Source organism: Leminorella richardii (assembly GCF_900478135.1).
Taxonomy (GTDB): domain Bacteria; phylum Pseudomonadota; class Gammaproteobacteria; order Enterobacterales; family Enterobacteriaceae; genus Leminorella; species Leminorella richardii.
The window spans coordinates 1,514,177-1,629,519 of sequence record NZ_LS483470.1; the positions used below are offsets into that span (position 1 = coordinate 1,514,177).

Genomic DNA, 115,343 nt, shown 5'->3' on the forward strand with positions numbered 1-115,343 from the left:
AATAAAGGCTCGGTATTCTGGGTAGTTAAGCCGAAGATTGGCCGTGAGGGCGTATCGGGGCTTAATACGCTGTTTTCTGGCGCCTATATTGAACTTCAGCCGGGGCGAGACAAGGCTGTCGAAACGAAATTCACACTGCAAGAAAACGCGCCGCTGGCGTCACCGGATATGAAAGGCCTAAGGATCGCGCTGGAGAGTAAACAGCCGACGCGCCTAAATGCGGGCGATCCGGTGCTGTTTCGCGGTTTTCGCGTCGGTACCGTTGAGAGCAGCGAGTTTGACCCGAAAGAGCGCCTGATGCGCTATCGGCTGTTCGTCATGGAACCTTACCGAGGTTTGGTGACCAGCAACGTCCGTTTCTGGCAGGATAGCGGTATCTCGTTTGATATGTCCTCTCAGGGCGTTCGCGTGGATATGGGCTCGCTGGATACGTTAGTTACCGGTGGCGTTAGCTTCGACCTGCCCAACGGCTGGTCAAACGGCGATCCGGTAAAAGACCATGACGAGTTTGAACTGTATTCCGATCAGAAAAGCATTCAGGAGTCGTTGTATACGCGTCATGAAGACTTCCTGCTTTACTTTGAAGATTCGATTAGAGGGCTTCAGCCGGGTGCACCGGTTGAGTTCAGGGGCATCAGGGTAGGGACGGTTGCAGAAGTGCCGTTCTATATGCCTGAGCTGAAAATGATCAACAAGAACTACTATATTCCGGTACTTGTGCGCATTGAGCCCGATCGGGTACAAAACCGCTTTGGCAAGGACTTCGACCTGAAGACCCACTTGATGTCCTCGGTTAACGACAATCGGCTCAGGGCTTCTCTGAAGTCCGGTAACCTGCTGACCGGGGCGCTGTTTATCGACTTGGACTTTTATCCTGATGCCAAGCCGTGGACGGGGCCTAAAGAGGTTATGGGGCATCCGCTTATTCCTACCGTTAGCGGCGGCCTAGCTGAAATTCAGAAGCGCCTGATGGTCACGCTGGATAAAGTGAACAAAATGCCGGTAGAGCCAATGCTGATGGAAATGACTGAAACGCTGAAGCAAACCCGCAGCACGATGGCAAGCCTAGATAAGATACTGTCTAGCAAAGAGGCCAGCGGCCTGCCGAAGGATATGCAACAAACGCTGACCGAGTTGAACCGCAGCCTGAAGGGGCTACAGCCCGGCTCTGCGGCGTACACCTCTTTGGTCAATGATATGCAGCGTTTGGATCAGGTGATGCGCGAACTGCAGCCGCTGTTGCAGAAGTTAAACCAGAAGAGTAACGCACTGGTCTTTGAAGCGCCCGGCGCGAAAGACCCTCAGCCCAAGAAGGCCAATAGCCAATGATGAAGTGGAAAATTGCAGCCTGTGCGCTGCTTCTCAGCGCCTGTAGCAGTCAGACGCCGGTTGCTTACTATCAGCTGCCCTCTGCGAGCGTCACGTCGACTCAGATTTCGTCGATTAATCCACAAAAGCAGCTGTGGGTTGAAAGCGTGTCCGTCGCGGATTTTCTTAGCGGAACGGGGATCGCTTATCAAACCAGCGCTGTGTCCTATACCGTGGCCAGCAGTAATCTGTGGGCCAGCGGTCTAGAACAGCAGCTTAAAAGGACGCTGACCGATAACCTCAGCGCTAGCCTCAACGACTGGCTGGTGGTTAATCAGCCGATTGGAAACGATAACGTTGATACGCTGCGGGTGACGGTTAATGAGTTTCAGGGGCGCTATGACGGTTACGCGGTTGTCAGCGGCTATTGGGTACTTCAGCACCAGGGAAGCCTTGTTCGACGCCCCTTTAGCATGACGCTTCCACTGCAAAAAGACGGCTATGACGAGCTGGTTCGCGTACTGGCTCAGGCCTGGCAACAGGAAGCGGCTGAAATAGCAAAAGCAATAAAACGTTAAAAAACGAATTAATAAACCTGCTGTAATACTGCACCGTTGATAACTGAAGGTTTTGTCTGGAGTTTGAATGAAATTAAATAAGGTTTTTTGGGGAGCGGCTGCGCTCGCGGGTGCGGTCGCTGCACCTGCGGTAATGGCTGAAGGATTTTCTATTGGGCTTGGGGCAGCAGTTGGTCAGTACGCCTATAAGGGCGTCGATAACGATACGCTGCCTTATCCTATGATTAACTATGAGGGAGAGCGCTTCTTTATTCGCGGAACCGGCGCTGGCGCCTATCTTCTAAAAGATTCGCGCAATCAGCTGTCCCTTAACCTGTTTTATTCTCCTTTGAACTTCGATCCGGATGACAGCAACAGTCGCCGCATGAAGCTGCTGGATAAGCGGCACTCGACCGCGATGGCTGGCCTTGGCTATAGGCACATGGCTGACTGGGGGATCGTGCGTACTTCGCTGTCCGCTGACGTGCTGAACTACAGTAATGGATACGTAGCGGATGCTGCTTATCTCTATCCCTTTGACTTTGGTGCACTGACGTTGACGCCGGGCATTGGCGCTAGCTGGTACAGCGGCAACTTCAACGATTACTACTATGGCATTTCCGGAAAAGAGTCCCGTCGCAGCGGCCTGAGCCAATACGATGCGGGAAGCAGCTGGTCACCCTATGCGGAAATATCTGCCAACTATGCATTAACGCAGAGTTGGAAAACGTTCGCCTACGCTCGCTATACTCGTCTGGACGATGAAGTTAAAGACAGCCCGATGGTGGATAAGTCTTATACTACGCTGTTTGCCGCTGGAGTGTCTTACTCCTTCTAGAGCACAGTAGCGTTGAAGAGGGGGCTCAGGATTTTCCTGTAGCCCTCTTTTTATAGAAAGATCTCTGACGGAGTCGAAAGCCAGCATCTGATGACATGCGCTGGCGAGGAGAGGTTGTGCAGAGCGTTGCTAATTTTAGCTAAGAGATAACGAATAGCGGATAGGCAAAGGCCAGTCCGCTATTCTTATAGAGACCCACTGATTAGTGGGGAAAAGGCTTTAAAGTTTTATAATTAGCTGTCCGCATTAGAGAATTCTATGGCTATTCATTCCGATAGCAGCGAATAGACACTGAAAGATAGTGAGGCTTATCGCGAGTCACAGTAATCGGCTGACTGACGCAGGCGGTTTCTACGCAGGCCATGGTTTTATATCCCTCGTTACTCATATCAGCCATCGTAGCTGCGCCTTCCTTACCGGGATTCCACACGACGACATCGGCCGCTTGGCGATGGTGGATCTCAATCGTTCGATTTAGAACAGGATCGCTAATGGTGCTGAACGCCTGCGGCTGCCGGTAAATGCGGTCAACGGGGCCGGGAAACTGCATGACAGGGCTGCTGTCGAGAGCGTCTTTGCCGGTGAGTTTATCCATGTAGGCATCGCCAAGCCCGGCAATGCCGATCTGGGAAATATCCCCTATGTGAAAGTAGCTGTGCAGTGCTGTCGTGATGGCATAGTCACCGTGTGATTCCAGCTCAACCTCGCAGGTCTCTCCTAGTCGAATTCTGGCAATTAGGCTAAAGGCGTGTGGCCACAGCTTATGGGTGCCTTCACTGTCGCTAAGGGTCAGTGTTAACCAAACGCAGTCATCGCTTTCATCATGGGCTGTGAGCTGCCACAGCCCATTGCGAGCAAAGCCGTGAGAGGGCGAGCCCGTTTTACCGAACCACGGCCAGCAGATAGGGATGCCGCCGCGTATAGCAACACCCGGTTCAAAGTCGCTGGCTTCGCTGAGCCAAATGACAGGGCTTTCGCCCGAAGGCTGCCAAGAGACAAGCTGTGCCCCCTGTAGCGTCACGGCGCCTTTGGCCTTTGGGTGATTTATCACAGCGAGCGTGAGGCCATTTTTCTTTCTTAGGGTCAGGCTGGGGCTGAGCTGCTGTTCTATAGGAAGTGAAAATAGTGAGTTTGACATAGTGAGAGCCTCTTTAACGAGTGCACGATCGCGCTGAGAGTATAACTGAAGACGGCATTTCTCATTAGCGCTTGTTGGATTAATACTGGGACGCTAAATTCTCAATAAGATCGTCAATTTGAATAGCAATAATTTCATGCCGTTGCCGCGCGTCAGCAACCAGCCTATTGGCCATCGCCTCTTCCTGTTGACCCTGTAGAACGACGGCTGCCCGCTCAAGATCTTCTAACAGGCGCTCAGCTGTAAGCGTTTTCTTAAAGAAGGCCAGATTTTCTGGCAGCCAGCCGTTGCCGTCAAAGTGGTGATTGAGCTCGGCGAGGTAGGGGCCTCCTCCTCCGTGAGTTTTGCTCCAAGGCCGAAAAATAGGGTTTTCTCCCTCTTCGTAAATCAGGCCGGAAGCATACATCATGGCGGAAACGGCTTTACCCGGGCTGTCTAAAGTCCACCAGCGCTGCCAGATGGTTTCGATAACGGGTTGAGTGGCACCAAGTTCATTAAAAGCGTATAGCCAGAGGTAGGCAGGGGTTTGAAAACCGGTATAGACGAATCCTCGCTCTTGTTCTAGGCGATGAAGAAAGCCGTCGCATAGGACATTTAGCACGCCTTCTTTTTCTTTCGGCGTCAGCATTCTGTCTAAAATATTGCCGCGATGCACGGCATACAGGAAATCCTCAAAATGATGTCCATCGATCATCGATTCACACCAAACCGCTAAACAAACAGGAAACAGATAGCGAAACACTTCAGGCTGCAGGGGATCGACATAGGTGAGGTTAAGCAGATAGTAGCCAGTTAACTCTGCGGCTTGAATCTGACGCCAGTCCTTAACTGCCAGCTGCTGTAGTTCTTTATCACAGTAGTCAAACTCGTGTTCCCACACGTAAGCGGGCGGGGGAGGGTTTCCGAAAAGATATCGGCACTGTTTTCGAACGGTTTTTTCCTGCTGGGCAGATTTCTTTTTACTCATGGGTTTTGAGCGATCAAAAAAGGGCAGCGATGCGCTGCCCTGTAAAGCTTAGATCTTGCGAAATCTCTTACTTAGAGATGTGAGCAATCAGATCCAGAACCTTGTTTGAGTAACCGATTTCGTTATCGTACCAAGCGACCACTTTCACGAAGTTGTCGTTCAGAGAGATACCGGCCTTGGCGTCGAACACGGAAGTGCACTTTTCACCCAGGAAGTCGGTAGAAACAACGTCGTCTTCGGTATAGCCCAGAATGCCTTTCAGAGCGCCTTCAGAAGCGGCCTTCATTGCTTCACAGATGGCTTTGTAAGAAGCAGGCTTGTCTAAACGCGCGGTCAGGTCAACAACGGAAACGTCCGGAGTTGGAACGCGGAATGACATGCCGGTCAGCTTGCCGTTCAATTCAGGGATAACCTTGCCAACGGCCTTTGCAGCACCGGTGGAAGAAGGAATGATGTTTTGAGCTGCGCCGCGGCCGCCGCGCCAGTCTTTGTGAGACGGGCCGTCAACGGTTTTTTGAGTAGCGGTAGTTGCGTGAACAGTAGTCATCAGCGCTTCAACGATGCCAAACTGATCGTTCAGAACTTTGGCAACCGGTGCCAGACAGTTAGTGGTGCAGGAAGCATTAGAAACGATGTCCTGGCCAGCATAGGTGGCGTCGTTTACGCCCATAACGAACATCGGCGTGTTGTCCTTGGAAGGACCAGTCAGAACGACTTTCTTAGCACCGGCAGTAATGTGCTTACGCGCGGTTTCGTCAGTCAGGAACAGGCCGGTAGCTTCAGCAACAACGTCAGCGCCAACTTCGTTCCACTTCAGGTTAGCCGGATCTCTTTCTGCGGTAACGCGGATAGTTTTACCGTTAACAACAAGATGACCGTCCTTCACTTCAACGGTGCCTTTGAAACGACCATGGGTAGAGTCATATTTCAGCATGTACGCCATATATTCAGCGTCAAGCAAGTCGTTGATCGCAACGATTTCGATATCAGAGCGCTCTTGTGCAGCGCGGAATACGAAGCGACCGATACGGCCAAAACCGTTAATACCTACTTTGATAGTCATAATGTTCCACCAGCTAGTTTGTTAGTGAATAAAGTGAGTGTCATAGCCTGCGAGTAAAATTACAAAAACCTTGCAAAACGTCAAGCGGAATCGTGTCAACATTTGTCAGAACTCACAAAAAAATGTGACGCTACAGTGACCTTTTTTGCTCATTTTTTGTTCGATTCAGGCCGTGCTCTCGGGTACTGATCTTCTGATTATAACTCTTTTCGCAAATTATTAGCGAGACGTTATTCCACGTCGTTAAATGTAGGAGCATCTATACTCTCTTTATGTTAATTTATTGTTATTGTTGCCGATGAGGCGCGACGTTGGCGCATGGCAAAAGCATAGGGGGCAGAAATGTCTAATACGTTGAATGAAAAAAATAAACAGCTGACCGAGCGTCAGCGCTTTATCACTCAGGAAAGGGGAACTGAACCGCCGTTCTCTGGGCGTCTTTTAAACAATCGAGCGGTTGGCACATATCGCTGCGTTTGCTGTGATGCACCGCTGTTTACTTCTGATACCAAGTTTGATTCTGGCTGTGGGTGGCCCAGCTTTTTTGAGACGGTTACGCCAAATGCTGTTAGCTATATTGATGATTATTCACATAATATGCATCGCACTGAAATTCGCTGTAGCCACTGTGACGCGCATCTTGGGCACGTTTTTCCTGATGGCCCTCCGCCAACAGGTCAGCGCTACTGTCTTAACTCCGGTGCGATGATATTTATTGACGGCGAAACGGGCGAGACAATTGAAGGTTAAGATAGTTTCAATTAGTTAACATAATCGATTCAGCATTTATTGTTCAAACGATAAATCAGAGTGGAGACACGGGCATTAGGCTCCCAGTAAACTGAAACGATTTTGCCAGCCTTCGCTTTTCCTTTTTTATTCAGCTGTCGTGAGTTCTCCACGAAGGTCAGTTTGCATAAGCTGCCGAATGCTTGCGACATCTCTTTCCTGGCTAAACAAGAGATGCAGTTTGGCCAGCGTAGCTTCAAGCGTCATATCAAATCCGCTGATAACGCCAGCGTGAGCCAGTGCATTGCCAGTAGCATAGCCACCCATATCAACCCGCCCGGACAGACACTGCGTTAAGTTCACAACAATGATGTCACGCTCGGCGGCATCGCTCAGCTCTTTTAAAAGAGAAGGGCTTTGCGGGGCATTGCCGACACCGTAGGTTCGTAAAATTAGCCCCTTAACGGGTTGGAGAAGGAAATTGGCGACGATCTCGGCCGACACGCCGGGGTAAAGGGTAACAACCCCTATCGGCTGTGGAGCAATAGCGTGTGATATAAAGTCTTCCTTTGACGGAGGAAGCGAAGGGGCGAGGCGCTTGATGTGGATGCCGGCCTCCAACAGTGGAGGATAGTTGGGCGATGAAAAGGCGTCAAAACCGTCTGCATGCACTTTGGTGGTGCGGTTGCCGCGAAACAGACGATTGTTGAAAAATAGGCAAACTTCACCGATCGGGTAATTCGCGGCAATATAGAGCGCATTCAGCAAATTAGCCTGCCCGTCTGAGCGCAACTCTGCCAGAGGGATTTGCGATCCTGTCACGATAACGGGTTTACCCAGATTCTCCAGCATGAATGAGAGCGCCGACGCGGTAAAGGCCATGGTGTCGGTGCCGTGCAGAATAACGAATCCATCGTATTGATGATAGTGACGGTGGATATCGTTGGCGATGTTTTGCCAGTCGGCAGGGGTCATGTCCGATGAGTCAATCAGAGGGCAGTATTCATGGATAACGAATTCAGGCATCTCTTCGCGATGAAACTCTGGCATTTGCGCTAGCTGCTGTTGCAGATAGCCAGAAACCGGAACGTATCCTTGATGGGAATGACGCATGCCGATAGTACCGCCAGTATAGGCGACGTAAATAGACTTTCGCTGTTTTAGCATAGTGAACAACGCCAATAGAAGAGAGAATGGGACGATTATAGAAGAGGCTTTATCGCAATAAAACGTTCTTCCCATAATAAAATAGGCCTAATGTTTCCATTAGGCCTATCATTTGTCAGCGCAGCCGGAGAGAGCTAGTTGGAATAGCTACAGCTCAGGCAGTAAACGTAGCGATGGCTTGGATCGCTCAGGTTGCCAAACAGCCCAGGCTGCTGACCAAGGCCGTCGGCAACCTGCTGTAGGGGAGCCGGAAGCTCTATCTTAACCGTCGAGGGGAGCAGACTATTGACGACGGCAGCCGTTTGCCCCAGCAGCGTCTCTTTCAGCTCTGACTCCGCGTTGATCCACTTGATGTCATAATCGCTCAGCTTGGCCAGCTCGGCGCTCTTTTTAAGGGCATCGTCAAAATCTCCCAGTGCGTCAACCAGACCGTTATTTTTCGCGTCAACGCCAATCCAGACTCTGCCCTGAGCGATGCTGTCGACTTCCTCAGGCGTCTTTTTACGCGCTTTAGCCACGAGGTTGATAAAGGTTTTGTAGCCGTTTTCAATGGTCAGCTGCATCATTTCTGAAAACTGAGGGGACAGCGGCTTGGTCACGCTTGCGCCGGCAAGCGGCGAGGTTTCGACGCCGTCAGTATGGACTCCGATAGTATCCAGCGTGTTTTCAAACGTGTTGATAACGCCGAAGATGCCGATAGAGCCAGTCAGGGTGCTTGGGCTGGCGACGATATAGTCGGCAGGGGTGGAAATCCAGTAACCGCCGGAGGCCGCCATCCCACCCATTGAGACGACGACGCTCTTGCCGGAGTCCTTCAGCGCCTGAACTTCCGCGCGAATAGTCTCTGAAGCTGTTACGCTGCCGCCGGGGCTGTTGACCCGCAAAATGACCGCTTTGACGTTGTCGTTCAGGCGAGCGTTGCGAAGCTGTTTTGCGGTGGTGTCACCGCCAACCATGTCGGGCATTTCTTTACCGTCAACGATGGCGCCGCTGGCGAAGATCACCGCAATTTCTGGTTTCTTCACTTTTGACCGCTCTTCAGGAACGCGGTAGTCGTAGATACTGGTCAGATTGTAGTTTTTATTTTTGCTGTCCCAGCCAAAGGCCTCTTTCAGTTTGTTTTCCATATCAGACCGGGACAGCACTTCATCAACCAGCCCGTTTGTCAGCGCTAGGTGTGCGCTATCACCGCCGCTGGCCTTCAGCTGTGCGATGAGGGTTTCTGCGGAGGGATAGATTTTTTCAGGGGTAGTCTTGCGATTAGTGGCCACGTCTTTCAGGTAGTTTGACCAGAGGCCGTTAAGCCAGCGGCTGTCGGCCTGACGCGCTTCCGGTGACATACTGTCGCGCAGAAATGGCTCTACAGCAGACTTATAGGTACCGACGCGGAACACGTGCGTTGTGACTTTCAGGTTGTCTAACAGAGATTTGTAGTACAGGCCGTTGGTTGCAATACCGGGAAGCATTACGCTGCCCTGCGGTGTAAGGTAAACCCGATCGGCAAAGCTTGCTAAATAGTACTGACCCTGCGTATAGCTGTCACCGATGGCGTAAACGGGTTTTCCGCTGGCTTTGAACTCACTGATGGCCTTACCAATATAGGCTAGGGAAGGCTGATCGGCGCCCAGAAAGTCACCGAGCGACAGTACCAGACCGCTTATTGTGGCATCGTTTTTGGCTGCGCGGATCTGCTTAACAATCTCAAACAGAGAGTTTTCCTGAATGTCTCGGCTGCCGCCGATCATCTCTTTTCCCAACTGGCGCAGCACGTTGTCCGGGTTAACAGAGTCAACAACGGTACCCTGTAGATCGACCAGCAGAGCGCCTTCGGCTGGTCGTTCGTAGCCCCGTTCAAACTGAAGGTAAACGCCAAGGGCAAGGATCAGGACAATAAAGAAAATCAGGTTTAAAACGGCTTTGCGGATAACGTTAATGACGTTCCAACAAAGCTTGAAGATGGTCGCAAAAATCTGCCAAAGTGCCTTCATGAGCCTACCTTTAATAAAAACCCTGAGTCAGGGAAAAACGATACCGATTATCCTAAAGGGTCGGGGGTAAAAAGTCAGTGACTATTGCGTACTAGATGATGTAGTTATTGCGTGATGAACGTTATTTTGCTGTTATTAACAAATAATTAACTTTACAATAAAACGATACCCTTTGTCAGGAGAATTCTATGGATGCACTTACGCTATTGCTTAACCGTCGTTCCGCATCGCGCTTGACTGAACCAGCTCCGGCCGGAGACGTGCTACAGAATATTATTCACGCCGGAATGAGAGCACCCGACCACGGAACGCTGGAACCCTGGCGCTTTATTATTGTTGAAGGGGAGGCTCGCCACCGTTTTGCACAAGTGTTGCTACAGGCAGCCATCGAAGAAGGCAAGGATGAAGCTATTCAGGAAAAGTCAAAGACCGGGCCGCTGCGTGCACCGATGATTATCGTGGTGGTTGCGCACTGTACTGAACATCCAAAGGTGCCGCGCTGGGAACAAATTGCCTCTGCAAGCTGTGCCGTTCAGGCCATGCAAATGGCCGCTGTCGCGCAAGGATTTGGCGGCATCTGGCGCAGCGGTTTCTGGACAGAGAATAACATCGTTAAGGACGCCTTTGGCTGCCGAGAGCAGGATGAAATCGTCGGCTTCCTGTATCTGGGAACGCCACAGGTGCAGCCAGCCAAGGTAAAAGCACCGGATACCGCACCGTTTGTGTCTTACTTCTAATTCTGCTGTATAGACCCCGGGCGTTTGCCGCTCGGGTCTTTTCTACTCGCGCATAAAGCGTTTCTCTTAAATCACCTTCTACTCTTATCAATGGCGCCGAGGCGCGTTACTATATGCGCCATACGCGCATTTAATGCGATTCGGAATAAGGGGAGCATACAGATGTCAGAACAAAGCGTTCGTTTAACCCAGTACAGCCACGGGGCGGGATGCGGGTGTAAAATCTCGCCGAAAGTGTTGGAAACGATTCTCCACTCCGAGCAGGAAAAATTTCTGGATCCACATCTGCTGGTAGGGAACGAGACGCGAGATGATGCTGCGGTTTATGACATCGGTAACGGTATTGGCATTATCAGCACCACTGACTTTTTTATGCCTATTGTTGACGATCCTTATGATTTTGGCCGCATCGCCGCGACGAACGCCATCAGCGACATTTACGCCATGGGCGGTCGCCCCATTATGGCGATTGCCATTTTAGGCTGGCCGATTGATAAGCTAGCGCCTGAAATCGCCCAGAAAGTGATCGAAGGCGGACGGGAAGTTTGTCGTCAGGCGGGCATTTCTCTGGCAGGAGGCCACTCTATCGATGCGCCAGAGCCCATTTTCGGGCTGGCAGTGACCGGTATGGTTAGCACTGAGCAGATTAAAAAGAACAGCGCCGCGAAGCCCGGCTGTAGGCTTTACTTGACCAAGCCTCTGGGGATTGGCGTTCTGACCACCGCGGAGAAAAAGAGCAAACTGAAGCCAGAGCATGCGGGAGTGGCAACGGAGGTTATGTGCCGCCTGAATAAGCCGGGAGCAGAGTTTGCGAAGATTGACGGCGTTACCGCCATGACCGACGTGACAGGATTTGGTCTGCTTGGGCACCTGAGTGAAATATGCCAGGGTTCTGGCGTACAGGCTACCGTCTGGTTTGAGGCTATCCCCACGCTGCCTGACGTTGTGGAATATATTGCGCAGGGCTGCGTGCCGGGCGGCACTCAGCGCAACTTCGACAGCTATGGTCACCTGATTGGTCGTTTGACGGATCTACAGCGCAGCCTGCTGTGCGATCCTCAAACGTCTGGCGGCCTGTTAATTGCCGTGACGCCAGAGTCAGAAGGCGAGGTGATTGAGCTAGCTAAAAAGCATCAGATAGTCCTTACAGCTATTGGCGAGCTGACTGTGCCTCAGGCCGGCCGGGCTCTCATTGAGGTTATTTGATGTCTGAGCTTCACTGCGCCGACTATCGCCGCATTTTTCTTAACGATACACCCCTGATTGATGTTCGCGCCCCCGTTGAGTTTGAACAGGGGGCATTTCCCACATCAGTCAACATCGCGCTTATGAATGACGATGAGCGCAAGGCTGTGGGAACCTGTTACAAGCAGCACGGCCAGCAGGCCGCCATTACGCTTGGCCAGAGGCTGGTGAGCGGGAGTGTAAGAGAGGCGCGCTTGGCGCAGTGGCTGGACTTCTGTCGTCAGCACCCTCAAGGATTTTTATACTGTATGCGCGGCGGGCTGCGTTCCCACATTACCCAACAGTGGCTAAAAGAGGACGGGCAGGACTATCCGCTGATTACCGGGGGATATAAGGCGCTGAGGAACTTCCTGATTTCCATCAACCAGCAGCTGGCGGAACAGCCAATGCATATCGTCGGTGGGAATACCGGCAGTGGAAAAACGCTGCTGATACGCGAACTGCCGTTTGGTGTTGATTTGGAAGGGGCAGCCAGACACCGCGGATCTTCGTTTGGCCGCACTGTTGCCGGGCAGGACACGCAAATTAATTTTGAAAACGTGCTGGCGATCGACGTGCTCAAGAAGCAGCATGCGGGCATGAATCGCTGGGTGCTTGAAGACGAAGGGCGCACTATTGGCTCTAATCACGTACCGATAGAGATTTTTGAAGCGATGCAGAAAGCGCGTATCGTGGTGATTGACGACCCGTTTGACGTTCGTCTGGCTCGCTTGAAAGAAGAGTATGTGGACGCCATGTGCCGCGGCTTTATCCAGCGCGACGGTGAAGAAGAAGGGTGGCAGAACTTCAGCAGCTATCTGCATCAGGGAATGTTTGCCATTCGTAAGCGTCTGGGGCTCGAACGCCATCAGTCGCTTAGCAACGAGCTGAACAGCGCCCTCGAACTGCACAGACGAGGCGGCGGCAGTGACGGGCACGAACGCTGGCTGGTGCCGTTATTGCGCGAATATTATGACCCTATGTACATTTATCAACTGGGCCGCAAGGCCGAGCGCATTATCTTTCGCGGCGATTACGCAGCGGTGCGTGACTATTTACTGTGTGATAACTCCTGATGCGTCTGTTTATTGCCGAAAAGCCGAGTCTGGCTCGGGCTATTGCTGACGTACTGCCTAAGCCTCATCAGCGACAGGATGGATTTATTTCCTGTGGTGGGGGGCAGGTTGTGACCTGGTGTGTTGGGCACCTGTTAGAGCAGGCGCAGCCAGAGCAGTACGATCCCCGCTTTGCCAAATGGAATTTGGGTGATTTACCGATTATTCCTGAAAAATGGCAGTTAAAGCCCAGAGACTCAGTGGCAAAACAGCTTAACGTCATTAAGCGACTGCTCGGCGAAGCGGCGGAAGTGGTACACGCAGGAGACCCGGACAGAGAAGGTCAGCTGCTGGTTGATGAAGTCCTGGAGTTTTTAGAACTGCCGCTGGAAAAGCGCCAGCAGGTTAAGCGCTGCCTGATTAACGATCTCAACCCGCAGGCGGTGACGCGGGCGATTGATAAGCTGAGAGAGAACCGCGAGTTTATTCCGCTGTGCGTTTCTGCACTGGCGCGCTCGCGTGCTGACTGGCTGTACGGTATTAACATGACCCGCGCCTATACCATACTGGGCCGCAACGCTGGCTATGACGGCGTTTTGTCTGTCGGGCGGGTACAAACACCGGTTCTGGGGCTGGTGGTGCGTAGGGATGAAGAGATAGAAAACTTTGTGCCAAAGGATTTCTTTGAGGTCAAAGCGCATATTGTGACGCCGTCACAGGAGCGTTTTACCGCAGTTTGGCAGCCCAGCGAGTCGTGTGAGTCCTTTCTGGATGACGAAGGGCGGCTACTGAACAGAGCGCTAGCAGAGCACGTCGTTAAGCGCATTGTCGGTCAGCCGGCGCTGGTTAAAGAATATAACGACAAGCGGGAGTCTGATGCGGCGCCGCTGCCTTTCTCCCTTTCTGCACTACAGATTGAAGCGGCCAAGCGCCACGGCTTTAGCGCCCAGCAGGTGCTGGATCTTTGCCAGCGGCTGTATGAAACCCACAAGCTCATTACCTATCCCCGTTCCGATTCACGCTATTTGCCCCAAGAGCATTTTGCCGATCGCCATGCGGTGCTGTCGGCGATTGGCGCTCACTGCCCAGACATGCTGCCCGTGGCGGGAATGGATACAGAAAGGCGCAACCGCTGCTGGGATGATAAAAAGGTCGATGCCCACCATGCGATCATTCCTACTGCACGTGGAGGCAGCGTTTCTCTCTCGTTTGATGAGAAGAAAATCTATGACTTGGTTGCCCGTCAGTATCTGATGCAGTTCTGTCCGGATGCAGTGTACCGCAAGTGCGTGATTGAACTGGAAATCGCCGGTGGAAAGTTTATTGCCAAGGCTCGCTTTTTGGCGGAAGCCGGATGGCGAGTGCTGCTTGGCAGCAAAGAGCTGGACGAAGAGAATGAGGGCATGCCGCTGCCGGTGGTTGCGAAAGGCGATGAGCTTTTGTGCGAAAACGGTGAAGTGGTGGAGAAGCAGACCCAGCCGCCCAGACCGTTTACCGATGCCTCTCTACTGTCAGCGATGACCGGTATCGCGCGTTTTGTTCAGGATAAAGACCTAAAGAAAATTCTGCGAGCAACGGACGGGTTGGGAACGGAAGCGACCCGCGCCGGGATTATTGAGCTGCTGTTTAAGCGTCGCTTTTTGCAAAAGAAAGGGCGTTCAATTACCTCCACGCCTGCGGGCAGGGCGCTGATCCACTGTTTACCGGGAACGGCAACACACCCGGACATGACAGCGCACTGGGAGTCAATGCTGACCCAAATCAGTGAAAAACAGTGTCGCTATCAGGACTTTATTCAGCCAATGGTGACAGAGCTTCAAACGCTGATTTATCAGGCTAAGCGCAACAGGCTTCCGCCTGTTTTTAAAGGCGTCGCTCAGCCGAAGCCTCAGTCAAAGCCCGAGAAAGGGGCGGGGAAAGGGCAGGAAAAAGCAGCGGAAGACAAACCCAAGCGTAAGCGCGCCAAGAAAAGTGCTGATGGGGAAGGTCAAGGAACCTAGTGCGCTTTATTCAGTCGCTGTAGATTGACGCTGTAGATAGGCGGCAAGAAGCGGCACATCCGCGGGAGCAAGCTGATATTCGGTAGCTTCTTGAGGGAGTACCCAGACTGCGCGGCTGTGGCAGCGAAGCTGAACTTCTTCACTAAAACCGGTGACTCGCCACGCCTGTAGGCTCAGGATTCTGTTTGTCTGAGTAACACTGTGAGTAGCAATGTGTTCAGCGATGCAAAGATGGGTAAGCCCCATCTCTTCATTGAGCTCTCGGCAGAGCGCCCGTTCGGGCGACTCTCCGGTTTCAATTTTCCCACCGGGAAACTCCCAATAGCCAGCCAGATCGCTGTGTTCATCGCGCTGAGCGAGCAGGATTTTACCCTGCCGCTCAATAATGGCCGCGACGACGTGGACAGTAGCCATTGGAATCAAAGCGCAAACTCAGCCCATACCGGAGCATGGTCAGACGGTTTTTCCATAGCTCGAAGGTCATAGTCGATGCCGGTACCGGTACAGTGTTCCGCCAGCGCGCTGCTTGCCAGCAGTAGGTCTATACGCAGCCCGCGGTTTTCGTCAAATCCTTTAGAACGATAGTCAAACCACGAGTAGCGGTCGGCAGTATCCGGATGCTGCTGACGGAATGTGTCTACCAGCCCCCAGTTGAGCAGTTTTTGCAGCCATTCCCGCTCTTCCGGCAGGAAAGAGCACTTGCCGGTGCGCAGCCAGCGCTTGCGGCTGTCTTCACCAATGCCGATATCCAGATCGGTAGGGCTGATGTTCATATCGCCCATGATAAGAACGGGACGAGACGGATCCAATTGCTGTTCAAGATAGCTATTCAGGCTGGCGTAGAATGCCCGCTTGGCTGGGAATTTTACTTCGTGATCGCGGCTTTCTCCCTGTGGAAAATAGCCATTCATGACGGTGAGAGTTCCCTGTGGAGTGGCTAAATCCGCCATAATCATCCGGCGCTGGGCGTCAGGGGCATCGTCGGGAAAGCCTTTTCTGACGGATAGCGGCTTCTCTTTTGTAAGCAGTGCGACACCGTAGTGGCCTTTCTGGCCGTGATAGAAAACGTGATAGCCAAACTGGCTGACCTCGTCGAGGGGAAACATATCGTCGTGGACCTTGGTTTCCTGTAGGCCAATAACGTCAGGCTGGTGTTGTTCAATCAGAGCGGCAAGCTGATGGGGGCGAGCCCTCAGGCCGTTAATATTAAAAGAGACAAATTTCATGGTTAAGACCTTTCCGTGATGGCCGCCTGTCGGGCGACCGTTCTCTAATCTTGGGGCGATGCGCAAAAGGCGCAGTCGTAGATGTTTTTACTGTTTGGCCCAACGATCCAGATTGTGCGGTGTATACGCGTCGAGGTCTCCGAGAAGCTGCTGGGCGTTATCGCTGATAATCAGCGTATTGAGGTAGCTTTGACGAACGAAGCCCTCGTCGGCTACATGCTGTAAGAAGGTATTCATCGGGGAGTAGAACCCTTGAATATTGAGCAGCCCAACGGGATTGGTATGGTAGCCAATTTGGCTCCAGGTCCAGACTTCAAACAGCTCTTCCAGCGTGCCGATACCGCCTGGTAGGGCGATAAAGCCGTCTGCCAGCTCACTCATTCTTGCCTTACGGGCGTGCATGTCAGGAACGACTTCAAGCGTTGTCAGCCCGCGGTGTGCAGTTTCTGCTTCAACCAGGCGTTTAGGAATAATACCGGTAACTTCACCGCCAGCTTCCAAAACGGAGTTGGCTAAAATGCCCATCAGGCCTTTATTTCCTCCACCGTAAATCAGGCGACGCCCCTGTTGTGCGATAGCCTGACCCAACCGCTCAGCGGCCTGGGCGTAGGAAGGATTGTTGCCAGTGCTGGCACCGCAGTAAACACAGATATTCTTACGCATGAGGAGATCCCAATCGATGAAGACGAATGGGGTTGTATAGCGTATTTACTGCGAACCTTCAAGGTTGAGCGCAAAATTGTTGAGGAAATAACAACGCTTTTCCCTGCTTTCTTTGACAGAAGAACGAGTAGGTAATCGGTGCAGGGATAGAGAGTTGGTGGCCCTAGACGGGCCACCAGAGTTTAGAACTATAAGATAACCGTTCTGTTACCGTATACGAAAACGCGCTGGGCCAGTACCTGATGAAGCCCGTGGCTTAATACGTTCTTTTCTACGTCTTTACCTGCACGCGACATGTCTTCAGCACTGTAGGTGTGATCGACGTGGATGACGTCCTGCATAATGATTGGACCTTCATCAAGGCTATCATTAACAAAGTGAGCCGTTGCACCAATGATTTTTACGCCGCGCTCATAGGCTTGATGATAGGGGCGAGCGCCGATAAACGCAGGCAGGAATGAGTGATGAATGTTGATAATACGGTTAGGGTAGTGGCGCACGAAGTCTGGCGTCAGGATGCGCATGTATTTGGCTAAAACAACATAGCTGGGGGCAATACGGTCAATGGCTTCAACCACCTGCTTATCGTGTTCTTCCCGCGTTAATCCTTCGTGGCTTATCAAATGAAACGGGATATCAAAACGCTCCACCAGTGAGCGCAGAGTATCGTGGTTGCCGATAACAGCGGCGATTTCTACATCAAGTCCGCCGTAGGCGCTTTTCATCAACAGGTCGCCCAGACAGTGGGCTTCTTTCGTCACCAACACGACAATCCGCTGTTTTCCCGCTTCGTTTAGTTCTCGTACGGAACCTTCCGGCAGTGCACCGTCCAGATCGGCCAGCAGCGTTTCATCATTAAAGATGCCTTCAAGCTCGGTACGCATAAAAAATCGCCCGGTGCGGTGATCGACGAATTCGCTGTTTTGAACGATGTTGAGCTGATGCTTGTAGCAAATGTTGGTGATTTTGGCGATAAGGCCTTTTGCATCTGGACAGATGGTCCGCAGTATTTTTCTTTGCATGGCGTTGATTAACCCTTTGGTGTTGTGTTTGTTATTTCTATTTGTCTTATTGTATTTATTTGTCACAGTGAGAAGTGGAACGTCAGTCGTCTCCACAGCATTTTTTATATTTTCTCCCTGAGCCGCACGGACAGGGATCGTTCCGCCCAATGCGTGGCTTAACGCCGTGAGTATAGTACCAAACCTCTTCTTGCTTGATAAACGTTGAACGCTCATAGATGGCGTGAGTTTGCTGAGTTTGTGTATCCAGATAGCGGGCAAGAAACTCAACGTATCCGCGATCGGGTGTTTCCATTCCTGAATCGATCACTGTAAGCCCTAACCACTGTGTATTGCTAGCACTGCCCTCAATGGAGGAAGCAAGTTCTGGATAGCGAAATTCTGGGTGCCACGTTGCAACCAAGTAGTTAGCATTATTGTAAACGTAGGCGCTGTAGCGAGATTTCATCAGTGCCAGCGGCGTCTGAGCAACAGCGTCTCCCTGAAGATAGGGCTGACAACACGCATTAAATGCGATTTTACTGCCGCAGGGGCATGGTTCGACCAATTGAGGCCTCCGGATGTGCTATAAGTGTACTTAGTCGATCTTTTGTCCATATACAATCCCTATAGTATGTTCAGCTAAAGGACATCGAACAGGTATTCTCCGATCGACAGAGCGCGCGCGTGGAGTGCGTGTGGCAATATTTGTTAACAAGAATAAGTGAAGTAATAATCAGGCACAAGCGCCAAACTTGAACCAAAATATAAGTATTGAACAGCATGGAAGTGAATAATGACACCCCCTTTAGCCGACAAGCATATTCTTATCGTTGAAGACGATCCTGTATTCCGCGCGATGCTGGGTGGATACTTGGCCTCGCTGGGCGCCAAAACGGGAGAGGCGGAAGACGGTGAGCAGGCTTTGGTTTACGTCAAAAAGCATCACCCCGAGTTGATGATTTGCGATCTTATGATGCCGAATATGGACGGTATCGCCTTGCTCGATCGTTTACGTCATGAAGGAAGCCAGATCCCGGTTATCGTTATATCAGCGACAGAAAAAATTACTGACATCGACAAAATGCTGCGCCTTGGGGTGCATGACGTTCTATTAAAGCCGATCGGTGATTTAAACCGTCTGCGCGACGCGCTGCTGTCCTATTTTTACCCTTATCTTTTTTCTTCGCCAGCCAGCGATGAAATGACGATGATGGAAGATTGGGCGGAGCTGAGCGGCAAGCCTCAGGAGGCTGTGCAGCTTCTACGGCAGCTACAGCCTCCCGCAACACAAACAATAGCCGGGCGCCGAGTCAACTATCGGCAGCTTACTCTGGTGGAACGGCCGGGCATTGTGTTTGATATTGCGCCGCTGTCTGAGCACGACTTTGCGTTTTACTGCCTAGATATTTCACTGGCAGGAGAAAAGGGCGTGCTTGCAGCACTGATGCTTAGGGCTCTTTTTAATAGCTTACTTCAAGAGCATTTGGCTGAGAGAAATGAAGGGTTGCCCCAGATGCCCAGCGTGTTAAACCGCATCAATACGCTACTGCGTCAGTCTTATCTTGAAGGACAGTTTCCTTTTTTAGCGGGCTATTACCATACGATAAAGGAACGACTGCTGCTCGTCTCTGCAGGGCTTCACGCTAGTGTCATCACCGATGAAGAAACGCGACAAATGAGCGAAAGTATTCCAATGGGAACGCTTCATTTGCTTTATCCGGCCCAGTGTCATTTATCAGCCGATCGTTGGACGTGTCGCGTTTGGGGGGCTGGTGGGCGGCTACAGCTCACCTGTAGCGATGCTGAAGTATCAGTAGGATGATAATAAGAACCCTCAAAAAACAAGAGATTGTTGCTATACTACGCCAATATTTTGTTCAGGCGCTTTTGTCTATTCCAAATTGGGTCTGGCGGCATTTGAGCAAAGCTTCAGTAAAATGAGCAGGTTATCGTACTCATTTCGGTGATGAACCGTTTTTATTTTATCTTGGGAGTCAACTATGTCCGTTCAGCCTAAAGTAAGAAAGGCGATTATTCCGGTAGCCGGTTTGGGTACTCGAATGCTGCCAGCAACCAAGGCAATTCCAAAAGAGATGCTGCCGCTGGTGGATAAGCCCCTTATTCAATACGTCGTTAATGAATGCATTGAAGCAGGCATCCAGCAGATCGTTTTGGTTACTCATTCATCAAAAAATTCAATTGAAAACCATTTTGACACCAGTTTTGAGCTTGAAGCCATGCTGGAAAAGCGGGTTAAGCGGCAGCTGTTGAACGAGATACAGGGCATTTGTCCTAAAGACGTGACCATCATGCAGGTGAGACAGGGGCTGGCTAAGGGGCTGGGGCATGCGATCATGTGCGCCTATCCTCTGATCGGTGACGAACCTTTTGTTGTTGTGCTGCCGGACGTGATTATCGACAAGTATGATGCCAATCCTGCCGTAGATAACCTAAGTGAAATGCTTGTGCGTTTTAGTGAGACTGGGCGCAGCCAGATCATGGTAGAGCCAGTGCCTATGGACGATGTCAGCGACTATGGCATCGTTGACTGCAATGGCTATGAGCTAAAAGTTGGCGAAAGTGCACCGATTGTCAAAATGGTTGAGAAGCCGCGGGTTGCCGATGCGCCGTCAAATCTCTCTATTGTTGGGCGCTATGTGCTTTCTGCTGACATCTGGCCTTTGCTGTCGCGCATTCCTCCTGGAGCTGGCGATGAAATCCAGCTCACTGATGCAATAGCCTTAATGATGGCGTCATCACCCGTTGATGCTTACCATATTAAAGGGCGAAGCCACGACTGTGGAAATAAAATGGGCTATATGCAGGCTTTTGTTGAATATGGACTGCGTCATTCAACGCTGGGCGCTGAATTCAGAGTCTGGCTTCAGGGGTTACAGGCTACGCTTAAAAACTAAGATAAAGTGAATCCTATCCGCTATATATAGCCACCGTTAGTGAGGGAATACCGATCGAAAAACCGCGATCGGTATTTTTTCGTCCTTTTCAATAGCCGTTTTTCAATTTTCCCCATTGTCGTATCTAAAATGGTTGCGACACATCTAGCCAATTTAATGTTCCTTTAAGTGATAATTAGGCTGTTATAAAAATGTAGCTTATAGAATGTAGCAAATCGACATTACACAAGAGTGACATTAAATAGGAAGAGGTGTAGGACGGCGGAAGATGCGAAAAGCGCGGTTGTATATTATGACAGGGAGGTTTATTTATGAACCGCTTTAACTAGCTTCGTTGGAATGCCAAGTCTTTTGAATACTCACGGGGATGTTTTTTTTAATTGATATTGTTACATTTGTAACTATGGGTTGTGCATTTTGAGTGAGGGGCTTCAAGGACGAAGGCAAAGAAAATCGTCATTGATGACATAATTTAAATATAATGATTTTTATAAATGGAATAAAAAAGCCCCCGTGAATACGGAGGCCTTAAAAGCAGAGAAGGGAAATTACATCAGGAAATCGTCCAGAGATTTACCTTCTTCCTCAATTGCTCTTTTGATCACTGCTGGAGTGCGGCCCTGGCCGGTCCAGGTTTTTGTCTCGCCATTGTCATCAACAAACTGATATTTGGCAGGACGAGCAGCACGCTTGGATTTTCCACTGATTTTGGCAGCAGAGAGCGTTTGCAGTAACTCATTTGGATCGATACCGTCAGCAATAAGCATTTCACGATACTGCTGCAGCTTACGAGTACGTTCCTGAATTTCAGCCTGGTTTGCTTCGTCTTCTTCACGGCGCTCTTTTACAACCACTTCCAGTTTCTCTAGCATTTCTTCCAGAGATTCAAGAGTACATTCTCTTGCTTGAGCACGCAAAGTACGGATGTTGTTAAGGATTTTTAATGCTTCGCTCATTGTATCGTTCTCAAATTAATTATGGATTGGAATTGCCGTTAATAATAAAACGTGAAATATATTTCTGCAATAGGTTATTACATAAATAAAGTTAATTTATTTACTCACGATAGTCAAATAATGTCAGGTGAAAGGCTTAAATAAGCGAAAAAACACATTCTATGTGGGGTGAAAAATCGTTAGCTCATATCACGCAACTTGAGTCAGTAAGCTTTATTGGCTTTACTATTTAAGGGTTATGTAAAGATGAAGTTTATATCTATGTCTTAGTATGAATGCCCACCATTTTATGATGACTGTTTGTAAAAGGTTTCGGTGATATATCTACGAAATCCCGTTGTTTAACCACTACAGGCTCTTTTAATCAGATATCATCCGATTTCCTTTTAAAGAGCGCGATAGAAGATCGCACATAATGGATGAAATCTATACTATTCGAGCAAAAAAATCGTGCTTTCATCTTGAAAATATTTTTAATTTCAATGAAAAGGAAAGAATTATCTGAATAACAGTATTCATTCTGGATAACATATTTAGAATATATTATATCTCTAGTACTCTTTGTTTTTCTATCTGCATGTTTCTTCCATCTTTATGATATGTAGTGATAATTTAGGTTTTTTATGCGTTATTTTATGTCGGGTATTTTGACCGTGTATAAGGCTAAACGTGTGTGGTAAAAAATGTGTATCTAAATGGGATATAACACATTGTGTGTAGACATATGTTACTAATTCCTATTGATTATCCAATCCTTAATAAGGAATACCTCAGCGGTAAGCGGCCAGCATAGTGAGCTGAGAATAGGCTGGTGATCGGATGGGAAAAAGAACATTGGGATGATTCTTGAAGCGGTGAAAGGTTTCTGTAGTAGCGAAGGTGCCCTGTAAGGCCCGACAGTAAAGATGAGGCTTTAGGATATAGAAAGCGCAGGTTCTCTAAAGCCGTGGACAAAAAAGAATAAAGCCGTCCAAAAAGGACGGCTTTAAACATTACAGGATGATGCTTATTTCTTTGCTTTCTTAGCGGGCTTTGCAGCAGACGCTTTTTCAGCCTTTTTCTCTTCAGCTGGCAGCAGTTGCGGTGCTTCCGTATAAGGGCGACCGTAATAAGTATCCAGTAGAATAGTCTTCAGCTCAGAAATCAGCGGATAACGTGGGTTTGCACCGGTACACTGGTCGTCAAACGCGTCTTCAGACAGTTTATCCACTTTAGCCAGGAACTCAGCTTCAGGTACGCCTGCTTCGCGAATAGAGGCCGGAATATCCAGCTCTTTTTTAAGTTCGTCTAACCAGCCAAGCAGTTTTTCAATTTTGGCCGCAGTGCGATCGCCCGGTGCAGAAAGCCCCAGATGATCGGCTATTTCAGCATACTGACGGCGAGACTGAGGCCGATCGTACTGGCTGAACGCGGTTTGCTTGGTTGGGTTATCGTTCGCGTTATAGCGAATGACGTTACAAATCAGCAGGGCGTTGGCTAGGCCGTGCGGCAGGTGGAACTCTGAGCCAAGCTTGTGCGCCATTGAGTGGCAAACGCCAAGGAACGCGTTGGCAAAAGCGATGCCGGCAATAGTGGCAGCGTTATGGACGCGTTCACGAGCAACGGGGTTCTTCGCGCCTTCTTTGTAGCTTTGTGGTAGATACTCTTTCAGCAGTTTTAACGCCTGTAGACCCTGACCGTCGGTATATTCGTTCGCCAGAACAGAAACATAGGCTTCTAGTGCGTGAGTAATGGCGTCAAGACCACCAAATGCGCACAGGGACTTGGGCATATTCATGACTAAGTTAGCGTCAACGATAGCCATGTCTGGAGTCAGCGCGTAGTCGGCCAGCGGATACTTCATGCCGGTAACATCGTCGGTGACCACAGCAAACGGCGTAACTTCAGAACCGGTACCTGAGGTGGTCGTGATAGCGATCATCTTGGCCTTCACACCCATTTTCGGGAACTTGTAGATACGCTTGCGGATGTCCATAAAGCGCAGCGCCAGCTCTTCAAAGTGAGTATCAGGATGTTCGTACATGACCCACATGATTTTAGCCGCATCCATTGGAGAGCCGCCGCCCAGAGCAATAATGACGTCTGGTTTGAAAGAGTGCATCTGCTCAGCGCCCTTGCGGACGATGCTTAGGGTTGGGTCTGCCTCAACCTCGAAGAACACTTCTGTTTCAATACCGTGCTGCTTTAATACGTCAGTAATCTGATCGGCGTAGCCGTTGTTGAATAGGAAACGGTCGGTTACGATAAACGCGCGTTTGGCTCCGTCGGTCGCTACTTCTTCAAGCGCAATCGGCAGCGAGCCGCGGCGAAAATAGATAGATTTAGGAAGTTTATGCCATAACATGTTTTCAGCTCGCTTAGCGACGGTCTTCTTGTTGATAAGATGCTTCGGCCCGACGTTTTCAGAAATCGAGTTACCGCCCCAGGAACCGCAGCCTAGCGTTAACGAAGGCGCCAGCTTGAAGTTATACAGGTCGCCGATGCCGCCTTGAGAGGTTGGGGTGTTGATCAGGATACGAGCGGTTTTCATCTTGTCGCCAAAGTAGTTAATACGGTCAGCTTGGTTATCCTGATCCGTATACAGTCCTGACGTATGACCGATACCGCCCATCGCAACCAGCTTTTCGGCCTTTTCTACCGCATCCTCAAAGTTCTTGGCGCGATACATGGCGAGCATAGGAGAGAGCTTTTCGTGGGCGAAAGGCTCTGATTCATCTACGTGAGTCACTTCACCAATCAGCACTTTAGTGGTTGCCGGAACGGTGACGCCTGCCATTTCGGCAATCTTCACCGCCGGTTGACCAACGATAGCCGCGTTGATCGCGCCATTTTTCAGAATGATATCCTGAACCGCCTTCAGCTCTTTACCTTTCAGCATATAGCCGCCGTGGGAAGCAAAGCGCTCGCGAACGGCGTCATAAATTTGGTCAACGACGATGACTGACTGCTCAGAAGCGCAGATAACGCCGTTGTCGAAGGTTTTAGACATCAGGATAGACGCAACGGCGCGCTTGATATCGGCAGTTTCGTCAATCACTACAGGGGAGTTGCCGGCACCAACGCCAATTGCGGGTTTACCTGAGCTATAGGCGGCCTTAACCATGCCCGGCCCGCCGGTTGCAAGGATCAGGTTGATGTCAGGGTGATGCATCAGCTGGTTGGAGAGCTCTACGCTCGGCTCATCGATCCAACCAATGATATCTTTCGGCGCACCCGCTTCAATGGCAGCCTGTAAGACCAGATCGGCAGCTTTGTTAGTGGCCTTTCTGGCGCGTGGGTGAGGGGAGAAGATAATGCCGTTACGGGTTTTCAGGCTAATCAGCGCTTTGAAAATAGCTGTAGAGGTTGGGTTTGTGGTGGGTACAATGCCACAAATGATCCCAGTTGGTTCGGCAATGGTGATGGTGCCGAACGTATCGTCTTCTTCCAGGATGCCGCAGGTTTTTTCATCTTTGTACTTGTTGTAGATGTATTCGGAGGCAAAGTGGTTTTTTATCACCTTGTCTTCCACAATACCCATACCTGATTCCTCAACGGCCATTTTAGCCAGCGGAATACGGGCGTTAGCGGCGGCCAGCGCGGCGGCTCTGAAAATTCTGTCTACCTGCTCCTGAGTGTAGTTAGCGTACTCACGCTGCGCTTTCTTCACTCGTGCAACAAGGGCATTTAGCTCAGTGCTGTTGTTTACTGTCATGAGACTCTCCTAAGATTGATAAATTTTTTTAGTCAGTAAACCACGGGGTAAGCAGTTTTCTGGGTAATATGTCAACGAACGATTCACTGACTGAAAAAATCTCATTTATCCTTTTTATTCAATGCATTAACTTATTTACGGTGCCTAGTGTTTATGAACAAAAAGGTAATTAAATACAGATTACCTATTAAGAGGGGGTAATAGAGTGACGCTGGTCACAAAACCGCCATGCTGACACCATTCAGCATGGCGGTTTTTGCACAATTTGACACTTTTGGGATCGTAAGGGCATTTATTCAAGGTGAATTAACTATAGTGAATAAAGTGTCGCGTCTGGCTATTGGCGCTTAACTCTATTACATTAGCCGCGTTTTCATTCCCGCTCTTATTTATAGGGAGTCCTAGATGGCGCATGCCGCACTGGATTTTTCAGGATACGTTAAGTTTCTCGTTGGCCTGTTTGCGCTGGTAAACCCGGTTGGCATTCTGCCGGTTTTTATCAGCATGACCAACTATCAGTCTCCGGCTGCAAGGGATAAAACTAACAGAACGGCCAACCTTTCTGTCGCTATTATTTTGTGGTGCTCGCTGTTTCTTGGCGATGCGATACTGCGTCTGTTTGGTATTTCTATTGACTCTTTCCGTATCGCAGGCGGTATTTTGATTGTGACTATCGCTATGTCGATGATCAGCGGCAAGCTGGGGGAAGATAAGCAAAACAAGCAGGAAAAAACTGAAACGACCGCCAGAGAGAACGTGGCTGTTGTTCCCCTAGCGCTTCCGCTTATGGCTGGGCCCGGCGCGATCAGCTCAACGATCGTCTGGAGCACGCGCTACAATACCTGGATTGACTATATTGGCTTTTTTATCGCTATTGCGTTTTTTGCCTTTTGCTGTTGGCTGCTGTTCAGGGCAGCCCCTTGGCTGGTGCGCCTGCTGGGGCAAACGGGCATTAACGTGGTAACGCGAATTATGGGCCTGTTGCTTATGTCGTTGGGTATCGAGTTTATTATCACCGGAATTAAAGTGTCATTTCCCGGGCTTCTGGCCTAAAAAAAGCCCCGCCGTTTATAGAGTCAGTTCAAATAAACGGCGAGGCTTTTTTCTGTCACTGTCAGTTTATTCTTTCCACAAGATGTGGCACAGCTTATGGCTTTTTTCGCGGCAGATAAGAACGCGGGCGAAAATGTCATCTACCTCGTCCTGTTCGTTAGTGAGTCCAATAATCACTTCGGCAAAAAAGTCTGGATTGAGGTCGAAGTCCACATGTTCGAGCCATTCCTCTGAAGGGTCGTGTAGCTCCGCCGCGCCGCGCTCTTCAAACTGCAAGTTAAACAGTAAAACGTCAGCAGGATCGAGATTGTCGGGAGCCAGTTCAAGGAAAATGTCATAGGCCTGATCCAGCGTTTCATCATCGTCCAGGCGATTGTTCAGATCGAAATCGTCGCTATCCATCAAATAGGGTATCCGTTCATCGGGAGATAAGGCCGCTATAGTAGCGGACTGAAGAAATAAAACAAACGCTCAATGATGCGCTGCCACAGAGGGCGCTTGACCCATTCTTCAGGGTTTAGCAGCGTTGAACGAGCGATATAGTCAGCCTGCACACAGGCCAAGTCTTCGCCAAAGGCTTTATCGTCAACCAGCACGGTGACTTCAAAGTTGAGCCACAGGCTGCGCATGTCCAGATTGACGGTACCAACAAGGCTAAGCTCTTCATCAACCAGCACGCTTTTGGTGTGCAGCAATCCACCTTGGAATTGATAAATTTTCACACCGGCTTCCAGCAGTTCGGTAAAAAATGATCGACTGGCCCAGCCGACCATCAGAGAGTCGTTTTTATAGGGAACGATGATGCTAACGTCGACGCCGCGCAGGGCGGCGGTGCAGATTGCGTGCAGCAAGTCGTCGCTGGGAACCAGATAGGGTGTGGTCATGATCAGCTGCTTTCTGGCGGCGTAAACGGCGGTCAACAGTGACTGATGAATCAGCTCTTCTGGAAATCCCGGGCCAGAGGCGATGACCTGAACGGTATGTCCGTCTTCTTCTTCAAACGGCAAAAGGCGAGCGTTGGGAGGAGGAGGGAGCTGCCTTATGCCCGTCTCAATTTCCCAGTCACAGGCGTATATCAACCCCAGCATCGTTGCGGCAGGGCCTTCAATTCTGGCCATTAGGTCAATCCACTGGCCCACGCCTGAACCCTGTTTGAAGAAGCGCGGATCGACCATATTCATGCTGCCGGTATAGGCAATATTGTTATCGATAATGGCAATTTTACGATGCTGGCGGAGATCCATACGGCGTAAAAAGACTCGCAGCACGTTAACTTTCAGCGTTTCAACCAGCTCAATGCCCGCTTCGCGCATCAGCGCTGGGTAAGGCGTGCGGAAAAAGTGCATGCTGCCTGCAGAGTCCAGCATTAGGCGGCAGCGAACGCCGCGGCGAGCGGCTGACATCAGCGCTTCTGCTACGTTGTCTACCTGGCCGCCGCTCTGCCATATATAGAACACCATCTCTATGCTGTGCTCTGCTCTGTCAATATCGCGGATCATCGAAATCATGGTGTCGCTGGTATTGGTTAACAGCTGAAGGCGATTTCCCCGTACGGCAGGGACGCCGTTGCGGCGTTTACAGAGCTGAAACAGAGGTTCTGATACAGGGCTGATGTAGGTCGTAAATACGTTTTGGCAGTTTTTTAATCCGTCCAGCCAGGTTGCGGTTGAAGGCCACATGTCTTTGGCGCGTTCGGCTCTTCGCTTTCCCAGATGCAGTTCACCAAAGAGCAGATAGGCGACGATGCCCACCAAGGGTAGGATATAAATAACCAAAAGCCAGGCCATCGCTGAAGGAACGGCTCGTCGCTTCATAAGGACTCTGAGCGTAACACCGGCTATCAGCAGCCAATAGCCAACCACCAGCAGCCAGCTTAGAACAGTATAAAAAGTGGTCATTTAGAATCTGCCATCCCATCAACCTATTCATATTAATCAGTGAGGCTAACGTTGTTTCTACACAACGGATGATTATCCAGATTTGGATTGCTTGGATTGTATAGCTAAACAGTTAGGATAAAAGCTCACACCGCTATGAAGAATAACACAAGTTTGAGTCTTCTTATTATGAACGGCACTTTTGGGCGGTTGAGATTAACGACAGAAACAGGGAGTCTGCATGTTTCTGCTTATGACACAAACTGTATAGGCCGCTTGAGCAAAAATCGACTGATCCTGATGGCGAATGCGTTACAATAGGCATTCGTTAGCTTTCTCGGACTTTTTTATTACTATGCACAGATCCAGGACTGAAGTGGGGCGCTGGCGCATGCTTCGCCAGGCACAGCGTCGCCGTCACCGTTGGTTGGAAGGGCAGTCAAGGAGAAACAGCCGAATTCATCATATCAGGACAGAAAAAGAGCTTGGCCGTCAGCGCCGTTCTTTGCTGCTAGTGCTCAGCTATACGTGATGAGGGACGCAGAGGAACGCGAGTGAATGATTAGGGGCTCTTGATAAGCCCCTTTTTATGAGTTAGAAAGCGCGCTTGAACGGTTTGATTGTCACGTTTTTGTACACGCCCGCTTCAATGTAGGGATCTTTGTCAGCCCAGGCTTTGGCGTCTGACAGGCTGGGGAATTCGGCGATAATCACTGAGCCGGAGAAACCGGCGCTGCCAACTTCTTCGCTATCGGCAACGGGATTGGGCCCGGCAACGATAAGGCGGTTTTCATCCCTTAACTGCTGCAGGCGTGCCAAATGAGCAGGGCGCGCGGCCAGGCGCTGTTGCAGTGTATTTTCAACGTCTTCGGCATAGATGAGATATAGCACGTTATTATCCTCAGTAGGGGGTAGATCGGTCGATGTAATCTTTAACAGACGGTTAGCTGTGGCGTGAACAATGCCTCATTTTTAATGTGCACTGTCTGTTCGGCACTAACGTTAGGGGATTTTCGTCACGACATCAATGCTAATTTTTATCTTATAACGTACCGATTGTTAAATGAAAACCGTTGAGCCAGTGAGTATCTGTACGGCATTTACTGCAGGATGCGTTGCTAATTTGATATTGAATATCATTACCATTTTCATTTAGAATCGAACCCTATCGCCCCTATTGCTAAACACTGAAGTGGCTCTTTTTTGAAAAGTTTCTTTCTAGCGCGCCGTTTTTCATGGCCTATAACGTTTTCGGTTTGTCTTCACGCCTCTCTGCTTGGTGGGATTGTTTTCGCTTCTATACAGGAAAGCGTTGTTTTACCAGAAGAAGAGCAGTCGGCACCCATGAACGTTGTTATGGTCAATCCCGCTATGTTTGCTGCGCCACAGCAGAGTGAAGAAACGACGGCAGCTCAAACCGCCAGCGAGCCAGAAACGACTACTGAACCAACTCCAGAACCGGAGCCCGTTCCAGAACCGATACCTGAACCCGAACCGCTTCCCGAGCCTGAGCCTATCCCTGAACCAGCGCCTATTCCGGAACCTAAGCCAGCACCGGAACCGCCTAAGCCAGTTGAGAAGCCCAAGCCTAAACCAAAGCCTAAGCCGAAAAAGCAGGTGAAGAAAGAAAAGGTGGATGAAACCGCCCAGCGTGCGGAGGTCTCAAAACCGGCAACTGCACCCGTTGCAGCACCGAATGCAAGTGCCGTCGCCAGCGGCCCTGTGTCATCGCAGGGAGCCTCTACATCCATGGGCTCGAAGGCGCTGAAGCAGACTCAGCCTGGTTACCCCAAACAGGCTTTCGATCGCCGGATTGAAGGCCAGGTGGTTATTCTGTTTGATGTCAGCGACAGCGGCAGAGTTGAAAACGTGCGTTTCCTCTCTTCAACGCCGCCCAACATGTTTGAGCGGGAAGTTCGCGATGCGCTGAAAAAATGGCGCTATACGCCGTTGCTGCCAAAGATAAGAAAATGACTATTATCTTCAGAATAAACGGCGGCGCCCAGCTCCAAGGGGGCTAATGGGGGATTCTCAATACAAAAGGCCGCTTCTGCGGCCTTTATGCGATATGGTGGTGAGTGTCTGAGGGCTATTCCGCCGTGTAGTTTCTCTTTCCTTCCGGCAGTGAGCGCGACCGTCCATCGTCAGTGACTGCCACATAGGTAAATACTGCTTCTGTGACGCAGTAGCGCTGCCCAATAGGCTCTGAAGACACTTTCTTCACCCAGATTTCCATATTGACAGTCATTGAGCTTTTACCGGTACGGGCGCAGTGGGCATAGCAGCAGACTACATCACCAACGGAAACGGGCTTTAAGAACGTAATCGCGTCAACGGCAACGGTGACGACTCGACCCTGAGCTATTTCTTTAGCGAGGATTGCGCCACCGATGTCCATCTGCGACATAATCCAGCCGCCGAAGATATCGCCGTTGGCATTGGTATCGGCTGGCATCGCCAGCGTTCTCAAAACGAGCTCTCCACGAGGAGAGCGGCTTTTTGTACTCATACGTTTTTCTATTTTATTAGTTAATTAGTAGGGTGATTGCGTCGCTAGGCGATTTCCCCTGATGTTGCGCTAAAAAGAGAGATTCTCTTTGCGCTTATTCAGGCGTGTTGGTATCGCCCTTTTCCTTTTCTGCCATGTGGCGATAGATATAAACTCCACTTAACAGCGTAAAGGCGAAGGTCAATCCCGTAAGGCCAAAAACCTTAAAATTCATCCAGGCGTCCAGAGAGTGCCAAAAGGCAATATAAACGTTTAGCAGGCCGCAAAAAAGGAAAAATAGCGCCCAGGAAATATTCAGGCGTGACCAAACCGCGTCTGGAAGCGAAATTTCTTTGCCCAGCATGCTTTTAATGACGATTTTTTTAAGCACCAGCTGGCTAAATAGAAAACCACCGGCAAATAGCCCATAAATAACGGTGACTTTCCATTTAATAAACTCAGTAGAGTTATATTTAATTGTCAGGGTTCCGAAAATAAGCACCATCACGAACGTGACCAGCATCATTTTCTCAACCTTGCGATATTTGATTAGACTGTAGATAACAGCAATTGCTGTGGCGACAATCAGCGCTTTGGTGGCGGTAAGAATGTCGTAAAACTTATAGAAACCAAAAAAGACAACCAAGGGTAGAAAATCAAGTAACTGCTTCATAACGCGTCTCATCAATAAGCAAGTGTCAAACTATACCTGATTTGGCTCAGTCTGTGTACTCTCGCTAGGCTCGACTGAAAGCGTAGCGTCCTAACTATGGATTGGGGTAGGTAACGCGCTCTTTCATTAGCGTTTTTATGCCGTGCGGTTTTGATGTGATCGGGTATGATAGTGCAATATTTTGTCGGCATAATCAGGTATATGAAGTGAGTTCGGCAGATGGGATGAGCCAACTTCAGAGGTTAAAAACAGTATGTTTTCGCGCGTATTTTTAAAGTGGATGCCCGGATTGGCCAATCTGCTTGCTTACGATAGGGCCTGGTTAAAACCCGATATTCAGGCGGGGCTGTCTGTGGCGGCTGTCGCTCTGCCGGTGGCTATTGCCTATTCTGAATTGGCCAATCTAGGGGCGATTGTCGGCCTGTATTCCTGCATCCTGCCGATGATTGCCTATGCGTTTTTTGGTTCGTCTCGCCAACTGATTGTTGGCCCCGATGCGACCACCTGTGCGGTTATTGCTGCGGTAGTAACACCTTTGGCGGCGGGCGATTCGTCAATGCAGTGGCAGCTGACCGTTATCATGACACTGATGATGGGCGGCTGGTGCCTGCTGGCCAGTAAGTTCCGACTGGGTGCGCTGGCGGATCTGCTTTCCCAACCCATTCTGACCGGGCTGCTCAACGGCGTTGCCGTAACCATCATGGTAGGGCAGATAGCCAAAATACTGGGTATTACTCTCCAGCCTAGCGAGCTTATTGAGAAGATTATTGCGCTGCCGTTTTTGATCTTGGACAGTCACCTGTTCACTGTGGGCATGTCAGCTCTAACGCTGTTGCTGCTGATAGTGATTAGAACGTTTCGTCGTCAGTGGCCTGCACCGCTGTTGGCAATAGCCATTGCGACGGCTTTATCATGGGGCGGTTCACTTCAGAACTACGGGATCGAAACTCTTGGTAACTCTGGGCTTGACGGTGTACTGCCCATGGTTGACTGGCACAGCTTTCAGCCAGGGCTAATGCGAGAATTGGTGATCCCTGCGCTTAACCTGGCTCTGATAAGCTTTGTTAGTCTTATGCTGACTGCGCGCAGCTTTGCCGCCAAGAACGGCTATGACATTGACGCTGATGCCGAGTTTCGCGCGTTGGGCATGGCGAACATTATGTCCGGCCTGTCTCAGGGATTTGCCATCAGCGGGGCGGATTCCCGTACGGCAGTTAACGATGCTAACGGCGGCAAGAGCCAGCTGGTTTCTATTATTGCCGCGCTGGTTATCGCAATTATCGTGCTGTTTTTTACTCAGCCCCTGCAATATATTCCCGTTTCTGCATTAGGTGTTGTGCTGGTATTTTCCGCCTGGTCGCTGATGGATTTGAAGGGCATCTGGCACCTTCGGCGGCGTAACCGTTCGGCGTTTTGGCTGGCGAGCTTTACCTTTATCTGCGTTTTGATGATCGGTGTGATACAGGGAATCGGCCTAGCGGTGCTGCTGGGGCTGTTGCAGTTTCTTCGCACGGTGTTCCGCCCAACAGAACAGCTGTTGGGTGTGAATGACGACGGCATGATCCACTCTTTAGGCAATAATAGCGAAGTAAAGGCTGTGCCGGGGGTGATGATGTACCGATTTAACTCACCGCTCACCTACTTTAACGTCGCCTACTTTAAGCGCCGCATTCTGAACTTAGTGGACAGCACGCCGTTCCAGCCTCGTTGGGTGGTGATTGACGCTGTTGCGAGCTTTACCTATGCGGACATCAGCGTTTTAGCTTCAATTGATGAGCTAAAACGAGACCTAAAGAACCGGCAGGTAAAACTGGTGCTGGCAGGGCGGAGAACCGAGCTTACGCGCTGGTTTAAAGACAATCGTCCGGCTCATAAAGAAGAGGATATGCTGCTGGTGCCCGACCTGTATCTCGCATTAAAGCTTATTCAAAGCAAGGAAAGTGTAGATGAGGCGGTATCGGATACGCTGTAAACAGAATCTGGTGCGTTTTAGCTCATAACAATAAAGCCGGCGTTTGCCGGCTTTATTGCGTTACCGATTCTGCATATAGAGGCGAAACAGATATACAAACATAAATGCAGTAAGCATATTGCTGATAGCCGTCATCAAAAGTACCGCCAGAGTTGGCGAGACAGAAGAGGCGTTAACCGTAAACGCAAAGAGAATGAATTTGGCAGACAGAGTGAACAGCAGCATCGGCAGTACCAGACGCACGTGGGCAAACGCCAAAGTCCAACTGGTTGTGATAGCGTAAATCAGGCCTTTTTTGCTTTCTAATAAAACAATAGGAGAAAGCACCAGCACAAAGGCGAAAAAAATGCCGGGAAGTAGGTAGATAGACATTCCAAACAGGATCAGCAAGTAGGCTGCAGCGGTGAGGATCATCAGAGTGGGTAGTGAGGTTGCTGAGGAACCAATAGCCCTGAGCGCGCTGGTACGCATTCCTTGAGATACCTGAATCGTCAAAGTAATCACTCCAGCGACCAAAATCAGATCGCTAAGAAAAACGCTAAGCGCAATAGAGCCGAATAGAGGAACCGCCATACGAACGATTTCCTGCTGTTGCTCAAGGCTTAAACTCTTTAGTGAAGTCTGAAGTTCTTCTGCACTGAGCTGTGCGCTGCCCACTGATTGAATAATCAGCTGATGAAGCTGAGTGACGTCGGGAGCGGTTGCCTGTATCAATAAATAGAAAATAAACGAAGCCAGTAAAGCCAGCATGATAAAGCTGGAAAGCTGATAGCGAATAAAATTCAGGCTGTCACGGAAAAGGGAATTGGCCGTGATGGGCATACTGTCTCCTGTTAGCGGTATAAATAGGTACGTAAATTAGAGGCTATTGTACCGCGAGTGTGTCTTTTTGCCTTAGCTATCTTACCACTCGTCTTTGTTAGGTGTTTTTCAGATAGCCTTTCCTATTTTTGGATAACTATTATTTACTCCATGCTCTTGGTCTCCTGATAGCTACAAGTGGTTATTTAATGCTCAATATTATCGATTTTTGGCTGTTTTTGATTTGGATCAATAGCAACACATTGCAGGTAATTGAAAAACTTCCTCAATTGTCAATTTTTGTCATGAAGTGTGATCTTGGTTGGATCTATTTTACTACCAAGGAGGTATATTTCCTGAACATGAAAAACCTTAAAAGGAATATGGATAATGAAAGTAAAAGCATTACCTTTGGCATGTTTAGTGGCTGCAATGTTGGCTCCCTCTGTCACTCTGGCGCACGAGGCCGGTGAATTCCTGTTCCGTGCGGGTTCTGTAACGGTTAGACCGAATGAAGGTTCTGACAACGTATTAGGCTTAGGCTCATTTAACGTTAATAACGACACGCAGCTTGGCTTAACGTTTGGCTATATGATTACCGACAACATCGGTATTGAACTGCTGGGCGCGACGCCGTTCCAGCACGACGTCGGTGTGGGTAAGGTTGGTACTATCGCTACAGTGAAGCACCTGCCGCCTTCACTGATGCTGCAATACTACTTTGGTTCTAAAGAGAGCCAGTGGCGTCCTTATCTGGGCGCTGGCGTAAACTACACGACCTTCTTTAGCGAAGACTTTAACAAGACAGGTAAAGGCGCAGGTCTGAGCAACCTGAGCGTTGATGACTCTTGGGGCGTAGCGCTGCAGGCTGGTCTTGACTATAACGTTGATAAAAACTGGATGGTTAACGCATCCGTTTGGTGGATGAACATTGAAACTGATGTGAACTTCACCTCTACTGACTCATCAGGTAATCGCACTCGCCACAGCATTGATACGCGCCTTGACCCATGGGCGTTTATGTTCGGCGTTGGCTATAAGTTTTAATTGACGTAGACAGTAAAGCAAAACGTCGGCTTAATAGCCGGCGTTTTGCTTTTTGTCGTTTCTCTTAGCTATCGCTTTCTAATATAAGGCTCCAGCCGCTGACGTCTTCCCAATATTCCTGTTCCCGCTCCAAATCGGCCTGTACCAGACTGTTGGTGTCCAGATAGTCGAGGGGGAAGACCAGAGTCATATGAAAACCGTCGCTTTTAAGTGTTAAATAGTCCGGCTCTGTTGTTGCTCGCCGCTGGTTGCTCAGCAGAACGGCCAAACGAAGCAGCTGAATCACCGGAATGACCTGACGTCGTCTGAACAGGTTAAAGTCCGGCAGATCGTCAATCTTGATGCTTTTACGGTGAAAGCGCACCAGCGTAGCCAGCAGCAGCTGGTGCTCCTGGTTAAAACCGGGCAGGTTGGTATTCTGTAAAATATAGGCAGAATGCCGCTGTAGGTTACTGTAATTGATGCTGAGACCAACTTCGTGCAGCATGGCGGCCCAGCTTAGCAGTGCCTCTAGCTGGGGATCGGCCAACTGCTGGTTTTGTTCAAGCCACTGGGCATATAGGTTTTTGGTAAGCTTTAAAACCCGATTGGCCTGATCGCGATCGATATTATAGTGCTCCGCTAGGCTGAGAGCCGTGCGGCTGCGAATATCCTGATGTCTGAAATGATGCTCCATTTCATAAATAACGCCTTCACGAAGCGCGCCGTCGGACAAATGAAGCGCCTTGAGCGACAGGGCGTTGAACACAGCACTCAGGATCGCCAAGCCGGCAACAAACACGCCCTGACGGTCAGGAGAAAGCCCCGCCAGCTTGAGTGAGCGAAACGATTTGAACTTCAGCGTTTGCTTGATTACCCAGTCAAGCCGCTCCGGCGTAATAACGCCGTCGGACTCACCCATTTCTTCAATGATGACGTTGTGAACCGCTTTGATGGTGCCTGATGCACCGAAGGCGTACTGCCAGCCGTGAATTTTGTACTGCCAGGCCATGCTTTCCAGCTTTTGTTCCGCAGTAATCCGAGCTCTGTTGAAGTTCTGCTGGCTGATTTCACCGTCTGGAAAGAACTGGCGAGAAAAGCTGACACAGCCCATGCGGCGGCTTTCGGCGAGAAGGGGGGTGAAGTCCTCACCGATAACCATTTCCGTTGAGCCACCGCCGATATCAAGAACTAGCTTGCGGCCTTTTTCTGGCTGTGTATGGGCGACCCCCATAAAGATAAGCCGCGCTTCTTCCTGCCCGGAGATGATTTCTATTGGGTAAGGTAGGATCTCTTTAGCGCGTTCGAGAAATGCCTGACTGTTGACCGCCTGCCGGAGAGTGTGCGTTGCGACAATGCGTACACTATTAATGGGAAAACCCTGCAGACGTTCGGCAAACAGGCTAAGGCAGTTAAGCCCGCGGAGCATCGCTTCTTCACTCAGAACGTTATCTTTGTCTAACCCGTCAGCGAGTCGTACCCGCTGCTTCAGGCGACCAAGAACCTGTAGCGCACCGTTAACGACTCGGGCAATAACCATATGAAAGCTGTTCGACCCCAGATCGATAGCGGCAATTTCTTGTTGTTGTGATGCGTTAGTTTCGGTTAAAGGCATAGAGAGTCTACTCGCTTGGCGTATCGGTCTGGGCTTCTTCCTGCGCTTTTAGATAGTCATAAATGGCTATTTGAGAGCGCACTTTTCTGCGGTTTCCGCGGGAAACGTAGTCGTTGCTTAAGTCTTTATCAATGATGCGAGCCTTAACCGTATCGGAAAGCTGTAGATCGATAATGTCGAGAACGCGCTGCTTGATCGCCGGATCGAGGATCGCTACGCCGACTTCGATGCGGTAGTCAATGTTGCGCGTCATCCAGTCGGCGGATGAGATGAAAACCTGCTTGTCTCCCTGATTTTCAAAGATATAAACGCGGGCGTGCTCCAAAAAGCGATCGACAATGCTAATAACCTGAATATTCTCGCTGACGCCGGGAACGTTGGGTACAAGGGCGCACATGCCCCTGACGATAAGGCGAATCTTGACCCCAGCACAGGAGGCGGTATACAGCCTGTCGATAAGTTCCTTATCTACCAGGTTATTAATTTTTAAGATAATCCCGGCTTCCAGACCCGCCTGAGCGCAGGAAATCTCTCGATCGATATGCTTATTGAGCATCAGGCGTGAGTTTTGCGGAGAAACTAAGAGATGCTCAAAGCTCACAGGGCGATAGGGGTTCTCTATAAAGTTGAATACACGGCGGACTTCGTTGGTGATCCTCGAGTCAGCGGTTAAGAGTGAAAAGTCAGTATAGAGACGGGCTGTTTTCTCGTTGAAGTTGCCGGTACCGATGTGGGCGTAGCGAACAATTTGCCCCTCTTCAATTCGGGAAATAAGAAACAGCTTGGCGTGTATCTTGAGACCAGGTGCGGAGAAAATAACGTGCACACCCGCTTCCGTTAGGCGCTTAGCCCAGTGAATGTTGGCCTCTTCATCAAATCGCGCCTGTAGCTCAACGACAACAGTCACTTTTTTGCCATTGTGGGCGGCGTTGATCATCGATTCTACGATGCGAGAATCTTTAGCCACGCGGTAAATGTTGATTTTTATCGCGATTACGCTGGGGTCAAAGGAGGCTTGGCGCACCAGTTCAAGCACGTGTTCAAAGGTGTGATAGGGATAATAAAGCAGCACGTCGCGCTCTTTAATGGCTTCAAATCCGTTGCGGAACAGATTAAACCAAGTGTGGCGCAGGCGGGGAAGCGGCTTGTTCACTAGGTTGTCTTTTCCCACATTGGGAAAGTTAATGAAGTCTTTAAAGTTGTGGTAACGCCCGCCGGGAATAATGGAGTCATAAGAGGAAATGCCTAGCTTGTGGCGTAGGATTTCCACCATATCGTTAGGCATGTCCCGCTGATACACAAAGCGCACGGGTTCAGCGGTGAGGCGCTGTTTGAGGCTGGATGACATCAGCTCAAGCCAGCTGGATTCCATTTCGTTTACCAAATCGTATTCGGCGTCGCGCGTCATCTTCATGGAATAGGCTTCGAGGGATTTGGTAGTCAAAGAAGCCATTAAAGATGTCATTCAGGCAAAGGCGAATAATGTTGTCCAGCAGGATCATCGGTTTACGGCGTCTTGGGGGCTCAGGCGGCAGCGTAATAAAGCGAGAGACTTTATTCGACGGAATTTCCAGCAGGGCATACTCTTTTCTTTCTTCGTTAATAATGATTTCGACGGCCAGATAGGTAAAGTCGTCTTTTAAAAATGAAACCAGATCGGTGTCGTTAGTCAGGATGATTGGCGTAATAAATTGGCGAAGGTGATTCTTAAAGTAGTGCCGCAGCCACACCTGCTGGTTCTCTGATAGCTGGCGCTCGTTAATGAGAAAGATCTGGTTTCGCGCCATTTCCAGCAGCAGTTCGTTGTACAGGTTGTCGAATTCCAGATCGGTTTTTAATACTTTGCTCTGGATTTTTTTCAACACCTGCTTGGAATTGGACGCTGAGCCCTGTTCCTCTTTAATCAGAATGCGTCGCTTAACGTCGGCAAAGCGGACTTTATAAAATTCATCCAGGTTGCTTGAATAGATCCCCAAAAAGCGAATGCGCTCAATCAGCGGATTGCTTTTATCCGCAGCCTCCTGAAGAACTCGTTCATTAAACGATAACCAGCTTAGCTCTTTTTCGATATAGAGTTTTTCCTGATTCATCATAACTCCGTGCATCTGAATGATGGTGTCATTATGGCGGCTTGTTAGAGGGTATGTCTATTGTTGAGCGTGGTAATTACGTTTACAGCGAGGGCTGTGGATTGATGTATTATTGTAGAAAAGGCGGTAGCCAAAAAACAAAAGGCGCCCAACCTGAGCGCCTCTTTCTATTTTTCCTGCGCTTAGAAGGCGCTGGTGTCTTTAAACAGCCCCACCTTCAGGTCGGTGGCAGTGTAGATCACACGGCCGTCAACCAGCACTTCGCCATCAGCCATGCCCATAATCAGGCGACGGTTAACTACACGCTTCATGTGGAGGCGGTAGGTCACTTTTTTCGCTGTCGGCAGAACTTGGCCCGTCAGTTTGACCTCGCCAACGCCCAGCGCGCGGCCTTTACCTTCACCGCCCAGCCAGCCCAGATAGAAGCCAACCAGCTGCCATAGAGCATCTAGGCCAAGGCAGCCTGGCATGACGGGATCGCCAATAAAGTGGCAGGCGAAGAACCACAGATCCGGATTGATATCCAGCTCGGCTTCAACATAGCCCTTATCGTACTGGCCACCGGTTTCTGTCATTTTGATAATGCGATCCATCATAAGCATGCTGGGAGCGGGGAGCGGAGGACCACCAGCGCCAAAAAGTTCACCGCGACCAGAGGCTAAAAGGTCTTCTTTGGTATAGGATTCGCGTTTCTCAAACATAATGACTAACCTTATTTTTTTAGTAGATAACGGGCTGTATACCCACAAACATAGCCGACGAGTTTAGCTTACAGATGTAAGCTGAACAAGTCCGATCAGCCACGATTAAACCAATTAATCCAGCGTAGAGGCCATGGCAGGCGATGACGGTCACTACCGCCGGCCTGAGCAATTCTCTCTTGAATCGCGCTTAATATGCAGGGCGCATTCTCATCAATGTAAGGAAGGCCGGTTAACAGAGGTAGTGCATCGCGAACGTGTTCAACCGCCCACAGATTAAATTTCCCTTGCTGTACGGCTTCAACCACTTCGTCTTTTAGGCATAGGTGACGCACGTTGGTCAGCGGTAGAATAATTCCCTGTGAGCCAGTCAAACCACGGGCGTTACACACGTCAAAAAATCCTTCAACCTTTTCGTTGATGCCGCCGATAGTTTGCACGTTACCAAACTGATCGACAGAGCCGGTCACGGCGATTTGCTGGCTTATTGGCAGCTGAGAAAGGGCGCTTATTAGTGCGCATAGCCCTGCAAGCGATGCACTGTCTCCGTCAACTTCACCGTAAGACTGCTCAAAAACAATGGAGCTGGAGAAGGGAAACTGTTGGTCGGCGGCCAGTTCAGAAGTAATAAATGCCTGCATAATCATAATGCCCTTGGCGTGCAGATTGCCGCCGAGCTCCGACTTACGTTCGATGTCTGTCACTTCTCCGTCGCCCATATGGACGACACAGCTGATGCGCGACGGTTCACCCATTGCGCGTGGGTGACCGGGGTATTCAAGAACAGACAACCCGTTAATTTGCCCAATGACAGCGCCTTCAGTATCAATATGCACCTGGCCCAGATCGATATCGTCCAGAACCATTTCCGACAGATAGCCTTCACGCCAGCGTTTTTCTTCCCGCGACTGAATAAGCGCTTCGGCTGTAATAGAAGGTGAGGCCCAGCGCGCAGCGTCCGACAGAAGCTGGCTGATAAACAGTGGGCACAGCGGCAGCCTTTCCTGATCGCCGCTTCTTCTTACGCCCTCTTTGATAAGCAGCGGATAGGCGTCTGCGCTGACTTCGGGCAGCTTATATTGGCAGGCAACGCGCGTGACGTAATCGCACCACTTGGCGACATCGTCTTCGTCACTTAGGGTAAGGTCGTCCTCAAATTCGGCATACAGAGCCTGTTCGATAAGTTCAGGCTCCTGCTCTTGTAAAGCGCCAAGGCCATAGCGATCGCCAACTAAAATAACTTTGAGCTCGACAGGCATCGAAGGAATTGAAAGCGGCAATGGCTTGTTTTCATCCGTCGAGCGCCACTGAAAGCGTTTGCTGAGCACAGTTTGCTTTAGCCACAGCCATAAGTAGGGCTGTGCCAGCAGCGTTCTGACAGAAAGAATAAGCACGCCACCGTTAGCTTCGTGAACCAAGCCAGGTACCAGCGTATAGCTATCACCGCACTGACGTACGCAGCCAAAGAGCTGTTCAGCCTCCAACCATTCTTCATAGAGGCTGAGGGAATGCGCGGCAAAGTTGTCCTCTGGGCTTTCAGCATCAATGCGAGTGACAGCATTTTGCTGGATGTCATAGCGGCTGCCAAAGGTCTGTAAGCGAGGCGTGAGAAATTTTTCAATGCAGTCATTAATCAAAGCCAGATAGGCGCGATTGTCCACTGCCTTAACGACCATAAAGGGAGAGGCGGTTTCATGCTGGTGGCAAAAGGCATCTAAAGCACGATGCAGCCGGGGCTGTATGGCTGAAAAGTTGATAGGCTCGCTGCTGTACTCTTGTGCAAACAGTCCGGCGTAGGGCGTAGTGTCCGGCAACAGCTGTTGCCACTCAAGCTGATTAATCGTCAAAATAGTCGCTGCTTTTATGTAAAAGAGAAAACGAGATTATACAAGAATCGGGCTGAGTTCATACTCCCTCAGAGGCGTTTAAAATCAAAGGTGACGAAAGGGGCTCATTAGGGTTGTGATGGTGAAAAAAAGTGCTATGCTACGAATGTTACGCGGTCACTAAACGGGCTATTATGATATGAAATATCAGCAGTTGGACAATCTGGAAAGCGGCTGGAAGTGGAAGTATCTGGTCAAAAAGCACCGGGAAGGTGAAGAAATTACGCGCTACGTTGAGTATAGCGCGGCGCAAGAGGTTATTGAAGAGCTGCTACGGCTGGAAAATGAGCCTACCAAGGTATTAGAGTGGATTCAGGCACATATTAACCCTAATTTGGATAACCGACTTAAGCAGACCATTCGAGCCCGGAGAAAACGCCACTTTAACGCTGAACAGCAGCATACTCGCAAGAAGTCTATCGATCTGGAGTTTCTGGTATGGCAGCGGCTGTCAGCCCTTTCACAAAGAAGGGGCATTACCCTGTCGGAAACGATTGTACAGCTTATCGAAGATGCGGAAAGAAAAGAGCAGTATGCCAGCCAGATGTCTCTGCTTAAGCAGGATCTGAAAGCCATTCTGTCACAGGATAATTAATACTTCTTTGACGTATTGCGTTACATGCACTGAGCAGCCGGTCAGAAAAGTGACAGCCAAAGAAAAACCCCGCCGAAGCGGGGTTTTTTTACATCAAGAGAAAGTCGGTCTTATTTAGCTGACTGAACGACTTCTTTAACCTGAGTTACAACGTCTTTAGCGCCAGTAACTTCGATTTCTACACGACGATCTGGAGCCAGGCAGTCGATCAGAGCTGCGCCACGCTTCATACCATCACAGGTAGAACCGGTAACTGGGTTAGACTTGCCTTCGCCACGAGCGGAGATCTTGTCTGCAGGGATGCCTTTGCTAACCAGGTAGTTAACAACGCTGTGAGCGCGCTGCTCAGACAGCTTCTGGTTGTAGCTTTCTGAACCGATGCGGTCAGTGTAGCCAAGAACCACGATAGAACCGTCCTGAGGCTTGATTGAACTCAGTTCGCCGTACAGCTGATCCAGAGCCTGCTTGCCTTCAGCTTTCAGAGTAGACTTGTTGAAAGCGAACAGAACGTCAGACTTCAGGGTGAAGCGCTTGGTTTCTACTACAGGAACAGCGATAGGAGCAGCTGCTTTAGTCTGACCGAAGCGGTAAGCAACGCCCAGGCTCAGCATGCCGTTGTCCGGACGAACGCCGACGCTGTCTGCATCACCGATGTTGCTAACCCACTGGTAGTCCAGACGAGTTGCGATGCTAGGAGTGATTGCATATTCAACGCCAACTGCTGCCAGCGGAGAAACGCCAGTTTCGTGATCCTTGTAGGTACCACCAACTGCTGGATGAGCAGTTCTGTCACCGCGCCAGCCCATTGCGCCTAAACGAGTGTACAGATCCAGATCGTTCATGATTGGGTAGCTCAGCTTGGCAGACAGTTGAATGCCTTGCGCTTTGTAAGCTGCGCTGTCGTCACCACGGTAGGTCATACGACCCAGCCAGTCGTAGCCGAATTCGAAGCCAACATACTGGTTAACCTGATAACCAACATAGGCACCTGCGCCCAGCTGGTTAGGATGAGTGTTGTTGCCTGAAGCATACTTGTTGTAGAAACCAGTGTCGTGGTAGTCAGACCAACCCACTTTAGCACCAGTGTACCAAGTATTATCCAGCGGGGCGGCTTGCGCTACAGTAGCGAAACCGGCCAGTGCCACAGCTAATGCAATTGCTGTCTTTTTCATTTTGCGCCTCGTTATCATCTAAATTAGTTGTGATTCAGTTGTACGCTTATCGGGCCCGGAACAATGGTTCGACGTTAACATTCAGCTATCATTCCATGATTGGCATCGAAAAACCGGAGCCATAACAAGCAACCTAATCAAGCTAAAGTTTACCGCTTGTAAGAAAAGTTACAAGTCTTGAAGACTAAAAGAACATAAAAATATCTTGTTTAGCGTTCTTATTAACATTGTTTATAGAATGAAATACGGTGTAATAAAGGAAAGCGTTTTCTCCCGTAATAATAGCCTGCAGTAACACTTGAGGCGATATTAAACACACCACTTTTAACGTCTGAGAATCTATGAGCATTTTGTGCGGTGCTTAAGGCTGGAGTGGGGATATAGGGTGCTTGAGCTGAAGAGAAATGTAATGTTATGTTAGTTTAGGTAAAGAAGCATATTCAAAGCGTTAATAAATCATCTGGTTAATACCAAGATGAAAGTCGAAACATCAATTAAATTGACTTATTTAGGCAGCAAATAGCAGCCTTTTCCTTAGCAAATTAAAAAGGGGTTTCTTAATTAGAGGGCACTATTATCTTATGTTTCTTTCTCTAGTGCTCATTTCATTATAAGGGATGAGAGGAGCTTAGGATTAATCGGTAGACACCTTTTCCACCCCCTAAACGCAATTTGCTCACCGTTTGATTTTCTTCATAAAAAATGGGGAATCGCTGCATTTTATAAATTTAATTCGAAAACGGTGTGTTTAGTGCTCTCAATTGGCCAATATTAATGCCAGTGATTGCCAAAGATATCGTGAGAAATATTGTTACGGTATGTTGCCATCGGTTGAAGAATGAAGCAGTAGCAGTCGCCTTCTTCTGCCGCTAGATCCAAACGCTGTCTGTCTTCAACGCTTAATGCGGGCAGCCAAGCAGTGACTGAACTGAAATTTCCGCTGCGTAGGGCTTTTTCCAGAGTCTGAACGCTTTCCTGAATGGAGGCAGTACGTAGTGAAACGCTCTTTCTTTCTGATAGACCTAAACGGCTTATCCAGTGCCGATTTAAGCGGCGCTCCGGAGAAAGCCACAGTTGCCAGCGTTCTTGCTGCCCTAACTGCTGTAAAAAAGGCATTAACAGGTGGAGTGTAAAAGGGTTTTGCGGATCGTACACAATTTCGCTAACCAAGTTGACAGCCTTACTGGCGTGTGCGTTTAGCTCACGCAGAGGGGCATTTGAAGCATTATTGGCGACGATTGACGTAGTGTACATAGCAGGCTCCTTTAATCTTTACTGTATGTCCGTACAGTATTCTTATCACTAAAGAAAATCAACTATTTTCACGATATCTCGCAAATTTAATATTCTCAGCAGATTAACTCTCTATTAATTCTGAGGAAAATTTGGTAATTGTTAATAATGTAAATAATTTCTTATGATAACTAATTTGACTTAGTTGAATGATGAAACCTGGCTTTAAACCGTAAAATAGTGAAGGGATAATATGGAAAGAGATGTAATGAGGCAGTACGTCAGAGACATCATCGTGTACTTTCGTGATTTTGGCGATTTACGTTCCCAGTCGATGTTTGGTGGATATGGCATCTGTAAGGACAACGTTATGTTTGCTCTGGTCTCTGAGGGAAAATTCTATCTAAGAGCCAACAGTAAACTGGAGCAGATGTTTATTAATCAGGGAATGGCTCAGTTCGTCTACAACAAAAGAGGCATTCCTGTTTTAATGAAGTACTATCACGTTCATCAAGCGCTTTGGCAACGTGAAGACATGCTAAGGCGCTTTCTTTCTTATGCCCTTACGGCTGCGCTGGCAGACTGCAAGAATAAGAGCAGGCCAGAACAGATGCGGTTAAAAGATCTCCCCAACCTGACGTTGGCGACAGAGCGTCTGTTACGCACGGTTAATATACGAAGTATTGAAGACTTGATTAATGAAGGCGCTCTCAATACGTTTATCAAAATTAGAGAAATCAGGAAGGACGTCAAAACAGCGCTGCTGTTTTCCCTCGCAGGCGCTATTTTAGGCTGCCATGCGGCGGCGTTGCCCTGTGAGGTTCGTCAAGAGCTGATTGATGGGCTGAGTCAGCACGATGACCCTAAAGAAACAGAACTTCCCCTAGGAGCATTAAGCTACAAGCCATAGTTACTCTTTGGAGGATAAAGGCTCCGCCGGAGTTGGCGTTTTGTTAGTCACTTCATTAGCTAACGTCGTAAACTCTGGCAGGAGATTAACAATGAGAGTCAACTGTTGAGCAATAAGCTGGGCCGTATCATCATCACCTGCGCTTGCTAAGGCTATTTGTTGAGTAACACTTTCCAATGGCTGAGCCAGCACGCTTTCATCTACTTCTCGCTGTAGGGCGCTATCAATATAGCAAACGGCATCATTAAGCAGGCTAAGAATAGCCGGGCTGTCAGCTCGATTTTCCCTGTGCGCACCCAGTGCAGAGATGTAGCCAAGAAGGGTGTGGTTTAAGCAAAGAAGGCGAAAGCCTCTCTCGACTAAAACGTTATCGCGCTTCGGTTCTGCAGCCATGCCAGACACCACAGAAGCCAGCTCGGCATCGCAGTTATGAGCGTTACGGCGAACAATACGGTAATCAACGCTGTTGCTCTTGCCGCTGTGGTACTGCTCCAGTATGGCATCAAGATAGCGGCAGTTGGCGTTAACCGCTTTTTCCAACACTGTAGCGATATGGCGAAACTTCCAGTCTGGCCAAATAAAGCTAACAGCGGCCCAGGCAATAGCGCAGCCTATCAACGTATCGACAATGCGGGGAATAGCCACTTGAAAGCCTTCACCCAGCAGATTAAAGCAGAACAGAACGAGCAGAGTAATGAACATTGTCGCGTAGGCGTAGCGCACATTGCGAAAGAGAAAGAACAGTACGCCGCTAATAACGATAAGGATCAGCTGCCCTTCCTGCGACGGGACGAAATAGAGGATGGGGAGTCCTATTAAAATACCGGCCAGCGTTCCGACAACCCGCAGTGTGAGGCGGGTTTTTGTCGCGTTATAGTTGGGCTGACAGACGAACAGGCTGGTGAGCATGATCCAGTAACCGTTTTCAAGATGGGCAAACTGAATGATGGCGTATCCGACGCACAAAACGAGAGACATTCTTACCGCGTGACGAAACAGCGTTGACTGCGGAGTTAAGTGTTGAACAAAACGCGCCTTGATGTCTTTGAAGCCCGTTATTTTATCGTCAGCAAGAACGCTGTCCTGCGGCGTTTGTTCATTTGTACCGCGTTCAGCTTCAAGGCTGCTTAACTGTGCATCTATCGACTTCAGGTTATCCAACAAATGAGACAGCGAAAGCGCCAGACCATGGGGCAGTGTGCGACTAGCAGTCAGATTGCCCAGACTGGTTTCCAGATGGGAAAGCGCCTGTGTCTGATAGGTGTTATAGACATATTTTTGGTGGTAGCGAATGGCGAGCGCCAGGCTCTGGCACGATTTTGCCTGTAGCGTTAACAAGCGCTGAAAGCGAAACAGGATATCAGTATAGCGAAGGGTGTTGCTAAGCTGCTGGTACTGCGCGTGAGAAGAGCTTGCTCTTTCATGAATATCCTGAGCAATAAAGTAGTAGTGCAGCATCTGTCGCGTACTGCGTTGACCGCGGTCTCCCTTTAGGCGAGTCAACAAAGAGGCTTTGGTTTGGTTTAGCGTATTAACTAGCTCGCCGTTTACCATAGTGGTTTGAATAAGCTGGCGAGTAAAGTGCTGCTCTTCATCTGGATCAAACAGCGAAGCCTTCGCGTCAAGGTAGGCCGCCAGTTTTTCAAAACACTGAGCCAGATTGTCCTGAAGGGGGCGAATGGGAAGAATTATGTGCCCCAGCAGCGTAAGAAAGTTATACCACACAGCGCCGGTAAGCAGTAATGCAGGCTGAGTGTACCAGGATGAATACATCGATACACCGAGCATGGTGTAAATCGCAATAAGCAGGGCGCCAAAGGCAATCGTAGCGTATCGCTGACCTAATGAGCCGAGCAGAATAAATCCCGCTGTTGATAGCATCAGACCAAGGGCGAATAGCCAAGGATAGGGAAATAAAACTTCAATAGAGACGGAAGCGATAAAAAAGCACAGTAGAGTAATAATCAAGTTGCGCAGCCGCCCCGTTAACCGATCGTCTAAGTCGGTTAGCGCAGCGGCAACGACGCCCAGCGTCAGAGGGATGGTCAACAAACTGTTTCCCAGCCACCAAGGGACAAATACGGTGCCGCTAAGAGCAATAAAGATGCGTATACCGTACAGCCAGTGGCTGTTGTAAAAGTAGCGACGTAGTCCCTGCCGTGCTGTCATTGATATCAGCTCCTGAGGCCGTTATGAGCGCATTTGGCGTCTAACGCTGTCTACGCGAGCCATGCGCGCCATTTCGACGGGAACGACTCTGCGACCGACAGGCCACAGGGCGATAACGGCAATCTTGAAGTTGGCAATACCAACCGGGATACCGATGATCGTCAGGCACTGGGCAATACCTGCCGTAATGTGGCAGAGGCAGAGCCACCAGCCGAAGAAAATAAACCAGAATACGTTCAGCAGTGTTCCGCCAGCGTTTCTCACCGAGCTGCGGTCGTCAGGATTAAGCATGTCAACGTGGACGGCTTCGTTGCCAAAAGGAAACAGAGACAGCTTGGTAATTTCCCAGCAGGAGCGAGTGAGGGGCAGGGTGAAAATCAGCACCACAGTGACGACTGTCGCCAGCAGCCAGCCTAGTGTGGTAAATACACCACCAAGAACAAAGTTAAGAATATTCAATATACTGCGCATAAATGGCTCCTGAAGGCCGGTTGTCGTATTGTGCGTTAACCGCACTGTCGACGGTAAACAACATGACTAACTGTCTCTATTTCTATCGTCTCTATTTCTATCATAGTGCGGCAAAATAGATGAAGACCCGCTATGTTACGGTTTATTTTGCGTTACTCAATCGGAAAGCGTTAGATCTTCCTCTTATCATGATAAATTGTTCGTTCACGCGCGGTGCGGCGGTGAGAGCACGTCAGCGTTAAAAACATTAGCGACACAGGTCGAGCGGTAGGCGATGGAATTAAAGTCAACGGCGGTAGGGCAGCATTTAGCGCAGCATCCCTACAATAAAGTAAAAATGCTAAATGCCGGGGTGGAAGTTAGCGGCCCTCGGCACGTCATGGCCATTCCCTTTAATCAGCTTTTGGCCGTGCGCTGTAAAAGAGGGCTGGTTTGGGGAGAGTTGGAGTTCGAGCTGGCTGAAGAGAAAGTCGTTCGCCTTCATGGAACCCAGTGGCAGGAGACCCAGCATTTTTACCAGCATCTTATGTCGATATGGCAGCAGTGGGATGTCGCCATGGCGGAGATAACCGCTTCTCTGCTGTCAGCCTGCGTGCAGGCTATTCATGAACGTCAGAGCCAGCAACGCTGGTTGGCGCAAGACGATCTGGCGCAAATTCAGACAGAAATTCAAGAAACTCTGTCGTCCGTTCCTTTACCGAAAGAGAGGATCTCGTCCTTCTCTTCTTGTCAGAATGCCTATAAAGAGTGCCAACAGTGGCTGACGGGCGGTGAAGAGAAGGTGGAGAATCTTAACCAACAGTGGGTTCAACATATGTTGGAAGAGCACCGGGACTTTTTTGCCCGCGTTGAGTCACAGCCTCTCAACGCCTCACAGTGCCGTGCAACCATCAGCGGAGAACGAAATGTGCTGGTGTTAGCGAGCGCAGGCAGCGGTAAAACTTCTGTGTTGGCTGCCCGTGCCGGATGGCTGCTCTATCGGGGCATTGCTAAAGAAGATGAAATACTGCTGTTGGCCTTTGGCAAAAAAGCGGCACAGGAGATGAACGAACGTGTGCGAAGCAGGCTGTCTGCTTCTCAGATTGAAGCAAAAACTTTTCACGCTTTGGCGCTGTCAATCATCACACAATGCAGTAAGAAAGTGCCGCTCATCAGTGAATTGGAAACTGACGCGATAAAACGCAGAGCCTTTCTTTGTGCCGAATGGCGTGCCCAGTGCGCAGAGAAAAAGAGTCAGGCCGCGGGCTGGCGCAGCTGGATTTCACAGGAGCTTGCCTGGCCTGTTAACGAAGAACAGTTTTGGAACAACGACGCGCTGACTGAACGTATGGGGGCGCGTCTGGACGGCTGGCTACACCTAATGCGCGATAGTGGAGGCAGCCAAGCGGAAATGATAGCTTTAGCGCCGGAAGCGCTTAAAGGGGATTTCCAGAAAAAGATCCGCCTGCTGGCTCCGCTGTTAAAAGCCTGGAAAAAGGCGCTGAAAGAAGAAGGGGCGGTGGATTTTCCCGGTCTGCTGCATCAGGCCATTAACCTGATTGAAAAGGGCAAGTTTGTTAGCCCTTGGCGCCATATTCTGGTCGATGAATTTCAGGATATTTCACCGCTGCGCGCCGCGCTGATAAAGGCGTTAAGGCAGAAGAACCCTGACATCAGTCTGTTTGCCGTCGGTGACGACTGGCAGTCTATTTATCGTTTTAGCGGCGCTTCACCCTCATTAACCACCCGGTTTAATGACATTTTTGGCGCAGGAGAGCGGTGCGCGTTAACGACGACCTATCGCTTTGGGCAAGAGACAGCAGAAATCGCCGGTGATTACGTCCAGCAAAACCCAGCACAGATAAAGCGCCGGGTTCAGAGTGCGGTTGAAGGGGAGAAAAACCCTATCATTATTCTTCCTGAACAGCAGTTAGAGGGATTGCTCAATAAGCTGAGCGGTTACGCTTTGCCGGATGAGTCGATTCTGGTGCTGGGGCGCTACCATTACACCCGACCAGAGATCTTGAATAAAGCTTCAACCCGCTGGCCAACGCTGAACATTGAGTATTCAACGATTCACGCCAGCAAAGGGCGGCAGGCTGACTATGTTATTGTTGCCGGGCTTAAAAGCGGCCCTGATGGCTTTCCCGCTGAGGAAGACGAAGGGATCGTTGAGCGTGTTCTCTTACCTCAGGTAGAGGCATTTCCTGATGCTCAGGAGCGTCGACTGCTTTACGTGGCTTTAACGCGCGCGCGCTGTAAAACCTGGCTGCTTCAAGACGTGGACGCACCGTCTGTATTTGTTAAACAGCTGGTTAATATAGGGGCTTCGGTAAAGCGTAAGCCTTAGAGAAATGAAGAAGTAAAAGCCCGGTGAAAACCGGGCTTCTTTATCTGTCTGCAAGAGGTAATTACTTCAGCCTATCCTGAAGGTAGCGCTGATAGTCGGGAATCGCGATCTCTATTTCTTTTTCGAACAGGCCTGATGACATCAGCATGTCTGCCGTGGCGCGGTTGGTGGCAACAGGAATGTTCCAAACGGTTGCCAGCCGCAGAAGCGCCTTTACGTCAGGATCGTGAGGAACAGCGTTTAGCGGATCCCAAAAGAAAATCAGAACGTCAATTTTGCCTTCGGAAATGAGGGCGCCTATTTGCTGGTCACCGCCCATTGGGCCGCTGAGCATACTGTGTACGGCAATGCCGGTTGCACGCTGAATCATATTGCCGGTGGTGCCTGTTGCAAACAGCCTGTGCTTGGCCAGTGTGTCTGTGTTGTCCTCTGCCCACTTGAGTAAAAATGCTTTACAGTGGTCGTGGGCGACCAGCGCTACGTTCTTTTGAACCGGAATGGTTCGCGTCGTCAGTTGCATAGTGGCTAAAATTCCTTGAGAAAATAGACTATAGGTAGATTACTGAAACTGCGTTTCAGAAAAAAGCGATAAAATGGAAAATGCCTATTTTATTCTTACAGATGAGATCTAAAGGGGGAAACATGGTCGACAGTGAAATAGTCTCCATTCTACAGACAGTAAAAACAATCGCGCTGGTGGGAGCCAGTGACAATCCTGAGCGGCCAAGCCACGAGGTGATGGCGTTTTTACAAGGGCAAGGATACCGAGTGATCCCCGTTAGCCCCAAACTGGCAGGGCAAGCGCTTCTGGGGGAAAAAGTGTATGCCGAACTGAAAGACATCCCTGAACCTGTCGATATGGTTGACGTTTTTCGCAATGCCGATGCGGCATACGGTGTTGCCCAAGAGGCTATTGCTATCGGAGCGAAGGTGCTTTGGATGCAAATAGGCGTCGTTAATACTGAGGCAGAAGCGCTAGCACTCAAGGCTGGTCTGACAGTTGTTATGGATCTCTGCCCCAAAAAGGAAATAAAAAGGCTGGGAATACAGAAGTAAGGTAAAGCAAAGAGGCGTTAAAAGAGGGGCATTTTCTCTCTACTCTATAGATGAAAGGCAGAGAGTCGCCCTTAGCCCTATATATTCTTTATGGCTTAAGGTTTCTTTAAGAAACGGGTAGATATACTTCCTGTATCGCTGATACGTAATAGGGGAAGTGTTGTGACGCTTGTCAAAGATCTCACTGTCTTTACGGCTTTTTGCTTACTTTTTTATATCGTCGCCGAAGGGATGAACTGGATAAGGTAGACGGCCCTGTTTCACGACTGATGCGCTAACAATAAGCGTACCGTGGCTAGAAATGCGGCAAAAAGCAGTATTTTGCTGTTTTTTCAGCCGAACAGACGAGATTGCTGAATTATCTACTTTACAAGCGACCTCAAGCTGTTTTATATTTCACGCCGTTACGGAGGAGTGGCCGAGCGGCTGAAGGCAACGGTCTTGAAAACCGTCGATGGGCGACTATCCGTGAGTTCGAATCTCACCTCCTCCGCCAAATTTTAAACGGGTCAGCGAAAGCTGGCCCGTTTTGCTTTGTGTCTTTCTCTGCTGCGCTGAACTAACGAATAGCGCACTCTTATCGTTTTGTTTTTCTTTGCAGTCCCTAGTGAGGTTCCGTAAGGCAGAAGCGGCCTTTTTGACCTCAGAATACATAAGCCTTGGATACTGTACTTCTCTCTATTTCCATCAACCCAGCGACAGCACACTCCGACCCCAACTAATTCACCGAGTAACTATTAGCAACGCTTTAATATTAATTTTTAAAGATGTTCCTACAGTATAAGTAGTACCTTATTAAACGGTGGTTAATAAAAAATATTTCACCATCATTTAATCAAAAATTCACTGAATTTTTAGATTGAGTAATGACTCTATTGTCGATCATAAAATCTTGTTTTTCTATAAAAACACTTTAAGAGTGTCGATATTTTTTAAATTTCAGAACTAAATTCATGAAATTTATGGTTTATCAATATATTGTAAAGTTGACTTTTAAGTCTAATTTTTATTCAATTAACAGATCAAGTATCTAAATAATATTATTTGTTTAGTATTTTAGATCGTTTACACGATTTTTTTGATGTGATAGCTTATCGATACTTTACGGATGGTAACTGTCTTTTTGTGTGTTTTTTTGAAATTTAAAAAAACAAAGACACGCTTTAAGTTTTAATTTTTAACTTTCTTGGTCTCCGGCCTTATTAGGCTGGGGCTTGATGGTGAAGTACAGGAAGTACTCTTCCTTCCTTATTTCATGGAGTGTGACAGAAGAGAAGTGAAATATTTTATCAAAAAATGGAGTTTTTATGAAACTGAAGAACGTTGTTTTATCCGCAGCTATCGTTGCCGCTTTCGGCGCTGCTACCGCTCAGGCTGCTTCTAACGGCACCGTTAACTTTACTGGTGAAGTTATTGATAAAACCTGTGATATCACCATCGACGGCGCTGCTAGCCCTGCAACGGTGATTCTGGCTGCCGTTGACAAGAGCCAGCTGGCTGTTGCTGGCGCCACCGCTAAGCGTACTGGTTTTAACATCGAATTGAAAAACTGTTCCGGCGGCGCAACTGTCAGCAAAGCTGCGGCGTTCTTTGAAAACGGTTCTACGGTTGATGCTATCGGCTATCGCCTGAACAACACTGCTGCTGCCGGTACGGCGGCGACTCAAGTCCAGCTGCAACTGGTTGATGCTGCAACGGGTAACCCGATCAAGGTGGGTAGCCCGACTCAGCACACTGCTACAACGACCTACGATCTGAGCTCCGGCTCTGCCACGCTGCCGTACGCGGTTGAGTACTACGCAACGGGCGCAGCAACGCCTGGTCTGGTTGCCAGCTCCGTCAACTTCACTGTCAACTACTTCTAATCGTTGCCTGTATCTGGCGAACAGTATGTATTGATGTGCGTAACAGGGGGCGGGCTCACCCGCTCCCTGATTCAGGGAGGATCTTTCGATGAATAACCGTACCGTCTATCGCAGCGCCGCAGCGCTCGCTTTATCTTTCATCCTGACAACGCCCGCGCTAGCAGGGATTGTCATTACCGGCACACGCGTTATCTACCCTGCCGGTGAGCGCGAAGTGACGGTGAAAATCGATAACCGCGGTGACAAGCCGGTACTGGCTCAGAGCTGGGTGGACGACGGTGATGCCGACGCTACGCCGGAAACCGCCAAAGCGCCGTTTACAGTCACGCCGCCTATCAATCGAGTGAATGCGGATAAAGGGCAGACTCTGCGGGTGAGGTTCACCGGAGAACCGCTGCCGACAGACAAAGAGTCGGTATTCTGGCTCAGCGTGCTGGAGATCCCGCCGCTGAATAAGGAAAAGCAGAGCCAGCTGCAGATGGCGTTTCGTTCACGCATCAAGATTTTTTACCGACCTTCAGGCCTTCCGGGGGACGCAAACCTGGCCGGTCAGTCTGTTACATGGAAGAGAGTGAAGGGCGGGATAGAGGGGACTAATCCGACGCCGTACCACGTATCTCTGGCCAATATCGCTGAAGATCCGGCAGGCAAAAAGGCTATCGGTGACGGTGGCATGATTGCCCCAGGAGGAAAAGCGTTTTTCCCACTGAAGAAGAGTCTGTCCACTATTTACCCGTCTTACATCAACGATTATGGCGGCATTAAGCCAACTCCACAGCCAGTTGCGCCCTGAACAGGGGACTCAATGACGCTGTCGCCCGCATGCGTGGCGTCAATGAAGAATTGAATCAAAGAAGCATATTCATACTGCTGTATATCGGTATTTTTAGGTGAAGGGAATTCACATGTTATCTTTTAACCGTTCACTGTCGCCGCTGGCTGCCGCTGTTCTGTTCGCTCTCTCTGGTTGGGCTGCAGCGGAAGAGGTGGACGACAGCATAGAATTTAATCCCCATTTTATGAGCCCAGACAGTCAGCGGCGCATTGACCTGACTCGCTATAATCAGGATCTGGCGCCTGCCGGGACTCATAGCGCTGAGCTTATCGTCAACGGTCGCCGAATTGGCCGAGATGCGGTGCATATTCAGGATCAAACCGTAGACGGCCAGCGCATCCCCAAAGTGGACATATGTATTAAGCCAGTCACTCTGGTCACGCTAGATATTAATGTCGAACAGCTAGCGCCTGACGCACAAAAAATGATTGCTGATGCCAAAGGGCAAGAAGATGAATGTTTGGCTCTCAATAAGCTGCTGCCGGAGGGCAGTGTTGCGTTTGACGCCAACGAACAATCTCTTAACCTGACTCTGCCAGAACTGTATATCGTTCAGCGGCCGCGCGGCTATGTCAATCCGGAACAGTGGGATACCGGCATCACCGCAGCAACGCTGGGCTATAACCTGAGCGCCAGCCGTACCACCTACAGTGGTAAAGATTACGACACTATATACGGCAACCTCAACAGCGGTTTCAATCTGAAAGGCTGGTATTTCCGCCACAACGGCGTCTATACCAAAGTGACTGACAGCAGCAGTGACTACAACAATATTAATACTTACCTACAGCGAGATATTCCCGCTATTCAGGGACGGCTGCTGGCAGGAGATGCCAACACCAAGGGCGAACTGTTCGACACCCTGTCGTTTCGCGGTGCGCAAATTGCCAATGAGGAGCAAATGCTGCCCAACTCGGTGAGAGGCTATGCACCTATTGTTCGCGGAACGGCGCGTACGGCAGCTAAAGTGATTATCCGTCAGAGCGGTAATGTGATTTACGAGCGAACTGTCGCGCCGGGGCCGTTTGAAATCACCGATCTGTATCCCACAGGCTACGGCGGCAATCTGGACGTCTCTATCGAAGAGGCGGACGGTTCACAGCAAAATTTCCAAATCCCTTACGCGTCCACCAGTAACCTGTTGCGACCGGGGACTCACCACTACAGCCTGACCTACGGCAAGCTGCGATCAACTCAGTTAAGAAGTGAACCGATACTGTTAGAAGGCACCTACCGTCGAGGCATCAATAACAGCCTGACGCTTTATAGCGGCCTGCAGGGCAACAGCAGCTATCAGGCTCTTCAGGGTGGTGCGTCTATTGGTACATCAATCGGCGCTTTCTCTCTGGACGTCACTCACGCGAAAACCAAATTGGGAGACGCCTGGGGTATCGATCAGGGCAATCTATCAGGGCAAAGCTATCAGCTTAAGTACAGCCAAATTCTTGAAAGCACCGGCAGTAACCTGTCTGTAGCGGCTTACCGTTTTTCTACTGACGGCTATATGGACTTCCTGACCGGGATGTCGACCCGGGAGTCGGTATCTGAGGGCTATGACAAAAATCTAGTCAGACGCGCAAAGAACCGTTTGATGGTCAGCGCTTCACAGCCCCTGCCGGAAGGCTGGGGACAGTTCTATGCCAGTGCCTGGCAGCAGGCGTACTGGAACCACGATCGCACCGATCGTCAGTATCAGTTCGGCTACAACAATAGCTTTAGAAGAGTGAATTACAGCCTAAGCGTTAACCGCAATCAGGATCAGTTCGGCAAGTTTCAGAATACCTACATGCTCAATCTGGTGCTGCCACTAGACGGCCTGCTTGGCTTTAGTCAGGTGGGAACCACTGTCACTCGGGGGCCGGGGAATACCATGAATGAACAGCTGTTTGCTTCAGGGACGTCCGGAGATGAGCGGCAATACAGCTACAACGTGACGGCAGGCCACAACAGCAATGGCGGTAAAGGACGCGGCAACGGCTCCAGTCTGGTAGCCAACGGCTCTATGCGAACACCGTACACCACACTCAGCGCGCTAGCGGGAACGGGGAAAGGCTATGAGACCTACTCGGCAGGGATGAGTGGGGCGATGGTTGCTCATTCAGGTGGTTTGACCCTGTCACCGTACAGCGGTGACACCTATGCACTGGTGGAAGCGAAAGGGGCGAAGGGCGCCAAGATGGTGAGCTATCCCGGCATTAAGGTCGACGGTTTTGGCTATGCGCTGGTGCCGTATCTAACGGCCTACCAGCTTAACGAGGTGGAGATTAGCCCTAAAGGGCTATCGAACAACGTTGAATTGAACCTGACCAGTCAGAAAGTTGCGCCGTACAGCGGTGCGGTGGTGAAGCTGAAGTATGACACCACCGTTGGCTATCCGGCGTTGATTCACGCGCCAATGGCTAACGGCCAAGCGCTGCCGTTTGGTGCAGAAGTGTTTGATGAACAGGGGTTACATGTTGGCGTTGTCGGTCAAGGCGGTCGGGTATTTGCTCGCGTACCAACGACAGAAGGTGTTCTGAAGGTGGTTTGGGGAGAGGCGACGGATCAGCAGTGCCGAGTGCGCTATATGCTGCCCGCAAATGCGGATCTGGAGAAAGATTCTGCTATCAAGTTCAACTCGGTATGTGAGTAACAGCATGATAAAGACACTACCGCCAAAGTGCCCGTTTTGTGATAAGCGGGAACAGGTGAAGAAACACGGCTCGGGAAGCGCCGGTCTGCAGCGCTACCGCTGCCTTGATTGCCACAAGACGTTTCAATCGCACTACTACTACCGTGCAAACAGTCCTTTTATTGATGAGCAAATTGCGCGGCTTTCTAAAGAGGGGTGGAGCGCGAAGCAAATCGGTGACTATTTAAGAGTCAGTCTGCCGACGGTGAACAAGCGTCTCCATAAGCTGCAGGGAAAGGAGCATCAGAATGAACCCGCATAGGGAGAGAAATATTGTGTGCAGCACTATTCTGTACATATTGAGACTAGGAACAATAGCGATTTTTGCGACATTTCCTCTAGTGAAGGCTCATGCAGTGGTTACCTGTGGACCTTATGAAGGGTATAGCCGGAACGCGACAGTTCCCATTATTGGTAACGGAGTTATAACTTCGGGAGACGAGCTACCGATTGGTAGCGTGCTTTATACTCAAGCCTATCGACCCGTGAGTGGATTTTACGGTTGGAGATGCAACTATAGCAGTACGGATTTACCGGTAACAGTCAAACCGTATTTGAAAGGTGCGGCAATCAGTATGCCGTTGGGTGCACCGACTACATCTGGGAACAAAAGCGTTTTCCCGACAAACGTACCTGGTATTGGTTTTTATGTGTTCACCAACCTAGCCGGGGGATCGCTGCAGTATCCCTTTTATACGGTTGATTTGGAAAGAGTGATTGAAAGCGGATCGGGACACGGTAGCGGAAAAGGGGTACATACTACTACTATATACCTGATAAAAACGGGGCCGATTCCGTCTTCGGCACAGATTCAGGCGGCTTTGTTTCCCACATTTCAGTATTCCTACGGCATCACTGAGCCTGCGCCTTTTGAGGAGAATTTCCTTACTGTGAATTTTTCCGGGGTGATTAACGTTGTTAGCCGCAGCTGTCAGGTGGATGATGTGGATGTTGATTTGGGAAGCCACCAGCTCACTTCATTTACCGGTATTGGTACAGTGACAAACTGGAAGGATTTCAACATTACGCTAAGAAACTGCCCACCGTTTCACGGCTATTACGCGACGAGAGACTCTTTGGTCTATTCGGAAACCAGCGGCGTTGTGACCAATAATGCGCCGACGAGTAACCGTATTGATATGGCTTTTAGAGGCGCTAACGGATACAGGTCTTCTAATATGGCCTACCTGAATGCGGGCAGCGATCAGGCTAAGGGAATAGGTCTACAGATGACCGACGCAAGTGAGAACTTAATTCTGTTTAATGGCACAACCTACGATCCAGCTCTAGCCTTGACCAAGGTTGACGGAGCCTCTTACGTGATCCCACTAAAGGCGCGCTACTATCAGTACTCTTCCACTGTGACGGCCGGTAAAGCCAACGCCTCGGTGACATTTACGATTAACTATTATTAGATGAGCAACGCGTCTGGCTAAAGCTTCTAGGGAGAAAAAACGGATAGTAATTCATGCAGAGTATCTTACTGTATAGCAGGTTCCCCCTTCAGTCTGGGGGAAACAGAGAAAGTCTCCCTTTGATTTGCTATAAGAACGTTTGATATCCTGCTTTAGTGCACTCATAAAAAGCCGCCATCTTTCAAAGATGACGGCTTTTTTATGTTTGAAAAACAATGTGTTAAGCGGCCATTCTGGCAAAGCTATTTCCCCGTTTGGTACCTTAAAAAGGCCGCTACTAGGGCTTTGTTTGTAAATGGAATAGTTATTTACGGTACTATTGCAACGCTTTGAGGTAATCTTTTGGGAAAATTTTTAATGAAGCAATTAACTGTCTATTTTAATTAATGGTTATGTAGTTTTACGTTGAAATAAAAAATATTTTCAGCTCAAAAATTCACCTCCAAGCGGTAATGGTTCAATCTTCTTTAGCGTCTTTTTATCGATCATAAAGTCTGACTTTATGATCAAAATTGATTGGCTGAATCGTTAATTTTTTTATGATCAGAATTAAATACATTAAAATTTAATTAATTCGCTATATTATGAATTTGGTTTTTAGGGCTATTTTTTATACAAAATTTAGTCTATATTCCTGATTGATTATGAATGATTGGAGTTTTAGATCGTTTGCATGGGGTTTTAGCTGTGATAATTTTACGTCACTTTCTGTTAAACAACCGTTTTAAAGTCTGATTTTAAAATTAAAAAAACAAAAAAATAAAATAAAAACTTTTTTAAATTATTTTTAATTGAAATGATTTCAGCATTCAGTACATGTGATTGAGTGCTCAAGTATGAAGTACAGGAAGTACTCTTCCTTCCTTATTTCATGGAGTTCGAAAGAAGAGGATTGAAATACTTTTATCAAAAAATGGAGTTTTTATGAAACTGAAGAACGTTGTTTTATCCGCAGCTATCGTTGCCGCTTTCGGCGCCGCTACCGCTCAGGCCGCTTCTAACGGCACTGTTAACTTCACCGGTGAAGTTATCGACAAAACTTGTGACGTTACCATCGATGGTGCCGCTAGCCCGGTAACTGTCGTTCTGGCTGCTGTTGACAAGAGCCAGCTGGCTACTGCCGGTTCTACTGCCAAGCGTACCAGCTTCAACATTGAGCTGACCAACTGCTCTGGCGGCGCGACCGTTAGTGAAGCTGCTGCGTTCTTTGAAAACGGCGCAACGGTTGATGCTATCGGCTATCGCCTGAACAACACCCTCAACGACGGTACTGAAGCTTCTAACGTCCAGCTGCAACTGGTTGATGCCGCTACAGGCAACGCCATCAAAGTCGGTAGCCCGGATCAAAGCACTACTACGACTACCTACGATCTGAGCTCTGGCGCAGCCACTCTGCCGTACGCGGTTGAGTACTACGCAACCGGCGCCGCTACCCCAGGTCTGGTTGCCAGCTCCGTCAACTTCACCATCAACTACTTCTAATCGTCGCTTTCATTTGACGATTAAGCATTGATGAGCGTTACAGAGGGCGGGCCTGCCCGCCCTCTGATTCAGGGAGGATCTTTCGATGAATAACCGTACCGTTCGCAGCCTGACAGCGCTGCTGCTTTCTTTTGTTCTGACCGCACCGGCGATGGCCGGGATCGTGATCACCGGGACTCGGGTTATTTACCCCGCCGGCGAGCGCGAAGTGACGGTGAAAATCGATAACCGCGGCGACAAGCCGGTGCTGGCGCAAAGCTGGGTGGACGATGGTGATGCCAACGCCACGCCGGAAACCGCTAAAGCGCCGTTTACTATCACGCCGCCATTAATCGGGTCAACGCGGGCAAGGGACAAACTCTGCGCCTGATGTATACCGGAGAACCGCTGCCGACCGATAAAGAATCAGTGTTCTGGCTAAGCGTGCTGGAAATTCCACCGCTGAACAAGGAAAAGCAGAGCCAGCTGCAAATGGCGTTTCGTTCACGCATCAAGATTTTTTACCGTCCTTCAGGGCTGGCAGGAAATGCCAATCTGGCGGGCCAATCTATTACCTGGAAGAAGGTAAAGGGCGGTGTAGAAGGGACTAACCCGACGCCTTACTACGTGTCATTAGCCAATATTGCTGAAGATCCAGCGGGTAAGAGCTCTATCGGTGACGGCGGCATGATTGCTCCAGGCGGTAAAACCTTTTTCCCATTGAAGAAAAGTCCGTCGACCATTTATCCGTCCTACATCAACGACTACGGTGGAATTAAGCCAACACCGCAGCCGGTGAACTAAATAGATGATAGAGATTGGCGCCGCCGTAATGAGGCTGAGGCGCCGCAGAAAGTTGAAGAATAAGTCTATTTACCCTGCCTTTGGCAGGTATTTTTAAGTGAAGGGAATTCACATGTTATCTTTTAACCGTTCACTGTCTCCACTGGCCGCCGCTATTCTGCTTGCTTTTCCCGGATGGGCTTTAGCAGATGACGTAGATGACGGCATTGAGTTTAACCCCCATTTTATGAGCCCAGACAGTCAGCGCCGTATCGATCTGACTCGCTATAATCAGGATTTAGCGCCAACGGGCATCCATAGTGCAGAGCTTATTGTTAACGGCCGCCGTATTGGTCGGGATGCCATTCGCATTCAGGATCAGACCGTTGACGGCAAACGCATTCCGAAAGTGGATATCTGTGTTAAGCCTTCTACGCTGACCGTGTTGGATATCAATGTCGCTGAGCTAGAGTCGTCTGCACAGAAGATGGTTGCTGACGCCAAGGGGCGGGAAGACGAATGTCTGGCGCTGAATCAGCTATTGCCAGAAGGCAGTGTAGCGTTTGATGCTAACGAGCAGTCTCTTAATCTGACTTTACCGGAGCTGTATATCGTCCAACGGCCGCGAGGCTACGTCAATCCAGAACAGTGGGACACAGGTATTACAGCAGCAACGTTGGGCTATAACCTGAGTGCCAGCCGCACATCGTACAGCGGTCAGGATTTTGACACCCTGTACGGCAATATTAACAGCGGCTTCAATCTGAAAGGTTGGTATTTCCGCCACAACGGCGTGTACACCAAAGTCACTAACAGCAACAGTGACTACAACAATATTAATACCTATTTGCAGCGAGATATTCCCGCCATTCAGGGGCGACTGCTGGCAGGGGATGCCAACACCAAGGGCGAACTGTTCGATACCCTGTCGTTTCGCGGTGCACAAATCGCTAATGAAGAACAAATGCTGCCCAATTCGGTAAGAGGCTATGCGCCCGTTGTTCGGGGAACCGCGCGCACAGCAGCTAAGGTGATTGTTCGACAAGGTGGCAATGTGATTTACGAACGTACGGTGGCACCAGGGCCGTTTGAAATCACTGACCTGTACCCTACGGGCTACGGCGGCAATCTGGACGTGTCCATTGAAGAGGCGGACGGCAGCCAGCAAAACTTTCAGGTTCCCTATGCGTCAACCAGTAACCTGCTGCGTCCGGGCACTCATCACTATAGCCTGACCTACGGCAAGCTGCGCTCAACTCAGCTAAGAAGCGAGCCAGTGCTGGTGGAGGGAACCTACCGTCGCGGCATTAGCAATGGCTTAACTCTGTACAGTGGGGTGCAAGGCAACAGTAACTATCAGGCTTTGCAGGGCGGTGCCTCTATCGGGACGCCAATCGGTGCCTTCTCTCTGGACGTCACCCACGCCAAAACCAAACTCGGGGACGCTTGGGGCACCGAGTCGGGGCAAAGCTATCAGGTTAAGTATAGCCAGATGATCGAAAGCACTGGCAGTAACCTATCTGTTGCGGCCTACCGTTTCTCTACGGATGGCTATATGGACTTCAGTACTGGTATGTCAACGCGGGAAGTCGTGTCACAGGGCTATGACAAGCAGGCCGTGAAGCGTGCCAAAAATAGGCTGATGCTCAGCGCGTCGCAGCCGTTGCCAGACGGGTGGGGACAGTTCTATGCCAGCGCCTGGCAGCAAGCGTACTGGGATAAGACCCGTACCGATCGCCAGTACCAGCTTGGTTACAGCAACAGCATCAAGAGGCTGAACTACAGCCTGAGCGTTAACCGCAATCAAGACGAGTTCGGCAAGTTTCAGAACACTTACATGCTGAATCTGGTTCTACCGCTGGATAATCTTCTTGGTTTCAGTCAGGTGGGGATGACGGTCAACCGGGGCCCGGGCAGTACCATGAACGAGCAGCTGTTTGCTTCAGGAACGTCTGGGGATGAGCGCCAGTACAGCTATAACGTGACAGCTGGCCATAACAGTAACGGTGGTAAAGGTCGCGGCAGCAGTTCCAGCCTGGTAACCAACGGTTCAATGCGTACGCCATACACCACGCTAAGCGCGCTGGCAGGTACCGGTAAAGGCTATGAGACCTATTCAGCGGGGATGAGTGGTGCAATGGTAGCGCATTCCGGCGGCCTGACCCTGTCACCGTACAGCGGTGACACCTATGCACTGGTGGAAGCGAAAGGGGCGAAGGGCGCCAAGATGGTTGGCTACCCCGGAATTAAAGTAGACGGCTTTGGATATGCCCTGGTGCCGTATCTGACTGCCTACCAGCTTAACGATGTAGAAATCAGTCCGAAAGGCCTGTCAAACAATGTGGAATTAAATCTGACTAGCCAGAAGGTCGCACCGTACAGCGGGGCAGTGGTGAAGCTTAAATATGAGACCACTGTAGGCTACCCGGCGCTGATTAGCGCGCCTCAGGTTGACGGCCAACCTCTGCCGTTCGGCGCAGAAGTGTTTGACGAGCAGGGACGGCATATTGGCGTGGTCGGACAGGGCGGTCGGATATTTGCCCGAGTACCGACAACGGAAGGCGTTTTGAAAGTGGTTTGGGGAGACTCGACCGATCGACAGTGCCGGGTGCGTTACATGCTGCCTGCTAATGCGGATCTGGAAAATGATTCCGCTATTAAATTCAACTCGGTGTGTGAGTAGCAATATGATGAATCTATTACAACCTGAGTGTCCGTTCTGCCAGTCTCGGGAGCGGGTTAAAAAGCACGGCTTGGGAAATGCTGGGTTACAGCGCTATCGGTGTAACGGCTGTCGCAAGACGTTTCAGACGCGCTACTACTATCGCGGCAATAGCCCGTTAGTTGATGAACAAATTGCACGGCTTTCTAAAGAAGGGTGGAACGCCAGAAAAATCGGTGCATATTTAAAAATTAGCCTCGCGACGGTGAACAAGCGTATAGCTAGGCTGCAAGAGGAGTTACGGCATGAAACTGCATAGGGAGAGAGGCATCATGCGACACGCTGTTGGGTACATGCTGAGACTGGGAACCTTAATACTTCTTGCGACATTACCCTTATTTAAGGCACATGCTGTAGTAACCTGCGGACCCTATGAGGAATACAATCAAAACGTTGTTATTCCTATTATTGGCAACGGTATCATTACCGCCGGTGAAGAGCTGCCGGTAGGTACCGTGTTATATACTCAAACATATGTCCCTGTAGCCGGGTATACCGGCTACAGGTGCAACTATGCGTCAACCGATCTGCCCGTAACGGTGAAACCCTATAAGCGCAGAGAGGCTTTGACTATGCCGCTGGGGGGACCGACACTGTCTGGTAATCAGAGCATTTTCCCTACTAACGTGCCGGGTATCGGTGTTTATATTGGTACTAACTCGATTGGCGGTAGTGGGCAGTATCCAATTACGGAGAACGGTTCAGACAGAGTCATTACTTCTGGTAGCGGCAGCGGTAACGGGTCTGGTATAAATCCCATTACATTACGCTTGGTAAAAACGGGGGCGATACCGTCTTCGGCACAGGTTCAGGCTGCACTGTTTCCTACCATTCAGCTTTCTCATGGTATTACCTCGCCCGCTCCGTGGGAAAGTCCTTATCTCACAGTAAGCTTTTCCGGAATGGTTAACGTGGTTAACCGCACCTGCCAGATAGATGACGTTGACGTTGAACTGGGTAGCCACCAGTTAACATCGTTTACCGGTATAGGCTCGACAACAGACTGGAAGGATTTCAACATTACGCTGAGAAACTGTCCACCGTTTCACGGTTATTACAAGACGGATAAGGATCTGACATATTCCGCGCCGGGAGGAGGCATTACGTCTAATAATGCGCCGACGACTAACCGAATAGAGTTTGTTTTTAAAGGTTCTAATGGCTATTTCAATAACATGGCTTACTTAAACGCGGGTTCTAGCCAGGCTAAGGGAATAGGCGTGCAGATTGCTGATACTAATGAGACACTACTCCCGCTGTACGGACTTAGCTATAAGCCAACAATGGCGCTAACTAACGTCGATGGGGCTTCTTATGTCCTTCCACTAAAAGCGCGCTACTACCAGTATACCAACACCGTGACAACAGGATCGGCTAATGCGGCGATCACCTTTACGGTTAACTATTACTAGCTTCAATATGCTGGCTTAGCTTTTAAAATCTGTAATTCACCCTCGCGAGTAATGAGTTATTAGCGAGGGTGATTCTTTTATAGTAAAGCAGCAGAGGCTAATCTTTATTGAATAGCTTATTACTGCAGGGTAAACGCTATCTTTTTCATTACCGCTTTCTCTTCAACCTCGATAGAGGTTTGATAGGGGAGCCCCTGTTTAGCCGCGGCTATTATGTCTTCTAACGCTATACCATGCTGATTAAGCGATTCGATAGCAGAAGCCGGCAGCAGCCCTTTTAACAGATGAATAAAGCCCAGTGGGATCGTGAAAGACTCATCAAGATGACGATCAACGTACTTATCAATCTTTAACTTTTTCATATCCAGTTCTCCAGTTCCTTATGGTGCAAGATTAAAAAGCGTTTTGAAGAGGCTTTTTGGGGGAGAGTACTGTCTGTAGCACAGCAGAGAGGCTTCCCGGTTCTGCGGCAAAAGTTCTTTCTATCAGCGTAAGCATTGCCTGCTTTCTGGCCTGTTCTTCAGCGGCAGACCAGTTAAAGGTTCCTTCGCCAAACAGGCACTGAGAACCGGCTAATATAAACTGGACAGTGCTGAGAGGGTCGTCCACGTGGAAAATGCCGTCTCGGTTTCCCTGACTGACAACCTCAGCCAATATAGGACCAAATACTCTAACGGTTTCAACGTTAATACGATCGTGAAGCGCCTTGTTTGTAGGGTGGTGCATACCGTCAACAACGCTTTGCCTTTCGGCCGCTAGCGCACTTTGTTTGCTGATGATCGACACTATTTTCTCAACGGCATTGAGATCGCCATTGTTAGCAATCAACCGGGATTCGTGTGCCATATCGGCTACTAGTCGCTCTGTTAATGCATCAAGGATCTCTTCTTTTGATTTGAAGTAGTGGTAGAACGTCCCTTTGGCAATTTCCGCCGTGCGCACGATTTCATCAACAGACGTTTTTTCATAACCTTTCATTTGAAACAGCCTTTCAGCAACGGAAAGTATTTCCGTTCGCCGAACCTCGGGGGCTTTAACGATTCGCATTGGGAGTACCTTTTTCTTTTTTATATTAAAAATTCGCGACGGCACCTTGTTGATGAACATACTGTATAGTATTGACCGACCGTCGGTCAATTATAAAAAATGGTTTTTGAGAGTTTACGTTCTAACGTGTGGAACGCTGCGCGTAGCGGTTGGCGGAGAGAGAAGAGGACATTTAGTGGTGTAAATAAATACTTTCAAAGATTTACTTTTTTCTATTGAAAGCATTAATTCAGAGGCGTATTTTATTTGTCAGACAAAAAGGGCTGTTAGCTCAGTTGGTAGAGCAGTGGACTCTTAATCCATAGGTCGCGGGTTCGAATCCCTCACAGCCCATCTCTTTCCTTTCTGTTCGTTCTGCATATCTCTTCATATTCTCTTGCATCAGGATTACGTGTGTTATCGCCCGCGTTTTATGTGATTTACAACCCTTTTTTCGCTATGATAGCCGGACGTTAGATAGGGGCTTTACGCTTCCATGCTGAGTGTTATCACCTGATAGAGACGAGATTAAAGTAGAGGATTGACTGAGATGAATCGTTTTTTCCCATACGTAGCTGCAACGCTTATCTGTGTTTCATCATCGATTTTCGCATCCCTTTAGACGCGTTTAAAGACGCTAAAGGCAGCGTCAATATCGCTGGTGGAACGGCCCATATTCCCGTGATGGTTGGCGCGGCCAAAAATATCATGAGTGCAAATCCCAATGTAAACATTACCGTTACCGGTGGTGGTTCGGGCGTTGGCGTTCAAAAGGTGGGTGAAGGCTTAGTTGAGATTGGCAACACCGGTCGTGCCCTGAAGCAGAGCGAAATAGACAAGTATGGACTGGTGAGCTTTCCGTTCGCTATTGACGGCGTAGCCGTTGTTGTTAACGAGGCGAACAGCGCGAAGTCCCTAAGCCGTGAGCAACTGAGTGATATTTTCTCTGGGAAGATCGCTAACTGGAAGCAGGTTGGCGGCAGCGATGCGCCTATTTCCCTGTACGTGAGAGAAGACGGAAGCGGTACTCGAGAAGTGTTTGAAGAGAAGGCTCTGAATAAGGGAACCGAGCTTGCTCAAGCCAACGTGGTGAACTCAAACGGCGCCATGAAAACTGCCGTGATGCAGGATAAAAACGCCATTGGCTACGTGGGAATTGGCCATCTGGACAACTCTCTTCACGGCGTAACGGTTGACGGCATGATTCCTTCACAGGAAAACGCTGCCAGCGGTAGCTATAAGATCACCCGCCTGCTCTATATGAACACCAAAGGCCAGCCGCAGGGGCTGACCAAGGCGTTTATCGACTACGTATATAGCCCTGAAGGAACGGCCATTATCGAAAAATCTGGCTACCTGCCGACGGGGAAAAGTGAGTAACAGTCACGACGGCGCCGGTTTGCCACTGCGTTTGGCAACGGCGCTTACGGTGTGCGGCATCGGCTTGATTTTCCTGATGGTGTTTGCTTTTGCCGTACCTGTCTTGGCTCCCCACAGCGGCACTGATGGCTCAGGCCTGTTTTCCTGGCTGTGGAGTCCATCAAAGGGGCAGTTTGGAATTTTACCGATGATAGCGGGCTCAGTGCTGCTATCGCTGTCGGCAGTGGCGCTGTCTTGGCCGTTGGCGATTGGGCTGTGCGGGTGGTTACTTAACGCAACCGCGCCGAACGCTTCAGTGTTTACTCGCCTTTTGACTCGACTTATTGCCGGGCTTATTCGCTTTATGACCGCCGTACCGACGGTGGTTTACGGTTTTGTCGCAATCTTTCTCCTGACTCCTCTGGTGCGCGGTGCAGTAGGAGGGGGCTCTGGCTTAAACTGGCTGTCTGCCTGCCTTATTCTTAGTTTACTGCTGCTGCCAACAATGGTGTTAGTCATGGACACTGGCCTGCGCCCACGTATGGAAAAGCTGCACCTAAGCGCATCCGCTCTCGGCTTTAATCGACTGCAAACTCTCCTGTACTTTGTTTTCTCTCAGGGAAGACGATGCCTGTTAACCGCTCTGATTCTTGGATTTGGGAGAGGCATCGGCGATACGCTTATTTCTTTAATGCTGTCGGGAAACTGGCCTCAGTTGCCTATTTTTCCGACAGACAGTCTGCGAACGTTAACGGCTCACATGGCGCTGGTTACTGCAAATGAGGTTGGCGGCACGGCCTATAACTCACTGTTTGCCGCTGGCGCCGTTTTACTGTTGATTAACGGCTGCGTCAGTCTGGCTTTACGGCGTTTAGAACGGGGAGTCGGCAGTGAAGTCTGAGCGACCGATTGTACTACTCACGGCTGTTGGGTGGTTGGCAGTGGCTATTCTGCTGGTGGCAATGGGAAGCCTGCTTGGCTTTTTGCTGGTGAAGGGCGTTCCGGCGCTTAACGTTTCGCTGTTCTTTGGCGATACCCCCGTGAAAGAGGCGCTTTTTGGTGGACGTCCCGTATGGGATGGTATATGGCCCGCCTGTGTGGGAACGCTTTATCTGGTTTGCCTAACGGTTGCTTTGGCGCTATTTCCCGGTATTGGCTGCGGAATTTATCTGGCGGAGTATGCGGGGCCTCGGCAGAAGCAATGGTTAGGGTGTGCAATTGACGTTCTGGCCGGTATTCCCTCTATCGTGATGGGGCTGTTTGGCTTTACCCTGATTCTTTTTCTTCGCTATACCTTTTTCCCTCAGGCCAATACGGGTCTTTTGTTGGCGGCTGTCTGCCTGGCGCTGCTCGTTTTACCCTCTGTTGTACTGACTTCTCGAGAAGCGCTGACGGCGCTTCCGGAGGAGCTGAGGCTGACCTGCTCCGCTCTGGGATTTAGTCGCCGAGAGCGTTTGCGCTATGTTTTACTGCCTGCTGCCAGCAGGGGGATTTTGGGTGGCATCGTTCTGGCTTTTGGCCGCGCAGCAGAAGACACGGCGGTGATCCTGCTTACCGGTGTGGTGGCCAATGCGGGGCTGGCAAACGGCATCTTTGACAAGTTTCAGGCGTTGCCGTTTACCATTTACTATACCGCTGCGCAGTATCAGACACAGGAAGAGCTGCAGCGTGGGTTCGGTGCTGCACTGGTTTTACTTTTACTGGCAGGTAGTTTACTGCTTGGCGCTTACGCCATTGAAAAAACCTACCGTTTACGTTGGAAAAAGGGAGTTCTATGACTATCGCCGCCCGAGTGAGTGATGTGTCTATCGCGTTTGGTGGGCAAAGCATTGTTAGCAAAGTCAGTCTGGAGGTTCCCGCACGAAAGATCAGCGTGCTGATTGGGCGGTCTGGTTCTGGTAAAACGACGTTCTTACGCGCTTTTAATCGTCTGAATGAAGAAACGGCTGACTGTACGACGACGGGAAATATCCAAATAGACGTTGGCAGTGGCTTAGAGGCGCAGATGAGAGCCTGTGGCGGCTCGCTGATGGCGCTAAGACTCAAGGTCGGCATGCTGTTTCAAACGCCAAACGTGCTGCCTGTCAGCATTGGAAGAAACGTTGCTATGCCGCTAGAAAAGCTGATGCGGCTTTCCCGCTATGAGATTCATCATCGGGTAGAGAAGAGCCTAAGGGACGTCGGGCTGTGGCCGGAAGTCTGCGACCGCTTGAATACTTCCGCTTCGCTGTTGTCCGGTGGGCAGCAGCAGCGCCTTTGTCTGGCACGTGCACTAGCGTTGGAACCTCAGATTCTTTTGCTGGATGAGCCCACTGCTTCGCTGGATATTTTGGCTTCTGCGCGAATTGAAGCCCTGCTGAAAGAACTTGCGGAAACCTACACCGTTATTATGGTGTCCCACAGTCTTTCTCAAGCCTGCCGTCTGGCTGACAGGCTGTTTGTGTTTGACGACGGGCGGCTAGTAAAAACGCTCAACGACCGACAAGAGATGGAGGAGGAGAGGCTGGCGTTGATGATCGCCTCTCTGGCTGAATCAGCGCTAAAGTAAGAAAGATAAGTTAGTCAGGGCGAGGCTGTATTTTGCAGCGGCAGCCTGAGAAAAATTGCTATATCGCTCACCAATATTGAATGATTTCCGTTCTATAACAACGGACTATTTTAATCTCTCACCTGTTTATTTATTCCCGCGTTAAGCGCTTCGGTGTTTTATACGCTATTTATTTAGGTGAGGAGGTACAGTTCGTGAGTTTTTATATGTTTGAAGGTCTTGTTCCCGTTGTTGACCCTACCGCCTATGTTCACCCTAGTGCAGTACTTATTGGCGACGTCATTGTTGGAAAGAACGTCTATATCGGCCCTCATGCCTCACTGCGTGGGGACTACGGGCGGCTGATTCTGGAGGATGGTGCAAACCTTCAGGATTGCTGCATTATGCACGGCTATTGCGACACCGATACGATAGTGCACTCATGTGGCCACATCGGTCACGGTTCAATACTGCACGGCTGTACTATCGGCCGAGATGCGCTGGTAGGAATGAACAGCGTGATTATGGATGGTGCGGTGATTGGGGATGAAAGCATTGTTGGCGCCATGAGCTTTGTTAAGGCAGGTTTTATTGGGCAAAAGAGGCAGATGCTGATGGGGATCCCGGCTAAGCACGTGCGCGACGTGACGGAGGACGAGCTTTATTGGAAACGGCTCAACACGCAAGAGTATCAAATGCTGGCCGCTCGCTCTTTGCTGTCTTTACATCCGGTGACTCCGCTTACTGAAATTGAACCCCATCGCCCTCGCCTTAAGGGCAGTACTGAGGTCAAACCGAAAGCAGAGATGTAGCCTCTTTTCCTTTCAAACGCGCAGCCGACTGTTATATCTTGTTAGTTGATATGGGGAAGACCCCGTTGCATTTTAGCGCGTTGGAGAACAGCTATGATTGTGGTTATTTTTGAGTTAGAGGCCGCAGAAGGAAAGCGTGACGATTACTTACAGTTTGCAGCAGAGCTTAAGCCACTGCTTTCTCAGATGGACGGCTTTATTTCCATCGAGCGTTTTCAAAGCTTGAGTCATCCGGAAAAGCTGCTTTCCATATCCTTCTGGCGAGATGAGGCGTCAGTTGCGCAGTGGAGAAATATTGAACAGCACCGACTGGCTCAGGCTGAAGGGCGTCGCCACATTTTTGCGGGGTATAGACTTCGAGTAGCCAGCGTGCTGCGCGACTATAGCCTTGACGAAAGAAGGGAAGAGGCTCCAATGGATAGCCAGGAGTTTCATCGTTAGCTATTTAGTTTATTCACTGTGTGATAACGATACCCCGCAGCCAACGCCGCGGGGTGCTTGGAGAGGTGAGCTTAGTTCCAGAAGATCAGTTCCAAAAGAGGGTTTGTAGCATTTTCAGGCTAAGCAGGATTAGCAGGCAGGCAAAAACTTTTTTCAGTGTAGCAACGGGCAGCCGGTGGGCTAATTTAGCGCCTAGTGGGGCAGTAAAATAGCTGATGACTGAAATAAGAACGACCGCAGGAAGATAGACATACCCGATACTGTAGTCCGGCGTGCCGGAAGATCCCCAGCCGTTAATCATGTAGCCGACGCTTCCCGACAGGGCAATAGGTAGCCCCACCGCAGCAGAAGTGCCGATAGCCTGCTGTATACGAACGTTACACCAGTTCAAAAATGAAACCGTGAGTGAACCGCCGCCAATGGCGACCAGCGCTGAGATCCCACCGATAGAAAGTCCCGCAATAGACATTCCCAGAAAACCAGGGAGCTGACGGCTTGGCTTAGGCTTAATATTCAGGATCATCTGCAGGGCGACATAGCCCATAAAGCAGGAGAAGAAGATGCCCAGCGCTTTAGTTGGCAGCAGAGCCGCTAGCCAGGTAGCGGAGAGCGTTCCCAGCAGGATCGCCGGCGTGATTTTCCAAACGACGGGCCAAAGTACACCCTGATGCTTGTGGTGTGCTCTTAAGCTGGAGAATGCGGTAAAAACGATAGAGGCCATAGAGGTTCCGAGAGCCATATGAACCAGGTGATCGGGCGGCGTACCTTGAGCAGCAAAAATCGCTGTGAGAATGGGAACCATGATCCCACCTCCGCCTATGCCTAATAAACCGGCCATAAAGCCAACCACTGCGCCTAGCGCTAAGTAGGCCACTACCCATTCAATCGCCATGAACTTACCTTATTTGTTGTTATCCCGGGAAGAGGTGAACACTATACACCGCTGAAATGAGTTAATCATTTGTTATGGATCTTTACTATTTTATCCGCAAGCGCGCAGGCAGGGGGCTGTATAGGATCCAATAGGCCTCCTTTTTGCGGTACAATAGTGGAAGAATGGCTATTTAAGCGCTGAGGTACTATGTTTGAATTTGAAGGCCGAGTGATAGAAACCGACGCTCAGGGGTATTTACTCAATATTGATGACTGGAGCGAGGCCATAGCGGTAGAGCTTGCTCGTCAGGAGGAGATTTCCTTAAGTGAGGAGCATTGGGAGGTTGTTCGCTTTGTCCGCGACTTTTATAAAGAGTTTAATACCTCGCCGGCGATTCGTATGTTAGTTAAAGCCATGTCGCAAAAGTATGGCGAAGAGAAGGGTAACAGTCGGTATCTGTATCGGCTGTTTAGTAAAGGTCCGGCGAAGCAGGCTACAAAAATTGCGGGACTGCCGAAACCGGTAAAGTGTATCTGATTGCTTTGCAAAGAGAGTGATGTTCAAGAAGGGCTTTTTACTGGATGTAAAGTTAAGTCAGTGTTGTCAAAGCTGGCTTGAAATGTGACCACCGCCCCCCATATTTAAAGGGAAGGCATAGCCTGAATAAAAGGAGGAGACAGTGATTACCAGCAAATTCTCTATTGGTCAGCAGGTCAGACATTCACTATTGGGAAGCCTGGGTGTGATTATTGATATCGACGCAGAGTATTCTCTCGAGCAGCCGGCTTCTGAGGATGAGGTTGCCGCCGACGATCGCCTGAGGAAGTCTCCTTGGTATCATGTGGTTATGGAAGATGATGACGGGCAGCCAGTGCACACTTATCTGGCAGAGATTCAACTGATGCGCGAAGAGGATGAAACGCATCCCGAACAGCCTTCTCTTGACGAACTGGCCGCGTCTATTCGCGATCAGCTTCAGGCTCCTCGTTTAAGAAACTGATCGAGACGTTCAGGAACGTTAATTAATGATTAAAAAGGCCGTGCAGACAGAGCCGCACGGCCTTTTTATTTCTGAAAAAAAATAGCCGTGAAACCAAAAAGTGTGTGGAGTCGGTTTCACGGCAAACCAAAAACAGTCATGTCTAACGGATAAAACGCTGTGATAATTATCACCGAGTTTTGCTATATAAAACAAGCTGGTAAAATCACTAGGTTTTTTTGAGAGTATTTTTACGTCATTATCCGTGCCTTTTTTATAATTCATTGATTTTTTGAAATAATAATTTTTATTACACACATTGAAGCTGTCAGAGTTCATCTTCAACCCGAATCCCTACTTTTCTGATTAAAAAACGAACAATCTATCTGAAAAGCAAATAACGCGAAGGGGAAGAGACAAAGTAACGTGGGTTACGGTAGCTGCGGTGACTATTTTTTTATTAAAAGTAGATTATTAATTTGTTATTAACCTACAATAATCTATTATCATTAATAACTTATTTGAATTTATGATTTTCATTCTATTTATCGTATGAAATATATGTTTTTCAATTTAATAATTTAACAGTGGCTACATTTTTGATGAGTATTTAATTATTTGAATGAATTTTAATGCCTTTTTATTGGCTTTGATTTGTTGATTGGTTTATATTTTATTTCAGCAACTCTTATTTATGAGATTTGTAATCAGCTTGTAAAGCGTCTATTTGGTTTTTTATATCATCTAAGTATATTGTTTTACAAAGTAAATTTTTGATGACTTGCTCCAAACGGTAATCTACATAAATCAGTAAACGGACTTTTTAATTCCTTATTAAAAATAAGGATAACTGTGCGTGTAATCAGTGCAGCGTATTCCCGTCTGGACCCAAAAGTTAAAGGGTCATAATGATCGATTTTTCTGAAACCGAATATTTTCAAAAGATTAACCAACAGCGTCGAAAGAAAAAGCATTATTTAAAAGACATTGGCGATCAGTGGTGCACGCCCGATGCACTTTTCTGGGCTATTGATGCTTTGTACGGCCCGATGGTACTCGATCTCTTTAGCGATGGTGAAAACAGCAAGTGCTCTTATTTTTATACCGTTAAAGATAATGCCCTTACTCAAGACTGGTCAGCCAAACTGGATAAAATTAAAGGGGCTGCGTTTGCGAATCCACCGTATTCCAGATCGAAGCAGCACAAAGGGCAGTATCTGACGGGAATGTCTCACATCATGCGCTATACCCTCAAACAGCGGGAAAAGGGAGGGCGCTATGTGTATCTGGTTAAAGTTGCGACAGCTGAAGAGTGGTGGCCAGGGGAACAGGCGGATCACGTTGCGTTTATTCGCGGCCGAATTCCCTTTGAGCTGCCGAAGTGGTTTGTCGCCGCAAATGAAAAACAGGCCGTAACAACCGCCTCTTTTGGCATTGCGGTGCTGATTTTTGATAAAGACTGGCAGGGCCCAAAGATAAGCTACTTAGAGCGGAACACGCTGTTAAGCATGGGTAATGACGTCATGAATAAAAGGGCCATTCAGCTTACAAGGTAAGTCAGGCCCTTAATAGCTGAACAGCCTACGGCTCAGCGGGTAGAAAGCCTTCTATCAGCTGACCTGACCGTGGGTAATCAGAGTTAAGGGAAGATTGATATCGAAAATCTTGCAGTTAGCCTGAGTAACTCCGAAGGAGGCAATGCGCTGTTTGTGCATTTGCCAGTAACGCTCTGCGGAGTCTCTGTCGGTAAATAGATAAATACCGCCGGCTTCTTTGGTTTCCAGGTTTTCTGTCCAGATTTTTGAAATAAAGCCCGGCTCCTGATTAATACTCTCTGCCAGCCCTACAGCGCTTTTGGACAACGCCTCCCCCAACATTTCTGCGGGCATGCTGAAGTCTACTTGAAGTACAACCGCCATAAACGTCTCCTGATGGCTCTAACGTAATGAAATAGACGTTGAATGTGCCATTTTTTAGAGAAAATGCCAACTTTGACATAAGGTTTCATTAGGCGGGGCTAAAAATTCCGATGTTTGAATAGAGAGTGGGTGCGGTATACTAGTCTTAGTATTGACTACAGAAAAATGCGCCTTAGGCGGTTGCGCCTATTCATACGATAGTGATTGCGTTAATGGGGCTCAGCTGAAATAATTACTTGATTTCCTAAGAGGATGTTGTAGAAAACGTTAGTTCTACACTCATCTGGCTTCTAGGTACGGCGTTTTTTGCGGATAAGTGCGTCGATTTTATTCTTTCTGTTTGGAGATTTTCTGTTGATAAGCGTTCTTCTTGTTGATGACCACGAACTGGTGCGCGCAGGGATCCGACGCATTTTAGAAGATGTCAAAGGAATAAAAGTGGTTGGCGAAGCTCAAACTGGTGAAGATGCCGTTAAGTGGTGCCGCGCCAATGACGTTGACATCGTCCTGATGGACATGAATATGCCGGGAATTGGCGGGCTGGAGGCAACTAAAAAGATCCTCCGCTATTCGCCGGATATTAAAGTCATCATGTTAACTATCCACACTGAAAACCCGCTGCCGGCAAAGGTGATGCAGGCGGGGGCTTCTGGCTATCTCAGTAAAGGTGCTGCTCCGGATGAAGTGATTAACGCTATCCGCGCCATTGCCTCTGGTCAGCGCTACATTGGTGCAGAGATTGCTCGTCAAATGGCTCTAAGCCAGTTGGCACCAGAGGCGGATACTCCTCTGTCAGCCCTGTCTGAGCGTGAGCTACAGATTATGCTGATGATCACCAAGGGGCTTAAGGTAAATGAGATCGCTGAAGCGCTCAATCTGAGCCCTAAGACGGTTAATAGCTACCGCTATAGAATGTTTAGCAAGCTGAATATCAGCGGCGACGTTGAGCTTACCCACTTGGCAATACAGAACGGCATTGTTTCATCGGATAAATTGTTAAACAGTGACTGATCATTTCGACAGCCAGGCTTTTCTAAAGCACGTCACTAACGAGCCAGGGGTTTATCGTATGTACGATGCCTCTGGCGTCGTTATTTATGTCGGTAAAGCCAAAGATCTTAAAAAGCGCCTGTCTAGCTACTTCCGCCAAAACGTCTCCAGTAAGAAAACAGAAGCGCTGGTCAAAAGCATCCACAGCATTGACGTGACGGTAACCCATACGGAAACCGAAGCTTTGCTGCTGGAGCACAACTACATCAAACTCTACCAGCCGCGCTATAACGTACTGCTTCGCGACGATAAGTCATATCCTCTGATTTTCCTGAGTTCCGACAGCCACCCGCGCCTGAAAATACACCGCGGCGCCAAGCACGCCAAAGGGGAGTACTTTGGCCCGTTCCCTAACTCAGGAGCTGTACGGGAAACGCTGGCGCTGCTGCAAAAGATTTTTCCCATCCGTCAGTGCGAAGACAGCGTATACCGAAACCGCTCACGCCCCTGCTTGCAATATCAGATTGGTCGGTGTCTAGGCCCCTGCGTTGCAGGGCTAGTGACCGAAGAGGAATACCGAAAGCAGGTAGACTACGTGCGGCTGTTTCTGGAAGGAAAAGACAGTCAGGTACTCGATCGTCTTATTGTCAGTATGGAAGAGGCCAGCAAAGCGCTGAACTTTGAAGAGGCGGCTCGGATCCGCGATCAGATCCAGGCTATCCGGCGCGTTACCGAGAAGCAGTTCGTGTCAGGCGATAGTGATGACTTAGACGTTATCGGCGTAAGCTATGAGTCGGGCATTGCCTGTATGCATGTGCTGTTTCTGCGTCAGGGAAAAGTATTGGGAAGCCGCAGCTACTATCCTAAAACGCCGAGAGGAACTGAGCTGGAAGAGGTGGTGCAGACCTTTGTCGGTCAGTTCTATCTGCAGGGAAGTCAGGCGCGCTCGCTGCCGGGCGAGATCCTGCTGGATTTCAGCCTGCCTGATAAGGCAGCACTGGAAGACACGCTTTCTGACGTGGCCGGTCGAAAAATACAGATTCAAACTCGTCCTCGCGGCGACCGGGCTCGCTATCTTAAGCTGGCGAGAACCAACGCCAGTATTGCGCTGAAGACGAAGCTTTCTCAGCAGTCTACCGTTCATCAGCGACTAGCCGCTCTGGCTGAACTGCTAGAGTTGCCGGAAATTCACCGCATGGAGTGTTTCGATATCAGTCACACGATGGGGGAGCAGACCGTGGCTTCCTGCGTGGTTTTTGATAAAAACGGGCCTCTGCGTGCAGACTATCGTCGCTATAACATTACCGGCATTACCGGTGGAGACGACTACGCGGCTATGGCTCAGGTGCTGAAACGCCGATATGGTAAAGAGCTAACTGAAGAGAAAATACCTGACATTATTTTTATCGACGGTGGTAAAGGGCAGCTTGGGCAGGCGATAGATGTTTTTCAGCAGCTAGACGTTTCATGGGACAAGACAAAGCCGCGGCTGATCGGTGTGGCTAAAGGCAGCGATCGAAAAGCAGGTTTAGAGACACTGTTCTTTGAGGCTGAAGGTGAGGGGGTTTCTCTGCAACCTGACTCTCCGGCACTGCACGTTATTCAGCACATCCGGGATGAATCTCACGATCACGCCATTTCTGGGCACCGCCAGCGCAGAGCGAAGGTTAAGAAGACCAGTGCGCTAGAGCATATTGAAGGCATTGGCCCTAAACGTCGACAGGCGCTGTTAAAATACATGGGAGGCTTACAGCCTCTCCTTGAGGCTACCGTTGACGAAATTGCGAAAATTCCGGGAATTTCGCAATCTTTAGCAGAAAAGATACACAATGCATTGAAACATTGAGGGCGATGTAGCAACATAAGAGGTAGCCCTCTCCTATTTCTTCTGAGTGATAGAGCACCAGAACACTATGCGACTTAATATACCAACTCTGCTTACCCTGTTTCGCGTCGTTTTGATTCCGTTTTTCGTCTTGGCGTTTTACCTGCCCTATACTTGGGCGCCGATGGTGTGCGCAGCGATTTTCGTTGTTGCAGCAGTAACCGACTGGTTTGACGGTTTTTTAGCGCGAAAGTGGAAACAGACAACCAGGTTTGGCGCCTTCCTCGATCCTGTAGCGGATAAGGTGATGGTTGCAACAGCTCTAGTGCTGGTGGTTGAGTATTACAACGTCTGGTGGATTTCACTACCTGCAGCGACGATGATTGCACGAGAAATCATTATCTCCGCTCTGAGAGAGTGGATGGCTGAAATCGGTAAGCGCAGCAGTGTAGCCGTTTCATGGATAGGGAAGGTGAAAACCATGGCCCAAATGCTGGCGCTGGTCGGCTTGCTTTGGCGCCCAAACCAGTGGATTGAGATACTGGGCTTCGTGCTTCTTTATATAGCAGCCATTCTTACTTTTTGGTCTATGTTCCAGTATTTAAAGGCATCGCGAAACGATTTGCTGGAGCACTAGTCAATACGCCGGAAAAAGCAGCAAACGAACCAAATGTTTTCATTATTCTATTGACTCACCCGGTCAGGTAAGTAGAATGCTCCCCATCCAACGGCGACTGGGTCGCTGGGGGAGTGAGTTAGGCCAGCATTTTTGCTGGTTTTATCTTAAAAGCGGGAATAGCTCAGTTGGTAGAGCGCAACCTTGCCAAGGTTGAGGTCGCGAGTTCGAACCTCGTTTCCCGCTCCAATTTCAATCTCTCGATTGAAAATCAAAGTAAGGCGCGTTGGCAGAGTGGCCATGCAGCGGATTGCAAATCCGTCCACCTCGGTTCGACTCCGGGACGCGCCTCCAATTCAGCCCGGGTGGTGGAATCGGTAGACACAAGGGATTTAAAATCCCTCGGCGGCAACGCCGTACGAGTTCAAGTCTCGTCCCGGGCACCATTCAAATCAATCAGTTATAAACTCACCATTACTCAAATTTTGTGCTTTTGGCGTTTTTCTAACGCATTCAAATTTCAATAAATATCTCTATTTTTACTTCTTTGCCTAAAGCGTAACGTTACTATATATCCTACCCTGAGTGGAAAACGCGTAGTGCTGCTATCAGAGGATGATATAGCCAGAGGATGTAGAAGGTTTCTTTACAGGGAAGTGACATGCCATGCGGGAAAAAAAGAGAAAGCAGAGCGTGAGGCGTTTTTGCACCTCGCTTTGTACATTGGTACTTCTGTACTTACTCTACACGGCCGTATCCATTTGGAACTATAGTGGAAAGAGTGAACATGCACCCGTTGACGCTATCATCGTTCTTGGTGCTGGCGTTTATAAAGGTGAGGTTTCTCCCGTATTCAGAGAGCGTATTCACCACGGTATTTCTTTATACCAAAAGGGCATGGCTAAAAAGATCATATTTACCGGCGGCTATAGCGAAGGAAGCACACAGTCGGATGCGGCTATTGCAAAACACTATGCAAAAGCCCGCGGCGTGCCAGCCGAGGATATTCTTTGCGAGGAGAAATCAACGATAACGCAGGAGAATATTCAGTACGCGAAAGAGATTATGGCGGAGCAGGGGTACCAAAGCGCGATAATTGTGAGCGACCCGCTGCACATGAAGCGAGCCATGCTGATGGCTGAGGACGCTGGGATTAAGGCATACAGCTCGCCTACGCCAACAACCAGGTACGTTAGCCTCAAGAACAGGCTGGCTTTTCTGGGAAGAGAGACGTTTTTTTACGTGACCTATGTAATACACAGAATGTTTTAGCCCGCCTTTTCTTCTTTGAATGTACTTCACTCACGTTTGTTTCTTTAGATAATTTCAAAGAGAAACAGTTTGAGAGAACCAAAAACCGTAAAAAGACTTCCTGTAAAATGCTTGTCTTTTGGTCATTTTCTAGCAGAGCACTCCTATCATCGCTGGTTATCATGTCAATGTTAAATGAAGTTAGTAGTGTCAGTGAGTTACGATTGTTTTCATTGGCAATGATAAGCGCTAACGCTTGCCATGAAAACATCTAAAAAGCGGGTATTACACACCAAATTCATTAAGTTAAATGTGTTGCTATAATTATTTTTTTAAAAACAAAAGGGGTTATTAATAAATTATTGTTGAAAGTAATCCATTACTTGTGAGAACATGAAAATCACTTTTACCTCAGTGTAAAACTCTTACATATCCATCTGGTATCATATGAAGATGTAGTTAATTGAAATAAAAATATCAATTAAAACATGTTGATAATGATTTTATTTTGTTGGTTATGAGAATAAAAACACTTAACAAGATAATAATTACATGGTGTGTTGAAACTTTCGATTTTTTAGTGAACCCTATCGGTCAGATTATCGTTGACGGTAATAAAGTGAAGGGGAACGTTATTTATTGCAGTGAGCCGAGCCGTTTGAGGTAATCGGCAACCGTATAAAAGTCAAAGGACATGAACAACCCGTACCGCGATGACGCCTTTTTTATAAAGCTTGATATATGAAAAAATATATTTCAGGAGTGATTTGGTCACAGATCCTGCTACAGACTTTTTTGCCTATCGCCGGCTGTACCCGTATGGAAAACGGTACATCCTCTCTTGCCGCCGGTGACCTTCAGCGTACTGAAAAACTCAGTGAACAAAAAGCCAATGATGTGGCGGCTCTTCCCTACGCGACGGAAATGGGGCAGGCGGCCCGCATGTTGACGTCTAACAATGTCTCTGACTCCGCTCGCTCTCTTGCGGTAGGGGCGGCCTCGGGCGAATTACAACAGTGGTTCAGCCAATTTGGCACGGCGCGTGTCCAGCTAAATATGGACAGGCACGGCAGTTGGAGCAGAAGCAGCGCGGACCTGCTGGCGCCCGTCTACGACAATGAGAAGTCTCTGCTGTTTGTTCAGAGCGGCATACGTAACCCGTCCGATCGCCTGACGGGAAATCTGGGGGTTGGCGTTCGTACCTTCTGGCAAAACGGCTGGATGTACGGCGGCAACGTCTTCATGGACAAAGATTTTACCGGCGGTAACCGCCGAGTTGGCATGGGTGCAGAAGCATGGCGCGACTATCTCCGCCTGTCCACCAACGTTTATCTGGGAACCACGGACTGGCATAAGTCCCGCGACTTCGACGATACCTGGCAGGAAAAGCCCGCCGACGGATATGATGTTCGGGCGGAGGGATGGCTTCCGTCTTACCCTCAACTGGGCGCTAAGCTGATTTGGGAACAGTATTACGGTAGTCAGGTCGCGCTCTTTAATAAAGACAACCTTCAGCGTAACCCCTACGCCGTCACTGCAGGACTAGAATATACTCCAATTCCGCTTGTTTCGCTGGGCGTAAATCAGAAACAGGGGAAAGGAGAGCACGATACACAGTTAGCGCTGGGTGTCAGTTGGCGCTTTGGCAGCAGTTGGAGTTGGCAAACCAATCCGGCAAACGTGCAGGCGACGCGCACGCTGGCGGGAAGCCGCTACGATCTGGTAGACCGCAATAACGAAATTGTGCTTCAGTATCGTAAAAAGCCGGAACAGGGTGTTGCACACCTAGCGCTTTCGGTCGTTACGGACAACAGCCCAGCCGACGGTGCTACTCGCAACGTGCTTCAAGTACTGGCGACAAACCGCGACGGTCAGCCCGTGCGCAATACTCCCATAGTCTGGAACGTTCCGGCCAACAGCGGCGTAAGCCTGAATGCGGCCTCAGTTCTAACCGACGACGGTGGATTAGCCACTGTCACTTTGACTAGCGCAGTTGCGCAAACCGTCCCGGTTACGGCGCAGAGCGGTAGCGTTTCTGCCTCACAAAACAGCCATTTTATAGCCGTTGCCGTGAGCCACATTGCGCTATCGGTTAAGGAAGATAATGCCGCAGCCGATGGTAACAGCACTAACGTAGTCGTCGCGACGCTGACCGACGGCGATAGTCGTCCGGTCACGGGTCAAAAGGTAATCTGGAAAGTTCCACAGGGCGTCACGCTTAAAGACGATGAGAGCCTCTCTGACAGCAGCGGTAGAGTCACAGTACGTTTAGCCTCTACGACGTCTGGCGATATTGCCGTCAGTGCGACCGTCGGTAGCCAGACGGCCAGCGGTACGGTGCACTTTATCGGAGACTCCGTCAGTGCGCAGATTGCTAATCTGCTGGTCACTACGGACGGCAGCCCGGCTGACGGGAGAACGGTCAACGTAGCGCAGGCTATCGTTACCGACGTAAACGGTAATGCACTGAACGGGCAGTCCGTCACCTGGAGCAGCGATAAAACCACGGTCACTTTCGGCCAGTCGGCCGTGACGGACAGCAGCGGAAAAACCACCGTGGAGTATACCGACACCGCGGCGGAATCTCTGACGCTCACGGCAACGCTGGCAAACGGCAACAGCGCTACCGCATCCAGCCTGTTCATCCCGGATCAAAACTCAGCCCGGCTGAAAGACCTTGCTGTTACCAGCGGGGCAGTCGCCAACGGAAGCGACACCAATACGGCTACAGTGACCGTAACTGACGCTAACGGCAATCCGTTAACAAACGCGGCAGTGACTTTTAGCGTAACAGGTAGTGCAAGGCTAAGCTCGGCTAGCGCAAATACCAACGGCAGCGGCCAGGCACAAATAACCCTCACCAACACGCAGGCCGAGACGGTTCAGGTGACGGCGAGGCTGTCCACCGGCAGCAGCATAACGAAGGAAAGCAGCTTTGCGGCAGACCTCAACAGCGCCACACTGACCGCGCAGTCCACCACCGGCGCGCTGGCAGACGGCATCGCCGTTAATACGGTTACCATCACCCTGAAAGACCGCGCCGGCAGAGCGCTAGAGGGAGAAAGCGTCACGTTTGCCGCGACCGGCGACGCTGTGCTGTCTGCTGCATCGGGTACCACGAACAGCAGCGGGCAGGTGGCCATAACGTTAACGAATACTACGGTGGAAACGGTCACAGTCACTGCCGCCATAAGTAACGGCAAGCAGGCTACGGTACAGGCGGCATTCCTTGGATTTAGCGTAACTAACCTGACGGCAAATAAGTCTACTGTAAATGCCGATGGCGTAGACAGCGCTACCGTGACGGCCACCGTAGCGACCAGCGGTGGAAAGACTGTAGCAAACACGCCTGTGACGTTCAGCGTAACGGGCAGCGCTGTACTGAGCGCTGTCACCGCAACCACCGACAGCAGCGGCAAGGCGCAGGTGTCGATAACCGACAGAACGGGAGAAACCGTTACCATTACGGCAAAAGCGCAGAAAAACGGTACCGATACGGGTAAAACGACAGCGATTACTTTTGTCGAAAGGCGTATTACCAAAATCAGCGTGAATAACACGACACAGGCTTATAACCGCCTCTTTGAGCCAAACAGCGGATTCCCTGAAACAGGCTTTCTCGGCGCCTCGTTTACGTTGAGGGTTGACGACGGGACAACGGCCAATAGCGACTATACCTGGAGCAGCAGTCAAGGATGGGTAACCGTTGACAGCAACGGTATCGTCAGGCTGTCGGGAACGCCAACGTCGGGAACGAAAAACGTCACCATTACCGGCGTGCCTAAGGTAGGAACGGGAACATTAACCTGGTCATTTAGCCTGTCACACTGGTTTACGTTCAGTAGTGGAACGATGAACGCCACAGGAGCCGATAGCTATTGTGCCAGCCTCGGTCAAGTTGTGCCGTCAAAAGACCTGCTGGATTACACCGATTACGGCACAACCCGGGTCGGTAGCCTGTGGAGCGAATGGTCAGATAGTCTGCAAAAAAACAACGGCTATCAGGCCGTATGGGCGTCGGAAACCGGGCGCTATTCGCGTTACTATATGTTCCTTTACAGCGGCCATATTTACGATAATGCGCCAAACCACCAGTTCGGTGCCATCTGTCAGACCGATATTTAATACAGTCAAACGATAAAGCGATAGTAAAAGGCCACCTGCATAGCAGGTGGCCTTTTACGTATATTTAATTTAGTCCTGCACTTTTTCCAACAGTTGCTTCTTGCTTCGCACATACGTATTTCTTACGCCAAGAAACGAACCCAAGGTGGCACAAACTGTTGATAGCGTGAGCACAATGCCAGTATGTACATTGGGCTCGAAAGACAGGGTGTGCCAAAAGGCGAATGCGGTATAAATCAGAGAGCCGGAAATGCCAAGGGCAAGAACTGTTGCAACGGCCGTGCGCTTGCTTGGCGCGGCAGCGGCGCTGACTTCAACCACGGGGCAGTAAACAATTAGCGTTGCCACAGCACCCACATAGTTTGCCACCAGAGGCATGCTCTGTTGCATGATATTTAACACGGTGCCGACAAACAAAATTCGGACAATAAGAAAAACGACAATGGCAACGGGCAGAATGCTTAACCAACGCAAAATAGCAGGCCAGCTTTCCATAAATCGTAAGCCGTGAACGTCGTCAAACAGCGGTTTTTTTTGCTTTTTGCTTTGCTCTTCCATAAGCGAAATACTCCAAAAATATATTCGGCGCACATGTTATCACAGGCGTTGAAATACACAGGAGCATTTAGATAAATTCGGTAAATTTTGCATGCACCACATTTTTAACTTGCACGATACTGAATCAATAAAACGCTTTGGAATTGCTAGGAGACGGGAAAGGATTTGGCGTTTCTGTAACCGTCAATAAAGGCAGGGGACGGGCTATTTTCTGCTGCATCGATAAAAAATTCTGACAGCTGCTCTTGGCTAAGACGGTATTTAAAAGTCAGTTGACCAGCGCGGTAGTGGGCAATCGTCACGTTATTGCACCGCTTCTCCAGCGCGTGGGAGAAACCGCAGATGAAACCCTTGCGATAGTCGTCGCTGTGTAGCAGCATATCCTCTGGCACCGGGGGCGTCAGGGCAGCGAGGCCGTTCATAATGCCATCACTAAAGGTCTTTTCCATAGCTCTGAGACGATAAAAATACGTTGTGTAAATTATTGCATACCGAGGCAGCGCTGAGGATACCTTTTAATAAGTAGGCTATGGCTGTTTTAATTAACACATTGTGGAACTTAGAGAAAAGGTGATTTGGATAATGTATAGTCACTGCATTGAATCATGAATGCTGAACATTGCATGGGTATAGCATGGAAATAGCCGATTTTCTTTCGCGAGCCGCTGAGCTGCGACCAGATGCCAAAGTTACCATCGTGCTTGCGCCAGAAGGACGTACGTTAAGCGTAGAGTGGTGCAGTGAAAACAACGGCGAACCTGTTTGTTTCCAGCGCCGTCTGTTGATAAAAGAGTTGCTGTTTGATGAAGCCATTGAAGCGTTTTTCTCCTCCTGTAACATAGGGATGAAAAACGGCATAGCCCGCTAAGTCATCATGGCCTATCGGGGCTCTGTCAATTCACTCTTTTTTATGCGACTTTTTTCTCAAGACGACCACCAAAGAGCCTAAGAGCCCAAGGACTAACAGGGCAACCGGTAAAATCATCAGCCCATCCATCACTATCTTTTCGTTGTGCTTAAAGAACGGCGTTAGGCTAATCAGGTAGCCAAGGCTGGTCACAGAGGTTACCCATAAAACCGCGCTTAGCCAGTTGAATATTTGAAAGCGCTTCGCGTCCAGAGCAGACAGACCGGCAATTGTCGGTAGAAGCGTTCTGACAAAGGCTAAAAAGCGCCCGATTAATAGCGCAAAAAAGCCGTGCTGATGAAACAGGTTATGGGCTCGCTGGTGGTAGTGAGCGGGAATTTTGGCCATCCATCCCTGCACGGTTTTGGTTTTTCCAAGCCACTTTCCCTGTAAGTAACTTATCCAACAGCCCAGCGCAGCGGCGGCTGATAGCACGGCCAGCGTCAAAAAGTAGTGAAGGGAGCCTTGTGCGATCAGCGCGCCTGCCAGCAGGAGCAGACTGTCCCCAGGAAGAAATGCAGCGGGAAGCAGGCCGTTTTCCAATAAGATAATCGTGAAAAGAATGCCGTAGATGGCCCAAAGAAACTCCGGATTCGCCAGCGTTTTGAAATCGTGCTGTAAAAGTGCCTGGAAGAGATCTGTTATCGAACCCATTTTCTTTCCTAATATGTCGTCATAGAGCAGCCTGTAGGCTGTCAGCGCTAGCGGCTGTGAATGAAGACATACACGACAGCCGTGAGCAACAGGCTGAAAAGGCTAAGGGATTGCCCGCAGGTGAACTAAGTTTAACACGACCGCGCTGTGCGATACAGGCGATGGGGTAAGGATAGCACCAAAACGCCAACGACATTTTTTCAATTAGCATCATTTCACCTGCTTTCGGCGTTTCTCTGCGATAAGATTTTCAGAAGAGATAGAGAAAGGTGGGATGACTGTTTTATGGATGCTTAAGCGAGCCAGAAGAACAGGTTTGCTATTAAGGTTCGCATACGGGTTCAGTAAACCAGTTTTACCCTGCATGGGGCTGTGTTAACGTAAACAGCAACGATTTCATACGTAAAGGTAAATATGATGGATATTGTCGATCGCTTTATTTCCTATACCAAGATCAACACGACTACGGACCGCGACAAGGGCGCTGCGGGAATTATGCCATCCTCTGAAGGGCAAAGGGTTTTAGCCAATCAGGTGGCCGAAGAGCTGCGTGCACTCGGGCTTGAGGATGTCGCGGTCAATGAACGATCGATACTTACCGCAACGCTTCCCGCGAACGTAGACTATTCTCTGCCCACCGTGGCTTTTTTTGGTCACTTAGATACTAGCGCCGAGCAAACCAAAGACACACACGCTCAGATCGTCTCTTATCAGGGCGGCGATATCTGTTTGAATAAGGCTCAGCAGATTTTTTTGCGTAAAAGCGAGTTTCCCGAGCTTGAAGAGTATGCGGGTGACGACATTATTGTCACTGACGGCACCAGCCTGCTAGGGGCTGACGACAAGGCGGCGATTGCCTCTATCGTTAATATGGTTCAGTTTCTGCTGGCTAATCCCGACATCAAGCACGGTCCAGTAAAAGTTGGCCTCGTGCCTGATGAAGAGCAGGGGCTAAGGGGCTCAAAAGCCTTTGACGTTAAGTCGTTCGGTGCAGACTTTGCCTATACGCTAGACTGCTGCGGCATTGGTGAACTGGTTTATGAGAACTGGAATGCTGGGGACGCCGAGCTGGTGTTTACCGGGCAGTCAGCTCACCCGATGTCTGCAAAAGGCCGCTTGAAAAATTCACTGCTGATGGCGCATAAGTTTATCGCTATGCTGCCGGGAGGCGAGGCTCCAGAGTACACAGAAGGGCGTGAAGGCTACTATTGGGTCAAACAGTTACAGGGTAACAGCGCTAGGACTGTGTTGAAAATGGACGTGCGGGACTTTACCGAGCAGGGATATCATCAGCGTATGCAGTTTCTGGATAGATTAGCGAAGCACTGTGAAGACCTGTGGGGTGAAGGAAGCGTTGTATGTAAGCTGTCCGATCGCTACTCTAACGTGTTTAATAGCCTACAGGGCGAGGCGAGTTTCCCTATTGATATCGCCGTTGACGCCTATCGGAAACAGGGTATTGAGCCTAAAGTTATCCCCATGCGGGGCGGCTACGACGGCGCGGTGCTGTCACAAAACGGCTTGCCCTGTCCTAACGTATTTACCGGTGGTCATAATTTCCACTCGATCTATGAGTATCTGCCGGTTAAATCACTCAGGGCTGCCAGCAATGTACTGGTAGAAATCGTGAAGCAGACGCATGAACGCTTTTCTAAAAATGGCTAAAGTCGTATTGTAGTTTATGCCGTTAATAAGACGGGGCGCTCATCAGCGCCCCGTCTTAGTTTGTGATGACCGATCAATTTATTTGAGAAGGTCGACCATCTCTACCGCGTAGCCAACGTAGTTAGCCGGGGTCATGGTTTTCAAACGCGCTTTCTCTTCTGTCGGCAGCTCAAGGCCGTCAATAAAGCGGTGCATGTCAGCCTCTGTAACGCGTTTACCGCGAGTCAGCTCTTTCAACTTCTCATAGGGCTTTTCGATGCCATAGCGGCGCATGACCGTCTGAATCGGCTCAGCCAGTACTTCCCAATTTTGGTCGAGTTCTTCACGCAGGCGGCCTTCATTCACCTCAAGCTTGTTAAGGCCTTTCATTGTCGACTGATAGGCGATCAGGGCATAGCCAAGGCCAACGCCGAGGTTTCTGAGTACCGTGGAGTCAGTCAGGTCGCGCTGCCAGCGAGAGACGGGCAGTTTACTCGCAAGGTGACCAAGTACAGCGTTAGCCAGACCAAGGTTGCCTTCGGAGTTTTCAAAGTCGATAGGGTTAACCTTATGAGGCATGGTTGAGGAGCCGATTTCCCCGGCAATGGTCTTTTGCTTAAAGTGGTTCAGCGCAATATAGCCCCAGACGTCGCGATCGAGATCCAACAAAATGGTATTAAAACGCGCAACGCAGTCAAACAGCTCGGCAATATAGTCGTGGGGTTCAATCTGTGTCGTATAGGGGTTCCAGGTGATGCCTAAAGAGGTCACGAACTCTTCGCTAAAGGCGTGCCAATCAACTTCCGGATAGGCGACCACGTGAGCGTTATAGTTGCCTACTGCACCGTTGATTTTGCCAAGAATATCTACCTGAGCCAGCTGAGCGTACTGACGCTCCATGCGGTAGGCCACGTTGGCCATTTCCTTGCCGATTGTGGATGGCGTAGCGGGCTGGCCGTGGGTGCGGGAGAGTAGGGGAATATCGCGATATTGAGAGGCCAAAGATTTCACTTTATCAATAACGGTGCGCCAGTTTGGCAGCAGAACGTCACGGCGAGCGGTGGTCAGCATCAGGGCGTGAGAAAGGTTATTGATATCTTCTGAGGTACAGGCGAAGTGGATAAACTCCGAGACGGCGTTAAGCTCTGCTACGCCAGCCGCTTTCTCTTTCAGAAAGTATTCGACGGCTTTCACATCGTGGTTGGTAGTGCGTTCGATAGTCTTGATTCTTTCTGCATCCTGCAGGCTGAAGCCGGTAACAATCGCGTTAAGGTAATCGTTTGCTTCTTTGCTAAAAACGGGAACTTCTTTAATGTGTGCGCAGCTAGCCAGCTTCTGAAGCCAACGAACTTCAACCTCAACGCGGAACTTCAGTAAACCGAATTCGCTGAAAATAGCGCGCAGAGCGCCAACTTTGTCGCCATAGCGTCCATCAATCGGCGATACGGCGGTCAGTGAAGATAATTCCATCAGTAGGACTCCTGAAGTCTGAAAGTTTAACGATGAGAAAGAATTTGGTGCACCTGTGAAAGCAGGCGACTGCGTGAAAATACAAACTGTAGCCGACGCCCGCCGACCTGCTGCCACAGCACGGCAGCGCGGATCCCCGCCAGCAGGGCTGCGCGCACTTTTGCCTGAACCAGCGGTTTCTGTAGCGCTTCAGGGGATCCCGTCACCTGAATTCTTGGCCCCAGCGGACTAATCACATCGACGTAAATGTCGGCCAGAGCGTGGGTTACCGTCTCGGAATCAATGTCGAAGTGTATAAGCTGGCGTTCAACTTGAGAAATACGGTTAGACAGTTCGTTCAGTGCCTGAGGATTCGCAGAAAGCTTGCGTTCAAGGACTGTCAGGCTAAGCAGGTAGCGGGTTAGGTCGGCACTGAGGGATTTACGGTTGCTGGCAAAGACGGCCGGAAGGGTTTCCAGTCCGAGACGAAGATCGCTTTCTTGACCGAAAATAGCCAGCGTGGTGGGCGAATCCGTCACCATAATACTGCGAAGAGAGACATTTAATGCATGTGCATCGTATTGTTCTCCAAGCGCGAGTTGTTGAACCAATCGAGCGGACTGGGCAACGCCAGCCAGCGCGATCGTAATGTCATAGTAGTTTTTGGCCACGGTTAGTCCTGTAAACGTTCTTCAATAATGCCGCCGCCGAGGCACACTTCGCCCTGATAAAAGACCGCGGACTGCCCTGGAGTAACTGCCGCAACCGGCTCATCAAAACGAACCTCTAGGCGATCCGGCCCCAGAGGCACAACAGAACAGGGGATGTCCTGCTGGCGGTAGCGAGTTTTCACCGTGCAGCGGAAAGGTTCAGTGACTTCATTTCTGTCAACCCAGTGCAACTGTTGAGCGATAAGCCCGGTTGAAAACAGGCTGGGGTGATTGTGCCCCTGAGCGACAATAAGGCGGTTAGTGGTCAAGTCTTTGTCGACCGTGTACCAAGGGTCTTCGCCGCTGTCTTTCAGGCCGCCGATGCCAAGCCCTTTACGCTGGCCTAGGGTATGGTACATCAGCCCTTGATGTCGACCGACCACTTCACCATCGACAGTGACAATATCCCCCGGCTGGGCGGGCAGATAGCGGGCAAGAAAGTCTCGGAATTTGCGTTCGCCAATAAAGCAGATACCGGTAGAGTCCTTTTTCTTTGCTGTCGCCAAATCGAGCGTTTCAGCAATGCGGCGCACTTCCGGTTTTTCCAGTTCACCGACGGGAAACAGGCTTTGGGCAACTTGCTCATGGCTTAGCGTATAGAGAAAGTAGCTTTGGTCTTTGTTTTCATCGACGCCGCGCAGTAGTCGGCTTTTGCCATCAATGTCCTGACGGCGGACATAGTGACCGGTAGCGATGTAGTCCGCGCCCAAATCCTGAGCGGCAAACTCCAGAAAGGCTTTAAACTTGATTTCTTTATTGCACAGAATGTCTGGGTTAGGCGTGCGCCCGGCGCGGTATTCCGCCAGAAAGTGCTCGAAAACGTTATCCCAGTATTCTGCGGCAAAGTTAATGGTGTGCAGTTCAATCCCTAAGCGATCGCACACAGCCTGAGCGTCGGCCAGATCGGTCGCCGCCGAACAGTACTCATCAGAATCGTCTTCTTCCCAGTTTTTCATAAACAGGCCAACGACCTGATAGCCTTGCTGCAAAAGCAGATGGGCCGAAACGGAAGAATCAACACCGCCGGACATTCCGACAACGACTTTTTTCTGACGATTATCTGACATAGGGATCTCGTGTAGCTACCTTGTGTGACTGTCTCACATGATGAAAAAATTCTGCTGTTGCCATACAGCATAATAACCAACGATTCTATCACGTTGTAGAGCCGTTGGCACCGCCAATCGAGTTCCTGTTCTATCCGTTAAAATGAGCCAGAATTTCCAGCGGATAGCGCTCTGGCTGCAAATAGTGCAGCAGGCATTCTTTCACCAGAGGTGAACGAAGATTGGAGGCGGAGAGGATTTCTTCTTTACTCAGCCACAGGCAGCGGTCGATATCGCTGTCGTTTGGTGAAGCCTCAACGAGATGCTCAAGATCGATAGCAAAGGTGAAGCGAATAAACGGCGTGCCGTCAGGGGCAAGCCACTGGTAGATACGAAGCAGCGTTTGGGGCTGGGCGCGAATGCCTGTTTCTTCCCACCGCTCACGGACGGCGCCTTCCAGTACGGTTTCCCCCGCCTCCAAATGTCCGGCGGGCTGATTTAGCGTTGGGCGGCCGTTAATCCGCTCTTCTACCATTAAAAAGCGACCTTCTGCCTGAACAACACAGGCGAGAGTGACATGGGGCTTAAACTGAGTTTCAGACATCGTGCACTTCTCTCCATTCTCCCGGTTGAAGATTTTCCAGGCTCCAGCAGTCAACGCTATAGCGGATAAGACGCAGAGTAGGGAAGCCTATGTGAGCCGTCATTCTGCGAACTTGGCGATTTCGACCTTCTCGAAGTGTGATTTTAATCCACTGTGTGGGAATCGACTTCCGCTCGCGGATAGGCGGTTCGCGTTTCCACAGCCATTCTGGTTCATCAACGAGTTCAGCGCCAGCGGGAAGCGTTGGGCCGTCGTTAAGAGTCACTCCCTGACGAAGTTTTTCCAGTGAGGCATCGTCAGGGATCCCCTCAACCTGAACAAAATACACTTTACCCGTGTCATGTTGCGACTGTGTTAATTTTGCCTGTAGGCGACCGTCGTTAGTTAAGACAATAAGCCCTTCACTGTCGCGATCGAGGCGGCCGGCAGCGTAAACGCCGGGGATGGGCACGTAGTCTTTAAGGGTTCGTCTTCCTGCTTCATCGGTAAACTGAGGCAAAACGTCAAACGGCTTATTGAGCAGAATAACGCGGCGCGGCCCTTTGTATTCTAAAGATTTTTGTCTTTTTGGGCGGCGTCGGTTGGCAGAATGCTTTTTAGTGGCTAATGTTAACATGATGTTTTGTGCGTTGAATCGTTAAATCATTATACCCGAAAACATTTTTTATTGGCGGTGAGAATTTATTCAAGTAGTATCCTCTCTGTCTTACAAAAAATTAACAAACGGGTCCTCAGAGGAGAGTTTGATGGAAAGCAAAGTTGTTGTACCGGCTACAGGCACGAAAATTACGATTAATGCCAAGGGTAAACTCGACGTTCCGCACGATCCTATTATCCCCTACATTGAAGGTGACGGCATCGGCGTTGACGTAACGCCGGTCATGATTGAGGTTGTTGATGCTGCTGTACAAAAAGCTTACGGCGGCAAGCGTAAAATTTCCTGGATGGAGATTTATACTGGGGAAAAATCCACTGAACTGTATGGTAAAGATGTCTGGCTACCTAACGAGACACTGGACTTTATCCGTGAATATAAAGTGGCAATCAAAGGGCCTCTCACTACGCCAGTGGGCGGCGGTATTCGTTCCCTTAACGTAGCGCTTCGCCAGCAGCTGGATCTCTATATTTGTCTGCGTCCGGTTCGCTACTACGACGGCACTCCGAGCCCGCTAAAAAATCCTGAGTTGACTGACATGGTCATTTTCCGTGAAAACGCTGAAGATATTTACGCTGGCGTTGAGTGGAAAGCGGGAACGCCAGAAGCAGACAAAGTGATTAAGTTCCTACAGGACGAAATGGGCGTGACAAAAATTCGCTTCCCTCAGCAGTGCGGTATCGGTATTAAGCCGTGCTCAGAGCAGGGCAGTAAGCGCCTGATCCGCGCCGCGATTGAATACGCCATTGATAACGGCCGTGAATCCGTCACGCTGGTTCATAAAGGCAATATCATGAAGTTCACTGAAGGTGCCTTTAAGGACTGGGGCTATCAGTTGGCAAAAGAAGAGTTCGGCGGTGAGCTGCTGGACGGCGGCCCGTGGATGAAAATCAAGAACCCGAAAAACGGCAAAGACATCATTATCAAAGACGTGATTGCAGATGCCTTCCTGCAGCAAATTTTGCTGCGTCCGGCGGAGTATGACGTTATCGCCACGATGAACCTGAACGGTGACTATATTTCCGACGCACTGGCGGCACAGGTTGGCGGTATCGGCATTGCGCCGGGCGCCAACATCGGTGACGACTGCGCGCTGTTTGAAGCGACTCACGGCACTGCGCCTAAGTATGCTGGACAGGATAAGGTCAACCCGGGCTCGGTCATTCTGTCCGCAGAAATGATGCTGCGCCACATGGGCTGGTTCGAAGCCGCCGACCTGATTGTTAAAGGCATGGAAGGGGCGATTGCCGCCAAGACCGTGACCTATGACTTTGAACGCCTGATGGACGGCGCTAAGCTGCTGAAATGTTCAGAGTTTGGCAAGGCGATGATTGCGAATATGTAATCCTCTGGTTTGCTGGAAATGTTAACGGGAGCTTGATGCTCCCGTTTTTTACTTCTGACTGAAGAGGTTTATAGGTAAATCAGGATATTAAAGGCGAAAGGGAGCTTCTCGATAGTCATATTCAATGTGGATGGTTTATACAGTGCAACGCATTTCGCAACCTGTTAAAATTTATTTCGTGTGATTAAATGTATTTTAAAGGATTAAGGGGGGGAGTGATGGAGAACGATAACAATCTCGCATTACAGAAAGGGCAGGCTAAAGTAGGGGTAATTTTAGCTCTATTTGGAACTGGGCTTCCTTTTCTAGGGCTGTTAAGACAGCTTATTGAGCCAACTGGCGACAAAGAAGTCATTCTTATCTTGGGGGCAGTAGTTACGCTTTTTTTTGTTATATCTCTCATCTTGCTGTACTCCATTAAACAAATAGCGGTAATAGAAAAAAGAAGATTTTGGTCTAGGCTCCAGAAAAGATTTGGAATTCTTTTTTTGTTTTATCCATTTGTGGGTTTTTTGGCTAGCATATTTCTTATTAAAGCAGGAAATACGGGCTTAAAAACAATAGGCTGTGAAAAATAAAAGTCACAGAATTTGTTTTGGTTCGCTTCCAAGATGAATAAAGGCTTTTTCGCACAATATGTTGACTAACCGCTTCGGTGGTTTTTTATTTCTAACTGAATATCACGTCTTGTGGGCGTGGTTATCGATTTTTTGGCTATGCCGGAAGATATTTTCTTGCCTAAGTTAATGTTGTGAGAATGATAGTAGAACAGTAGTTGAACTATAAAGCCCAACACCATATATCAGATGTGTTAGAAGACTTAATAAGCGTGCCAGCCATGGGCGGGGTGTACGGGACGCTGCTATGCCAAAGCCAAACGCGGGCTGCAGAATCATCAGTGGAGCAGGTAAAGTTAACAAGCCTGTCAAAAGCCCTGTTAAGAGAGAAGGTTCATGGAACCAGGCTGAGCCGTTCAGCATAATCGGTACAGAAGCAAAAAGGAGCCCGGTCAGATAGTGGAATGCCCAGCCAGTAAAAATTTCTCCACGCACTGGTGATGTTGAGACGATTGTGCGATGTGATAGTTTTCCTCTAGGAATCCATAAAATCCATCGACCAACAAGAGAATAGTTCAACGGTGGGATATTAAGTATATGCTTCTGACCCAATGACCATAAATCCATGGTCAGTGTTGCGCCGATACCTGTTATGACAATTTGAAGAGCAAGAATTATATCCAATGTCTGTTTCCTTTTTTGATGGAATGCTAAGCTGAGAACTAGTGTGCAACTTAAAGTAAGGTTCAAGTCAACAATGAAAGAACTCGATATCAGAGAAATTTCTGACCTGTCTGGCATTAAGCCTTCAGCATTGCGGTTTTACGAAAAGAAGGGATTGATCAAACCTGTTGGTCGAAATGGTCTGAGAAGGCAATACAATGAAAATGTGCTGAGTAAATTGCAGCTGATCACGCTGGGACAGGCTGCAGGATTTTCTCTGAATGAAATAGCTGTAATGTTTGGGGCGGAGGGCAAGATTGCTATTAACCGTGAGCAGCTTCACCAGAAGTCTAAGGAAATTGACGGCACGATTCGTAAGTTGAAGCTGTTAAGCCTAGGGCTAAAGCATGCTGCTCGGTGTACAGAACCGGAGCATACTCATTGTGAAGAATTCAAAAAAATTGTCTCAAGAGGGCTTCGGCTCATCAGATAACTATTTCTCAACGGTGTAGTTCTTAATTTATTTGGTCTCCGATGTTTTTTGTCGTTTCTGTTTCTGTATAGATTGCTTCTGTAAATCTGACCATAGTGCCATTTCTTGTAAATAATTTTATTTAAATTGTTTTTAATTTGTAATTAAATTGTTTAATTTGATTTTTTTAATTAATTTTTCTCTTATTTTCTGAGCGTTTAAATAAGATAAATTAGAGTGCTCACTCAGATTCTTAAGAAAAATATTATATTTTTTAATAAATATAAAAATGTAATTATCAGACTGGTGTTAACTTTGCGTTATTTTTAGAAAAAACAAATTTATGTTGATTTAATTAAATGTGAAATATAATAAAAACGCTTTTGATTCTTTGTTTTGATAATTTTTTAGAATCGATTTTATAAGCGAAGGATTCTTTTTAAGGGACTGATATATATGAAAATAAATAATTTTCACTTGCCGGTGAAAAATAACAAAAAACTCTTTAGACGCAGCGCTGTTTCGCTTTCTCTGCTAATGTCGCTCTCTTGTTTGGCCTACGAGGCCGAAGCTGCCTGTAGTGAGTCATTCCCTGGCAGCGGTGGGTATACCTGCATCGGTGCAGGTAGTGTTTCTCAAACGATTATCGGTGACAACCTATCTATATCAATTTCTGATGATTTCTCTTTTGAACAAAATGCTAACTCGGGATTAGAGATTAGTGCTAGCGGTGGGGTCAAGGTTGAGCAGGCTGTTGGCGGCCCTAGTCTGATTACTAATGGAACGGCCCTCTATGTTGAAAAGACGGGATCGGGTTCTGTTGAGGTTGATATCAACTCATTCATTAGTGGGATCTATATAGATAGTACTGATGATAATGAAAATATCTCTATTCGCGTAAAAAATGATGTGGATGGAAGTATTGACGGCATTGCCTCTTACAATCGCGGCAGTGGTACAACTCTTATTAATATTGACGGCAACGTTATCGGGCAAAATGGTCGAGGCGTTATTGCTTCAAACTACGGTAGTGATATTCGCGTAGACGTTACGGGAAACGTAAACGCCTTTTACAGCGGTGTTGAGGTTGAAAATCAAGGCTCTGGAAAAAGTGATATCTACGTAGGCGGCAATATTGTTAGCCAAGGGATGGGGTGGGCAGACGGTATCCACGCAATTAACGGCGTGAGCAGTACCGACCTGACGATTCTTGTTGATGGCAGCATTACCGTTCCTAACGGTGACGCAAGTTATAGTAATGGTATTTACGCGCAAAATTCGGGAACAGGAAACACTGATATTACCGTTAAGGGGAAAGTAACCGGTGGGAATAGCCTGTCTAACGCACAGGGTATTTTTGTAAGGCATGGCGGAAACGATCTGACGATTAACGCGCTTGGCGGTGTATCCGGCGGCTATGCAGGAATAAAGGCGCAGAACGAAGGGACTGGATTGACTCTGATTAATACCGCAGGGGAGATTAACAGTGGCTTGACGGGTATAGATGTTCAAAATGACAGCAGGGCTACTGGGTTGACCGTTCGTTCATCTTCAGATATTCAGGCCGGGATGGTAGGCATTAAGGCTATAAACTGGGGAAGTGGGGCGACTGACATTTTTTCTGCCGGTGCAATTGAAAGTGATGATGACGGCATTTATCTCGATCATCGAGGAGCCGATCTCAGGCTAGTTGCCCAAGGCAGCATTACCTCCGAACAGGCAAACGGAATTAGCGTAGTGAGCTATGCCCAGAGTGATGCACGCCTCTCCATTACCGCGACGAGTCAAGTCTATGGCGAAGAGGACGGTATTTTCGTTATAGGCGGTGGAAATGATGGTGTCGTTAATATTACCGCCTCTGACAGCGTGACCGGTCAGAACGGTACAGGTATTTACATTTATTCAAATCTGTTGGATGCCACCGTTGATATTGCCAGCACAGTAAAGGGCGGGAACGGTACGGCTATTGACATGGAAAACGCGGGCAAGAGCGCCACACTGGTTCTGCGTCATGGCTGGGCTCTGGAAGGACAGGCCATTGCAACGCAAGAGGGTAACGATACGCTGCGCCTGGCCGGGTTGGCGAACGGCAGCCTGTCCCTTGCCCAGATAGGTAACGATGCTGATGCAAATGCCATTATGGGTTTTGAGCGCGTTGAAAAAGTGGATAGCTCAATTTGGACGCTGACGGGAAATCAACAATTTGGTGGATTTGAGTCCGCAGCGCTATCTGGTGGGGGATTAGTGCTAGATAACGCCTCTTTTTTACTGGCCGGAGCAGCATCTACATTCGATATCGAACGCGGCACGACGCTTTATGTTAAGGGAGCATCTTCTATTGATGGTGCCTTGTCTTCCCGAGGCACTATCGATCTAAACACAACCGGAACCCCGGATAATACGCTTACCGTCACCGGCGACTTTACCAGCAGTGACAGTCTATTGCGATTTGGTACCCAGCTCGGTGCAGATGGCTCCCCAACGTCTCTACTCGTTGTTGAAGGGAACACTTTTGGACAGGGGCGTGTACAGGTTGACAACTTGGGTGGTCTAGGGGCTCAAACCATTGAAGGCATCAAGCTTATCCACGTTGAACAGGATTCCAATGCTACTTTTGAGAAAAACAGTCGAATTGTGGCAGGCAGCTATGATTACGATCTGGTGAAAAAAGGCGGTAACTGGTATTTGACGAGTGTCTATCAGGAACCCACACCAGAGCCAGAGACAGAAATAGAGCCAAAGCCGGAAGAAGGGAAGCACGTCTATCGTCCTGAAGCCGGTAGCTATTTGGCCAACTATATGGCGTCGAATACGCTATTTATAACCAGACTGCACGATCGACTGGGTGAAACGCAGTATACCGATGTGCTGACCGGAGAGAAAAAGGTGACCAGCCTGTGGATGCGCCACGTTGGTGGGCATAACCGCTTTAGAGACGGCAGTGGTCAACTGCACACGCAAAGCAATCGCTATGTTTTGCAGCTGGGCGGCGATCTGGCACAGTGGAGCACCAGCGGGTTGGACCGCTGGCATCTGGGCGCTATGGCGGGTTACGCTAACCAGCGCAGCAACACCGAAGCTAAGTACTCTAAATACCGTTCCCGAGGATCCGTAGAAGGTTACAGCGCGGGCCTTTACGGCACCTGGTATGCCAACGATCGGGAAAAGACCGGCAGCTATGTCGACGCTTGGGCGCTTTATAACTGGTTTGACAGTGATGTAAAAGGGGAAGAGCTGAAAAGTGAGAGCTACAGTTCTCGCGGCGTTACTGCCTCAGTCGAGGGGGGTTACACGATTAAGCTCGGAGAGCGGCTTTCCGACGGTGTGGTTTACTACCTTCAGCCAAAGGCTCAGGTCGTTTGGATGAATGTCAGAACCAAGGATCACACGGAATCTAACGGAACCCGAATAGCCTTTCGCGGTGACGGCAATATTCAGACCCGGCTTGGGCTACGCGCCTATATGAACGGCCGAGCGGATAGCGATAAAAATACAGATCGTAAGTTTCAACCGTTTGTTGAAGCCAACTGGCTCCACAATACCAATGATTTCAGCCTCCGGATGGATGACGTGAACAATCGCGTCGCGGGGGCTAAAAATCTGGCAGAGCTGAAGCTGGGCGTTGAAGGACAAATCTCAAAAGAGTTGGATATCTGGACCAACGTTGCCCAGCAGCTAGGGGATCAGGGTTACAGCGATACTCAGGCGATGATGGGGATAAAATATCGTTTTTAACGTAAAGCAGACGCCTAAAAATACAGGGTAGGCCTAGTGAGCTACAGCTGTGAGGTAGAGAAAACGATAAGAAGTTAGTGCTTATAATTAACCAGTGAAATTGAATTTAATTTCGCTGGTTTTTTTGTATATAGCCCCCAGCTAGGCTGGGGGTTCCGTGAAGCTTTCAGCTATAAGTCAGTGATAAAACCCATTTTGAATAGAAAGAGATTGGCTGATTTAAGATATGTCAGCTGCCATTAAGTGGTACACATTGGCTATTTGTGATAAAGAATTTGAAAGTTTCAGACAACGATATAGTTGATGATGTTAGAGAAACAAACAGGGAAATGTTATGAAACCAACCGCATTACTATTATGCATATTCCTCTTCGGATGTGTATCAAGTGAACCCGATCCTAATGACGTTCCTATTGTTGGATGTGGCGATATTTGCGTGGGTTCAGGAAATGAAACGCCAGAACCAGTGGTTATTCAACCCGTGATGTGTGCAGGGGATGGAACGGGGCCTTAAAAATTCTGACCTAAGAGAACGGCTGGGCTTTTATTGTGTGTGGCCTCTCATTTCGATAACTTTCTACAGACTTAAAAGAGACTAAAGCAGTGAGTCAATGGCGAGGATCCCTTACCATTTAGTGGGCGCAAAAGGGTGGAATCAACAGTGTCCAGATTCATCTAAAACCTCGATAGACGCTGAACTTGGTGAGCTAAGTGAGGGCGATACTGTAGATATGCTGTGAAACGATATAAATAACAGGAGTGACGCTTTGTCTAACGTTATTACTTCCATCTCCGAGCTGAGAGCGATAGTCAAGTCTTGGAAGCAAGAGGGGAAAAGCATAGGGCTGGTGCCGACAATGGGATTTTTGCACGAGGGGCATCAAAGCCTAATGGCTCGGGCTAAGACGGAAAATGATAAAATAGTCGTGTCCATTTTTGTTAACCCTATGCAGTTTGGGCCAAAGGAAGACTTGGCAAGCTATCCTCGAGATCTTGAACAAGACCTTCAGCGTTGTGATAACGAGGGAGTTGACGTTATTTTTCATCCTGAAGCGTCTGAAATGTACGGTATCGATTTTTCCAGTAGTGTCGACGTGACGGGATTGACTGAAGAGCTGTGTGGTAAAAGTCGCCCTGGGCACTTTAAGGGGGTATGCACCGTCGTATCAAAACTGTTCAATATTGTTCAAGCCGATCGCGCCTACTTTGGTCAAAAGGATGCCCAACAGCTGGCGGTTATCCGTCGCATGGTTTGCGATATGAATATTGATGTTGAGGTGGTTGGCTGCCCCATAGTGCGTGAAGAAGATGGCCTGGCGAAAAGTTCCCGCAATAGCTATCTGAGCCCTGAACAGCGCAGAGCGGCAGTTTGTCTCTATCGGGCACTTCAGCTAGGACAAACGTTAGTTCTTGAAGGTGAAAGAGACAGTCTGACAGTGCTGGCTCGCTTGAAAAACGACATTGAACGAGAGCCTTTGGCTAAAGTCGACTATATCAGTCTGGTTGACGCCGATAGCTTAAGGCCGATTGAATACGTTGAAGGGCGAGTGCTTTGCGCGTTAGCGGTTTATATCGGCAGGACGCGGCTGATAGATAACTGCACGCTGTCGGTGTGAATGAAGGACTAACACAACCCCGGTAACGGCAGGGTGAACGTTCTTTAATGTGATGCTCTGCCCGCAGAGAATTAACCGTGTCCGTTTTAGCTGAGGAAGCGTCACACTAACTCCCTCAACGTACCGCCACACATTTATCCAACAATTCTCTATTCTGAATAAACTCGCCTGAGTCAGCAGACGTAATCTTAAAGCTGTTATTTAGCTCCCCATAGATGCGAGCCTTAAGGAGAACGCGATCTTTGTAGGAAAGAACGGCCTCTTTGAAGATGTTTTCACGAGAGAATTGATTTATTTTTTTGCCTTCTTCTTCGTTGAATACAATGGTGATGTAGTTGCGTCTGTTAGAATCTTTCCCGCTGTCTGCGGAGATAAGATTTTTGCATTCAAGACTAATTTGGTTTCCTTCAGCCGTCATCGTTAAAAACTCATTAGTACCGCATGCCGCTAAGAGAGGAATAAATAAAAGCGCTAAATATTTCATATAAGGTTTAATCCCAAGAGATTCCAGAACAAAAGAGAAAAGCGGCCTGACGTAAGCCGGTTAACGTATCGTATTTACCTGAGTGTGCCCAGCGTAGCAAAAATGCGCCTTTGCACACATATCTGAACTACAGCCCGATATCAGCAGTAGACTGAAAACAAAAAGTAATGTTTTAAACATCAAGGGGTACCTGGTAGTAGAGCTCAATGAGTAGAGCTTACACAGGTTAAGGTAAAAAACCTAGGTGAGGATAACGTGTGTGAATCGCTGTGATGAGGCTCTAAGTGATTAGAAGAGATATAAAGGATGTGGTCTACCGAAACTCGTATTCACATCCTTTCTAATAGCGTGTGACCTGCGCTTGGACATGGAGTATATAGGGCAGGACAATGTTATTTGTAAACCTCAGCGGCGGCATAAACGTTATTTTTCTCATTCATAGAGATGACAACAAAATAGGCGCCCCCTTTTTCATCAGCCAGTTTTGAAAGCATTTCCATGGCTTCTTCAGGCGTTTTTACATCCGTGGTTGTGCTTACCTCGCCCAGAAGCTGATATTTATTTTGTTCAGCCTGCTCTTTTGTAATTTCAGTAGCTGCTAAAGCGCTTAGTGAAAGAGTACCGGCAACTAAAGCAACAGTCAGTGTTTTTAACATTTTCATGGTATACCTCAGTAAAATAGTTAAACAGCGTACACATTGCTAATAAAGTGTTTGCGATATTCTAATTGCTGTCAAATTTTGCAATATAATGTATTGCTTGGATTTTATTTTGTAGCATTATAAGCCATTGAATAATAGTCTGGTGGTTTTATGTGAAAATAGAAAATTGGTGACTGATTTTAACCAGAATGAATAAGAAACAGGTTAGTGTAGGAAGAAAAGACATCAGGCCTACAGGCAAGAGCCTCGCAGAGCGAGGTTCTTACTCTATAGAGGGAATAGGGCGTTTAGACGCCCGACGAAAGTAAGAGAGAGGGAGCCTGTCACTGGCCGCTTTACGATTGATATTTTCCTGAGAGATAAGCCTATGAATCAACTGTGAGTCACTGATTTCAATAACGCTTTCCCCTATGGAAGAGTCATCGTTACTGAGTGGCTCAATAGTGACCCTGTAGCGCACTTTATTCATTGGCATCTCCTTCCTGAAGCTCGGTTTCGATGTCGTGAATAGCATCATTCAGCACTTTGGCTATTTTCTTACTTTGTGCCTGTGAAAGCTCTTTTCCTGCCAGATTGTGGCGAAGTACTCCACGCAGCCGGTGAATGGCGTCTTCAATTTCTTCAGCCAGATGACTAACGTGTTTTTCTCCAGCGCCTTTGATACGTTCAAAAATAATGTCTACCGCCATCTTACTGGCTATAAGGTGTTGTTCTCCGGCCGATGTAATTTGGTAATTCTTTCGGCTGTCTTCCGTGCTGGCGGGCTCAATAAATCCCTGTTCTTCCAAAAGCGTGAGGGTAGGGTAAATTACGCCGGGGCTTGGGGTATAAAGTCGTGAAGTTGTTTCTTCAATCAGCTTAATCAGTTCATATCCATGGCTGGCCTTTTTTTGGATAAGCGCCAATAGCACCAGGCGAAGATCCCCTTGTTCAAACAGGCGGCGCAGCTTCATTTGGCGGCCGCGACCGTGCCCTCTGCCTCTTTCTCCTCTATGGTGCTCATGATGACCATCGCCTTTTGCGAAAGAGGGATTATGGTGAAGGCATTCGCCTTCTGCACAGTCCGCATCGGCATCATGACGGCGGCGGCGGTGAAACATTGATTTCATATACTCTCCTTTTAGATATATCTAAATCGATATTAGATATATCTAATCTGGGGTAAATGTGTCAAGGACTGTTTTTGTCTGAAACAAGCGCTTGTTTTTAATGCATTGAAAAATATAGCTTATATATTTGTGAAGGTAATGGGATGAAGAAAAGAAGAAAAGTGAAAAAGAGCCGCTAAGGCTTAATCACGTTCGTGAAGCTATAGCGGGTTATTCGATGGAGTTAACAAAAACGTGTTTTTTATTTGCATTATAAATCAGTTCGTTATTTAATTATTTAGCATATTATTTCATCATTTACTTCATCGGAAGTCCTGTCCAGTTATGTAGTGTTGAAATATATGCCTCCCCCCTGCCTAAAGGCAGGGGGATTTTTAAGCGTGGCTCACTAACGGATTAGAGCTAGAGTAGACCGACAAGGAGGTTTCACGATGAGTAGAACAACATTCTTTTTCGCCTGCACCATGGTAATTCTGCCGCTAATAAAGCTGCTGTGTGACCTAGAGCTGAGTTTTATAAACTGAGTGGGAGAGTTTTGGCGCTATCAAAAAAAAAGCCCTGCAGGGGAATACAGGGCGGCAAGAAAATCATGAAAATACGTTAGCTATGTTCCTATAGCGTTATTGATACTAATGGGTGCATTTTCATTCATCAATAATAATTACCCTGATTTACATTGTGAGGGAAAATTTACGTTTCTCTATATTTCAAGGTGTTTATCTTTTGATATATAAAGCAATGCCAGCGCTTAACCAAAATAACGTGTAACGGGACATGCTTTATGTGGTGTCACTAAGGCGTGGTATCACAGGATGCGCCTATAAATGTGCACTTATAAATTAAAAAAGCGCGCCGTTTGGCGCGCCCAGCTATCATGATTAAAAGCTGTACTTCATACCCAGAATAACTTGCGTATCACTATAGCCAGCATCGCCAAGCTGCTGAGCAACGTTGCTCCAAAGCGTGAAGGGCTTTGAAATTTGCCCCTCTACGCCAAGCTTGAGTTCAGCAATATTTCGGGTTCCATCAATATGGTTGCGATCGCCATTCATTGAGGCACCGAAGTTATGGGTATTGTGTATCCAGTTGGCTTCAATAAACGGTTCAAACTCTCGTTCTTTACCCTTATCGATATCGCTATGGCCGTTTGCATAGGCGCGAAGGCCTAGGCGGGTTTGAATGTTCCCATTCCCCTCAAACGATACGCGGCTATTGCCGCTGTCGCTATGTTCCGTATGGCTATTCGCGCGCACGTTCATCCAGATAGCCTGAGCTTTAGGCTGTAGAAAGAAGGTGACATTGTCAGTTTGGCGTTCGCCGAGCTTAAAGGTATAGCCTGTCTCTATCGACGCGGTTACGCCGCGAGACGTGTATTTCTCGGAGCTTAGTTCATCGCCTTTAACTTCATTATCAAACCAGTTATAGAGTGCCCAAGTATCAACGTAGCTGCCTGTTTTCTCTCGATCGTTGGCATACCAAGTGGCGTAAAGCCCCGCGCTGTACCCATCAACGGAGCCTCTGGAACGATATTTTGAGTACTTGGCTTCGGTGTTGCTGTGCTGGTTTGCGTACCCCGCCATAGCCCCCAAATGCCAACGATCTAAACCATCAGAGCTCCACTGGGCTAGATCACCACCGATTTGAACAACGTAACGGTTGTCTTGTGTTTTTAACTGACCACTTTCGTCGCGAGAGCGATTGTGCCCGCCAATTTGCCGTAGCCACAGGCTGGTGACGCGCTTTTCGCCAGTTAGCGCATCGGTATACTGGGTTTCCCCCAGTCGATCGTGAAGCCGCATGATGAAGAGCGTATTGCTTGCCATGTGATTAGCCATATAGCTGCCGGGCTCTGGGCGGTAAACGTGCTCTTCTTCTCCCGGTTCGGGATCCGTGCCGGGATCGGGAGGCGTTACGGTAGGAATTTCGGAGCGTAAGTACCAGTTACCGTCCTGATTGTTAACGCCATTTTTATGCAAATAGTATTCATAGGCTCCAGCGACGATGCGTCCTTCCTGTGTGAAAGTGCCGGATGAGTCTCCGTTGACTTCAATAATTTTTATACCTTCGGTGGTTAACGCACCCGTGCCGCCCTCGTTATTGACTTTCACGCGCGTGGTACCAGACGTATCCCCATCAACCACTAGCCTGTCAGTAAGGGAGGCGTCATTGTTAAGCTCGACGTCCATCACCAAAAGTCCATTGTTACCGTGGTAGTTTCCTTTAATGGTCCAAACGTCTCCCTGAGTAGCATTGTTAGAGAGGTTAATACGTCCATTGTTGTTAACATCGGCCCAAAGGGTTCGAGCGTAAACAGGTGAAGGGGTCTGTTGGACGGCCAGCGTAGAGGCGCTGTCTATATTGACGGTATTGTTGGCCGTCGCGCTCGTTGAGTCAGACAGCAGCTGTTCTCCGGTAAGCTGTAGAGTTGCTCCATCGCGAAGATTGAGGGTATTCCAGCGGTAGATATTTAAGCCATTGGTAATATCTGTTGTTGCATCATCGGTATAACCGCTTAGAGATATATTTTGGAATGTTATCTCGCCTGTATTAGCTGTGGTACCGTCTGCACCGCCGTTGACATTATGTAACTTGCTTAGATCGGCCGATGAACCGAAAAGAGCGGTATCGTTACCGGTTCCCATTTCTATCGTCGGTGCAATGATTTTACCTCCAGTTGCCTCGAAATGGTCGTTACCATCCCCCATGAAAACGCCGGCTCCTACACCAGTGTCAGTCATTGTGGTTTCAAGCAGGCCTGAGGTTAAATAGATCGCGTCATTTCCACGTGAAAGATCAATGTTTCCTCGAAGTGAGCCACCGTCTATCCTGACTACCTCAATACCCGTATTTCCCTCAATAGACTGGTTACCGAAGAAGCTAGGGTTCATAGAGTCCACAGATCCTTTGACTGTGATGTTGACGTGCGGTGTGGTGCCTAGAATTTTAATTCCCTTTGCAGCTTTGACTGTCGCATTTTGGCCAATATTGATTTGCCCAATGCTACGGTCTGCTTCAAGAGCCTGATTAACCGATGCGCTCTCACCCAGACTTAAAAGTGACGTGCCGCCAAACCAGATCCCGGAACCGCCTGGAGAGGCTGTAGTGAGACTGGTTGTTCCTGTCGACGTTACCAGCGCGCTTTCATTGATGGTAATGCTCTCTTTCAGTTTGCTTGTTACTGAGAGGTCGTTGAATTCCGAGCGGCTGCTTCCCGCTGCAACAAGCGCGCCGGTAGCGGAAGAGGCGGTATTATTATTGACGATCGTTGTTTTACCACTGACTTTCAGCACACTGTCTCCGGCAGATCGCAGCGCGAATCCTGACGTTGAGCCTTGCTTGACTTCAATCCATGCATCACCGCCAACCGTCAGCGTTCCTCCGTTGAGGCTAACCAGATCCGGAGAGTTGCCTGAAGAGGTAATTAAGCTTTTGGCGGTAAAATTGCCGACAACGTTCAGCCTGCCGTTAGTGATTTCAATCACTTTTTGAATATAGGTTTGTACCGTATTGTCGACAGTAAAACTGCCCTGTGCCAATACGTTGCCTCCGTTGGTAATGGAGACAGCCTCTTTGGTTTTGCTTAAGGTCACTAAACTGTTGGTTAATGTCAAAAGTGAGTTAGCGTCACTAACGGTAAGCTTTGAGTAGGTATCCCCAGCGGTATTTGATGAACACTGATCGCCACCGCTTGCTGTTAGTGAGCCACAGGTGGCCATGGCGTGGGAAGAGAAAAGGAGAGACGTTAACATGATAGCTAATGATGAAGTGCTAAATTCATGAGGCATTTTAAACATTCCCTTATTTAATAAATATATAACTCACTATTTAATATGATATTAAATAGTGATTATTCAATTTTTTCGTGACGAGATGTATTCTTGTTTACATCATCATACTTCATTTCTTGATGGGATTTATATATTTTTAATGAGTTGCTTTTTGGTTTTTTGAAATGAAAGCGTCGTGTTTAATTGTGTTATTGATTGTTATGGGTATTTCAATGAAAATTAAAATTCGTTGATTGTTGAGTGAATTATTATTTTTATTAATCTTTAACTATAGACTGTATGAATTATTTCAAAATGAGTAGTGATGGGCATTTTTTATTTCTATTAATAAAGAAATAACGATGTGTTGATTTCAATAGCCCCATTATTTTAACTGAATATGACACATTATCTGTATTCAATATGCTTTAGGTGGTCAGAGAACGGCGTTAAGGCTTTCTTTCCTTCCGTTTCTTCTCGGGAACCGGGGGAACAGGCCTGCGATCGTCAATTAAATGACGAATAGCTAAAATAGGGTGATGCAGAAGCATTCTTGGGCCGGCCCAGCGCATGACTGCTCTTATCTCCTCTCTTTTTTGCGGTTGATAGCAATGAATAGGGCATTGTTTACAGGCGGGTTTTTGCGCGCCAAAACGGCACTTTTCCAAACGCTTGAGAGCGTATTGATAAAGCTGTGCATAGTGAGAGGTGTCATCCTGATGTTCAAGAGGATGCGCGCGAGCGTAAAGCGCAATCATTTTCTCTATTGTATTTGCTTCTCGCTTAAGGCGTTTATCCAAGGCCAGACTCTCCGATTCAGGATCTAAAACCCGAAGATAATCGCAATCACATCGGGGGTAAAGCATAAAGTGTATTTTTTGTGCATGTTAATTGAAGTGAGTATCCAATAAAAACGGGGCCAATAAGGCCCCGTGTAGATAAAACCAAGCGATCAGTAGATAGAACGATATAGCCCTTTAATATCTTCGATATTCGTGTCGCGCGGGTTGCCACCGGTACAGACGTCAGCAAAGGCCGCTTCAGCCAGCGCGTCAACGTCGGCTTCTTTCATGCCGACATCGCGCAGGCGCGCGGGAATGCCAACGTCTTTGCTCAGCTGTTTAACGGCGTTAATTGCCGCTTCGCGAGCCTGAGAGATAGACATGCCCGCTACGTTTTCTACACCCATGGCAATGGCTACCTGACGGAATTTCTCTCCCGTAAAGTCGGCGTTATAGGCCATGATATGAGGCAGCAGAATTGCGTTTGCTACACCGTGCGGCGTATCGTAAAACGCACCCAGCGGGTGCGCCATGCCGTGCACCAAACCAAGCCCTACGTTAGAGAAGCCCATACCTGCGATGTACTGAGCAAGAGCCATGTCTTCAACGCCGGTAGGATCGCCTTCCACCGAGGCGCGCAGCGCACGAGCGATGATTTCGATAGACTTCAGGTGCATCATATCGGTGAGTTCCCAGGCGCCTTTGGTGGTATAGCCTTCAATGGCGTGAGTCAGGGCATCGATACCGGTCGCCGCCTTCAGCGAGGCGGGCATACTGGCCATCATTTCTGAATCGACAATGGCAATGACGGGAATATCGTGCGGATCGACGCAGACAAACTTGCGGCGATTTTCTTCATCGGTAATCACGTAGTTAATGGTGACTTCCGCCGCCGTACCCGCGGTTGTCGGGATAGCAATCATCGGTACGCTGGCCTTCTTCGTTGGAGCTACGCCTTCAAGGCTTCTAACGTCCGCATATTCGGGGTTATTAATAATGATACCGATGGCTTTTGCTGTGTCCTGCGGGGAGCCGCCGCCGACGGCGATCAGGTAGTCAGCCTCGGAGCGCTTAAAGACGTCAACGCCGTTTTTGACGATAGCAATCGTGGGATTAGGCACAACGTCGTCAAAAATCTCATAGGCCAGCCCGGCTTTTTCCAGCAGGGCGCTTACTTTAGTTGCTACGCCAAACTTAATCAGGTCTTTATCTGTTACTAGCAGGGCTTTTTTAAAACCGCGCTTTTGCACTTCCTCTACGATGTGGGAGATAGCCCCTGGGCCAAAGTAAGAGGTTTCGTTAAGGATCATTCGGTTTGCCATAAGTAAGCTCCATAAGCGTGTGAATATAAAATATTAAAAAATCAAAATTCGTGTCGTTTACCCGAGCTGTCGCTAAATTCCACTATGCTGGAATTCACTTCACCATAATGGATATCAGGGTAGGTTTACTTATTGGCTGAATCGTTGATATAGATTATAAAACGCTAATTTCAGGCTTTTTCTCGCTGTTTCTCTATTTGAAAGTGATAAATATAAGGGGAAGGGGAGAACAGCAACATATCAGCGTCTAACAGAATGGAAAGGTTGGAAAACGTCGTTGAGTGGGGTATGTTTCTGTCTTCATTTTACGGCACTGGTGATAGCCGCCCTGATATTAACCGATAGAGAGCACGATGAACGTTACCCGCATTACCCGTACTGACGATCCCCTGTTTGTTCCTTTTCGTGAGCTGTACCTCCGCGCTTTTCCCAAGTTCGAGCAGCGGACATTCGAGCACCAGGCCAAGGGGCTGACGGCGGATAGCCACTTTCTTTATGTATATCAAGAAGGCGAAACGTTTATTGGCTTTGTTATCTATTGGTCGTTTGATGACTATATCTATATCGAGCACTACGCCATTAGCGATGCAGTACGAGGTAAAGGCTACGGTTCCCGCCTGTTGACAGAGCTGGTGGCTAAAACGGAAAAGACCGTTATTTTAGAGATTGACCCTGTTGTTGATGAAGTTTCTACGAAAAGGCTGCGCTTTTACCGCGGTCTTGGCTTTATTGAAAACGATTATGACCACGTTCACCCTCCATATCGCCCGGAGTTTAATGGTCACGCTTTAAAAGTGTTGAGTCATGGTCGAACGCTTTCGCCTGAGGAATATCAGCGCTTTTGCCAAGATCTCAGCCATGTTGTTATGGTGAAGTAGGTCTTTCATATATCCACTTATTGATCATTTGCTCGATTCTGTTTCAGGGTGAAAACATTTGCCCTGTTATGTTTTTTTATTTTCTTACTTGCCTTTTTTAACATTCAAGCATCATTGTTATTACCATTGCCGCTAATGTGAACATTATGTGAGCTGAATCGTATCCCTTATCTTTGCTAAAGCGAAGTTATTGACCCTAAAAAGCTCAAGTGATAATTAATCATTTGTTCTTTATTTGTATCAAATGATCTTTGGCGTGGGTATGAAGAAGAGGTATAGACGTAAGTATGCTTTTACCCACACCAAGAAGTCACCTCATCATACCAGTTTGGCAGGCAAGGATAATGCCGCGTAAAAGAGCGCTGTCGGAGAAGGGAAGTTATTCGCTGGCGTACAAAAGAGAGGGCAAAACGGTGCATGCCGTAAATAGACATAACGATCCTATTGCTACTGTGTTTTTTCTGAAGCGGGGCTGTTGAACTGACTGAACGTCGCATAGCGCGACGGACCGCTGGCAATACTCACTGATTTTTTCGTTCGTTCAGCCTCTGTACCCACAGGCGTTGAGCAAATCATTATTCATATAACAAGATATCACCTCATCATACCAATAAAGATAATCAATATAGATAAAGCAAGGGTTAGGTAGGTGATAGCAGCGAGGTAGCTCAATGAGTCATCAAAGTAGCGTTACCGGGCAGGCTGAAAAGTCAGCCATCAAGAAAATTTCCATGCGACTAGTGCCGTTTGTGGCTCTGATGTTCTTTATCAACTTTCTGGATCGCACGGCGATTTCTTTTGCGGGGCCAAACGGCATGACCCAAGATTTGGGACTCACCGCAGCACAGTTTGGGCTGGCGTCCGGCATTTTCTTTATTGGCTATATTCTGCTGGAAATTCCCAGCAATCTGGCTCTGCACCGCTACGGCGCCCGCAAGTGGCTGGCAAGGATTATGGTGTCATGGGGCATTGTCTCCCTGTTGTTTACCTGGGTTTCCAGCTCCACAGAGCTTTATGCACTGCGCGTACTGTTAGGGATTGCCGAAGCGGGATTTTTTCCCGGCGCTATTTTGTATTTAAGCCTGTGGGTTCCGTCGGCCTATCGCAGCAAGATTCTGTCGCTGTTCTATTTGGCTCAGCCTTTAACGACCGTGATTGGCGCCCCGCTGGCCGCCATGCTGATTGAACAGCACGGTCTGTTTGGTCTGCCGGGCTGGCGGATAATGTTCCTCGGTGTGTCTATTCCCGCCATTATCGTGGGGGATCGTGGCGTGGTTCTACCTGGTGGATAAGCCTGAGGAGGCCAAGTGGCTTAACGACGAAGAACGTCGCTGGCTGGTGACTGCGCTTGACCGTGAACATCAGGCAAAGCAGGGCCATAAGCACCCTACGGTGATGACTGTCATGTTCAACGGGCAGGTGTGGATGCTATGCCTGATTTATTTCGGCTTTATTTACGGCCTGTACGCGCTGGGCTTCTTCCTGCCAACGATTATTAACGGATTTCAGCAGCAGTTTGGCGTGACGTTCAACGTATTTGATAAGGGATTGATTACCGCCGTACCTTATTTGCCTGCCGCGATTGCGCTGTATTTTTGGTCGAAGGATGCCTCAAAGCGTGGCATTCGCAGCTGGCACATTACGATCCCTGCAGTAGCGGGAGCAGTAAGCGTACCGCTGGCACTGTATATGGAATCGCCAACCGCTGTTATCGCGGTGATCACCATAACCGCATGTGCCATTTTCTCTGCTTTACCCAACTTTTGGACACTGCCCACACGATTTTTAACCGGCGCGGCCGCAGCGGCTGCCGTAGCGTTGATTAACACTATCGGCAATATCGCCGGATTCTCTGCGGGTTACATCACCGGCGCACTGCGCGATGCCAGCGGAAGCTACGCCATGCCAATGTATGTTGTCGGAGGCTTCATGCTGCTCTCCGCCGTACTGATGGTTTTGCTGCAGCGCTACGGCTCAATGTCGGCACCTGTCGAGACCAAACACACATTATTACCAGAGGAAAACTGATCATGAGCATAGGGCTAAGCACATACTGCTTTTTTTGGCGGGCGTCCGATCGCGTTGCATCCCCAATGGGGCTACCGCAGATGCTTGAACAGTGCGCAGAAATGGACGTGAAGCTGTTTCAAATCTGTGACTTTGAGGCGATCGTGCAAATGAGCGACGCCGGGCTGGCTGCGCTGCGTAAACAGGCGGAAGACTTTGGTATAGAGTTGGAATTAGGCACAAAGGGAGTTTCCCCGACGTGCTGGATCGCTACTTACACATCGCCCGCCAACTCAACGTGAGCCTGCTGCGCAGCATGTTCAATTCGCCGACTCACCGCCCAACGCTGGATGAAGCAGAAGCGCTGTTGCGACGGGCACTTCCCGAGTTTGAAGCCTCAGGCGTTCGCCTTTGTCTCGAAACCTATGAGCAGGTAAGCAGCAGAGACATGATGTCGGTTATCAACCGCATCGATTCCCCGTGGCTGGGTGTTTGCCTCGACCCCGCTAACTGCGTTGCAGCGCTGGAACAGCCGAGCGACGTGATCAATAACACTGCCGACAGGGTGTTTAACCTGCACGTGAAGGACTTTCACTTCACGCGCCAAGCGGGCTGGGTAGGATTCAATCTGGTTGGCTGCCCATTGGGAGAAGGGCTACTGGCCTATGACGAGATGATAGAAAAAGTCCGCCCGAAGGAAAGAGGAATTCACCAGATCGTTGAACACTGGCTGCCGTGGGAGACCAACGCGGTCACTACCAGTCGACTGGAAAACCAGTGGACGCGCCACAGCCTGAACTATATCCGTAATCGCTTTTAACTTAATAAAAATCCATAAGGAGCAAGTCTATGTCTACCGAACTGAAAAGTATCACCCTGCTGGGCGCCGGCGGCAAAATGGGGATGCGCATCTCTGACAATCTGCAAAAGAGCAGCTATGAGGTTTACTATTGCGAAACCGCTCCGGCGGGGCAGGAGAGGGTTGAAGCCGCTGGGCGCAAGGTGACTGACGGCGAGAAATCTATTCCCAACAGCGATGTGGTTATTCTGGCCGTGCCGGATATCGCGCTACAGAAAATCTCCGCCGACGTGGTGCCGAAAATGAAGCCCGGTGCGATCCTTTTAACATTAGATCCTGCCGCCTCCTACGCGAACCTGATTTTCCAACGGGAGGATATCCAGTACGCGGTCGCGCACCCTTGCCATCCGTCAGTGTTTCTGGAGCGCTACACCAAGGAAGAGTATGCCGATGCTTTTGGTGGCGTAGCGGCCGTCCAGTCCATTGTGGCGTCGTTTGAACAGGGCACCGATGCGCAGCGTCAGTCACTGGAAAAAATCGTTCGCCAAATGTATGCCCCGGTTGACGACGTTCACTGGATAACTGTCAAGCAGCTGGCCTACCTGGAGCCCACGCTGGTGGAAACCGTCACCTGTATGGTCGGCACATTGATGAAGGAGGCGCTGGATGAAACCGTGCGCTACAGCGGCGTGCCGGAAGCGGCTGCCAAGGCCATTATGTACGGTCACGTGCAGATCGCACTGGCCGTTGCCTTCCGCGCGACTAACCCGTTCTCCGACGCCTGTATGATCGCGATTGACTACGGCAAAGAGAAAATCATCAAGCCGGACTGGAAAACTATTTTTGACGAAAAAGAGCTGGATATTGTGCTGGCACGCATGCTGAAAATTGATGCGATAAAAAGATAGCGGATTTTTTTAACCGAGTCCCCTTAGCGGGCCTTTGCGCAGTTTGGCAAACGGCCCGCTTTTTTACGTTTATCAGGAGCTTCTAGGGAGCGGCGTTGACACACAAATAATTAAAGGACAGGGTCTGGTTATACCGATAGAATGCCATCTTACTGATAATGTTTTTAAAACAGGTGCATTGATGACCACTCCCGAAATGAAGCCTCGCGTGATCCAGCGTAAGAAGCTGTCTGACGAGGTGTTTGAGCAACTGCTTAATCTGATTCGCGAAGAGGATATGCAGCCCGGTGACTCGATGCCGACGGAGCGCGAGCTGATGGCGCTGTTTGGCGTTGGCCGTCCGGTCGTGCGTGAAGCGATGCAGCGCCTTGCAGGGATGGGGATTATTTCTATCCGCCACGGTGAGCGTTCGCGCATTGCCCGCGTGGATATGCACTCGATGATCGAACAAATTGACCTAACGGCTCGGCACATGCTGTCGAGCTCCAGTAAAAATATCGACTATTTGCTTGAGGCTCGCATCTTCTTTGAATCCGGCATTGCCAAGATTGCCGCACAGAAGGCGAACGCAATCGATCTGACTCGCCTACAGCACGCGCTGGACGCCATGCGCAATGCGCCAACCCACGAAGAGTTTGTGCTATCAGACATGGCTTTTCATCAGGAGCTGGCGCGAATTTCTGGTAATCCTATCTATATGGCAGTTTCTGAAGCGGTGTTTCAATGGATGGCGGACTTTAGGGGCGAAATGCTGAACTTCAAGCCGCGCGACGTCACGCAAAAAGAGCATGAAGACATCTATCGCTGCGTTGCTGCACACGACCCTATCGCTGCGGAAAAAGCGATGATTGAGCATCTTGATCACGTGCTGATGAAGTCAGCATAAATAGTGTAGCGATGACCCCAAAAGCGCTGCTGGTGGACATACTGTTTTATCCCTCTGAACCGGGGCGACGATCGGCGGCGCCCAATTTATCCTGTGGCCGATACTGTCCTCATCTTATCGTGAAGGGAACGAAAGACTACCTCGGCATCCGCTTTGTGGATGGTGATGTAGCCCCTTTGGGAAACTGGATTACCGCCTCCCTAGAAACAATGTATGACCGAGTAGACTACAGGCTACTGCTTTCAGAAGGCGCTGAGTTTTATATCGCCGAAGGGGGCAATATCGTGGGGGAAGGCCGAGTTGTTGGGATTGAGATGAATGATTGACGGCTTTTGAGTATTTTTAGTCTACGAAATACACAGTTCAGATGGATTTCAACGGTATATCTCTTTTCTATTCCATAAAAAACCAATCTTTGACTTCATTTATTGACTTCATTTTTCATGTGAATAATATGACTTCATAAAATGAAGCCATGGGGTGGTATATGCAAGAAAAGGTTCTATTGCTTAGGAAAAAGCAGTATTCCACCCTGTCGCAACTTTTTAAGATCCCTGCTTTGGCAGGGATAAAATGGAAAGATATTGAGTCGTTGGTGATTGCTCTCGGCGGTGAAGTTCAGGAGGGGAATGGCTCAAGGGTAAAGTTCTTTCTGGCTGGCAGCATTGCGCATTTTCACCGTCCGCATCCGTCACCCGATACGGATAAAGGCGCTGTTGTCAGCGTTGGTGATTGGCTTATGAGTTTGGGGGTAACGCCATGAATATGAAGAAACAGCCTGATATTAATACACTTAATACCATGGTTGTGGCCGGTCAGCCGGCTATTATTAGTTTTGTTCCGGAGCTGGGAGCTTTTCGCGGTCGCTTTCTTGGCCTGTCAGGCTACTGTGACTTTGTCGCTGACAGCATTAGCGCATTAAAGCATGAAGGTGAAATCTCTTTACGTGAATATCTGGAAGACTGCAAAGAGCATGGGATAGAGCCGTATGCCCGAAAGGAAAAGCAGAGGACATTTACGCTACGCTATCCAGAATCGTTTGGCGAACAGTTAGAGCACGCCGCTGCCGCGTCTGAAGTTTCGCTGAACTCGTTCATTGTTGACGTTTTGAAAGAGCGGCTGTCGCGGCAGTGAGAATAAGCTAAAGCCGCCTTAATTTGGCGGCTTTAGCGGGTACTTAAATTGTCTCCAACAGGAGAACATTTTTAGAATACGTTCGCGTTTTTGCGAGGTTAGGCGTCGCGCCGAACGTGTACTGCATAACTGAAGTATTGCTGCCACGACGGATCAAATTCGCTGCTCAAGTCATACTGCTCGATGCCCGCTCGCTGTAAGGCCAGTCGGATAAGCTGCTCGGTTTTCGCCGCGTCGCCGGAGTAATACACCGCTTCACGGAAGGGGGCTTCCAGCAGCGAATAGGCCATAATGCCTTCACGACGGGATTCTAGATAGGCGTCGATTTCATCCTGTACTTCTTGTACGGCTTCCAGCTCGCTTTCTACAACATTTACGCGAAGCGTCGTCGCCCAGCTTAAATCAGCGCGCATTGCCACTGCTTTGGCGCTGTCGTGTACAGTAATCAGGATTTCTCCTGCGTCCGTCTCCGCTCTCAGTCCGCTCCAGCTACGCCCCTCGCCAACGGGGAAAACGCCGGTATAGCCGGAAACGTCTCGCCAGAAGCGATCAAACACAGTAGGAAGTTGGCCGAGAGGCAGCCAGACGAGGTTTTGCTGCTCTTCTTCGCTAGCATCAAACTCCACAAAGCCAATTTTAACGGCAAAGTCGTATTCACCAAGAATGTGGTCGAGGGCGATATAGGCCATGTTCTGCACGCGATTGCGCATATCGTACGGAACGTCGAAGTCGAACT

General features: G+C 49.1%; 103 protein-coding genes, 5 tRNA genes and 4 pseudogenes (2 of these 112 running past the window's edge). 64 read left to right on the forward strand and 48 right to left on the reverse strand.

What is annotated here, in order from left to right; all coding sequences use genetic code 11:
• The 3 genes from pqiB to DQM29_RS07045 all read left to right on the forward strand — a co-directional run.
• Window positions 1-1,329: the 3' portion of an intermembrane transport protein PqiB gene (pqiB, locus tag DQM29_RS07035; RefSeq protein WP_111740026.1), read on the forward strand. 300 nt of this gene lie to the left of the window's left edge; 1,329 of the gene's 1,629 nt are visible here — the last part of the coding sequence; its start codon lies beyond the left edge, outside the window; the stop codon is at window positions 1,327-1,329.
• Entirely contained in the window at window positions 1,326-1,886 is a 561-nt protein-coding gene (gene pqiC, locus DQM29_RS07040) for a membrane integrity-associated transporter subunit PqiC (protein WP_111740027.1), read from the forward strand. The genes pqiB and pqiC overlap by 4 nt, the downstream gene beginning before the upstream one ends.
• 67 nt (window positions 1,887-1,953) lie before the next feature.
• Complete coding sequence (locus DQM29_RS07045; RefSeq protein ID WP_111740028.1) at window positions 1,954-2,703, forward strand: MipA/OmpV family protein; 750 nt, start codon at window positions 1,954-1,956, stop codon at window positions 2,701-2,703.
• 262 nt (window positions 2,704-2,965) lie between these two features.
• Here the strand turns inward: DQM29_RS07045 and DQM29_RS07050 are convergent, their stop codons facing one another.
• The 3 genes from DQM29_RS07050 to gapA form a co-directional block, all read right to left on the reverse strand.
• Window positions 2,966-3,841 (reverse strand): D-hexose-6-phosphate mutarotase, encoded by an 876-nt coding sequence (locus DQM29_RS07050; RefSeq protein WP_111740029.1) that lies wholly within the window; start codon window positions 3,839-3,841, stop codon window positions 2,966-2,968.
• A gap of 79 nt (window positions 3,842-3,920) precedes the next feature.
• Complete coding sequence (locus DQM29_RS07055) at window positions 3,921-4,808, reverse strand: hypothetical protein (protein WP_111740030.1); 888 nt, start codon at window positions 4,806-4,808, stop codon at window positions 3,921-3,923.
• Window positions 4,809-4,875: 67 nt separating this feature from the next.
• Window positions 4,876-5,871, reverse strand: coding sequence for a glyceraldehyde-3-phosphate dehydrogenase (gene gapA / locus DQM29_RS07060; protein WP_111740031.1), 996 nt, complete (start codon window positions 5,869-5,871; stop codon window positions 4,876-4,878).
• 342 nt (window positions 5,872-6,213) lie between these two features.
• Here gapA and msrB point away from each other — a divergent pair, with 342 nt between their 5' ends.
• Window positions 6,214-6,621 (forward strand): peptide-methionine (R)-S-oxide reductase MsrB, encoded by a 408-nt coding sequence (gene msrB, locus DQM29_RS07065; protein ID WP_111740032.1) that lies wholly within the window; start codon window positions 6,214-6,216, stop codon window positions 6,619-6,621.
• 126 nt (window positions 6,622-6,747) lie between these two features.
• On the opposite strand, the gene ansA is transcribed toward msrB, so the two are convergent.
• Window positions 6,748-7,767 (reverse strand): asparaginase, encoded by a 1,020-nt coding sequence (gene ansA / locus DQM29_RS07070; RefSeq protein ID WP_111740033.1) that lies wholly within the window; start codon window positions 7,765-7,767, stop codon window positions 6,748-6,750.
• Window positions 7,768-7,901: 134 nt separating this feature from the next.
• Complete coding sequence (gene sppA / locus DQM29_RS07075; RefSeq protein WP_111740034.1) at window positions 7,902-9,755, reverse strand: signal peptide peptidase SppA; 1,854 nt, start codon at window positions 9,753-9,755, stop codon at window positions 7,902-7,904.
• A 188-nt stretch (window positions 9,756-9,943) separates the two neighbouring features.
• On the opposite strand from sppA, the gene DQM29_RS07080 reads away from it, so the two are divergent.
• The 4 genes from DQM29_RS07080 to DQM29_RS07095 all read left to right on the forward strand — a co-directional run bounded on the left by DQM29_RS07080 (window position 9,944) and on the right by DQM29_RS07095 (window position 14,771).
• A complete protein-coding gene (locus DQM29_RS07080) occupies window positions 9,944-10,492 on the forward strand; it encodes an NAD(P)H nitroreductase (protein WP_111740035.1) in 549 nt (182 codons plus the stop codon).
• A gap of 162 nt (window positions 10,493-10,654) precedes the next feature.
• Window positions 10,655-11,698, forward strand: a complete 1,044-nt coding sequence (selD, locus tag DQM29_RS07085; protein ID WP_111740036.1) for a selenide, water dikinase SelD — start codon at window positions 10,655-10,657, stop codon at window positions 11,696-11,698.
• On the forward strand, window positions 11,698-12,792 hold the full coding sequence (gene mnmH / locus DQM29_RS07090; RefSeq protein WP_111740037.1) for a tRNA 2-selenouridine(34) synthase MnmH: 1,095 nt from the start codon (window positions 11,698-11,700) through the stop codon (window positions 12,790-12,792). The genes selD and mnmH overlap by 1 nt, the downstream gene beginning before the upstream one ends.
• Window positions 12,792-14,771, forward strand: coding sequence for a DNA topoisomerase III (locus DQM29_RS07095; RefSeq protein WP_111740038.1), 1,980 nt, complete (start codon window positions 12,792-12,794; stop codon window positions 14,769-14,771). Before mnmH ends, DQM29_RS07095 begins: the two co-directional genes overlap by 1 nt.
• A gap of 6 nt (window positions 14,772-14,777) precedes the next feature.
• Here DQM29_RS07095 and DQM29_RS07100 read toward each other — a convergent pair whose 3' ends face one another.
• The 5 genes from DQM29_RS07100 to DQM29_RS07120 all read right to left on the reverse strand — a co-directional run bounded on the left by DQM29_RS07100 (window position 14,778) and on the right by DQM29_RS07120 (window position 18,229).
• A complete protein-coding gene (locus tag DQM29_RS07100) occupies window positions 14,778-15,185 on the reverse strand; it encodes a pyrimidine (deoxy)nucleoside triphosphate diphosphatase (protein ID WP_111740039.1) in 408 nt (135 codons plus the stop codon).
• Between the two features lie 5 nt (window positions 15,186-15,190).
• Window positions 15,191-15,997, reverse strand: a complete 807-nt coding sequence (xthA, locus tag DQM29_RS07105) for an exodeoxyribonuclease III (RefSeq protein WP_111740040.1) — start codon at window positions 15,995-15,997, stop codon at window positions 15,191-15,193.
• Between the two features lie 87 nt (window positions 15,998-16,084).
• Window positions 16,085-16,660, reverse strand: coding sequence for an LOG family protein (locus DQM29_RS07110; RefSeq protein ID WP_111740041.1), 576 nt, complete (start codon window positions 16,658-16,660; stop codon window positions 16,085-16,087).
• A gap of 188 nt (window positions 16,661-16,848) precedes the next feature.
• The gene (purU, locus tag DQM29_RS07115; protein ID WP_111742026.1) at window positions 16,849-17,691 is read right to left on the reverse strand and encodes a formyltetrahydrofolate deformylase; all 843 of its coding nucleotides are present in this window, start codon (window positions 17,689-17,691) and stop codon (window positions 16,849-16,851) included.
• Window positions 17,692-17,764: 73 nt separating this feature from the next.
• Window positions 17,765-18,229: a YchJ family metal-binding protein gene (locus tag DQM29_RS07120; protein ID WP_111740042.1), complete on the reverse strand. Its 465-nt coding sequence runs from the start codon at window positions 18,227-18,229 to the stop codon at window positions 17,765-17,767.
• 228 nt (window positions 18,230-18,457) lie between these two features.
• On the opposite strand from DQM29_RS07120, the gene rssB reads away from it, so the two are divergent.
• A complete protein-coding gene (rssB, locus tag DQM29_RS07125) occupies window positions 18,458-19,486 on the forward strand; it encodes a two-component system response regulator RssB (protein ID WP_111740043.1) in 1,029 nt (342 codons plus the stop codon).
• A 178-nt stretch (window positions 19,487-19,664) separates the two neighbouring features.
• The gene (galU, locus tag DQM29_RS07130; RefSeq protein WP_111740044.1) at window positions 19,665-20,579 is read left to right on the forward strand and encodes a UTP--glucose-1-phosphate uridylyltransferase GalU; all 915 of its coding nucleotides are present in this window, start codon (window positions 19,665-19,667) and stop codon (window positions 20,577-20,579) included.
• A 548-nt stretch (window positions 20,580-21,127) separates the two neighbouring features.
• Here galU and hns read toward each other — a convergent pair.
• The gene (hns, locus tag DQM29_RS07135; protein ID WP_111740045.1) at window positions 21,128-21,535 is read right to left on the reverse strand and encodes a histone-like nucleoid-structuring protein H-NS; all 408 of its coding nucleotides are present in this window, start codon (window positions 21,533-21,535) and stop codon (window positions 21,128-21,130) included.
• 1,006 nt (window positions 21,536-22,541) lie between these two features.
• A complete protein-coding gene (adhE, locus tag DQM29_RS07140; protein WP_111740046.1) occupies window positions 22,542-25,229 on the reverse strand; it encodes a bifunctional acetaldehyde-CoA/alcohol dehydrogenase in 2,688 nt (895 codons plus the stop codon).
• A gap of 405 nt (window positions 25,230-25,634) precedes the next feature.
• Here adhE and DQM29_RS07145 point away from each other — a divergent pair, with 405 nt between their 5' ends.
• Window positions 25,635-26,282, forward strand: a complete 648-nt coding sequence (locus DQM29_RS07145; RefSeq protein ID WP_111740047.1) for a YchE family NAAT transporter — start codon at window positions 25,635-25,637, stop codon at window positions 26,280-26,282.
• Window positions 26,283-26,348: 66 nt separating this feature from the next.
• Here the strand turns inward: DQM29_RS07145 and DQM29_RS07150 are convergent, their stop codons facing one another.
• Window positions 26,349-26,684 (reverse strand): HI1450 family dsDNA-mimic protein, encoded by a 336-nt coding sequence (locus DQM29_RS07150; RefSeq protein ID WP_111740048.1) that lies wholly within the window; start codon window positions 26,682-26,684, stop codon window positions 26,349-26,351.
• Window positions 26,685-26,719: 35 nt separating this feature from the next.
• Complete coding sequence (gene cls / locus DQM29_RS07155; protein ID WP_111740049.1) at window positions 26,720-28,180, reverse strand: cardiolipin synthase; 1,461 nt, start codon at window positions 28,178-28,180, stop codon at window positions 26,720-26,722.
• Between the two features lie 334 nt (window positions 28,181-28,514).
• Between cls and DQM29_RS18100 the strand changes: the two genes are divergently transcribed.
• Window positions 28,515-28,691 carry a YciY family protein gene (locus DQM29_RS18100; protein ID WP_145960343.1) on the forward strand — a complete coding sequence of 59 codons (177 nt, stop codon included), beginning with the start codon at window positions 28,515-28,517 and terminating at the stop codon, window positions 28,689-28,691.
• 62 nt (window positions 28,692-28,753) lie between these two features.
• On the opposite strand, the gene DQM29_RS07160 is transcribed toward DQM29_RS18100, so the two are convergent.
• Window positions 28,754-29,050: a YciI family protein gene (locus DQM29_RS07160; protein WP_111740050.1), complete on the reverse strand. Its 297-nt coding sequence runs from the start codon at window positions 29,048-29,050 to the stop codon at window positions 28,754-28,756.
• 453 nt (window positions 29,051-29,503) lie between these two features.
• Between DQM29_RS07160 and DQM29_RS07165 the strand changes: the two genes are divergently transcribed.
• Complete coding sequence (locus tag DQM29_RS07165) at window positions 29,504-30,133, forward strand: TonB family protein (protein WP_232054873.1); 630 nt, start codon at window positions 29,504-29,506, stop codon at window positions 30,131-30,133.
• A gap of 115 nt (window positions 30,134-30,248) precedes the next feature.
• Here DQM29_RS07165 and yciA read toward each other — a convergent pair whose 3' ends face one another.
• Both yciA and DQM29_RS07175 read right to left on the reverse strand, forming a co-directional pair.
• Entirely contained in the window at window positions 30,249-30,668 is a 420-nt protein-coding gene (yciA, locus tag DQM29_RS07170; protein WP_111740051.1) for an acyl-CoA thioester hydrolase YciA, read from the reverse strand.
• Between the two features lie 94 nt (window positions 30,669-30,762).
• A complete protein-coding gene (locus DQM29_RS07175) occupies window positions 30,763-31,320 on the reverse strand; it encodes a septation protein A (protein WP_111740052.1) in 558 nt (185 codons plus the stop codon).
• Window positions 31,321-31,573: 253 nt separating this feature from the next.
• Between DQM29_RS07175 and DQM29_RS07180 the strand changes: the two genes are divergently transcribed.
• A complete protein-coding gene (locus tag DQM29_RS07180; RefSeq protein WP_111740053.1) occupies window positions 31,574-33,292 on the forward strand; it encodes a SulP family inorganic anion transporter in 1,719 nt (572 codons plus the stop codon).
• 60 nt (window positions 33,293-33,352) lie between these two features.
• Here DQM29_RS07180 and DQM29_RS07185 read toward each other — a convergent pair whose 3' ends face one another.
• The gene (locus tag DQM29_RS07185; RefSeq protein WP_111740054.1) at window positions 33,353-34,114 is read right to left on the reverse strand and encodes a YciC family protein; all 762 of its coding nucleotides are present in this window, start codon (window positions 34,112-34,114) and stop codon (window positions 33,353-33,355) included.
• A gap of 369 nt (window positions 34,115-34,483) precedes the next feature.
• Between DQM29_RS07185 and ompW the strand changes: the two genes are divergently transcribed.
• A complete protein-coding gene (gene ompW, locus DQM29_RS07190; protein WP_111740055.1) occupies window positions 34,484-35,140 on the forward strand; it encodes an outer membrane protein OmpW in 657 nt (218 codons plus the stop codon).
• Between the two features lie 64 nt (window positions 35,141-35,204).
• Here ompW and ppx read toward each other — a convergent pair whose 3' ends face one another.
• The 4 genes and pseudogenes from ppx to DQM29_RS07210 form a co-directional block, all read right to left on the reverse strand.
• The gene (ppx, locus tag DQM29_RS07195) at window positions 35,205-36,734 is read right to left on the reverse strand and encodes an exopolyphosphatase (RefSeq protein ID WP_111740056.1); all 1,530 of its coding nucleotides are present in this window, start codon (window positions 36,732-36,734) and stop codon (window positions 35,205-35,207) included.
• 7 nt (window positions 36,735-36,741) lie between these two features.
• Window positions 36,742-38,824: pseudogene (ppk1, locus tag DQM29_RS07200) on the reverse strand (polyphosphate kinase 1).
• A 182-nt stretch (window positions 38,825-39,006) separates the two neighbouring features.
• Window positions 39,007-39,525 carry a bifunctional 3-hydroxydecanoyl-ACP dehydratase/trans-2-decenoyl-ACP isomerase gene (gene fabA, locus DQM29_RS07205; RefSeq protein ID WP_111740057.1) on the reverse strand — a complete coding sequence of 173 codons (519 nt, stop codon included), beginning with the start codon at window positions 39,523-39,525 and terminating at the stop codon, window positions 39,007-39,009.
• A 95-nt stretch (window positions 39,526-39,620) separates the two neighbouring features.
• Window positions 39,621-41,372, reverse strand: a complete 1,752-nt coding sequence (locus DQM29_RS07210) for an AAA family ATPase (RefSeq protein WP_111740058.1) — start codon at window positions 41,370-41,372, stop codon at window positions 39,621-39,623.
• Window positions 41,373-41,550: 178 nt separating this feature from the next.
• Between DQM29_RS07210 and matP the strand changes: the two genes are divergently transcribed.
• The gene (gene matP, locus DQM29_RS07215) at window positions 41,551-42,006 is read left to right on the forward strand and encodes a macrodomain Ter protein MatP (RefSeq protein ID WP_111740059.1); all 456 of its coding nucleotides are present in this window, start codon (window positions 41,551-41,553) and stop codon (window positions 42,004-42,006) included.
• A gap of 110 nt (window positions 42,007-42,116) precedes the next feature.
• On the opposite strand, the gene ompA is transcribed toward matP, so the two are convergent.
• Window positions 42,117-43,178 (reverse strand): porin OmpA, encoded by a 1,062-nt coding sequence (gene ompA, locus DQM29_RS07220; RefSeq protein ID WP_111740060.1) that lies wholly within the window; start codon window positions 43,176-43,178, stop codon window positions 42,117-42,119.
• Between the two features lie 771 nt (window positions 43,179-43,949).
• Entirely contained in the window at window positions 43,950-44,432 is a 483-nt protein-coding gene (sulA, locus tag DQM29_RS07225; RefSeq protein ID WP_111740061.1) for an SOS-induced cell division inhibitor SulA, read from the reverse strand.
• 232 nt (window positions 44,433-44,664) lie between these two features.
• On the opposite strand from sulA, the gene DQM29_RS07230 reads away from it, so the two are divergent.
• A complete protein-coding gene (locus tag DQM29_RS07230; protein ID WP_111740062.1) occupies window positions 44,665-45,321 on the forward strand; it encodes a TfoX/Sxy family DNA transformation protein in 657 nt (218 codons plus the stop codon).
• Here the strand turns inward: DQM29_RS07230 and yccS are convergent, their stop codons facing one another.
• Entirely contained in the window at window positions 45,322-47,490 is a 2,169-nt protein-coding gene (yccS, locus tag DQM29_RS07235; RefSeq protein ID WP_111740063.1) for a YccS family putative transporter, read from the reverse strand.
• Between the two features lie 21 nt (window positions 47,491-47,511).
• Window positions 47,512-47,961: a YccF domain-containing protein gene (locus DQM29_RS07240; protein WP_111740064.1), complete on the reverse strand. Its 450-nt coding sequence runs from the start codon at window positions 47,959-47,961 to the stop codon at window positions 47,512-47,514.
• A 274-nt stretch (window positions 47,962-48,235) separates the two neighbouring features.
• On the opposite strand from DQM29_RS07240, the gene helD reads away from it, so the two are divergent.
• Window positions 48,236-50,290, forward strand: coding sequence for a DNA helicase IV (gene helD, locus DQM29_RS07245; protein WP_111740065.1), 2,055 nt, complete (start codon window positions 48,236-48,238; stop codon window positions 50,288-50,290).
• Window positions 50,291-50,351: 61 nt separating this feature from the next.
• On the opposite strand, the gene DQM29_RS07250 is transcribed toward helD, so the two are convergent.
• Window positions 50,352-50,810 (reverse strand): methylglyoxal synthase, encoded by a 459-nt coding sequence (locus tag DQM29_RS07250; RefSeq protein WP_111740066.1) that lies wholly within the window; start codon window positions 50,808-50,810, stop codon window positions 50,352-50,354.
• A gap of 122 nt (window positions 50,811-50,932) precedes the next feature.
• On the opposite strand from DQM29_RS07250, the gene DQM29_RS07255 reads away from it, so the two are divergent.
• The 13 genes and pseudogenes from DQM29_RS07255 to DQM29_RS07315 all read left to right on the forward strand — a co-directional run bounded on the left by DQM29_RS07255 (window position 50,933) and on the right by DQM29_RS07315 (window position 64,510).
• Window positions 50,933-51,346 (forward strand): CoA-binding protein, encoded by a 414-nt coding sequence (locus tag DQM29_RS07255; protein WP_111740067.1) that lies wholly within the window; start codon window positions 50,933-50,935, stop codon window positions 51,344-51,346.
• Between the two features lie 408 nt (window positions 51,347-51,754).
• Window positions 51,755-51,842 (forward strand) — tRNA-Ser (locus DQM29_RS07260).
• Window positions 51,843-52,653: 811 nt separating this feature from the next.
• Window positions 52,654-53,211, forward strand: coding sequence for a fimbrial protein (locus DQM29_RS07270; protein ID WP_232054874.1), 558 nt, complete (start codon window positions 52,654-52,656; stop codon window positions 53,209-53,211).
• 88 nt (window positions 53,212-53,299) lie between these two features.
• The gene (locus tag DQM29_RS07275; RefSeq protein ID WP_111740069.1) at window positions 53,300-54,004 is read left to right on the forward strand and encodes a fimbrial biogenesis chaperone; all 705 of its coding nucleotides are present in this window, start codon (window positions 53,300-53,302) and stop codon (window positions 54,002-54,004) included.
• A gap of 112 nt (window positions 54,005-54,116) precedes the next feature.
• Complete coding sequence (locus tag DQM29_RS07280; protein WP_111740070.1) at window positions 54,117-56,678, forward strand: fimbria/pilus outer membrane usher protein; 2,562 nt, start codon at window positions 54,117-54,119, stop codon at window positions 56,676-56,678.
• 4 nt (window positions 56,679-56,682) lie between these two features.
• Window positions 56,683-56,979 (forward strand): IS1/IS1595 family N-terminal zinc-binding domain-containing protein, encoded by a 297-nt coding sequence (locus DQM29_RS07285; RefSeq protein WP_145960344.1) that lies wholly within the window; start codon window positions 56,683-56,685, stop codon window positions 56,977-56,979.
• Between the two features lie 628 nt (window positions 56,980-57,607).
• A complete protein-coding gene (locus DQM29_RS18175) occupies window positions 57,608-58,132 on the forward strand; it encodes a fimbrial protein (protein WP_170126504.1) in 525 nt (174 codons plus the stop codon).
• Window positions 58,133-59,056: 924 nt separating this feature from the next.
• Entirely contained in the window at window positions 59,057-59,614 is a 558-nt protein-coding gene (locus DQM29_RS07295) for a fimbrial protein (protein WP_232054875.1), read from the forward strand.
• Between the two features lie 151 nt (window positions 59,615-59,765).
• A pseudogene (locus DQM29_RS18380) lies at window positions 59,766-60,073 on the forward strand (fimbrial biogenesis chaperone); the annotation flags it as partial.
• A gap of 12 nt (window positions 60,074-60,085) precedes the next feature.
• Window positions 60,086-60,397: a fimbrial biogenesis chaperone gene (locus DQM29_RS18385; protein ID WP_232054951.1), complete on the forward strand. Its 312-nt coding sequence runs from the start codon at window positions 60,086-60,088 to the stop codon at window positions 60,395-60,397.
• A gap of 112 nt (window positions 60,398-60,509) precedes the next feature.
• Window positions 60,510-63,059 carry a fimbria/pilus outer membrane usher protein gene (locus DQM29_RS07305; RefSeq protein ID WP_145960345.1) on the forward strand — a complete coding sequence of 850 codons (2,550 nt, stop codon included), beginning with the start codon at window positions 60,510-60,512 and terminating at the stop codon, window positions 63,057-63,059.
• A gap of 7 nt (window positions 63,060-63,066) precedes the next feature.
• Window positions 63,067-63,357, forward strand: a complete 291-nt coding sequence (locus tag DQM29_RS07310) for an IS1 family transposase (RefSeq protein WP_172622632.1) — start codon at window positions 63,067-63,069, stop codon at window positions 63,355-63,357.
• Window positions 63,344-64,510: a fimbrial protein gene (locus tag DQM29_RS07315; protein WP_111740074.1), complete on the forward strand. Its 1,167-nt coding sequence runs from the start codon at window positions 63,344-63,346 to the stop codon at window positions 64,508-64,510. Before DQM29_RS07310 ends, DQM29_RS07315 begins: the two co-directional genes overlap by 14 nt.
• A 119-nt stretch (window positions 64,511-64,629) precedes the next feature.
• On the opposite strand, the gene DQM29_RS07320 is transcribed toward DQM29_RS07315, so the two are convergent.
• On the reverse strand, window positions 64,630-64,872 hold the full coding sequence (locus DQM29_RS07320) for a hypothetical protein (protein WP_111740075.1): 243 nt from the start codon (window positions 64,870-64,872) through the stop codon (window positions 64,630-64,632).
• A gap of 31 nt (window positions 64,873-64,903) precedes the next feature.
• Window positions 64,904-65,557, reverse strand: coding sequence for a TetR/AcrR family transcriptional regulator (locus tag DQM29_RS07325; RefSeq protein WP_170126506.1), 654 nt, complete (start codon window positions 65,555-65,557; stop codon window positions 64,904-64,906).
• Between the two features lie 260 nt (window positions 65,558-65,817).
• On the opposite strand from DQM29_RS07325, the gene DQM29_RS07330 reads away from it, so the two are divergent.
• From DQM29_RS07330 to DQM29_RS07355, 7 genes are all read left to right on the forward strand, one after another.
• Window positions 65,818-65,890: transfer RNA gene (locus DQM29_RS07330), tRNA-Lys, on the forward strand.
• A gap of 330 nt (window positions 65,891-66,220) precedes the next feature.
• Window positions 66,221-66,916, forward strand: coding sequence for a phosphate ABC transporter substrate-binding protein (locus DQM29_RS07335; protein ID WP_232054952.1), 696 nt, complete (start codon window positions 66,221-66,223; stop codon window positions 66,914-66,916).
• Window positions 66,909-67,796: a PstC family ABC transporter permease gene (locus tag DQM29_RS18180; protein WP_197708854.1), complete on the forward strand. Its 888-nt coding sequence runs from the start codon at window positions 66,909-66,911 to the stop codon at window positions 67,794-67,796. Before DQM29_RS07335 ends, DQM29_RS18180 begins: the two co-directional genes overlap by 8 nt.
• Window positions 67,786-68,673 carry a PstA family ABC transporter permease gene (locus DQM29_RS18185; RefSeq protein ID WP_197708855.1) on the forward strand — a complete coding sequence of 296 codons (888 nt, stop codon included), beginning with the start codon at window positions 67,786-67,788 and terminating at the stop codon, window positions 68,671-68,673. Before DQM29_RS18180 ends, DQM29_RS18185 begins: the two co-directional genes overlap by 11 nt.
• Window positions 68,670-69,443, forward strand: a complete 774-nt coding sequence (locus tag DQM29_RS07345; RefSeq protein WP_111740078.1) for a phosphate ABC transporter ATP-binding protein — start codon at window positions 68,670-68,672, stop codon at window positions 69,441-69,443. Before DQM29_RS18185 ends, DQM29_RS07345 begins: the two co-directional genes overlap by 4 nt.
• Window positions 69,444-69,637: 194 nt before the next feature.
• Entirely contained in the window at window positions 69,638-70,234 is a 597-nt protein-coding gene (gene caiE, locus DQM29_RS07350) for a carnitine operon protein CaiE (RefSeq protein ID WP_111740079.1), read from the forward strand.
• A 93-nt stretch (window positions 70,235-70,327) separates the two neighbouring features.
• The gene (locus DQM29_RS07355; protein ID WP_111740080.1) at window positions 70,328-70,675 is read left to right on the forward strand and encodes an antibiotic biosynthesis monooxygenase family protein; all 348 of its coding nucleotides are present in this window, start codon (window positions 70,328-70,330) and stop codon (window positions 70,673-70,675) included.
• 85 nt (window positions 70,676-70,760) lie between these two features.
• Here the strand turns inward: DQM29_RS07355 and DQM29_RS07360 are convergent, their stop codons facing one another.
• The gene (locus tag DQM29_RS07360) at window positions 70,761-71,567 is read right to left on the reverse strand and encodes a sulfite exporter TauE/SafE family protein (RefSeq protein WP_111740081.1); all 807 of its coding nucleotides are present in this window, start codon (window positions 71,565-71,567) and stop codon (window positions 70,761-70,763) included.
• Window positions 71,568-71,756: 189 nt separating this feature from the next.
• Here DQM29_RS07360 and tusE point away from each other — a divergent pair, with 189 nt between their 5' ends.
• From tusE to DQM29_RS07380, 3 genes are all read left to right on the forward strand, one after another.
• Entirely contained in the window at window positions 71,757-72,086 is a 330-nt protein-coding gene (gene tusE, locus DQM29_RS07365; protein WP_111740082.1) for a sulfurtransferase TusE, read from the forward strand.
• Window positions 72,087-72,228: 142 nt separating this feature from the next.
• Entirely contained in the window at window positions 72,229-72,549 is a 321-nt protein-coding gene (gene hspQ / locus DQM29_RS07370) for a heat shock protein HspQ (protein WP_111740083.1), read from the forward strand.
• A gap of 887 nt (window positions 72,550-73,436) precedes the next feature.
• Window positions 73,437-74,084 (forward strand): phage N-6-adenine-methyltransferase, encoded by a 648-nt coding sequence (locus DQM29_RS07380; RefSeq protein ID WP_111740085.1) that lies wholly within the window; start codon window positions 73,437-73,439, stop codon window positions 74,082-74,084.
• 54 nt (window positions 74,085-74,138) lie between these two features.
• Here DQM29_RS07380 and DQM29_RS07385 read toward each other — a convergent pair whose 3' ends face one another.
• Window positions 74,139-74,447 carry a monooxygenase gene (locus DQM29_RS07385; RefSeq protein ID WP_111740086.1) on the reverse strand — a complete coding sequence of 103 codons (309 nt, stop codon included), beginning with the start codon at window positions 74,445-74,447 and terminating at the stop codon, window positions 74,139-74,141.
• A 354-nt stretch (window positions 74,448-74,801) separates the two neighbouring features.
• On the opposite strand from DQM29_RS07385, the gene uvrY reads away from it, so the two are divergent.
• From uvrY to DQM29_RS07425, 8 genes are all read left to right on the forward strand, one after another.
• Window positions 74,802-75,458, forward strand: a complete 657-nt coding sequence (gene uvrY, locus DQM29_RS07390) for a UvrY/SirA/GacA family response regulator transcription factor (RefSeq protein ID WP_111740087.1) — start codon at window positions 74,802-74,804, stop codon at window positions 75,456-75,458.
• Window positions 75,451-77,283: an excinuclease ABC subunit UvrC gene (uvrC, locus tag DQM29_RS07395; RefSeq protein WP_111740088.1), complete on the forward strand. Its 1,833-nt coding sequence runs from the start codon at window positions 75,451-75,453 to the stop codon at window positions 77,281-77,283. The genes uvrY and uvrC overlap by 8 nt, the downstream gene beginning before the upstream one ends.
• Window positions 77,284-77,350: 67 nt before the next feature.
• Window positions 77,351-77,899, forward strand: coding sequence for a CDP-diacylglycerol--glycerol-3-phosphate 3-phosphatidyltransferase (gene pgsA / locus DQM29_RS07400; protein ID WP_111740089.1), 549 nt, complete (start codon window positions 77,351-77,353; stop codon window positions 77,897-77,899).
• Window positions 77,900-78,051: 152 nt separating this feature from the next.
• Window positions 78,052-78,127: transfer RNA gene (locus tag DQM29_RS07405), tRNA-Gly, on the forward strand.
• Window positions 78,128-78,158: 31 nt separating this feature from the next.
• Window positions 78,159-78,232 (forward strand) — tRNA-Cys (locus tag DQM29_RS07410).
• A 5-nt stretch (window positions 78,233-78,237) separates the two neighbouring features.
• Window positions 78,238-78,324 (forward strand) — tRNA-Leu (locus DQM29_RS07415).
• 220 nt (window positions 78,325-78,544) lie between these two features.
• Window positions 78,545-79,150 (forward strand): YdcF family protein, encoded by a 606-nt coding sequence (locus DQM29_RS07420; protein WP_111740090.1) that lies wholly within the window; start codon window positions 78,545-78,547, stop codon window positions 79,148-79,150.
• A 720-nt stretch (window positions 79,151-79,870) separates the two neighbouring features.
• A complete protein-coding gene (locus tag DQM29_RS07425) occupies window positions 79,871-83,254 on the forward strand; it encodes an Ig-like domain-containing protein (protein ID WP_111740091.1) in 3,384 nt (1,127 codons plus the stop codon).
• Window positions 83,255-83,323: 69 nt separating this feature from the next.
• Here DQM29_RS07425 and DQM29_RS07430 read toward each other — a convergent pair whose 3' ends face one another.
• On the reverse strand, window positions 83,324-83,812 hold the full coding sequence (locus DQM29_RS07430) for a hypothetical protein (RefSeq protein ID WP_111740092.1): 489 nt from the start codon (window positions 83,810-83,812) through the stop codon (window positions 83,324-83,326).
• 146 nt (window positions 83,813-83,958) lie between these two features.
• Entirely contained in the window at window positions 83,959-84,261 is a 303-nt protein-coding gene (locus DQM29_RS07435) for a DUF2623 family protein (RefSeq protein WP_111740093.1), read from the reverse strand.
• 185 nt (window positions 84,262-84,446) lie between these two features.
• Between DQM29_RS07435 and DQM29_RS07440 the strand changes: the two genes are divergently transcribed.
• On the forward strand, window positions 84,447-84,680 hold the full coding sequence (locus tag DQM29_RS07440) for a hypothetical protein (RefSeq protein WP_111740094.1): 234 nt from the start codon (window positions 84,447-84,449) through the stop codon (window positions 84,678-84,680).
• Window positions 84,681-84,710: 30 nt separating this feature from the next.
• On the opposite strand, the gene DQM29_RS07445 is transcribed toward DQM29_RS07440, so the two are convergent.
• Window positions 84,711-85,373: a DedA family protein gene (locus tag DQM29_RS07445; RefSeq protein ID WP_111740095.1), complete on the reverse strand. Its 663-nt coding sequence runs from the start codon at window positions 85,371-85,373 to the stop codon at window positions 84,711-84,713.
• 417 nt (window positions 85,374-85,790) lie between these two features.
• On the opposite strand from DQM29_RS07445, the gene pepT reads away from it, so the two are divergent.
• Window positions 85,791-87,038: a peptidase T gene (gene pepT / locus DQM29_RS07450; RefSeq protein ID WP_111740096.1), complete on the forward strand. Its 1,248-nt coding sequence runs from the start codon at window positions 85,791-85,793 to the stop codon at window positions 87,036-87,038.
• Between the two features lie 78 nt (window positions 87,039-87,116).
• Here pepT and purB read toward each other — a convergent pair whose 3' ends face one another.
• The 5 genes from purB to rluE all read right to left on the reverse strand — a co-directional run bounded on the left by purB (window position 87,117) and on the right by rluE (window position 91,442).
• On the reverse strand, window positions 87,117-88,487 hold the full coding sequence (gene purB / locus DQM29_RS07455; RefSeq protein ID WP_111740097.1) for an adenylosuccinate lyase: 1,371 nt from the start codon (window positions 88,485-88,487) through the stop codon (window positions 87,117-87,119).
• Between the two features lie 26 nt (window positions 88,488-88,513).
• The gene (gene hflD, locus DQM29_RS07460) at window positions 88,514-89,137 is read right to left on the reverse strand and encodes a high frequency lysogenization protein HflD (protein WP_111740098.1); all 624 of its coding nucleotides are present in this window, start codon (window positions 89,135-89,137) and stop codon (window positions 88,514-88,516) included.
• A 2-nt stretch (window positions 89,138-89,139) separates the two neighbouring features.
• Window positions 89,140-90,243 carry a tRNA 2-thiouridine(34) synthase MnmA gene (gene mnmA, locus DQM29_RS07465; RefSeq protein ID WP_111740099.1) on the reverse strand — a complete coding sequence of 368 codons (1,104 nt, stop codon included), beginning with the start codon at window positions 90,241-90,243 and terminating at the stop codon, window positions 89,140-89,142.
• 130 nt (window positions 90,244-90,373) lie between these two features.
• The gene (locus DQM29_RS07470) at window positions 90,374-90,826 is read right to left on the reverse strand and encodes an NUDIX hydrolase (RefSeq protein WP_111740100.1); all 453 of its coding nucleotides are present in this window, start codon (window positions 90,824-90,826) and stop codon (window positions 90,374-90,376) included.
• Window positions 90,819-91,442 (reverse strand): 23S rRNA pseudouridine(2457) synthase RluE, encoded by a 624-nt coding sequence (rluE, locus tag DQM29_RS07475; RefSeq protein WP_111740101.1) that lies wholly within the window; start codon window positions 91,440-91,442, stop codon window positions 90,819-90,821. Before rluE ends, DQM29_RS07470 begins: the two co-directional genes overlap by 8 nt.
• A gap of 130 nt (window positions 91,443-91,572) precedes the next feature.
• Between rluE and icd the strand changes: the two genes are divergently transcribed.
• Complete coding sequence (icd, locus tag DQM29_RS07480) at window positions 91,573-92,826, forward strand: NADP-dependent isocitrate dehydrogenase (RefSeq protein ID WP_111740102.1); 1,254 nt, start codon at window positions 91,573-91,575, stop codon at window positions 92,824-92,826.
• 218 nt (window positions 92,827-93,044) lie between these two features.
• A complete protein-coding gene (locus tag DQM29_RS07485) occupies window positions 93,045-93,404 on the forward strand; it encodes a hypothetical protein (RefSeq protein WP_111740103.1) in 360 nt (119 codons plus the stop codon).
• A gap of 165 nt (window positions 93,405-93,569) precedes the next feature.
• Here DQM29_RS07485 and DQM29_RS07490 read toward each other — a convergent pair whose 3' ends face one another.
• A complete protein-coding gene (locus DQM29_RS07490) occupies window positions 93,570-94,010 on the reverse strand; it encodes a DUF2938 family protein (RefSeq protein ID WP_277872190.1) in 441 nt (146 codons plus the stop codon).
• A gap of 130 nt (window positions 94,011-94,140) precedes the next feature.
• On the opposite strand from DQM29_RS07490, the gene DQM29_RS07495 reads away from it, so the two are divergent.
• The 3 genes from DQM29_RS07495 (at window position 94,141) to panC (ending at window position 99,869) form a co-directional block, all read left to right on the forward strand.
• Window positions 94,141-94,539, forward strand: a complete 399-nt coding sequence (locus DQM29_RS07495) for a MerR family transcriptional regulator (protein WP_111740105.1) — start codon at window positions 94,141-94,143, stop codon at window positions 94,537-94,539.
• Between the two features lie 435 nt (window positions 94,540-94,974).
• Window positions 94,975-98,253 (forward strand): autotransporter outer membrane beta-barrel domain-containing protein, encoded by a 3,279-nt coding sequence (locus tag DQM29_RS07500; RefSeq protein ID WP_232054877.1) that lies wholly within the window; start codon window positions 94,975-94,977, stop codon window positions 98,251-98,253.
• Window positions 98,254-99,020: 767 nt separating this feature from the next.
• A complete protein-coding gene (gene panC, locus DQM29_RS07505) occupies window positions 99,021-99,869 on the forward strand; it encodes a pantoate--beta-alanine ligase (protein ID WP_111740106.1) in 849 nt (282 codons plus the stop codon).
• A 115-nt stretch (window positions 99,870-99,984) separates the two neighbouring features.
• Here panC and DQM29_RS07510 read toward each other — a convergent pair whose 3' ends face one another.
• The 7 genes from DQM29_RS07510 to fucO all read right to left on the reverse strand — a co-directional run bounded on the left by DQM29_RS07510 (window position 99,985) and on the right by fucO (window position 107,995).
• Window positions 99,985-100,353, reverse strand: a complete 369-nt coding sequence (locus DQM29_RS07510) for a SecDF P1 head subdomain-containing protein (protein WP_145960346.1) — start codon at window positions 100,351-100,353, stop codon at window positions 99,985-99,987.
• Between the two features lie 392 nt (window positions 100,354-100,745).
• Window positions 100,746-101,015, reverse strand: a complete 270-nt coding sequence (locus DQM29_RS07515) for a YdgH/BhsA/McbA family protein (protein ID WP_111740108.1) — start codon at window positions 101,013-101,015, stop codon at window positions 100,746-100,748.
• A gap of 262 nt (window positions 101,016-101,277) precedes the next feature.
• Window positions 101,278-101,484, reverse strand: coding sequence for a hypothetical protein (locus DQM29_RS07520; RefSeq protein WP_111740109.1), 207 nt, complete (start codon window positions 101,482-101,484; stop codon window positions 101,278-101,280).
• Window positions 101,477-102,115, reverse strand: coding sequence for a PadR family transcriptional regulator (locus DQM29_RS07525; RefSeq protein WP_415270880.1), 639 nt, complete (start codon window positions 102,113-102,115; stop codon window positions 101,477-101,479). Before DQM29_RS07525 ends, DQM29_RS07520 begins: the two co-directional genes overlap by 8 nt.
• A gap of 887 nt (window positions 102,116-103,002) precedes the next feature.
• Window positions 103,003-105,909, reverse strand: coding sequence for an autotransporter outer membrane beta-barrel domain-containing protein (locus tag DQM29_RS07530; protein WP_170126507.1), 2,907 nt, complete (start codon window positions 105,907-105,909; stop codon window positions 103,003-103,005).
• Window positions 105,910-106,340: 431 nt separating this feature from the next.
• Entirely contained in the window at window positions 106,341-106,649 is a 309-nt protein-coding gene (locus DQM29_RS07535) for a nitrous oxide-stimulated promoter family protein (RefSeq protein WP_232054953.1), read from the reverse strand.
• A 194-nt stretch (window positions 106,650-106,843) separates the two neighbouring features.
• Entirely contained in the window at window positions 106,844-107,995 is a 1,152-nt protein-coding gene (fucO, locus tag DQM29_RS07540) for a lactaldehyde reductase (RefSeq protein WP_111740113.1), read from the reverse strand.
• A gap of 353 nt (window positions 107,996-108,348) precedes the next feature.
• Here fucO and DQM29_RS07545 point away from each other — a divergent pair, with 353 nt between their 5' ends.
• From DQM29_RS07545 to DQM29_RS07580, 8 genes and pseudogenes are all read left to right on the forward strand, one after another.
• Window positions 108,349-108,873 carry a GNAT family N-acetyltransferase gene (locus DQM29_RS07545; protein WP_111740114.1) on the forward strand — a complete coding sequence of 175 codons (525 nt, stop codon included), beginning with the start codon at window positions 108,349-108,351 and terminating at the stop codon, window positions 108,871-108,873.
• Between the two features lie 671 nt (window positions 108,874-109,544).
• A pseudogene (locus DQM29_RS07550) lies at window positions 109,545-110,901 on the forward strand (MFS transporter).
• Between the two features lie 2 nt (window positions 110,902-110,903).
• A pseudogene (locus DQM29_RS07555) lies at window positions 110,904-111,700 on the forward strand (sugar phosphate isomerase/epimerase family protein).
• 29 nt (window positions 111,701-111,729) lie between these two features.
• On the forward strand, window positions 111,730-112,587 hold the full coding sequence (locus DQM29_RS07560; protein ID WP_111740115.1) for a phosphogluconate dehydrogenase C-terminal domain-containing protein: 858 nt from the start codon (window positions 111,730-111,732) through the stop codon (window positions 112,585-112,587).
• Window positions 112,588-112,768: 181 nt separating this feature from the next.
• Window positions 112,769-113,473, forward strand: coding sequence for a transcriptional regulator NanR (nanR, locus tag DQM29_RS07565; RefSeq protein WP_111740116.1), 705 nt, complete (start codon window positions 112,769-112,771; stop codon window positions 113,471-113,473).
• 11 nt (window positions 113,474-113,484) lie between these two features.
• Window positions 113,485-113,799 (forward strand): hypothetical protein, encoded by a 315-nt coding sequence (locus DQM29_RS07570; protein ID WP_111740117.1) that lies wholly within the window; start codon window positions 113,485-113,487, stop codon window positions 113,797-113,799.
• A gap of 161 nt (window positions 113,800-113,960) precedes the next feature.
• Window positions 113,961-114,236, forward strand: a complete 276-nt coding sequence (locus DQM29_RS07575; RefSeq protein ID WP_111740118.1) for a type II toxin-antitoxin system HicA family toxin — start codon at window positions 113,961-113,963, stop codon at window positions 114,234-114,236.
• The gene (locus tag DQM29_RS07580; RefSeq protein ID WP_232054878.1) at window positions 114,233-114,607 is read left to right on the forward strand and encodes a type II toxin-antitoxin system HicB family antitoxin; all 375 of its coding nucleotides are present in this window, start codon (window positions 114,233-114,235) and stop codon (window positions 114,605-114,607) included. The genes DQM29_RS07575 and DQM29_RS07580 overlap by 4 nt, the downstream gene beginning before the upstream one ends.
• A 98-nt stretch (window positions 114,608-114,705) precedes the next feature.
• Here DQM29_RS07580 and DQM29_RS07585 read toward each other — a convergent pair whose 3' ends face one another.
• On the reverse strand, window positions 114,706-115,343 hold the 3' portion of the coding sequence (locus tag DQM29_RS07585; RefSeq protein ID WP_111740119.1) for a DUF695 domain-containing protein. It continues 412 nt past the right edge of the window; 638 of the gene's 1,050 nt are visible here — the last part of the coding sequence; its start codon lies off the right edge, out of view; the stop codon is at window positions 114,706-114,708.

Coding starts and splice junctions, on each gene's coding strand:
- pqiC (WP_111740027.1), top strand. CDS start 1,326: ATGATGAAGTGGAAAATTGCAGCCTGTGCGCTGCTTCTCAGCGCCTGT.
- DQM29_RS07045 (WP_111740028.1), top strand. CDS start 1,954: ATGAAATTAAATAAGGTTTTTTGGGGAGCGGCTGCGCTCGCGGGTGCG.
- DQM29_RS07050 (WP_111740029.1), bottom strand. CDS start 3,841: ATGTCAAACTCACTATTTTCACTTCCTATAGAACAGCAGCTCAGCCCC.
- DQM29_RS07055 (WP_111740030.1), bottom strand. CDS start 4,808: ATGAGTAAAAAGAAATCTGCCCAGCAGGAAAAAACCGTTCGAAAACAG.
- gapA (WP_111740031.1), bottom strand. CDS start 5,871: ATGACTATCAAAGTAGGTATTAACGGTTTTGGCCGTATCGGTCGCTTC.
- msrB (WP_111740032.1), top strand. CDS start 6,214: ATGTCTAATACGTTGAATGAAAAAAATAAACAGCTGACCGAGCGTCAG.
- ansA (WP_111740033.1), bottom strand. CDS start 7,767: ATGCTAAAACAGCGAAAGTCTATTTACGTCGCCTATACTGGCGGTACT.
- sppA (WP_111740034.1), bottom strand. CDS start 9,755: ATGAAGGCACTTTGGCAGATTTTTGCGACCATCTTCAAGCTTTGTTGG.
- DQM29_RS07080 (WP_111740035.1), top strand. CDS start 9,944: ATGGATGCACTTACGCTATTGCTTAACCGTCGTTCCGCATCGCGCTTG.
- selD (WP_111740036.1), top strand. CDS start 10,655: ATGTCAGAACAAAGCGTTCGTTTAACCCAGTACAGCCACGGGGCGGGA.
- mnmH (WP_111740037.1), top strand. CDS start 11,698: ATGTCTGAGCTTCACTGCGCCGACTATCGCCGCATTTTTCTTAACGAT.
- DQM29_RS07095 (WP_111740038.1), top strand. CDS start 12,792: ATGCGTCTGTTTATTGCCGAAAAGCCGAGTCTGGCTCGGGCTATTGCT.
- DQM29_RS07100 (WP_111740039.1), bottom strand. CDS start 15,185: ATGGCTACTGTCCACGTCGTCGCGGCCATTATTGAGCGGCAGGGTAAA.
- xthA (WP_111740040.1), bottom strand. CDS start 15,997: ATGAAATTTGTCTCTTTTAATATTAACGGCCTGAGGGCTCGCCCCCAT.
- DQM29_RS07110 (WP_111740041.1), bottom strand. CDS start 16,660: ATGCGTAAGAATATCTGTGTTTACTGCGGTGCCAGCACTGGCAACAAT.
- rssB (WP_111740043.1), top strand. CDS start 18,458: ATGACACCCCCTTTAGCCGACAAGCATATTCTTATCGTTGAAGACGAT.
- galU (WP_111740044.1), top strand. CDS start 19,665: ATGTCCGTTCAGCCTAAAGTAAGAAAGGCGATTATTCCGGTAGCCGGT.
- hns (WP_111740045.1), bottom strand. CDS start 21,535: ATGAGCGAAGCATTAAAAATCCTTAACAACATCCGTACTTTGCGTGCT.
- adhE (WP_111740046.1), bottom strand. CDS start 25,229: ATGACAGTAAACAACAGCACTGAGCTAAATGCCCTTGTTGCACGAGTG.
- DQM29_RS07145 (WP_111740047.1), top strand. CDS start 25,635: ATGGCGCATGCCGCACTGGATTTTTCAGGATACGTTAAGTTTCTCGTT.
- DQM29_RS07150 (WP_111740048.1), bottom strand. CDS start 26,684: ATGGATAGCGACGATTTCGATCTGAACAATCGCCTGGACGATGATGAA.
- cls (WP_111740049.1), bottom strand. CDS start 28,180: ATGACCACTTTTTATACTGTTCTAAGCTGGCTGCTGGTGGTTGGCTAT.
- DQM29_RS18100 (WP_145960343.1), top strand. CDS start 28,515: ATGCACAGATCCAGGACTGAAGTGGGGCGCTGGCGCATGCTTCGCCAG.
- DQM29_RS07165 (WP_232054873.1), top strand. CDS start 29,504: ATGAACGTTGTTATGGTCAATCCCGCTATGTTTGCTGCGCCACAGCAG.
- yciA (WP_111740051.1), bottom strand. CDS start 30,668: ATGAGTACAAAAAGCCGCTCTCCTCGTGGAGAGCTCGTTTTGAGAACG.
- DQM29_RS07175 (WP_111740052.1), bottom strand. CDS start 31,320: ATGAAGCAGTTACTTGATTTTCTACCCTTGGTTGTCTTTTTTGGTTTC.
- DQM29_RS07180 (WP_111740053.1), top strand. CDS start 31,574: ATGTTTTCGCGCGTATTTTTAAAGTGGATGCCCGGATTGGCCAATCTG.
- DQM29_RS07185 (WP_111740054.1), bottom strand. CDS start 34,114: ATGCCCATCACGGCCAATTCCCTTTTCCGTGACAGCCTGAATTTTATT.
- ompW (WP_111740055.1), top strand. CDS start 34,484: ATGAAAGTAAAAGCATTACCTTTGGCATGTTTAGTGGCTGCAATGTTG.
- ppx (WP_111740056.1), bottom strand. CDS start 36,734: ATGCCTTTAACCGAAACTAACGCATCACAACAACAAGAAATTGCCGCT.
- fabA (WP_111740057.1), bottom strand. CDS start 39,525: ATGTTTGAGAAACGCGAATCCTATACCAAAGAAGACCTTTTAGCCTCT.
- matP (WP_111740059.1), top strand. CDS start 41,551: ATGAAATATCAGCAGTTGGACAATCTGGAAAGCGGCTGGAAGTGGAAG.
- ompA (WP_111740060.1), bottom strand. CDS start 43,178: ATGAAAAAGACAGCAATTGCATTAGCTGTGGCACTGGCCGGTTTCGCT.
- sulA (WP_111740061.1), bottom strand. CDS start 44,432: ATGTACACTACGTCAATCGTCGCCAATAATGCTTCAAATGCCCCTCTG.
- DQM29_RS07230 (WP_111740062.1), top strand. CDS start 44,665: ATGGAAAGAGATGTAATGAGGCAGTACGTCAGAGACATCATCGTGTAC.
- yccS (WP_111740063.1), bottom strand. CDS start 47,490: ATGACAGCACGGCAGGGACTACGTCGCTACTTTTACAACAGCCACTGG.
- DQM29_RS07240 (WP_111740064.1), bottom strand. CDS start 47,961: ATGCGCAGTATATTGAATATTCTTAACTTTGTTCTTGGTGGTGTATTT.
- helD (WP_111740065.1), top strand. CDS start 48,236: ATGGAATTAAAGTCAACGGCGGTAGGGCAGCATTTAGCGCAGCATCCC.
- DQM29_RS07250 (WP_111740066.1), bottom strand. CDS start 50,810: ATGCAACTGACGACGCGAACCATTCCGGTTCAAAAGAACGTAGCGCTG.
- DQM29_RS07255 (WP_111740067.1), top strand. CDS start 50,933: ATGGTCGACAGTGAAATAGTCTCCATTCTACAGACAGTAAAAACAATC.
- DQM29_RS07270 (WP_232054874.1), top strand. CDS start 52,654: ATGAAACTGAAGAACGTTGTTTTATCCGCAGCTATCGTTGCCGCTTTC.
- DQM29_RS07275 (WP_111740069.1), top strand. CDS start 53,300: ATGAATAACCGTACCGTCTATCGCAGCGCCGCAGCGCTCGCTTTATCT.
- DQM29_RS07280 (WP_111740070.1), top strand. CDS start 54,117: ATGTTATCTTTTAACCGTTCACTGTCGCCGCTGGCTGCCGCTGTTCTG.
- DQM29_RS07285 (WP_145960344.1), top strand. CDS start 56,683: ATGATAAAGACACTACCGCCAAAGTGCCCGTTTTGTGATAAGCGGGAA.
- DQM29_RS07295 (WP_232054875.1), top strand. CDS start 59,057: ATGAAACTGAAGAACGTTGTTTTATCCGCAGCTATCGTTGCCGCTTTC.
- DQM29_RS18385 (WP_232054951.1), top strand. CDS start 60,086: ATGGCGTTTCGTTCACGCATCAAGATTTTTTACCGTCCTTCAGGGCTG.
- DQM29_RS07305 (WP_145960345.1), top strand. CDS start 60,510: ATGTTATCTTTTAACCGTTCACTGTCTCCACTGGCCGCCGCTATTCTG.
- DQM29_RS07310 (WP_172622632.1), top strand. CDS start 63,067: ATGAATCTATTACAACCTGAGTGTCCGTTCTGCCAGTCTCGGGAGCGG.
- DQM29_RS07315 (WP_111740074.1), top strand. CDS start 63,344: ATGAAACTGCATAGGGAGAGAGGCATCATGCGACACGCTGTTGGGTAC.
- DQM29_RS07320 (WP_111740075.1), bottom strand. CDS start 64,872: ATGAAAAAGTTAAAGATTGATAAGTACGTTGATCGTCATCTTGATGAG.
- DQM29_RS07325 (WP_170126506.1), bottom strand. CDS start 65,557: ATGCGAATCGTTAAAGCCCCCGAGGTTCGGCGAACGGAAATACTTTCC.
- DQM29_RS07335 (WP_232054952.1), top strand. CDS start 66,221: ATGGTTGGCGCGGCCAAAAATATCATGAGTGCAAATCCCAATGTAAAC.
- DQM29_RS07345 (WP_111740078.1), top strand. CDS start 68,670: ATGACTATCGCCGCCCGAGTGAGTGATGTGTCTATCGCGTTTGGTGGG.
- DQM29_RS07355 (WP_111740080.1), top strand. CDS start 70,328: ATGATTGTGGTTATTTTTGAGTTAGAGGCCGCAGAAGGAAAGCGTGAC.
- DQM29_RS07360 (WP_111740081.1), bottom strand. CDS start 71,567: ATGGCGATTGAATGGGTAGTGGCCTACTTAGCGCTAGGCGCAGTGGTT.
- tusE (WP_111740082.1), top strand. CDS start 71,757: ATGTTTGAATTTGAAGGCCGAGTGATAGAAACCGACGCTCAGGGGTAT.
- DQM29_RS07380 (WP_111740085.1), top strand. CDS start 73,437: ATGATCGATTTTTCTGAAACCGAATATTTTCAAAAGATTAACCAACAG.
- DQM29_RS07385 (WP_111740086.1), bottom strand. CDS start 74,447: ATGGCGGTTGTACTTCAAGTAGACTTCAGCATGCCCGCAGAAATGTTG.
- pgsA (WP_111740089.1), top strand. CDS start 77,351: ATGCGACTTAATATACCAACTCTGCTTACCCTGTTTCGCGTCGTTTTG.
- DQM29_RS07420 (WP_111740090.1), top strand. CDS start 78,545: ATGCGGGAAAAAAAGAGAAAGCAGAGCGTGAGGCGTTTTTGCACCTCG.
- DQM29_RS07425 (WP_111740091.1), top strand. CDS start 79,871: ATGAAAAAATATATTTCAGGAGTGATTTGGTCACAGATCCTGCTACAG.
- DQM29_RS07430 (WP_111740092.1), bottom strand. CDS start 83,812: ATGGAAGAGCAAAGCAAAAAGCAAAAAAAACCGCTGTTTGACGACGTT.
- DQM29_RS07435 (WP_111740093.1), bottom strand. CDS start 84,261: ATGGAAAAGACCTTTAGTGATGGCATTATGAACGGCCTCGCTGCCCTG.
- DQM29_RS07440 (WP_111740094.1), top strand. CDS start 84,447: ATGGAAATAGCCGATTTTCTTTCGCGAGCCGCTGAGCTGCGACCAGAT.
- DQM29_RS07445 (WP_111740095.1), bottom strand. CDS start 85,373: ATGGGTTCGATAACAGATCTCTTCCAGGCACTTTTACAGCACGATTTC.
- pepT (WP_111740096.1), top strand. CDS start 85,791: ATGGATATTGTCGATCGCTTTATTTCCTATACCAAGATCAACACGACT.
- purB (WP_111740097.1), bottom strand. CDS start 88,487: ATGGAATTATCTTCACTGACCGCCGTATCGCCGATTGATGGACGCTAT.
- mnmA (WP_111740099.1), bottom strand. CDS start 90,243: ATGTCAGATAATCGTCAGAAAAAAGTCGTTGTCGGAATGTCCGGCGGT.
- DQM29_RS07470 (WP_111740100.1), bottom strand. CDS start 90,826: ATGTCTGAAACTCAGTTTAAGCCCCATGTCACTCTCGCCTGTGTTGTT.
- rluE (WP_111740101.1), bottom strand. CDS start 91,442: ATGTTAACATTAGCCACTAAAAAGCATTCTGCCAACCGACGCCGCCCA.
- icd (WP_111740102.1), top strand. CDS start 91,573: ATGGAAAGCAAAGTTGTTGTACCGGCTACAGGCACGAAAATTACGATT.
- DQM29_RS07485 (WP_111740103.1), top strand. CDS start 93,045: ATGGAGAACGATAACAATCTCGCATTACAGAAAGGGCAGGCTAAAGTA.
- DQM29_RS07490 (WP_277872190.1), bottom strand. CDS start 94,010: ATGGATTTATGGTCATTGGGTCAGAAGCATATACTTAATATCCCACCG.
- DQM29_RS07495 (WP_111740105.1), top strand. CDS start 94,141: ATGAAAGAACTCGATATCAGAGAAATTTCTGACCTGTCTGGCATTAAG.
- DQM29_RS07500 (WP_232054877.1), top strand. CDS start 94,975: ATGAAAATAAATAATTTTCACTTGCCGGTGAAAAATAACAAAAAACTC.
- DQM29_RS07510 (WP_145960346.1), bottom strand. CDS start 100,353: ATGAAATATTTAGCGCTTTTATTTATTCCTCTCTTAGCGGCATGCGGT.
- DQM29_RS07515 (WP_111740108.1), bottom strand. CDS start 101,015: ATGAAAATGTTAAAAACACTGACTGTTGCTTTAGTTGCCGGTACTCTT.
- DQM29_RS07520 (WP_111740109.1), bottom strand. CDS start 101,484: ATGAATAAAGTGCGCTACAGGGTCACTATTGAGCCACTCAGTAACGAT.
- DQM29_RS07525 (WP_415270880.1), bottom strand. CDS start 102,115: ATGTTTCACCGCCGCCGCCGTCATGATGCCGATGCGGACTGTGCAGAA.
- DQM29_RS07530 (WP_170126507.1), bottom strand. CDS start 105,909: ATGCCTCATGAATTTAGCACTTCATCATTAGCTATCATGTTAACGTCT.
- DQM29_RS07535 (WP_232054953.1), bottom strand. CDS start 106,649: ATGATTGCGCTTTACGCTCGCGCGCATCCTCTTGAACATCAGGATGAC.
- fucO (WP_111740113.1), bottom strand. CDS start 107,995: ATGGCAAACCGAATGATCCTTAACGAAACCTCTTACTTTGGCCCAGGG.
- DQM29_RS07545 (WP_111740114.1), top strand. CDS start 108,349: ATGAACGTTACCCGCATTACCCGTACTGACGATCCCCTGTTTGTTCCT.
- DQM29_RS07560 (WP_111740115.1), top strand. CDS start 111,730: ATGTCTACCGAACTGAAAAGTATCACCCTGCTGGGCGCCGGCGGCAAA.
- nanR (WP_111740116.1), top strand. CDS start 112,769: ATGACCACTCCCGAAATGAAGCCTCGCGTGATCCAGCGTAAGAAGCTG.
- DQM29_RS07570 (WP_111740117.1), top strand. CDS start 113,485: ATGACCCCAAAAGCGCTGCTGGTGGACATACTGTTTTATCCCTCTGAA.
- DQM29_RS07575 (WP_111740118.1), top strand. CDS start 113,961: ATGCAAGAAAAGGTTCTATTGCTTAGGAAAAAGCAGTATTCCACCCTG.
- DQM29_RS07580 (WP_232054878.1), top strand. CDS start 114,233: ATGAATATGAAGAAACAGCCTGATATTAATACACTTAATACCATGGTT.